Here is a 112,441-nt window from a genome sequence, read left to right as displayed (position 1 = left end):
GCTTTTACCTGGGTCATCAGGTCATCGTCCCACTGCCCCTCGACCTTGACCTGGGCCAGGGCGCCCAGCTCCATGGCTTCGATCAGGTTGTGGTTGAGGTACACGTAAGTGCCCGGTTGCTTGAAGGTGTAGAGCGCGGCCAGGGCCGAACCGCCGGGAAGGAACCAGGTCTCCAGGTTGCGCTGCGGGGCATTGGCGAATTTGCCGGTGGTCCAGACCCAGTCACCATGGCCGCCGATCAGGTGTGGACGGCTGTCGCGATTGGCCTGGGAATGGATAAACAGCACGCTTTCGCCGACTTTGGCGGTCAGCGCGTTGGCTCCGGTCAGCGCACCGACCCGACCGTTGAACACGATATGGCTCGGGGTCAGGGTGCGCATCACTTCGCGGGTGTCCTGGTAGCTTGAGGCCAGGTCCGGATAGTCCTTGTAGTGCCCGTCCTTATCCTTGGGGATATACAGGTCGAACTCACCGATGGTGTAGGCGCGGTCATAGTGCAGGGGCTTGCCGCCTGGGTCTTTCAAGCCGTCACGGGGCAGCACCATCAGGGTCCCGCTCATGCCCGAGACCACATGCCAGGGGACCATCCCCGCCGGTGCGCAGTGGTAGACAAAGGTGCCGCTGCGGTCGGCCTTGAAGCGCAGGATCACTTCCTGGCCCGGCAGCACTTGGGTCAGCGCCGCGCCGCCCAGGGCCCCGGTGGCGGCATGAAAATCGATGTTGTGCGGCATGGTGTTGGTGGCCGGGTTGCTCAGGGTCAGTTCGACATAATCGCCCTCATGCACCACCAGGGTCGGACCGGGCATGGACCCGTTGAAGGTCATGGCTTGCAGCGTGGTGCCCTGGTCGTCGATGACCATCTTTTTCTCTTCGACACGCATGTGAAACTGCATGACTTTCGGCGGCCCGCTGACCACCTGGTCATGGGGATGCACCTGGGGCGGTGTCACCAACTCCACCTTGACCCGTTGCAACCCGTCGGCGCCGCCGGCCAGTACCGAGGTGACGGCACAACCGCAGGCCACCACACACACCTTCAACCACGACTGAAAAGCCCCCATGTGCATCTCCTTGCCAATGAACGGTGATTCATTGCAAAGCAAGCCCGGGCGAGTCGTATTGTCTTGCGGCAATAAATCACGCTGGCGCCCTGCCAGCGCACGCACTGATTCAGGGAAAGGTGATCGAGGACACGATAGCGGTGATCTCGGCCAAGGTCCGCGGGCTCAGTTCCAGAGGCTGTGGATCGTTTTCCGCGGCGCCCAGCAGCACGTTATCGCCGTGCACCAGGCAAAAGCTGACACGGCCGAAGCTGTCCCGGCCCGGGTTGCGAAAACCGAAGATAAAGCCACTCCAGTTGGCCCCTTGCAGGGGCTTGAACACATAGCTGTTGGCCGGGCCGGCCTGGGGGCTCGGGACCCAGCCGTGCCCGGTGAGGGTGGCCGGGCATTTGTGTTCGCTGTCCTGGCGCAGGGACTCGATGGCCGGGTTGTATTCTTGCGCCGGGTCCGGCGTGTACGGCCCCTGGAAGCTGAAATACTCCGGGCTGTCGCACATCAGGCCGAACCATTTGTCCTGGCGTGCACCGGGTTTCCTGAAGCTCCAGGCATAGCCGGAATTGGTTTGTGCCTGCCACAGATAGGGTCGGTTGCGCGCCCGATCGCCGCGCTTTGCCTCAATAAACAAGGCATGGGGAGTGACGAAGGTCAGGAACTGCTGCTCAGCCAGTGGCAGGCTGAATTGGCAGCCGTCCAGGTGCATCACGGCCACCGCAGGCCCCGAAGCCGAGGCGGACCACCCGTTCTGATTGCCCACTTCCACCGTCGCCGCCATGGCCGGCACACAGATCAGGGCCAGAACCGCGCACCAGCCGCGTGCCTTGCACGGCGCCGTCACGGGTAGCTGAAGCGCTTGACCAGCGTCAGCTCACCCGGAGCGCGCATGGGCACGATAAACGACTCAGTCTTTTCATTCGGCGTGCCTTCCTCGGTGATCAGCGTGACCTGGGCGGTGGTCAGCGGCTGCACCGCGTCAGACTGGCTTTCGTCGTCATCGTCGGTGCTGCGATAACCGCCGCCGTAGTAGTTCACGTACACCAGGTACTGGCCTTTGAGCGGCGCCGGCATGGCGAAGATTTCCGGACCGTAGCCGGTGGTCACGTCCACGTCCAGGGCCGCACCGTTGGGCGCCACGCGGTCGCCGTACCAGACGTGAGCGCCGTCTGGGGTGATCAGGTGCAGGTCGAGGTCGGTGTTGTCGCTGTCCCAGGACAGCAGCACCCGCAACTTCGGTGGCGTGGCGCCGCCGCCACTGTTGAGAAACTGCACGCGCTTGCGTTGCTGGCCATCGGCGCTGCGCACTTCCACGCTGTTGCTGCCGTTGGTAAAGGAAAACGGCCGATCGAAGCGCCCTTCGCCATCCAGTTTGAGGGGCATGGCAACGCCGTTGACGATCAGTTTGCCCGGCTCGCCGCTGGCCTTGGGCGCGCCTTTGATCTGGCCGCTGATGCGCGCGGTGTCGGACTGGCCGGCCGGGGTGTTGACCGACGAGGCCGGGTAATTGACGGTCTGCTCGAACAGTTCGCCATCGGCCGCGCCGGTGCGCCAGCCGCCGCGCGGGGTGTCGAGGTGAATGCTGCTGTCGGCCAGGGCCGGCGCCAGGGTGAACAGCCCACAGAGCAGCAGAATGACCGGGGGATAAGGAAGTTTCATGGCCTATTCCAGTAAAAGGTGGCGGGCAAGCCCTTCGATGTAGGTTTCATCCTGGCCATTGGGATGAGCTTCAAAGGCCAGGTGCAGGTATTCATGGGTCAGGTCCAGGCGGTCCTGGAGCGACAGCACGCCGCGCACGTAAATGCGCTGGCGCTCGCGATCGACATACGGCCGGCCAAAGGCCAGGCGGCACACCGCAAAATGGTTGACTTCGTTGTAGCCAATCTCCCGATCCAGGGGCTGGCGCCAACGGCGGCGCTGGTTTTGCAGCCAGTCCTGGGCCGCCGGCAAGGGTTCGCAGGAGGCCACCGGGTTGTCCCAGCGGCTCAAGCTGGCCCTGGGGTAGGCGTGCAGCAGGATGGCGTCGTAGCGCTGGCCGGACCGGGCCTGCTGCACCGCCTGTTGCCAGGACAGTTTGTCTTCGCCGGTCTGATCCGAATGGTAGGTAACCTGGGTCCCGGCCAGGATCAGGTCGCTGGTCCAGGCCGCAACGGCCCGCGCCTCGCGAGTGGCCGGACGCGGCGCCACGCGCTGGCGGTCGCTGCTGTCGTCGATGCTCAGGCACTCGCCGCTGCGTCCGGCGTTTTGCAGCAGGTAGGTGCGGATCGCCACCGCCAGGGCCTTGGCCGCCTCGACCGGTTGCGCGCTGGCTTCGCGCTGCAACACCCGCGCGACGTATTCCTCACGGTCCAGGCGGGCCACCAGGCGCGGTTGGCCGGCGTCCTGCTGCAAGAACAATTCGCCGCCGCTGTGGATGTCCAATTGATTGCCGTTGACGAACTCGACCCGGTAATCGCCCTGCAAGGCTCCGGTCTTGATTGCCTGGCCGTTCTGGCTGAGCCGTTGTATCGGGTAGCGGGAAAACAGATTGACCGCCACGCAGCGACCTTTATCCAGCGGCTCGTTGACCGGCAGCACGGTGGCCAGGGCCTCGGCATAGTCCTTCAGCACCCGCTGGCTGGTGCCACGGCCCCCGACCCAAAGCGGCGTGCCATCCGCCAGCCAACCGGCAAAACCACCCTGGCGCGATTGCACGTCCTGCTCGCCGAGCCAACTCCAGGTCTTGACCCGCAAGCGCCCGCCGAGGGCACCGACCACCAGGCCGTCACCCGCGTGCAGCACCACATCGAGCAGTACCCGACGCGCCTGGTCCTGAGCCGGCAGCACGGCCAGCATCTGCAACAGTTCGGCCACCGGCACCCGGGTCTGCGGCTGCAACTGGTTCAGGTCCAGCAACCACGGCGGCGCCTGGCGCGCCTGCCAGTAGCTGCGCCAGGTATCGGCCTGCACCTGCAAACGCTGGGGCTCGAAATACAAACCGCAGGAACGCACCAGCGCCTGGTCGCGGCCAATGCTGCCGCCGGCGGTGCAGCAATAGACTTCTTCCTTGGACTGGCCCTGGCAGGCATAAGCCGGCTCCTGGGCACCGGTGTCCGCCAGCCAGGCATAGACGAACAGCTTCCACAGGCTGCCCAACGGTGCCTGCAGGCTGGCCGGCAAAGGCTCGCGCGCCAGCACCTGAGCCTGACTCAGGTGCAGCAGCTCATCGCCCTGGGCGGTTTTCCAGGCCAGGCGCAGCGGCTCGTCCTGGGCTGTTGCCAGCACCGGGATCAAGCACAACCACAGCCAGGCCAAACGCCGTGTCATGTTATTTGACCGTGACCTGACCCAGCGCCGGCTTCTGCTCCGCCGCCTGATGCTCGGGCGCATAAACCTGGAAGTAACGCGCCGCCGGCAGATTGAACTGGCCCTTTTGCGAGAAGCGGATCAGGTGCCGCAGGCGCACTTCGCTTTTTTCGCCCAGCACTTCCAGCGGCACGGCATAGGCCATCTGCCCCGGTTCGAAACGAGCCTTCTCCAGGGACGACGCCTCGGCACCGGCCAGCCCCGCCAGCTTGATGCCCCAGGTGGTGCGCTCGACATCGGCGCCCGGTGGCAGCGGCACTTCGAGCATGCCGTAAGGCAGCGGCTTGCCACCCTGGTTGGCGATGATCACCTCGTCCAGGTACAGGCCATCACTGGCAATCGGCTTGTTGCCCACCGCTTCCAGCTTGAAGGTGAAGCTCTCCTCACCCGGCACCAGACGCAGCAGGCGGCGGCTAATGGTCACCGGCAGCGCGGCGACAGCCGGCTGCTTGCTCAGGTAGCTCAGGGAGGCCCGCAGCGGACGCTCCTCGGCCCCGGTCAGCGACAGCACGCCAGGCACTTGCGGGCCTTGCCACTGCCAGAAGGTTTCACCGCTGGCGCCCTGCTGCTGTTGCCAGCCCGGTCCAGGTTTCAGCGCCACTGCCGGGGCGGCCTGCTCGACGCTGCGTTGCAGCCAGGTCAGGGCCAGAGCGCGCTCCAGGGTCGATTGCGGCAAGCGCAGGCGTTGCAGCAAGGCCTGGGCGCGAGCGGCATCGAAGGGTTGCAGCGACAGGTTCAAGGCTTCGGTGAACGGCGCCGAGCTGACTTCCAGGCGTTGCCGCGCATCTTCAAGCTGCGCGGCGAAAGCCGGCGGCGGGGTGACCTTGAGATCACGGGCCAGACCGGCGGCCAGCACCCGGGCGCTGGCCAGGCCAAGGGCCGAGTCCGGATCATTCATCACCAGGCTGTCGTCGCCGTCGCGCTCTTCGTCGGCATAACCGGCACCGGCCTTGGCCAGGTCATCCATCAGGCCGCTGACCAGGGTGTTGACCGGCAACTGCATCTGCCGGGCGAACGACAGGATCAGCGCCCGTTGCAGCAGCGGGGTGTTGCCGGCCTCTTTGGAGTAGACCTCCAGCACCCGCTGCCAATGCTCCGGCGGCAGGTTCAGCTGCAGCACCTTGCTTGCGTGCCAGTCGGCGTAATAGGCGTAGGCGGTGAGGAAGGCGTCGGCATCGGCGTCGCCACCCCACCAAGTGAAGGTGGCTTCGGGACCGGCCATCTGCACCAGGCGCAAGCGGCTGTTTTGCAGCATCAGGCGCAAGCGATCGCGGACCTGCGGGTTGGCGGACAACGCCGGGTACGCCACGCTCAGGGGCAGCAGTTGGCTGGCGGTCTGCTCGACACCGCCGTAGGGGTAACCCAGCAGGTCATCCAGCACCGAGCGGAACAAGGCTTGCGGGCTGTCGTCCAGGTGCAGGCGCAGGTTGCTGGCGTCAGCCGGCAGGTTCAGCGGCGTATCGCCGTTGGTCACGTCCAGGCTCTGGGTCTGCGCCACTTGCCAGCCGGCAGCGTCGCTGCTCAGGCGCACCGCCAGTGTGTCCACGGCTTTGCCGCCCTGCACCAGCTCAGCGGTCCAATCGCCATTACCCACGGCGATGGCCGGTAGGGCCACGTAGTTGATGCCCTTGTTCAGGGTCAGGGGCAGGCGCTGGGTTTCCCCGGCGTAATGGATCACCAGTTCGGCCTTGACCGGTTGCTCGGCCTGGCTGAAGGCAAAGACCCCAAGCTCCGGATGATCACCGCTGCGGAAACGGGTCGGCCCGCTCCACTTCAAGTACAGCGCCTTGTCGGAACGCACGAACTGCTTTTTCTGCCCGACCTGGCCGTCATCGGCAATGGCGCGCGCGGTGATGCGCCAGCGGGTCAGGGAATCCGGCATGCGGAAGGTGAAACGGACCTTGCCGCTGGCATCGGTCAGCAGCTCCGGCTGCCAGGCGGCGGTGTCGACATCTTCGCGCCGCGGCCGCTCCAGGACCTTGACCCCACGCTCGCTGCGGTTGGCCTTGCCCGGTGCCGCCGGGGTGCCCGGCAACGCCACGTCATAACTGATAAACGACAGGCTGGCGCTGGTGCGCACGTTGTTGCGGCGCGGGTGGTAGAAGAACTGGTCGATGGTCGGGGCCACTTCCGGTTGCAGCGCGTAGACCATTTCGTCGACCACGCTGACCGTCAGGTGCGCCGGGATCGGCTTGCCGGCGAACTGGGTGCTGAGGTCCACGGTCACGGTTTCGCCGGGCTGGTAGCTGTCTTTGTCCGTCGCCACCGCCACGTCGATCTGCGGCGTGATGACCTTGATCCCGGCGTTCTGGAAGCTGTATTCGCCACCCTTGGTGTAGAGCACGGAAAAGGTCAGGTTCGGCGCAAAGTTGCCTTTGACCGGGACCCGCGCGCGGTACTGGGTTGGGCTGAGTTTTTCCACCTTGAGCCAGTCGCCGCCCTTGGACAGCAGCGCGGTGGACTCGACCTTGTCCCGTTCCAGGGACAGCAGTGCGTCGTTGACCGGCTCGGGGAAAGTGATCAGCGCCAGCGCTTCATCGCCGGCCTTGTACTCCGGCTTGTCGAGGACGATTTCCACAGTGCCCGGCACCGATTTGACGCCGTCGCCGGTGACCGCATGGCCGGTACCGCCCAGGACGCGATCGTGCTCGTCTTTCAGGGTCAGGTTATAGGTGCCCGGACGCTCGAAGCTCAGGGCAAAGCCCTTGTCCGCCGCGGCCAGCTTGCCTTCGCCGGTGCTCTGGTCTTCCAGGCGCACCCAGCTATAACGGTTGGGCTTGAGGTTCTTGCCTTGTTCGGTGCTGCTTTCGCTGGCGTAGCTGAACTGCACCTTCTCGCCCACCGCGCTGAAACGCTGGGGCGCACTCAGGCTGAAGCTGGCCGCGCCACGCTCGATGAGGATTTCCTTGGTGGTCTTGACCCGGTACGCCGCACCATCGCTGGCAAACACCGTGAGCATGTAGCGGCTCGGCTTGGTGGCGGCCGGCAGGTCGAGGGTCGCGGTGCCTTTGGCGTCAGTGGTCAGTTCGGTGCTGGTCAGCTCGATCGGGAACTGGCCCATGTACTGCAATTCGTTGTCCACCATCGACAGCTGCTGGGAGCGCAGGCCCAGTTCCACCTTGGCATTGGCCACCGGCTTGCCGTCCGGGTAAAGCAGCACCAGGCTGCCCTTGATCGGCTCGTTGGTCTTGAAGTCCTGCTTGGCCAGGGCCAGGGAGATTTCAAAGTGCGGCTTGATGTATTCGGCCACGCGGAAGGCGCTACTGTAGACCTGATCCTTGTAGCTGAAACGCAGTTCATAACCGCCGGCCACGGCATTGTCCGGCAGTTGGAAGCGGCCTTGGGTGCCGGCCTTGGAGTCCAGGTTCAAACTCAGGGACTGCAGGGCGGTGCCCATGGCATCGAGCACCGTGACATTGACCGGCGAGGCACCGGGCTGCACCGAATCACGGGCGTTCTTGAATTCACGGCCGACGATTTTCAGCGACACCCAATCCCCCGGCCGGTACAGCGGCCGATCGGTAAAGGCATAGAGCTTGGTGTCGTAGATTTCGCTGTCGTAGTAGAAGTTTTCCGAGACAAACACCCCGCCCTCTTCGTCCTCGCCAATCACGTAGGAGCGTTCCGGGCTGACGTGCTTCAGGCGCAGCAGGCCATCGGCATCGGTGGCACCGCTGCTCATCACGCCCAGGCCGTCGGTCCACAGCACATTGACCTTGGGCACCGAGCTGCCTTCATGCTTGCGCGCGGCCCAGACCAGCAGCTCGTCGCCGGCGATCTTACTCACGGCCACGGTGTTGGAAACAAAGACCATGGTCGTCGCCCGATACTTGCCCACCAGCGCTTCCACCAGGTACAGGCCCGGCTTGAGGTTGCCCAACGGGATATAGACGTTACCCGGCGCGACGCTGACGAACTCGCTGGAGGAACCCGCCAGGTTGACCCCGGCCGGTGGCTGGATCGGCTTGGCTTCCCACAGCGGGTAGCGGAACTGAGTCACCAGCGGCAGGCCCTTGATCAGCGCGAATTGCGGCGGCGCATCAAATTTGGTCGGCACCAGCATCGAGTTGCCCATGCGCAACTCCGGCACTTCGTCGATCACCTGCTTGCGCGACTCGTAGGAGAACGCGCGCTGCATCACCCGGCGTGACTTGCGGTACCAGTTGTCCCACAGGTAGGCGGTCGTGTTGGACAGGCCTTCGCCCTTGAACTGGCCATCACTGACCACCCGGTGCAGGTTTTTCTGGCGCTTGAGAAAGTCCAGCGGCTGATTGATCCGGTACACCCGGATGTCCGCGCCGCCGTACGGCTCCATGCGGTAGCGCCGGTAATCGCGGCCCGGTGCTTCGAGGCGCACCATGGCCTGCTCGTCGCTGGCAAAGCTGCTGTCGGCCAGCAGGAAGAAGCTCTCGCCGGACACCGGCGCGTAGTTGCTGGACAACACCGAGTCTTCAGCATTGGCCAGGGACACCGGCACGCAAAGGGCCAGCAACAGGCTCAGGCGAAACAGAAAACGGGGCATACGCGATTCGCTCATTGGGTGAGGAAGTTCAGTCGATAGACGCCGATGAAGTTGGGGTTGGCTGAGTCGGGTATCCATCGGGTGTCCTTCCATGTCATCAGTTGCTGCACGCTAGCCGAGCGCATGCCGTTGTCGGTGGGGGTGGTGGTGCCGGTGTGATAGGCGATGTTGCGGCCCATCCAGATCATCAGGTGCTGGTCGTCGCCCTGATCGAAAAACATCAGGTCGCCGGGACGCGCCTGGGCCAGGTCGCGGCCAACCAAATGGCTGTTGAACTGGATCAGCTTGATCGCATTGACGTAAGGGCCGACCTTGCCGCCGCCCTGCTGCCATTGCTGGGCCAGGCTGCGTTGCGCCGCGCTCAATTCCAGCTCGGGCGGCAGGTAGCGGTTGGAGATGCCATTGCTGCGCAGCCATTTGCCGTCATGCACCTTGAGCGCTTCATTGGCGGCAAAACGCACCAGCCCGGCACAGTCCTGCTGATACCAGCGGGGGCTCGGGCCCTGGGTCAACTGTTCCTGGGCGATGCGCACGAACCAGGCGCGAAACACCTGGGACTGCTGGGCGTCCAGGGCCGGTGCCGGTGCCGGTGCCGCCTGGGCCGCATTGCCCAGCAGCCACAGCGCCAGCCAGCAACCGCCCAGGCTCCTGCGCAACGCGATCACAGCGCACGCCATTGCAGAGGCAGCCATTGCCAATGGCCATCCGGCTCGCTGCCTTCGGGCAGGGTCAGGGCGTACTTGCCGTAGCTGCCGAGCTTGCGCAGCTTGGGCACCAGGTAGGTTTGCGCGGCGTTGTTGAACACCGGCTCCATATCTTGCGGCAGGCTGTCGAAGGTTTCCTGCTGCATCAGTTGCGCCAGGGAATCCGGGCCGAGGTAGACCGGCACCAGCACGTCCTTGGGCACGACATCGGCCAGGGGCGGGAAGCGTTTGTCGAGGGTGCCCAGGGCCTTGTCCACCAGCTTGTCGTCAAGGGAGAACAGCAGGGTCGAACCGTGCCGCGCCAGGCTGACCTGGAGGAAGGCCCTGCCGGAAATGGCCTGGGGGTCCTTGGCGTCCCGGGCCGAGTACTGCCCGAAGTTGGAACTGACCTGGCGCTGCCACTGGTGGCTGTCGCCCTTCTGCTGCTCGGTCACCGGGAAAATCCGCTCCGGCACATTGGGTTCGTTGGCGCCGACCATCGAGCCGAACAACGTACCCAGTTCAGCGTCGAGCTTGGCACTGTCCTGGTCCTTGAGACTGGCCACCAGCAGCGGCGTGTACAACCGCGAATCGGCATACCAGCACAACCCGGCCGCACCGGCCATGTGCTCGGTCAGGGCCTTGGCCACCGAGGCCTCGGCACCCAGCTTCACCAGCAATGGTTGCTGCTGCTCGGCCGCGAGCGGCAAGGCCACGCAGGCACTGGCGCCCATGGGCATGGCTTGCCAGATCGGTTTGAAGTCGAAGTCCGGCTGGTTTTCCTGCTCTTCCATGGCCAGGAAGCTGTGCCAGCCCTGCTCGTCCATATCAAATCGCAGGCCGGCGAAGTTCGGAATGAACCGCTGGTATCCCATGGCCAGCACGCTGGCATTGACCGTCAGCCGCTGCTTGATCTCGGGCGTGCGCGCTTGCAGGCCGAAGGCTTCGGGGAACAGCTTGTCACCCTTGAGCAGGGCCTCCAGGGATGTGGTCGAAACATGCCCCGGCTCGTCGCTCGGGCCGCTGCCCGGGTCGTAGAGTTTGCTGGGGTTGGACAGCACCACCAGCTTGTCGCCATGGGAGGCGAACACCAGGGACCTGCCGGCATTGAACGTCAGTTGATAGAGCGCCACGTCGTCGCCGGCCACTTTCAGGTCGCCGATCTTGCTCAGTTGAGTGTCATCCAGCGCCACCTTGGCCAGGGGTTCCAGCAGTTTGGCCAGGCCACCACGGTCCATCACCAGCAGGAAGTCCTTGAGCCGGCCATCGGGGGTGCGCCACAGGGCCACATCCGCCGGCTGGTCGAAGAGTTCCTCGATCAGGCTGTCCTGCAGCTTCAAGTCATGTTCGTAGACGATCCGCCGCAGGCTGCCGATCAGACCGAGCCGGTCGGCATGGGACTCGTAATAGAAGACGAAATCCTCGGTCAGGGTTTCGCGCAGGAACGGCACTGCCAGCAAGTCCTTGGGCAGTTGGCTCAGGGAATGGGTTTCGAGCAGGCCATCGGGCCGGCTGAGGCCGAGTTTTTCCCCGGCCAGTTCCGCCACCGGGGCTTTGGATTTATGGAAAAACCAGCCCATGCCACCGGCTGCGGCGGCCACCAGGCACAGGCCAAGCGCCAGGGCCGGCCAGCGCCGTTTGCTGGAGGGTTGTTGCGTGCCTGGCACGCCAGCAGCCGGGGAAGCAGTGTTTTCGCTCATGATTCGCAAAGCCCAATTCATCCGTGGAGCGGGATGTTCAGTAGTTGAAAGTCTTGACCAGCAACAGGTCGCCAATCGCGCGCATGGGCACGATAAAGGTTTCGCGTTTCTCGTTGACGGTGTTTTCGTTGAGCACCAGGTTGATCTGCGAGGTGATCACTTCGTTCTGATTGCTGCCCGCGTCGAAGTTATAGCCGCCACTGCCGAAGTTGCCCCAGTAGTTGACGTAAATCAGATAAGTGCCACGCAGCGGCGCGGTCATGGTGAACATTTCCGGGCCGGGGCCGTCGACGCCATCCGGGTCGAGGCCGCCGCCATTGGTCAGGCCCGGGTGGCCGAAGAACGCATGCTGGCCGTCGGGGGTGACGATGTGCATGTCCAGCTCGGCCTTGGGGTCGTCCCACCCCAGCACCACGCGGATCCGCGCCGGCGTCTTGCTGGTGTTGGCCTCGTAGAACTGCACGCGCTTGAGGGATTTGCCCTCGGAGCTGCGCACCTCGACGCTGTTGGAGCCCGCGCCAAAGGCATAGGGCCGGCCGAAACGGCCCTGCTCGTCGGTGTACAGGTTCAGTGGGTTGCCGTTGACCGACAGGCTGTGGGGTTGCCGCAGGTGCCCCATGGCCTTGATCTGGCCCTCGATCATCGTCCGATTGCGCTGGATGCCGCGATCGATGGGGGGCGTGGGGTAAGCAACCTGAGGGTTTTCGCTGCGGTCGAGCAAGCCGGAATAACGCCAGCCGGCAAGCGGTTCCTGGAGTTCGGCGGAGGGATCGGACCACGCGCATGACGCCCAGAGCAGGACGCTCAGCAGTGACCAGAACCGGCGCATGTTGTGCTTCCTGCCATGCATGGGAAAACCCTGGCGCCAGATCCGCGGCGCAGCAAAGAATCGTCAGAGAGGGCCCTTTAAAAAGGGCGCCGGAAAGGCCCGCAGATTATCGACTCACAGGCTGTTACACAATTGGGGAAAAGGGTTTTTGCGAGGTAATCGTCAATGAGCGGGAGCAATGATTTCAAGGTGATATCACCGATTCCGCCGGCAGTCGCAATACCTCACGCTTATTCGGCCATTTGCCCGCTTGCGCATGGGTTGTCATGCCATACCGCTAACGCGTAGCATTGAGAACAATTCCCATTCCCTTCTTTTGCCTGCCCAGCACCTGCCGACGGAGCGCGCCCCATGCCCCTGCCCCCTTCTCAGCTCGATGTCGGCTGGCTTTATCAGGAGCACCATGGCTGGATTCGCGCCTGGCTGAATAAAAAGCTCGGCAACAGCAGCGATGCCGCCGAGTTGGCCCACGACGTATTCCTGCGCTTGCTGATCAAACCCAGGGAGTTCTCCAGCGACAGCCACGCCCGGGCCTACCTGAGCGCCATGTCGCGGCACGTGTGCGTGGATTACTGGCGGCGGCAGAAAGTCGAACGCGCCTGGATGGAGGTGCTGGCCAGCCGCCCGGAAGCCTGCGCGCCCTCAGAAGAGCACCGGGCCATGGTGCTTGAAGCCCTGCATCAGGTGCAGGCCATGCTCGAACGCTTGCCGGCCAAGGTCGCCGAGGCCTTCCTGCTGGCGCAATTGCACGGCCTGGGCTATCGGGCCATTGCAGCCCGACTGGGGGTCAGCGAACGCACGGTCACCAGTTACATGTCCCAGGCCATGTTCCAGTGCCTGTTGCTGGAAGTGGAACTCAACGGGGCGCTGGACTGAGGGATGGACAACCGACCTGACCACGCCACCCTGCAACAGGCCGCCGACTGGTTTGCGCGCCTGGCCAGCCAGCCCGATGACCCGGCGCTGCAGGAAGCCTGGCGCCATTGGCACGAGCAACAGGAAAGCCATCGCCAGGCCTGGGTGTTTGTCGAGCGGGTCAGCCAGCGCTTCAACCCGCTGCAACAGGACGCCGACAGGGCCGGGCGCACCCTGGATAGCCTGCGCCGCGGCCAGCAGTCACGGCGGCAGATGCTGCGCAACCTGTCGATCTTCGGCGGTGCCAGCCTGCTCGGCTGGATCGGCTGGCGCCAGGCCGACCTGGGCACCCAGCTCATGGCCTGGCAAGCCGACTACCGCACCGCCGGCGGCGAAGTGCGCGAACAACTGCTGGCCGACGGCACGCGCCTGTGGCTCAACAGCGCCACGGCAGTGGATGTGGACTTCAGCCGCAACCAGCGCCGCCTGCGCCTGTACCGCGGCGAAATCCTCATCAGCACCGCCAGCGACCCGCGCCCACTGCGGGTGGAAACGGCCCAGGGCAGCCTGCGACCACTGGGCACGCGCTTCAGCGTGCGCCAGGAAGCGCAACGCACCCGCCTCAACGTCTACCAGGGCGCCGTCCAGGTGCAGTGCCAGGCCAGCGGCGCCGAGCGGATCGTCGACAGCGGCCTGGGCCTGACCTTCGACAGCCGTGACATCGCGCCCGACAGCCCCGTGCAGCAGGAGCGCCAGGCCTGGAGCCAGGGCCTGCTACTGGCCAACGACATCAGCCTCGGGCAGTTCATCGAGGAACTCGCGGTCTACCGCAGCGGCCACCTGGGTGTCGACCCGCGCATTGCCGGCCTGCGGGTGATGGGGGCCTACCCCTTGCATGACACCGAGCAGGTCCTGGCCATGCTCGAAGGCACGCTGCCGATCCGCATCCAGCGCACGCTGCCGTGGTGGGTGACGCTGGAGCCGCGTTGAAACTTTTTTTGAATTATTCGCATTTGCAGCTTCCGGTTTTGCCGTCTCATTCGATTTAGCTGGTGACAACGGCTTTGCGCCCCTATCAGCAAGGAACACAACATGTCACCACGCACCCCTTATTCCCTGCGCTTCAGCGCGCGGCCACTGACGCTGGCCATCTCCCTGGCCCTGGGCGCAACCGCCACGCTGTCCTTCGCCGCCCCCGAGCAGAGCGCCGAGCGCACGCAGGGCCAGGCGTTCGATATCCCCGCCGGTCCACTGACACCGCAATTGAACCTGCTGGCATCCCAGGCCGGGATCTACCTGGCCGGCGATGCCAGCCTGAGTGCCGGCAAGACCGGGCCGGCGCTCAAGGGGCGTTACCAGGTGAACCAGGCACTGCAACTGTTGCTCGCCAGCAGCGGCCTGGAAGCGGTGCCCACGGGACAAAACCGTTACCAACTGCAAGTCCGCCCGCAAGTAGAAGGTGCGCTGGAGCTGGGTGCCACCACCATCGGCGGCTTCAGTGGGCTGGGGGTCAATACCGAAGCGACCCGCTCCTACACCACGGGCGCCGTGACCCTGGGGAAAAGCGAACGCAGCCTCAAGGAAATCCCCCAGACCATCACGGTGCTCACCGCCCAACGGCTGAAGGACCAGAACATCAACACTCTGGACGACGTTTACAACGCCAGCCCAGGCATCATCACCTACGGCGCGACCCTGGGTGATAACACGCCCTACTCCCGCGGCTTCCCGATCGACAATTTCCAGATCAACGGGATTCCGGTTCCCACCAGTAACAGCATGAGCGCGCTGTACTGGACCGATCTGGTGGCCTACGAACGGGTAGAAATCCTCAAAGGGTCGGCCGGGCTGTTCCAGGGGGCGGGATCACCCGGCGGCGCGATCAACATGGTGCGCAAGCGTGCAGGTGCTGATTTCAAGCTCAACACAACGACCCAGGCCGGCACCTGGGATAACTATCGCCAGGAAGTGGATGTCCAGGGCGCCCTGAATGAGGCCCGGACCGTTCGTGGGCGCCTGGCCACCTCCTATGGCAACCGGCACTTCTTCTACGATCGGGGTCAAAGCGAACGGGCTACCACCTACGGCGTGCTGGAGTTCGATCTGTCGCCCCGGACGACACTCAGCACCGGCTTCACCTACAACAATGTGGACAACAGCGCGACCATGGACTGGGGCATGCCCAGCTACAAGGACGGTTCCAAGATCGACTTCAAGCGCTCGGCCAACCTCAGCTCTCCCGGGGACTACAACAACGTCGAGTCGACGCAGTACTTCATCGAAGCCAAGCATCAGCTCAACGATGACTGGAAGCTCAGCGTCACCACCAACTACACACGCATGGATCTGGACTCGCTATATGGCCAGACCGGCGGCCTGATCGACCCAATCACCCGCAGTGGCGGCTACAACTGGGGCGAGGCTCGCCAGGAAAACAACTATCAGTACAACAGCGACCTGTTCATCAATGGCCAGTTCGACCTGTTCCAAAGACGTCACGAGGTCATTCTCGGGGGCAACATCAACCATGCCCGTCGCGATGCCAGCCGTTTCGAGACCGAGTACTACCCACAGTTCGACAATATCCCGGACATCCTCGACTTCAAGGCGCCGACCTATACCCGTCAAAAACTCTATCGCAGCATTCATTCGACCCTCGACCAGCAAGGGCTCTACGGCTCGTTACGGATGAACCTGAGCGACCCGCTGGATCTGATCGTCGGCGCCCGGGCCGGTTGGTGGAAATATGACCAGAACCAGACCAATGAACTCAACGGCCGGGTGGCGCGTACCGGGCAGGAAACCAATGCCAAAGTCGTGCCCTTTGCCGGGCTGGTCTACAAGCTGACTCCGCAATGGTCCGCCTATGGCAGCTACGCCGAGATTTTCACGCCGCAGACCGACACCCTGACCGCCGCCGGAACGCCCCTGGCGCCGCGAACCGGCGAAACCTATGAGCTGGGACTCAAGGGCGAGCATTACGATGGCGCGCTCAACAGCACCCTGGCCATCTACCGCACCAATTACAGCGGCCGCGCCCAGGAAGACCAATCCCGCCCGCAACCGTGCAGCGACATCGTGGCCATCTGTTATGTCGCCTCCGGCAAGGTCCAGGCCGAAGGCTTCGAAGCCGAACTGACCGGTAAGCTGCTCACCGGCCTCGAACTGTCGGCAGGCTATACCTACAACCGCAGCCGCTACATCAGCAATCCTGACGACCCGAGCCTTGAAGGTCGCTCCTTCCTGCCGAGCATGCCGGAGCACATGTTCAAGCTTTTCGCCAATTACCAACTGCCGGGGGAATTCTCCAAATGGCAGGTCGGCGGCGGCACCAGTATCCAGAGCGGGGTCTATAACCTCGGTTCCGGCGTCAAGAATGAAAGCCCCGGCTACGCCCTGTTCAGCGCCCGCCTCGGCTACGATCTGAACCGCAACATGAACCTGGCCCTCAACATAGAGAACCTGTTGGACAAGGTGTACTACGTGCAGACCGGGCCGGTGACCGGCTCGAGCTACTACGGAACGCCGCGCAACATGATGGTGACGCTGCGCACCAGCTATTGAGCAGGCTAAAACCCTGACCGTCGCTGCAAAGGCCAACCTTTGCAGCTCGGGTGAAACAAGGACCAGCAAGCGTTCGTCGAGGGTTCCTCTGATTTGCCCGAAACCCCTCTGTCTGCTAGTGTCGCGCCGGTTTAACGTCAACCGAGATAGCCGCCATGGCCCGCAAAAAAGCTGCCCTAGATTTCGAACAATCCCTCGCTGACCTGCAAACGCTGGTCGAGCGGCTGGAGAACGGCGAGCTGTCGCTGGAAGACTCGTTGACCGCCTTTGAACAAGGCATCGGCCTGACCCGTGACTGCCAGGCCGCCCTGGCCCAGGCCGAACAAAAAGTCCAGATCCTGCTGGAGCGCGATGGCGAACTGGCGGAACAACCTTTCGATACGGAACAACCCGAATGATTGCCGCCTATCAGGCCAGCAGTCAGGCCCGGGTCAATGAAGCCCTGCAAACCCTGTTCGTCGCACCGAGCCCGGAGTTGTCGCGGCTCTACGACGCCATGCGCTACAGCGTGATGAATGGCGGCAAACGCGTGCGCCCGCTGCTGGCCTACGCGGCCTGTGAAGCCCTGGGCGGCCAGCCTGGGCAAGCCAACGGCGCGGCCTGCGCGGTGGAACTGATTCACGCCTATTCCCTGGTGCACGACGATTTGCCGGCGATGGACGACGACGACCTGCGTCGCGGCCAGCCCACCACGCACAAGGCCTTCGACGAAGCCTGCGCGATTCTTGCTGGCGACGGCTTGCAGAGCCTGGCCTTCAGCGCCCTGCTCGACCCGCGCCTGAGCGATTCGAGCGCCGAGATCCGCTTGCAGATGGTCAGCGCCCTGGCCCTGGCGGCAGGCCCGGCGGGCATGGTCGGCGGTCAGGCGATCGACCTCGGTTCGGTCGGCCTCAAGCTGGACCAGAAAGCCCTGGAATACATGCACCGGCACAAGACCGGCGCGCTGATCGAGGCCAGCGTCAAGCTCGGCGCCCTGGCCAGTGGCAAGGCTGAGAAAGACGAACTCAAGTCCCTGCAGAACTACGCCCAGGCCATCGGCCTGGCGTTCCAGGTGCAGGACGACATCCTCGACGTCGAAAGCGATACCGCCACCCTGGGCAAACGCCAGGGCGCCGATATTGCCCGCGACAAGCCGACTTACCCGTCGCTGCTGGGCCTGGAGGCGGCCAAGGAGTACGCCCTGGAACTGCGCGACCAGGCGCTGCACGCGCTGCGACCCTTTGACGCGGCAGCCGAGCCCCTGCGGGAGTTGGCCCGGTATATCGTCGAACGGCGCAGCTGATCGACCTCAGACAGTTCCGAGTGCATATCAGCCAAGTTCCGCGCTCTGCGTGGGCAGCATGCGATGCATCAGGTAAACTGCCGCCTCTTCTATACCTATAACGATTCGCCTGATGCCCACGACGTTTCATGAGATTCCCCGCAAACGCCCGACCACGCCTTTGCTCGACCGTGCCGACACGCCGGCGGGCCTTCGTCGGTTAGGCGAAGCCGAGCTGGAAACCCTGGCCGATGAGTTGCGCCTGGAATTGCTCTACACGGTCGGCCAGACCGGTGGGCACTTCGGCGCCGGCCTGGGCGTGATCGAACTGACCATCGCGCTGCATTACGTGTTCGACACCCCGGACGACCGGCTGGTGTGGGACGTGGGTCACCAGGCTTATCCGCACAAGATCCTGACCGGTCGTCGCGAGCGCATGGCCAGCCTGCGCCAGAAAGACGGCCTGGCCGCCTTCCCGCGGCGCTCCGAGAGCGAGTACGACACCTTTGGCGTCGGTCACTCCAGCACCTCGATCAGCGCCGCGCTGGGCATGGCCATCGCCGCCCGCCTGCAGAACAGCGAGCGCAAGGCCATCGCGGTGATCGGCGACGGTGCCCTGACCGCCGGCATGGCTTTCGAGGCGCTGAACCACGCGCCGGAAGTCGACGCCAACATGCTGGTGATCCTCAACGACAACGACATGTCGATCTCGCGCAATGTCGGCGGCCTGTCCAATTATCTGGCCAAGATCCTCTCCAGCCGCACCTACGCCAGCATGCGCGAGGGCAGCAAGAAGGTCCTGTCGCGCCTGCCCGGGGCCTGGGAAATCGCCCGTCGTACTGAAGAATATGCCAAGGGCATGCTGGTTCCCGGGACCCTGTTCGAAGAACTGGGCTGGAACTACATCGGCCCCATCGACGGCCATGACCTGCCGACCCTGATTGCCACCCTGCGCAACATGCGCGACCTCAAGGGCCCACAGTTCCTGCACGTGGTGACCAAGAAGGGCAAGGGCTTCGCCCCGGCGGAAGTCGACCCGATCGGCTACCACGCCATCACCAAGCTCGAACCCCTGGATGCCCCGGCCGCTACGCCGAAGAAATCCAGCGGCCCGAAATACTCCGGCGTATTTGGCGAATGGCTGTGCGACATGGCGGCCGCCGACCCGCGCCTGGTGGGCATTACCCCGGCGATGAAGGAAGGCTCCGACCTGGTGGCTTTCAGCGAGCGTTTCCCGCTGCGCTACTTCGACGTGGCGATTGCCGAGCAACACGCGGTGACCCTGGCAGCGGGCATGGCCTGCGAAGGCGCCAAGCCGGTGGTGGCGATTTATTCGACCTTCCTCCAGCGCGGCTATGACCAGTTGATCCACGACGTGGCGGTGCAGAACCTCGATGTACTGTTCGCCATCGACCGTGCCGGCCTGGTAGGCGAAGACGGCCCGACCCACGCCGGCAGCTTCGACCTGTCGTTCCTGCGCTGCATCCCCGGCATGCTGGTGATGACCCCGAGTGACGAAAACGAGCTGCGCAAGATGCTCAGCACCGGACACCTGTACAACGGCCCGGCAGCCGTGCGCTACCCACGGGGCAACGGCCCGAACACTCCGATCGACAAAGACCTGGAACCGATCGAGATCGGCAAGGGCGTGATTCGCCGCCAGGGCAGCAAGGCGGCCTTGCTGGTGTTCGGCGTGCAATTGGCCGAAGCCTTGCAAGTCGCCGAAACCCTGGACGCCACCGTGGTCGACATGCGTTTCGTCAAACCCCTGGATGAAGCCCTGGTCCGTGAGATCGCCGGCAGCCACGAGCTGCTGGTGACCATCGAGGAGAACGCCATCATGGGCGGCGCCGGTGGTGCGGTCAGCGAATTCCTGGCCCGGGAAAACATTCTCAAATCGATGCTGCACCTGGGCCTGCCCGACGCCTATGTCGAACACGCCAAACCGGCGCAGATGCTGGCCGAATGTGGCCTGGACCAAGCGGGCATCGAAGCCTCGGTGCGCCAGCGCCTGCAGTTGATGGGGCTGTGACTCAGCACTGATGAGTGCTCCGCTCTCGTGGCGGGGAGCTTGCTCCCTCGCCACAAGAGCAGATTGCTCCACCCTCTGTTCAAGGAGCCATCGGCGCAACGCCATGAAATTCTCGCCCCTCGCCCTGCCCCTGCTGCTACTGCCCGGCGCCGACATGCTGGCCGCCACCCCCGATCGTGACCAGGCCCTGAAACTGCCGGACATGCTGATCAGCGCCAACCGTCAGGTCCAGGCGCGCAACGACAGCAGCGCCGCCAATACAGTGTTTACCCGCGACGACATCGAACGCCTGCAACCCACCAGCCTGACCGACTTGCTGCAACGGGTGCCTGGGGTCCAGGTGGCGCCCGGCGGCGGTCGGGCCAGCCTGCCCAATATCCTGATTCGCGGCACCAATTCCGCGCAGAGCCTGGTGCTGGTCGACGGCCAGCGCATCAGCAGCTCCAGCTCCGGCGACAGCAACCTGCAATTTCTCAACGTCGAGCAGATCGAACGGGTGGAAGTGCTGCGCGGCTCACGCTCGGTGATCTATGGCAGCGACGCGATTGGCGGGGTGATCCAGATTTTTACCCGGCGCGGCACCGAGGCGGGGCTGCAACCGCGCCTGCGCCTGGGGTTTGGCAGCAATCAAAGCTGGGAGCGCAGCCTGGGCCTGTCCGGCGGCGACCAGCAGACGCGCTTCAGCCTCGGTGCCAGCCTGGATGAGACCGCCGGCATCGACTCGACCGGCCCCTCGTTCCCGGCCGACGCCGACCACGATGCCTACCGCAACAAATCCCTGAGCCTGACCCTCAGCCACGCCTTGAGCGATGAGACTGAAGTGGGCCTGAACCTCCTGGATAGCCGCGGCAAAAGCGAGTACGACAACCCCTTCGGCCCGCAACAGCAGCCCTACACCGACTTCAACCTGAGCAGCATCGGCAGCTACCTCGACAGCGACGTCACTGAAAACTGGCACTCGCGAGTCGAGTTTGGGCATGTCGAAAACCGTGATTTCAAAGGCGACAAGTTGAGTGACGAACGCAGCACGTTCAACACCTACCGCAACTCGCTCAACTGGCAGAACGACCTGAGCCTGGACCAGCAGAACAGCCTGATCCTAGGCGCGGACTGGTACGAGGATCATCTCAACACCAGCACCGCCTTCGCCGAGGACAGCCGCTGGAACCGCGCGGCCTTTATCCAGCACCGCTTCCAGGGCGAGGGCTTCTCGACGGAGCTGGGCCTGCGCCGGGACCAGAATCAGCAGTACGGCAGCCAGAACACCTGGAGCGCCACTTTTACCCTGCCGCTGAACCCGGACAACGAGCTGCTGCTGTCCTACAGCGAAGGCTTTCGCGCGCCGAACTTCAGCGACCTCTACTACCCGGGCTACGACAACCCCGAGCTCAAGCCCGAACATTCGAAAACTTATGAGCTGCAATGGCGCAGCCAACTGAGCGACAGCAGCAGCCTGGAAGCCTCGCTGTACCGCACCGATATCCGGGACGCGATCACCCCTGACAGCCAATATCGCCCGCAGAATATCGGCGCCGCGCGGATCAACGGTTTCGAGGCCGCCTTCAAGCAGGAGCTGTTCGGCTGGCAGGGCAACCTCGGGCTGGCGGTGATCGATCCTCGGGACCGTGACAGCGGCCACACCCTGAACCGCCGCGCCCGGCGCTCCTTGAGCCTGGACCTGGATCGACAATTCGACCGCCTGGGGCTCGGCGCCAGCTGGCAAGCCGTCAGCGGCAGCTACAACGACATGGCGAACAAGGATCCGATCCCAGGCTACGGCCTGCTCGGCCTGCGCAGCAGTTGGGCCCTGAGCCGCGAGATCAAGCTCGACCTGAAACTCGACAACCTGCTGGACAAGACCTACAGCCGCTCGCTCTACAGCTATTCAGGCAGCCAATACGGCTACCGCGAAGAAGGCCGGACCTGGATGTTTGGCGTGACCTGGACGCCCGAACTCTAGAACGGCTCAAGCGGCCTCCTGCACGGCAGACGTAGCGAGGGAGCTTGCTCCCGCTGGAGTGCGCGCACTCCCAAGCCGGACACATCACAGTGCCAAGTTTGGGGCCGCTTCGCGCCGGAACGCCAGCCCGGCCCAGCGGCAGCAAACTCCCTCGCCACAACAAAAAGCCCTCAACGTTCCGGAGCGATCAGCTCGCATAGCCTGCCGGTCGCCGCCAGCATCTGCCCACTTGGCCGCTCCAGGCCCTTGTCCAGCACCAACAACAGACGGCCCTGGGCCACGGCGGCGATCTGCGGCCAGGCCTTCCAGCTGTCTAGCTGGCTCTGCGTGGTGGCCAGGATCGCCTGCGGATTGCGCTGCAACACCGATTCGATGCTGACTTGCGGTGCCGGCAGCGGCAGGTCGGCAAACACGTTGCGCGCCCCGCACACGCTCAAGGCGTCGCTGATGATCTGCTGGCCGCCCACGGTGTACAGCGGCTGGTCCCAGACCTGATAGAACACCGGCAGCGGCTGCTCCCGGTGATAACGCCGGCGCAACCCGGCCAGTTGCGCACTCAACTGCGCCGCCCGCTCGCGCCCGGCCTGGGGGCGGCCGAGGCGCTCGCCGATCTCGGCGATCTGCGCAATCAACTGTTGGAAATCATGGGGTTCGGCGACATAGATGGGAATGCCCAGGCGCGCCAGCTGGTCGCGCTGCGCCGGGCCGACACTGCCGGGCCAGAGCAGCAGCAAGTCCGGCTTGAGGCTGAGCAGGCGCTCCATGTCGAGCTGGCCATAACGGCCCACCGACGGCAGGTGCTGCAACGCCGGTGGACGCTCGCCGGCATCCAGCACCCCCACCAGCAAATCGGCGGCGCCCAGCTCAACGACAATTTCCGAGAGCGATGGCGCCAGGCTGGCGACCCGCTCCACCGCCAGCGTCGAGCCGCTGGCCAGCAGCCACAGGACAGCCAGCCAGCAGCGCATCAGCCGAGCTGGCGAGGAATACGGTAGAGGTAGAACAGCACCGCCGTGGACAGGGCCAGCAGCATCAGCGGCACGGCCTCCAGGCCGACAAAGACCGCCAGGGCACCGATCCAGGCCGGCAACGCCGCCACCAGGAAGGCCACGCGGCGGCGGGCTGCCAGGGTGAGCCAGGCAGCCGGTTCTTCAGGGGTATCGAGGGCTTTCTGGGTGGCGATCAAGGCGTGCTTGTAGCCATTGAAGAAGCGCAGGCTGACAAACATCGAGGCCACGCCGGCGATAAAGAACGGCATCGCCAGCACCGGCAAAATCGCCTCGCTCTGGCCAAACACCGCGTTGATCACAAACAACGGCAACAGGGCCAGGGCCAGGTATTGCCACCAACTGACCGCCAGGCGCCGCCGAACTTGGCCCCGGGTCACGCCGGATCTGCCTCGCTCTGGTGCTCGTTGCCCATCATGTGGTCGAGCTTGCTGGCCTTGGTCGCCAGGTACAGTTTGTTGTGCGGGTTGTGCCCGGTGTGCAGCGGCACGCGCTCGGCCACCTGGATGCCCATCTCGGTCAAGGCTTTGACCTTGCGTGGGTTGTTGGTCATCAGGCGCAGGGACTTGACCCCCAGGTGCTCGAGCATCGGCAGGCAAATGGCGTAGTCACGCTGATCAGCGGCAAAACCCAGGCGCTCGTTGGCTTCAACGGTGTCGGCGCCGCCGTCTTGCAGCTCGTAGGCGCGGATCTTGTTCAGCAAGCCAATGCCACGGCCTTCCTGACGCAGGTACAACAGGACGCCACGGCCTTCGCGAGCGATCGCCTGCAACGCGGCTTCCAATTGCGAGCCGCAGTCACAGCGCTGGCTGAACAGGGCATCACCGGTCAGGCATTCGGAGTGCAGGCGTCCGAGGACCGGGGCGCCATCGGCAATGTCGCCCAGGCTGAGCACGACGTGCTCGCGACCGGTGGCTTCATCGAGAAAACCGTGCATGGTGAATTGCGCAAACGGGGTTGGCAGCTTGGAAGCGGCGACAAAAACGACGGGCACCGTTGTGCTCCTGATCTGGATGGGGACTGGAGATTCGCAGAGGCGGCATTGTAACAGCAGCTTTCGGCAGACGCTTAGGCTGAATTATCGGTGATAAAGATCAAGAAGTTTGATCAGCGGGCAACAGCGTCGAGGTTCGCGTCGAACGGATACGGTTGCTTCCAGCGCTCGAAAATCGCCCGCAGGCGGCCGCTCTTGACCAATTCTTCCATGCGCCGATCGAACATCTCACTCAAGGCACGGCCCCGCTCGCTGTTGGCGAACCCCAGGTACAACGGCAGTTCGGCCAGGTGCGAACGTTTGAACAGCGACGGGTCCTTGGCCTGACTAAGGACGTAATCGACCTCGGTCAGGGCATCGATGTAGTAGTCGGCGCGGCTGTAGCTGAGCATGGGCAGGATGCCGATACGGCGGCGAATCTCGTTGAAACGCTGCACATTCGGCAAGTACTCCTGGTATTTGTAGCCACGGACCCAGACCAGCCGATAGCTGCCCAGGGTCGCCAGGGTCGGTTCCGGATTGGAGGCCAGCCCCAAGGCATAGATGTGATCGGTGTCGTAATGCCAGCGGGGGTAGATCACCCCCGGCGCCTCGCCTTTGTAGGAGCCGACCTGGGCGTCCACCTCGGCCCGCTGCACCAGCCCCACCGAGCGCATGTAGGGCACGCTGTGGATCTCCAGCTTGACCCCTTCGGCCTGGAACACCTCCCGCAGGATATCCCAGGCCATGCCCCGGCCATCGGCTTCGGTGTAATCGTTCCACTCTTCGCTGGCCAGATGGATCTCGGTAAGAACCGGCGACGGCTCCACGGCCCGAACCCCGCAGGTCCAGAGACAGAGTAAAACCACCAGCCAGCGGCTAGAAGCCATGCCTTAATCCCTCAAGTGAAGCACCACACCAGTCCTTGCATCGCCAGCCAGGCGAAGACCCCAGCCAACACGTCATCGAGCATGATGCCGACGCCGCCGTGCACATGCCGGTCGATCCAGCGAATCGGCCAGGGCTTGAGGATGTCAAAGAAGCGGAACATCAGGAACCCCGCCAGCAGCCAGTACCACCCTTCGGGTACCAGCCACAGGGTGATCCACATGCCGACCATTTCGTCCCAGACGATGCCTTCGTGGTCGTGTACCCGCAGATCGTCGGCCACTTTGCCACACAGCCAGAAGCCGAACAGCATGGTGATGCCGAGCATCAGCCAGTAGCCCCAGTCCGGCAGCATCTGCCACAACGGGATAAACGGTAGCGCAACCAGCGAGCCCCAGGTGCCGGGAGCCTTGGGCAAGGTTCCCGAACCAAAGCCGAAAGCCAGGAAGTGCCAAGGATTGCGCCATACCGATGGCGGCACGAACTCGGCCGGAACCTGCTTGGGATGATCTGTCACGGTGTCTCCCGAAAATGTTGATAACCCCGGACGCCCGGGGTGATGTCTTGGCCGGCGGCATCCAGCAGGGTCACGCCCTGCCCGGCCACGACCCGGCCGACCACGTGCACCGGCCAGCCGTCCGCCAGCAACGGCGGCAGCTCGGCAGGGGGCAGAGTGAACGCCAGCACATAATCGTCACCACCACTGAGGGCGGCAACCCGGGCGGCATTCTTACCGAGAAAGCCCAGCAATGCCCGGGACATCGGCAGCTTTTCACTTTCGATCAGCAAGCCGACAGCTGAAGCCAGGGCGATGTGCCCGCAATCGGCCAACAGCCCATCGGAAATATCCAACGCCGCGCTGGCCTTGCCCCGCAATGCCTGGCCCAGGGCCAGCTGCGGTTGCGGCGACCAGTAGTGAGCCAGCAACGGCTCGGCGATGGCCGGTTCGGCGCTGCGCTGGCCCAGCACCAGGGGCAAAGCCCCGGCGGCATTCCCCAACTCGCCGCCGACGCACAGCAGATCGCCGGGTTGCGCGCCGCTGCGAGTCAGGGCCTGGCCGACCGGCACGCGGCCGAAGACGGTCAGGGTCAGTGCCAGCGGACCACGGGTGGTGTCGCCGCCCACCAACTGCACCCCACAGCTCTGCGCCATGGCATTCAAGCCACGGGCATAGCGTTGCAGCCAATCGGCTTCGACCGTCGGCAGTGTCAGGGCAAGGGTAAATGCGAGGGGACTGGCGCCCATGGCTGCCAGGTCGCTGACTGCCACCGCCAGCGAACGCTGGCCGAGCAGAAAGGGATCACAGGGGTCGGCAAAATGCACGCCGGCCACCAGGGTATCGGTGGACACTGCCAACTGCTCGCCAAACGGCACGGCCAGCAAGGCGCAGTCGTCGCCGATCCCCAGTGCAACGCCCTCGCCGCCCTGCGCACAAGGCGCGGCAGCGAAGAAGTTACGGATCAGCTCAAACTCGCCCATGGCAGCTGCAAGCGCGAATCAGCGCTTGAACGCCTTCACTTCAGCTTCACGCAAGCGTGGGGCCAGTTTGTCGAGTACGCCGTTGACGAACTTGTGGCCGTCGGTGGAACCGAAAACCTTGGCCAGCTCGATACCTTCGTTGATCACAACGCGGTATGGCACGTCGACGCGCTTGAGCAGTTCCCAGGTGGAGAGGCGCAGGACCGCCAGCTCGACCGGGTCCAACTCGTCGATGGTGATGTCCAGGCAAGGCACGAGAGCGCTGTCGATCTCACCCTTGTGGGCTGGAACTCCGTGAAGGATCTCGCGGAAGTAGGCACCGTCGATGTCGGTGAAATCGTTGTCGACCCGAAACTGCGCTTCGATCTCGTTCAGCGAGTGCTTGGCCATGTGCCATTGGTACAGCGCCTGAGTCGCGAGCTGACGGGCTTCGCGGCGCTTGGCGCTCTTGGATGGCTTGCCAGCGTCCGCAGGCTTGGGATCGCGCGGGTTGAAACGATCGCTTTCGTCGCTAATCACTTGGCCTCCAACTGCGCCAGCAGGCTGACCATTTCCAGGGCGGACAGGGCAGCTTCAGCACCTTTGTTGCCGGCTTTGGTGCCGGAACGCTCGATGGCTTGTTCGATGGAGTCAACGGTCAGCACGCCGAACGCAACCGGTACGCCGAACTCCATGGACACCTGGGCCAGGCCCTTGGTGCATTCGCCAGCCACGTATTCGAAGTGCGGGGTGCCGCCACGAATGACCGCGCCCAGGGCGATGATTGCCGCGTATTCGCTTTGCTGCGCGACTTTCTGCGCAACCAGCGGAATCTCGAAGGCGCCAGGTGCGCGGATGATGGTGATGTCGCTTTCGCTCACACCGTGGCGAACCAGGGCGTCAACGGCACCGCTGACCAGGCTTTCAACGACGAAGCTGTTGAAGCGGCCGACCACTAGGGCGTAGCGGCCTTTAGGGGCGATGAAGGTACCTTCGATGGTCTTCAGGGTCATTCGACAAATCTCTTAAAGAGCCAGAGCGCGCTCGGTGCGCGCCCTTCAGTGATATTTGAACCGCGAATTTCAAGCCGGAAACGACCAGCCTTTATTCGGAGGGCACGTATTCTACAACTTCCAGGTCGAAACCGGATATCGCATTAAACTTCATGGGTGCACTCATCAGGCGCATTTTGCGTACGCCCAGGTCCCGCAGGATCTGCGAACCGGCACCAACGATGCTGTAGGTGGTCGGTTTTTTCGCCGGGATGTGCTCGGCGGTTTCGCGGATGTGCGCCAGCAGCACGTCGCCATCCAGCGGGTGACCCAGCAGCAGCACGACGCCGCTGCCGGCCTCGGCCACCGTGGCCATGGCCGCGCGCAGGCTCCAGCGGCCGGGCTGCTTGACCATCAGCAGGTCGCGCAGCGGGTCCATGTTGTGCACCCGGACCAGGGTCGGTTGTTCGGCGCAGATCTCGCCCAGGGTCAGTGCCATGTGCACGTCGCCTTCCACTGAATCACGATAGGTCACCAGGTTGAACTGGCCCAGTTCGCTGTCCAGCGGCTGCTCGGCAATCCGCTGAACGGTACGTTCGTGGATCATCCGGTAGTGAATCAGGTCGGCGATGGTGCCGATCTTGATGTTGTGCTCGGCGGCGAAGGCTTCCAGCTCGGTGCGACGGGACATGGTGCCGTCGTCATTCATCACTTCGCAGATCACCCCGCTTGGCTCGAAACCGGCCATGCGCGCCAAGTCGCAGGCGGCTTCGGTGTGGCCGGCGCGAGCCAGGGTGCCGCCCGGCTGGGCCATCAGCGGGAAGATGTGGCCGGGGCTGACGATGTCTTCAGCCTTGGCATCCTTGGCGGCAGCGGCCTGCACGGTACGCGCGCGGTCGGCGGCGGAGATGCCGGTGGTCACGCCTTCGGTGGCCTCGATGGAAACGGTGAACTTGGTGCCGAACCCGGAGCCGTTGCGCGGCGCCATCAACGGCAGCTTGAGCAGTTCGCAGCGCTCGCGGCTCATGGGCATGCAGATCAGGCCACGGGCGTGCTTGGCCATGAAGTTGATGTGTTCGGCCTTGCAGCACTCGGCAGCCATGATCAGGTCGCCTTCGTTCTCGCGGTCTTCGTCATCCATGAGGATGACCATCTTGCCTTGGCGGATGTCTTCAACCAGTTCTTCGATGCTGTTGAGCGCCACGCGGCACCCCCTTGGGTCAGGATTTGAGGTAGCCGTTGGCGGCCAGAAAGCTTTCGGTAATGTTGCCCTGGCCTTGAGCAAGGCTCGACTCCGCGGCCTTGTCGCCCAGCAGCAGACGCTCCAGGTAACGGGCCAGCAGGTCGACTTCCAGGTTCACCCGACGCCCAGGCTGGTACGAAGCCATGATGGTCTCGCTCAGGGTGTGGGGGATGATCGTCAGCAGGAACTCGGCGCCGTCCACGGCGTTCACGGTCAGGCTGGTGCCGTCGACGGTGATCGAGCCCTTGTGCGCGATGTACTTGGCCAGCTCCTTGGGAGCGCGGATGCGAAACTCCACGGCCCGGGCGTTTTCAGTGCGGGCAACCACTTCGCCGACACCGTCGACGTGGCCGCTGACCAGATGTCCGCCGAGACGGGTGGTCGGGGTCAGGGCTTTTTCCAGGTTGACCGGGCTGCCGGTCTTGAGGTCGTTCATGGCGGTGCAGTCGAGGGTTTCGCGACTGACATCGGCCAGGAACCCATTGCCGGGCAATTCCACGGCGGTCAGGCAGACGCCGTTCACCGCGATGCTGTCGCCCAGTTTGACGTCGGCCAGGTCAAGCTTGCCGGTTTCTACGTAGACCCGCACATCTCCGCCTTTTGGGGTCAATGCACGGATGCTGCCGATGGATTCGATGATGCCTGTAAACATGGAGTCCTCCTCGAGAACGGGTCCGCCGCTCGGCGAAAGCCGGCGATTATACGCTCGTCGCCGGCCGAGGAATGGCAGTGACTCGCCAGTCATCGCCGACAGCGCGCATGTCAATGATCTGCAGCAAAGGCGCCTCGCTCATCTGCGCCAGGGGCCAGTCGAGCAGCGGCCGGGCCGTGGAGCCGAGAAACTTGCCGGCGACGAAGATCTGGTACTCATCCACCAGGCCCTGCTGGGCAAAGGCGCCGGCCAGGCTCGGGCCGGCTTCCACCAGCACCTCGTTGACGCCGCGGGCGGCCAGCTGGCGCAGCAACTGGTGCAGGTCGACCTGGCCGTCAACGCCGGGCACGATCAGGCATTCCGGACCGTTGGCGTACTGTTCTTCCACGGCGACACAGGTGGCGACCAGCGCCGGGCCGGCCTTGAAGAACGGCGCATCCAGCGGCACCCGCAGGCGGCCATCGATCAATACCCGCAGCGGTGGGCGGCTCATGGCCAGGGCCGTCTGCTCCGGGTCCAGCCCCAGTTCGGCGGCGCGCACGGTCAGCCGCGCGCCGTCGGCCAGCACGGTGTCGGCGCCGGTCAGGACCACGCTGGCCTGGGCCCGCAAACGCTGGACCGCGGAACGCGCCGCCGGGCCGGTGATCCACTGGCTCTCGCCACTGGCCATGGCGGTACGCCCGTCCAGGCTCATGGCCAGCTTGACCCGCACAAACGGCAAACCCTGTTCCATGCGTTTCAGAAAGCCCTGGTTGAGGGCCCGCGCCTCGCCTTCCAGCACACCGCTGGCAATGGCGATGCCGGCCTGGGCCAGGCGCTGCATGCCGCGCCCGGCCACTTCCGGGTTGGGGTCCTGCATCGCCGCGACCGCCCGCGCCACGCCGGCACCGACCAGGGCATCGGCGCACGGCGGGGTACGGCCGTAATGGCTGCAGGGTTCGAGGGTGACGTAGGCCGTGGCCCCCCGGGCGTTGACGCCGGCGGCGCGCAAGGCATGCACTTCGGCATGGGGCTCGCCGGCCCGCTCGTGCCAGCCTTCACCGACGATCTGCCCGTCACGCACGATGACGCAACCGACACGGGGGTTGGGGTGGGTGCTGTAGTGGCCTTTGCGGGCCAGTTCCAGAGCGCGCGCCATGTAATGGGCGTCGAGTACGGCCTGCTCGGAGGAGGTGTTCATTCCTTGACCGGCTCGCGGGCCAGGCGGTCGATTTCTTCGCGGAACTCGTTGAGGTCCTGGAAACGTCGGTAGACCGAAGCGAAACGGATATAGGCGACTTCATCGAGCTTCTGCAACTCGGCCATCACCAGTTCACCCACCACCAGCGACTTGACCTCGCGCTCGCCCGTGGCCCGCAGCTTGTGCTTGATGTGCACCAGCGCGGCTTCGAGGCGTTCGACACTGACCGGACGTTTTTCCAGGGCGCGCTGCATTCCGGCGCGCAGTTTTTCTTCGTCGAACGGCTGGCGGCTGCCATCGGTCTTGATCAGGCGCGGCAACACCAGTTCGGCGGTTTCGAAGGTGGTGAAACGCTCACCACAGGCCAGGCATTCACGCCGGCGGCGGACCTGCTCGCCTTCGGCGACCAGTCGCGAGTCGATGACCTTGGTGTCGTTGGCACCGCAGAAGGGACAGTGCATGGTGGCAGGCAACAAAAAATGGGAGGGCCATGGTAGCGCATCCCACTGGCAAGACAAGCCATAGCCTTTACGGTATACAGACCGACTATTATGTTTCGCACATGGAATTTCGCCCTGTTGGAGCTTCACATGCCGCTACGACCGCTCGTTTTGCTCAGCCTTTTCAGCCTGCTGGTCGCCTGCAGCAGCGATACCCCAAAGCCCGCGGCCCCCGCCCCCAGCTCGCAGCAAACGGTAAAAAAAGCCCAGGAAGCCACCGACCTCGGCCCTTTGCCGGCCTATCAGCGTGAACTGAGCGGCACCCTGGATGGGGTGCCGGCCGGCGCGGAAGTCGAACTGGCGCTGCTGGTGATCGACGAGCGCGGGCGGCCGCAGCGCCTGCTGGCCAACAGCAATCTGATCGGCACCGGCAAGATCCTGCCGTTTCGCCTGCGTTTCAACCCGGAAGCCTTCCCCGCCGGTGCGCGGGTCGAGTTGCGTGGCCGCGCCAGCCAATCCGGGCAACTGATCCTGCACCTGCCGGCGCAACGGGTCGAGCAGGCCACCACCCAGGCCCTGGGCCAGCTGCAGTTCGTCAAAGCACCATGACCCCACCGCTCGACCTGCAACAGGCCCTGAGCGAGCTGCTCGGCGATGCGCAACTGGTGGCCTGCGGGCTGCCGCAGACCGAGCTGCGACTCTGGCTGATCGACGCCGACAACATGGACCGCGCCTTCACCCCGGAAGAAACCCGCCGCATTCTCCACGAGCCGCCGTACTGGAGCTTCTGCTGGGCCAGCGGCCTGGCCCTGGCGCGCTACCTGGCCGAGCACCCGCAGTGGGTGCGAGGCAAGCGGGTCCTGGACTTTGGCGCCGGCTCGGGAGTCGCGGGGATTGCCGCCGCCAAGGCTGGCGCGCTGGAAGTGGTGGCCTGCGACCTCGACCCGCTGGCCATCGCCGCCTGCCAGGCCAATGCCGAGCTCAATGACGTGCAACTGAGCTACTCCACGGATTTTTTTGCCGAGGCCGATCGTTTCGACCTGATCCTGGTGGCCGACGTGCTCTATGACCGGGCCAACCTGCCGCTGCTGGACCAGTTCCTCAGCCGTGGCCGCCAGGCGCTGGTGGCCGACTCGCGGGTCAAGGATTTCCAGCATCCGCTCTATCAGCGCCTGGGCATGCTGCATGCCCTGACCCTGCCGGACCTGGCCGAACCCTGGGAGTTTCGCGATGTGAGCCTGTATCACGCAAAGCGCCCCGGCGAGCCGTAGCGGCTGACGCTTCCGGCTACCCCCCGGCACCCTTTATAGTTGCCCCATTCCCGCTTTTCGAGATTCCCCATGAGCCAGGACACGCCGTACATCTTCGACGCCAGCACTGCCGACTTCGACCAGTCGGTGATCGAAAACTCGTTCCACAAGCCGGTGCTGGTGGATTTCTGGGCCGAATGGTGCGCGCCCTGCAAGGCGCTGATGCCCATGCTGCAGCAAATTGCCGAGAGCTATCAGGGCGAACTGCTGCTGGCCAAGGTCAATTGCGATATCGAGCCGGACATCGTCGCCCGCTTCGGCATTCGCAGCCTGCCGACCGTGGTGCTGTTCAAGGACGGCCAGCCGGTCGACGGCTTTGCTGGCGCACAACCTGAGTCCGCGGTCCGCGCCATGCTCGAACCCCATGTGCAGATGCCGCCACCGGCCGCCGCCGACCCGCTGGAGCAGGCCGAGGCGCTGTTTGCCGAAGGCCGGATCGCCGATGCCGAAGCCGTCCTCACGGCCCTGCTTGGTGAAGACAACAGCAACGCCAAGGCGCTGATTCTCTATGCCCGCTGCCTGGCCGAGCGCGGCGAACTGGACGAAGCCCAGACCGTGCTCGACGCGGTCAAAAGCGATGAGCACAAAGCCGCGCTGGCCGGGGCCAAGGCCCAGATCACCTTCCTCAAGCAAGCCGCTGATCTGCCGGACGCCGCCGACCTCAAGGCGCGCCTGGCGCAAAACCCGCAGGACGATGAGGCCATCTACCAACTGGCGATCCAGCAACTGGCACGCCAGCAGTACGACGCCGCGCTGGACGCCCTGCTCAAGCTGTTTATCCGTAACCGCAGCTACAACGAAGGTCTGCCGCACAAGACCTTGCTGCAAGTGTTCGAACTGCTGGGCAACGATCACCCGCTGGTGACCACCTACCGCCGCAAGCTGTTCGCCGCCCTCTACTGAGCCTGCTGCACCCAGCTGTAGAGCGGCGTATCGGCGCCGCTCACCACCTTGACCTCGGCGCAATGGCGCAGGCGCACCAACAGGCGCTTGCCCGCCGCGGCGCTGCCGGTCAGGCCTTCGAGTTGCTCCAGCAGGTCCGGGCCACTGAGCTGGCCGGCCTTGCGCAGCAGATCCTTGGCGATCAGCCACAGCGCGTCATCCTGATTCACCGGCTTGGCCGGCGTGGCTGCGGTTTCAGGCTTGCTCGCCTGCAACTGCGCGCCCAGCTGCGCCCAGTCGCCGGCGTCCAGCTCCAGGGTCAAATCCACCGGCCAGTCGCCGATGCTTCCACGAATTCGCAACATTGCTCTGCTCCGGAATATTTCTGACGAGCATGCTCCCACGCGTCTTGCGCAACGCCAAGCAGGCGGGCAAACTCTGCGGCCAATCGTTATAAGATTACATAACATTTATTTCATCTTCGCCCGGAGTCTTGCCATGCGCCGTCTGCTTCTCGCCTTGCCGTTCGCCCTGTTGCCGCTGGCCATCGCCCAGGCCGCCGAGGTCCATGACCACGACCATGAACACGAGCACGGCAGCCTCGGAGCCCATGAACATGGGGTCGGGCGACTGAATGCCGCCCTTGACGGCAAGACCCTGGAGCTGGAGCTGGAAAGCCCGGCGATGAATCTGGTGGGCTTCGAACATGTGGCCAGCAGCGACGCCGACAAGGCCAAGGTCGCCGCCGCCCGCGCCCAGCTGGAACAGCCGCTGGTGCTGTTCAGCCTGCCCAAGGCCGCCGGCTGCGTCGTGGCCAAGCAGGAGCTGGAAAGCCCGCTGTTCGGCGACAAGCCGGATGCCGATGACCACGACGAAGATGAAGACCACGACGAAGACGCCAAGGACGCCGATGGTCACGAGCACCACCACGAGCACAGCGAGATCCACGCCCATTACCAGTTCACCTGTGCCAAGCCCGAAGCCTTGAAAAATCTTGATTTGACTCAGGTGTTCAAGACCTTCCCCGCCACCCTGAAAATTCAGGTACAACTCATCTCGCCCGCGGGCCAGCAAGGTGTCGAAGCCACTGCCAAGGCCGCCAGCCTGAAGTTCTGACGGTTGCCGCCGCTGCCGCGCAGGTCGTCACCTGCGGCGGCGGCCATGCACCATTACTCATTTTCTTGACCGGCCCACCATGACCCAAGCACTTATCGAACTGTCCGACCTGAGCTTCAGTTGGCCCGGGCATCCGCAGTTGCTGGACATCCCGGCGTTTCGCCTGGAAGCCGGCGCAACCCTGTTCCTCAAGGGCCCCAGCGGCAGCGGCAAGACCACCCTGCTCGGCCTGCTGGGCGGCGTGCAGAAACCCGACCACGGCAGCATCCGCTTGCTGGGCCAGGAACTGACCGAACTCTCGGCCGGCGCCCGCGACCGTTTTCGGGTCGATCACACCGGCTACATCTTCCAGCAGTTCAACCTGCTGCCGTTCCTCTCGGTACGGGAAAACGTCGAGCTGCCCTGCCACTTTTCCAAACTGCGCGCCAGCCGCGCCGCACAGCGCCATGGCAGTGTCGACCAGGCTGCCGCCACCCTGCTGGCGCACCTGGGCCTGAAGGACCCGGAGTTGCTCAATCGCCGCGCCGACTCGCTGTCCATCGGCCAGCAGCAACGGGTGGCCGCGGCGCGCGCGCTGATCGGTCAGCCGGAGCTGGTGATCGCCGATGAGCCGACTTCGGCCCTCGACTACGATGCCCGCGAAGCCTTTATCCGCCTGCTGTTCGCCGAATGCCGCGAAGCCGGGGCCAGCCTGCTGTTTGTCAGCCATGACCAGAGCCTGGCCCCCCTGTTCGATCGCAACCTGTCGCTGGCCGAACTCAATCGCGCCGCCACGCCCGCAGAGGTCTGAGATGTATTTGTTCCGTCTAGCCATGGCCAGCCTGGCTAACCGCCGCTTTACCGCGATCCTCACCGCCTTCGCCATCGCCCTCTCGGTGTGCCTGCTGCTGGCGGTGGAGCGGGTGCGCACCGAAGCCCGTAGCAGTTTTGCCAGCACCATCAGCGGCACCGACCTGATCGTCGGCGCCCGCTCCGGCTCGGTGAACCTGTTGCTGTATTCGGTGTTCCGCATCGGCAACGCCACCAACAACATCCGCTGGGACAGCTTCGAGCACTTCGCCAACAGCCCGAAAGTGAAGTGGGCAATCCCGATTTCCCTGGGCGACTCCCACCGCGGCTATCGGGTGATGGGCACCACCGAGGCCTACTTCGAGCATTACCAGTACGGGCATCAGCAGCGGTTGCAACTGGCCAGCGGCCGCGCCTTCGCCAGCGACCCGTTCGAAGTGGTGCTGGGGGCTGAAGTCGCCGACGCCCTGCATTACAAACTGGGGGACAAACTGGTGCTGGCCCACGGTGTGGCGGCCATCAGCCTGGTCAAGCACGACGACAAGCCGTTCAGCGTGGTCGGCATCCTCAAGCGCACCGGCACCCCGGTGGACCGCACGCTGCACATCAGCCTGGGTGGCATGGAAGCGATTCACATCGACTGGCACAACGGCGTGCCGGCCCAGGGCGCGGGGCGCATCAGCGCCGACCAGGCCCGCAACATGGACCTCACGCCGCAAGCCATCACCGCCTTTATGCTCGGGCTCAACAGCAAGATCGCGACCTTTGCCGTGCAGCGCGAGATCAATGAATTTCGCGGCGAGCCGATGCTGGCGATCCTCCCCGGCGTGGCGCTGCAAGAGCTGTGGAGCCTGATGGGCACCGCTGAAAAAGCACTGTTCGTGGTCTCGCTGTTTGTGGTCCTGACCGGCTTGATCGGCATGCTTACCGCGATTCTCACCAGCCTCAACGAGCGCCGGCGGGAGATGGCGATCCTGCGTTCGGTGGGCGCCCGCCCTTGGCATATCGCCACCTTGCTGGTGCTGGAGGCCTTCGCCCTGGCGCTGTTCGGGGTGCTCGCCGGGCTCGGCCTGCTGTACCTGTGCATTGCCGTGGCCCAGGGCTACGTGCAGTCGACCTACGGCCTGTACCTGCCGCTGGCCTGGCCCAGCGAGTATGAGTGGACGCTGCTCGGGGGTATCCTGATCGCCGCGCTGCTGATGGGCAGCGTGCCGGCCTGGCGTGCCTACCGGCAGTCCCTGGCCGATGGCCTGTCCATTCGTTTATGAGGAATCGATTCATGCCCCGCGCCTTGCTTGCGCTGTTGCTGCTGGTGGCCATGCCCCTGTGGGCAGCGGCGCCCAGAGAACTGACCTGGTCGGAGATGATCCCGCCGGACGCGCCAGCGGAAGTACCGAACATGCAGCCGCTGCATGACCTGTCGCAAATGAGCGATGCCCTGGCTGCCGAGTCCGCTCCGGCAGCCAAACAGGACATGCCCAACGCGCCGGTGGTCAACAGCCTCGACGGCCAGTCGATCCGCCTGCCGGGTTATATCGTGCCGCTGGAAGTCAGCGAGGAAGGGCGCACCACCGAGTTTTTGCTGGTGCCCTACTTCGGCGCCTGCATCCACGTGCCGCCGCCACCGTCGAACCAGATCGTGCATGTCAAAAGCGAGGTCGGGGTCAAGCTCGAAGAGCTGTACCAGCCTTACTGGATCGAAGGTGCCATGCAGGTCAAGGCCTCCACCAGCGAGCTGGCAGACGCCGGGTATCAGATGGATGCACAGAAGATCTACGTCTACGAATTGCCCGAGTGAGGCATCCGCACGAACAACCGGACACAGAGTAAGGGCAAACAGAATAGTTCATGGCTTTGGCCTGCCATGACGATTTCATTGAGCTGAGTCAACGCCTGGGCGCGGACGATCTTTACCATTGGACACAGCCAACTTGAACCGTCCTTTGGAGCCCTCCATGCACAAGTCCTTGCTCAGCGCCTCCCTGATTGCGCTCGCACTCGCCGCCCCCGCTGCCCACGCCCACGAAGCGGGCGAAATTCTGGTCCGCGCCGGTGCCATCACCGTCAACCCGAAAGCCGACAGCGGCAACGTCAGGGTCGATCGCGGTTCGCTGGCAGGTACCAACCTGAACGGCAAGGCGACCATGAGCAGCGACACCCAGCTGGGCTTGAACTTTGCCTACATGATCACCAACAACATTGGTATCGAGCTGCTGGCCGCCACGCCGTTCGAACACGATGTGAAACTCAAGAACACCGACCTGGGCCCAGCCAATGGCAAGCTCGGTACCCTCAAGCACCTGCCGCCGACCCTGAGCGTGGTCTACTACCCGCTGGACTCCAAGTCGGTGTTCCAGCCCTATGTCGGCGCCGGTATCAACTACACCTGGATCTACGACGAGCACGTCGGCAGCCGCGCCAGCGAAGCCGGTTTCGACAACTTCCGCGCCAAGAACTCCTGGGGCCTGGCCTGGCAGGTGGGTGCGGACTACATGCTGACCGACAAGCTGATGGTCAACGCCCAAGTGCGTTACATCGACATCAACACCACCGCTTATGTCGACAACGTCGCCGTGGGTTCGGGCACTCGGGCCAAGGTCAATGTCGACGTGGACCCGATGGTCTACATGGTCGGCCTGGGCTACAAGTTCTAAGCCCGACAGACAAAAAAGGCGCCTCTCGGGGCGCCTTTTTCATGCCTGGAATAAACCTCAATGCCCCAGAAGTCGCGCCAGGCCAACGCTCATCGGCGTCTGCTCGGCCAGGGTGAAGCGCTCCAGCAGACGCTGGTTGTTGGCCCGGGAATGGCGGATATCGCCCGAGCGCGGCGGGCCATAGCTGATCGGCGGCAACTGACCCAGCACCTGCTCCAGGGCTTCAAGCATCTGCTTGAGGGTCATCGACTGATTCAGGCCGACGTTGACCGCCCCGACTTCCAGCTGCGGCGCTTCGATGGCTTGCACCAGCAGGCTCACCAGGTCTTCGACATACATGAAGTCGCGGGTCTGCTCGCCGTCGCCGAACACGGTGATCGGCAGGCCCTGCTGCGCGCGCGCGCAGAAAATGCTGATCACCCCGGAGTAAGGCGAAGACGGATCCTGGCGTGGGCCGAAGATGTTGAAGAAGCGGAAGATCGCCGGCTCCAGCCCATGTTGGCGCCGGTAGAAATCCAGGTAGTACTCGCTGGCCAGCTTGTCCGAAGCGTAGGGCGTCAACGGTGCCTTGGGCGTGTCTTCGTCGATCGAATGGCCTTCGCCATTGTTGCCGTAGATGGCCGCGCTGGAAGCGAACAGCACGCGCTTGACTCCGGCCTCGCGCATCGCTTCGCAGACGTTCAAGGTGCCGATGAAGTTGCTCTGGTGGGTGCGCACCGGGTCGTCCACCGAAGCTTGTACCGAGGCCACGGCCGCCAGATGGGCCACGGCCTGGCAACCGACCATGGCCCGGGCCACCAGGGCCGCATCGGCGACATCGCCTTCGAGCAATTCCAGGCGCGGGTTATCCAGTGCCAGGTTGCTGCGCTTGCCGGTCGACAGATTATCGAGGATACGCACCGCGTACCCCTTGGCGAGCAGCGCATCGCTCAGGTGCGAGCCGATAAAACCGGCGCCGCCGGTGATCAGTACAGGGCGATCATCAGCCATGTCGGTAATACCTATCCAGTAATGCCGGGAGCCCGGCGCGCCAGGCGCGGGGCTTGATCCCGAAGGTGTGCAGAATTTTCTTGCAGGCCAGCACCGCGTGCTGCGGCTCGTCGGCGGCGTCCGGCCGCGCGGCGTGGGCCTGGGCGGTGGGCGACTCGATGGCCAGGGGGTGTTGCTGGCGGGCTTCGGTGAGCACCGCCTGGCCCAGGGCCAATGTGGTGGTCGCCTCGTGGCCGGCGTAGTGATAAGTGCCCCACAGCGGCGCGGCGCAATCGAGCTGCTTGAGCACCGAGATAATCACCCGTGCCGCATCGTCCACCGGCGTCGGATTGCCGCGCCGGTCATCAGCCATAAACAGTTCTTCAGCGGTTTCGGCGCAGGCCAGGAAGCGCCCGAGGGTGCCATCGGCGCTGTCGTCGAGCAGCCAGCCAAAACGCAGCAGCACATGCTGCGGGCAGGTGGCGCGTACGCTTTGCTCGATCCGCCACAACGCCTGGCCGCGCAGCCCCAGAGGGACGGGTTCGTCTTTTTCGCTGTAGGCGGTGGCCCGCGAACCGTCGAAGACCCGGTAGCTGGAAGGCTGCACAAGAATGATGTTGTGATGCTGGCACAGCTCGGACAGCCGCTCGACAGCACGCTCCTGGCCGGCCAGGCGTGCCTCGGGCACGGCCTCCGCCTGAAACCAGTCGAAGTAGTACGCAAGGTTGATCAAGGCATCCGGGCGGGTGTCGTCGAGCAGTTGCGTGAGGCTCGCGGCATCCCAGCCGTCTTGCGGCGGACGGGGGGCGAGGAAGCCGATGTCTTCCTCCGCACCCAGGCGAATCAGCGCCTGCCCAAGGGCATTTCCGCCGCCCAGTAACATAAGGCGCATTCGCATAGAGTCAGCAGGCCCAGTCTGTTCGGAACGATGGTTTGAGTCGGCCAAACCCGCGGGTTCAGCCATCGAGAATTGCCGGAATCGTTGCATTTTGCGGGTTTGTGGCGCAACCGTCACGGATAAAGTAAACACGCGCCAAGCCGTTGGCACCTTACCCGAAAAAATCACCCTTGTAGCCGCAGCCATGCCCGGTGTGACGCCCAGGCCGCCCGGCGGGCCTTGCAAGTGACTTGAGACGACCGCATAACTCAGTCCATGAATCTTCCCCACTCCGCGGACAACGCCCTGACCGGCTTCCACCCCGCCGTCAGCGCCTGGTTCAACGCCACCTTCCCCGCGGTCACCGCCGCGCAGGCTAAAGCCTGGCCGTTGATTCGCCAGCGCCAGTCGACCCTGATCGCCGCGCCCACCGGCTCCGGCAAAACCCTGACCGCGTTTCTCGCGGTGCTCGACGACCTGGTCTGGCGTGGCCTGGAACAAGGCGGCGAGCTGCCGGACGCGACCCTGGTGGTGTACGTCTCGCCGCTCAAGGCGCTGAGTAACGATATCCAGATCAACCTGCAGAACCCCCTGGCCGGCATCACCGAGCAATTGCGCGCCATGGGCCTGCCCGAGCTGCGCATCAGCACCGCCGTGCGCACCGGCGACACCCCGCAGAAAGAACGCAGCGCCATGCGCAAGCATGCGCCGCACATCCTGGTCACCACCCCGGAGTCGCTGTACGTGCTGCTGGGTTCCGACTCCGGGCGGCGAATGCTCGCCAGCACGCGCACGGTGATCGTCGATGAAATCCATGCCATCGCCGCAGGCAAGCGCGGCAGCCACCTGGCCCTGAGCCTGGAGCGCCTGCAAGCGTTGTGCGCCGAACCGCTGATGCGCATCGGCCTGTCGGCCACGCAAAAGCCGATCGACGCCGTATCGCGCTTCCTGGTCGGCACCCAGCGGCCCTGCGCCATTGTCGATATCGGCCATGCGCGCCCCCGGGACCTGGGCATCGAGGTGCCGCCGGTGCCGCTGTCGGCGGTGATGGCCAACGATGTCTGGGAGCTGGTGTATGAGCGCCTGGCCCAACTGGCGCGGGAACACCGCACCACGCTGATTTTCGTCAATACCCGGCGCCTGGCCGAACGCCTGGCGCGGCATTTGAGCGAGCGCCTGGGCAAGCAGGCGGTAGCGGCGCACCACGGCAGCCTGGCCAAGGAGCAGCGCCTGGATGCCGAACAGCGGCTCAAGCGCGGCGAATTGCAGGTACTGATCGCCACCGCCTCCCTGGAACTGGGGATCGATATCGGCGAGGTCGACCTGGTGTGCCAGATCGGCTCGCCGCGCTCCATCTCCGCGTTCCTGCAACGGGTCGGGCGCTCCGGGCACCAGGTCGGCGGCACTCCCAAAGGCCGGCTGTTCGCCCTGTCCCGCGACGACTTGATCGAATGCACGGCCCTGCTCGACTGTGTGCGCCGCGGCGAACTGGACACCCTGCACATCCCCGTGGCGCCGCTGGATGTGCTGGCGCAGCAGATCATTGCCGAAGTCAGTTGCCAGGAATGGCAGGAGCAGGCGCTGTTGCAGATGATTCGCCGGGCCACGCCCTATGCCGCCCTCGACGAGGCGCATTACCAGGCCCTGCTGAAAATGCTCGCCGAAGGCTACAACGGGAGCCAGGGCATCCGCAGCGCCTACCTGCATCGCGACGCCGTGGGCGGCGCCTTGCGCGGGCGCCGGGGCAGCAGGCTGACGGCGGTGACCAGCGGCGGGACCATCCCCGACAACGCCGACTACAGCGTGCTGCTCGAACCCCAGGCGCTGAACATCGGCAGCGTCAACGAAGACTTCGCGGTCGAGAGCATCGCCGGCGATGTGTTCCAGCTGGGCAATACCTCGTACCGCATCCTGCGGGTCGAACCGGGCCGGGTGCGGGTCGAGGATGCCCAGGGCCAGCCGCCGACTATCCCTTTCTGGCTGGGCGAGGCGCCCGGGCGCAGTGCCGAGCTGTCCCAGGCCGTGGCGCGCCTGCTGGGGCAACTCGACGCATTGCTGGCCGCCAGCCCCGGCAATGTGCAACCGAGCCTCGACTGGCTGACCGAACACCTTGGCCTGAACCTCGCCAGCGCCGAGCAACTGGTGGAATACCTGGCCCGGGCGCGGCTGGCCCTCGGCGCGTTGCCGTCCCAGGACACCCTGGTCATGGAGCGCTTTTTCGATGAGTCCGGCGGCACCCAACTGATTATCCATACGCCCTACGGCAGTCGGATCAACCGCGCCTGGGGCCTGGCCCTGCGCAAGCGCTTCTGCCGCACCTTCAACTTCGAATTGCAGGCGGCGGCCAGCGAGGACGCGATCGTGCTGTCGCTGTCCACCAGCCACAGCTTCGAGCTGGACGAGGTGTGGCGTTACCTGCACAGCAACAGCGCCGAGCACATCCTGATCCAGGCGGTGCTCGATGCACCGCTGTTCGGGGTGCGCTGGCGCTGGAACGCCGGGGTGGCCATGGCGTTGCCGCGTTTTACCGGCGGACGCAAAGTGGCGCCGCAGATCCAGCGCATGAAAAGCGAAGACCTGATCGCCAGCGTCTTTCCCGACCAGATCGCCTGCCTGGAGAACCTCGCCGGCGAACGGGAAATCCCCGACCACCCGCTGGTGGAGCAGACCCTCGACGATTGCCTGCACGAAGCCATGGACAGCGAAGGCTGGCTGGCGCTGCTGCGGCGCATCGAGCAGGGTCAGGTGCGCCTGATCAGCCGCGACCTGCCGGCGCCCTCGCCCCTGGCCGCAGAAATTCTCAACGCCAAGCCCTACACCTTTCTCGACGATGCGCCGCTTGAAGAGCGCCGGACCCAGGCCGTGCTCAACCGGCGCTGGAGCGACCCGCAAGCCAGCGACGACCTCGGCGCCCTGGACCCCGAAGCGATCCAGAGCGTGCGCGACGAGGCCTGGCCGCTGCCGGCCAATGCCGATGAAATGCACGAAGCGCTGATGAGCCTGGGCACGATCAGCGCCGGCGAAGCCCTGGCCCAACCGCAGTGGCCGCAGTGGTTGCAGGAGCTGGCCGAGCATGGCCGCGCCAGTTGCCTGCCGATCGGCCAGGGCCACGCCCTGTGGGTCGCCCGGGAACGCCTGGTGTGCCTGCAAGCGCTGTACCCCGAGGCCCGCGCGCAGCCGGCGCTGGCCCCGCTGCCGGGTTTTGACCAGCCCTGGGACGCCGACGCGGCACGGGTGGAAATCCTCCGCGCGCGCCTCGGTGGCTTTGGCCCGCTGACCCTGGAGCAGATCGCCGCGCCCCTGCAAGCGCCGCCCTCGACCATCGCCCAGGCCCTGGCCCAACTGGAAAGCGAGGGCTATGTGCTGCGCGGGCATTTCAGCCCCGGCACCGAGGAGGCGCAATGGTGCGAACGGCACCTGCTGGCGCGTATCCATCGCTACACGGTCAAGCGCCTGCGCCGGGAAATCGAGCCGGTGGCGTTGCAGGATTTCATGCGCTTTCTATTCGACTGGCAGCACCTGTCTGCCGGCACCCGGGGCCAGGGCAGCGCCATGCTGGCGCAAGTGGTCGGCCAGCTGGAAGGCTACCCGGCAGCGGCTTCGGCCTGGGACAGCGACCTGTTGCCGGCGCGGCTCAAGGATTATTCCGCCACCTGGCTCGATGAGCTGTGCCGCAGCGGCAAGCTGGTGTGGAGCCGCCTCAGTGCCCAGCACAGCCTCAGCAGCAGCGCGCTGCGCAGCACGCCGGTGGTCCTGCTGCCACGGGCCCAGGTGCCGCTCTGGAGTTCACTCACAGCACCGCCCGAAAGCCATGAATTGTCACCCAAGGCGCAAAAGGTGCACGCCGCCCTGAGCCAGCACGGGGCACTGTTTTTCGACGAACTGGTGCACGAGGCCCATCTGCTGCGCAGCGAACTGGAGATTGCCCTGCAGGAGCTGGTGGGAGCCGGCCTGGTCAATGCCGACAGCTTTGCCGGGCTGCGGGCGCTGATCACCCCGGCCAGCAAACGCCAGGCCCGCAGCAGCCGACGTGGCCGTGGCGCGTTTGTCGGCGGCATGGACGATGCCGGGCGCTGGGCGCTGCTGCGACGGGCGCCCGCCGACCCGGCGCCCCTGTCCAACCGTCCCGCCGCCACTGCACCGGCCACTCTGGAGCACGTAGCGATGACCCTGCTGCGCCGCTACGGCGTGGTGTTCTGGCGCTTGCTGGAGCGTGAAGCCGACTGGTTGCCAAGCTGGCGCGAACTGCTGCGCACCTTTCATCGCCTGGAAGCCCGGGGCGAGATTCGCGGCGGCCGTTTTGTCAGCGGCCTTGCCGGTGAGCAATTCGCACTGCCCGAAGCCATCCCGCTGCTGCGCGAAGTGCGGCGCCGGCCCCACGACGGCAGCCTGGTCGCAGTGTGCGGGGTCGATCCGCTGAACCTCGTCGGCACCTTGTTGCCCGGCAGCAAGGTGCCGGCGCTGGCCGGCAACCGCCTGGTGTACCGCGACGGTGTGCCGGCGGCGGCGCACATTGCCGGCAAACCTCACTTCTGGCTGGAGCTGGACGAACACGCCACCCTGTTGCTGCGCACCGCCCTCACCCGCCACTGAGCACCACGCCGGCTACTGCGGGCGTGGCTGGTCAGGCAAGAGCACGCCCGGGGTGTCGTGGTGCTCCGGCTCATCCTCCTGGGCGTTGCGCTTGGGCAGCAGCACCTGCTGTGGATAAGTCTGGGCGAAGTGCACCCAGGGGCTGTTATCCACAAGCTTTTTCAGGCGCTGGTTGAAGGCACGGTTGACCGCGTACTGGCCGCCGGAGACGGTGCGGAACTGCGCGGTCAGGACCACGCCGTTGAGGTCCATCTTGTCCACCCCGAACACATCCAGCGAACCTTGCAGGTTGTATTTGAGGAACGCGTCTTCGCTGATGGAGCGGCCGGCTTCGCGGATCAATTCCACCGCCTTGTCGACGTCGGTGTCGTAGGTGAACTGCACCGAGAAAAACGCATAGGCGAACTGCCGGGACTGGTTGGTGACCGCCTTGATCTGGCCGAACGGCACCGAGTGCACGAAGCCCTTGCCGTCGCGCAGGCGCAAGGTGCGAATGGTCAGGCCCTCGACGGTGCCGGCGTGGCCGGAGTCGAGCACCACCCAGTCGCCCACCGACAGCGTGTCTTCGATGATGATGAACAGCCCGGTGATCACGTCCTGCACCAGTTGCTGCGAACCGAAACCAATCGCCAGGCCGACCACCCCGGCACCCGCCAGCAGCGGGCCGACGTTGATCCCCAGGTTGGCCATGGTGGTGATCGCGCAGATCACCACCAGCACGATTTTGATCGCATTGCGCAGCAGCGGCAGGATGGTCTTGACCCGGGTACTGGGCTGGCGTGCGCCGCGTTTGCTGACCGGCGGTTTCAAGGCCTCCTGGATCGCCGTGTCCAGCACCACCCACAGCAGCCAGGTGACGAGGAAGATCAGGCCGATGCTGCTCAGGGAATCGCTGATGGCCCGGCCCACGGTATTGCGCTGGGCGAATTCGAACAGTGACAGGCCCCAGATCCGCCCGAGGATTTCAATGAAGGCGATGGCCATGACAATGCGCAGCAAGGCGTGCAGCAAGCTCAAAAAGCGTTCCTTGTAGGCGCTGCTGCGTTGCAGGGCCTGGGCACTGCGGGACTTGAACAGGTGCTGGAACACGGTGCTGAGAAACACCGTGGCGATCAGCAATACCGTGGTCAGCAAGGCGCAACGCAGGGCTTTCTGGTTGTCTTCGCCGACACCGATCAGGTTGATCGCCGAGACCAGCACCATCAGCAGGATCGGCCAGTACCAGAGCCCGGAGAAAATCCGCAGCGACTCTTGCAGCGCCGGTTGCTTGAGGCGCTGGGCCAGGGGGCGGTTGCGAATCAGGTGCGCCACCGGCCGGCGCAGGCGGATCACCAGCAGGCCGAAAATCACCGAAGCGAACAGACCGGTGAACACCGCGATACTGCTGGTGATATTGCCGCCCAACTGCCGGGCGATCTGCGGGCTGGTCAGGGCATCACTGAGGGCCGCGAGAAAACCGATCAGGAACAACGGCCGGGGGCAATGACGGCGAATGATCTGCACCGCCGGGCGTTTGTGGCCGACATTGAACATCACCACCAGGCACAGCAGCACCGAGGTGGAAACGATACCGCTGCTGGTGGCGTAGGCAAAGCACAGGGCCAGGGCCCGGCCCACCGACGCCTGCAGAAAGTGGCTGGCGTACAGGGTCAGCGGCAGGCAGATCAGCGCCGGCAAGGTGTAGGGCAGCAAATATCCGAGCAGGGACTGGCTGCGCTGGCGGGTCACCAACAGGCGGTGCCGGTTCAGGCGCTTGGCGAACAGGCCGGCGGCCAGGGTGAGCACGATGAAGGCGCCGATCCACACCCCCGACAGCATCAGGAAGTCGCCGACGACGCTCCAGGTCGAGCGATCCGAGGGCTGGTTGACCAGGCGGCCCACCTCGTCCGCCGCCCGGTCGGCGCGCAGGCGCCAGGCGTCCACCAGGTTTTCATTCAGGTCGAGTTTTTGCTGGACGTCATCGATGCTCGAACTGATGGCCCCGAGCAGGCCGCCTTGCACCAGCAATTCGGGTTTGGCCGGCGCCTCGGCGGCGTCGGTGCTGGTGCTGGCCGCAGGTGCCGGTGCTGCGGCGGCTTGCAGCTCGCTGCTGCCGAACACCAGTACGATCCCCAGCAATAGCGCGATCTTGAAATTGAACAAAACGCGGAGCTCCTTGAGAAGGGTCTGTAAGGAACTGATCGGCAAATGCCCGGCAAGTTCGGTTTGCCGCGCAATCAGTCCGGCGGCGCAGTGCCATCCGCGGAGCCATCTGCAGTGCCATCCGCAGTGCCATCGGTAGCCCCGTCGAAACTTTCCCGCACTCGCCACAGTCAGCAAAACATCGGGGCAATGCACGGCGGCGCACGGGAGGACACATGGCGGCGATTCATATCGGTATCTCGGGCTGGCGCTACACGCCTTGGCGCGGGGGCTTCTACCCCAAGGGTCTACCCCAGAAGCGCGAGCTGCAATTTGCCTCGCGGGCGGTCAACAGCATCGAGATCAACGGTTCGTTCTACGCCCTGCAAACGCCCGAGCGTTATGCCCAGTGGTACGCCGAAACGCCCGAGCACTTCGTGTTCAGCGTCAAGGCCCCGCGCTTCATCACCCATATCCGGCGCTTGCGGGACATTCACGGGCCCCTGGCCAACTTTTTCGCCTCCGGGGTCCTGGAGCTCAAGGACAAACTCGGGGCGATCCTCTGGCAGTTTCCGCCGAGTTTCAAATTCGACCCTGAACTGTTCGAGCACTTTCTCGCCCAACTGCCGGCCAACACCCAGCAGGCCGCCGCCCTGGCCCGCCAGCACGAGCCGCGCATGGACGGCAAGGCCAGCTCCAAGGCCTACCGCAAGCGACCGTTGCGCCATGCCGTGGAGATTCGTCACCCAAGCTTTGCCGTGCCCGCCTTCACCGATCTGCTGCGGCATTATGGCGTGGCCCTGGTGATCGCCGATGCGGCGGGCAAGTGGCCTTACTGCGAAGACCTGACCTGCGGCTTCGTCTACCTGCGCCTGCATGGCCAGGAGCAGTTGTATGCCAGCGGCTACACCGCCGCCGCCCTGAAACACTGGGGCGACCGCATCGATACCTGGAGCCACGGCCGGCAACCTTCGGACGCGCATCTGATCGACCCCCGTCGCCGTCCCCGGGCGCGCAAGAGCCGCGAAGTGTTCTGCTACTTCGACAACGACCTCAAAGTGCGCGCGCCCTTCGATGCGCGCCAGTTGCTGCAACGCTTCGGCCTGGACCGCGACCTGGCCACCGAACCCGGCCAGCCAGCCGCACCGGGAGCCCTGCCATGAGCAGCCAGCAGACAGCGGTGCTCAGTGATCCTGCGACGCCCGTCGAAGCCCGGGTGCAGCGCTTCAGTATCCTCACGGTCAATACCCACAAGGGCTTCACGGCGCTGAACCGGCGTTTCATTCTTCCCGAATTGCGCGAAGCGGTGCGCAGCGTCGGCGCCGACCTGGTGTTCCTGCAAGAGGTGCACGGCACCCATGAGCAGCACCAGCAGCGCTACAGCAACTGGCCGAGCATGCCGCAATACGAGTTTCTCGCCGACAGCATCTGGCCGCAGTTCGCCTACGGGCGCAACGCGGTGTACCCGGAGGGCGACCATGGCAATGCAGTGCTGTCGAAATTCCCGATCATCCGCCACGACAACCTCGACATCTCCCTCAACGGCCATGAAAACCGTGGCCTGCTGCACTGTGTCATGCAGCTGCCCGGTCAGGAGCAGGAGCTGCACGGGATCTGCGTGCACCTCGGACTGCGGGAGGACCACCGCGTGCAGCAGTTGAACCTGTTGCTGCAACGCCTGGAGCAGATCCCGCCCGGGGCCCCGGTGATCGTCGCCGGCGACTTCAATGACTGGCGCCAGCGGGCCGATCGGGTGCTGGCCGGCAGCGGCTTGCGCGAAGCCTTTGTCGATGCCCATGGCAAGCCGGCCCGCAGCTTTCCGGCGCGCTGGCCGCTGCTGCGGCTGGACCGCATTTACCTGCGCAATCTGCGCATCCATCGGCCCCAGGTACTGGCGGCTCACCCCTGGTCCCATCTTTCCGACCACGCGCCGCTGTCGGTGGAGGTCGAATTATGAGCAGCACGCCCCTGGAAAAAACCACCCTGGAGCCCCTCGCCAACCCCGTGGCACCTAGTGAAACGCCGGCCTCGGACCTGGAATACGGCTGGCACAGCAACAACCGGGTCGAACTGCTGGAGAACGGCGAGGCCTACTTCCCACGGGTGTTCGCCGCACTGCGCCAGGCCCGGAGCGAGATCCTCCTGGAAACCTTCATCCTCTTCGAAGACAAGGTGGGCAATGAGCTGCATGCCATCCTGATCGAGGCTGCGCGACGCGGGGTACGGGTCACGGTGAGCCTCGACGGTTTTGGCTGCGGCGAGCTGAGTCGGGATTTCCTCGGCGCCCTGAGCGAGGCCGGGGTGCACCTGCAACTGTTCGACCCGGCACGGCCGCTGCTGGGGGTGCGCACCAACTGGTTTCGTCGGCTGCACCGCAAGATCGTAGTGGTCGACGGGCGCCTGGCGTTTATCGGCGGGATCAATTTCTCCGCCGATCACCTGGCGGATTTCGGCCCCGAAGCCAAGCAGGATTACGCGGTCGAGATCGAAGGCCCGGCGGTGGTGGATATTCACCATTTCGCCCTGGTGCAAAGCGGTCGCCCGGCCCGGGCCAAATACTGGTGGCAACGGCGCCGTCGACGCCGCTCCGAACTGGCGCTGAGCGACCATGACGGCCAGGTGCGGCTGGTGTATCGGGACAACCGCGAGCATCGCTCGGACATCGAAGAGGTATACCTGCATGTGCTGCGCGGCGCCCGGCAACGGGTGGTGATCGCCAATGCCTACTTCTTCCCCGGTTACCGCCTGCTGCGGGAAATCCGCAACGCGGCCCGGCGTGGGGTGGATGTGCGTCTGATCCTGCAGGGCGAGCCGGACATGCCCATCGTCAAATTCGCCGCGCGCATGCTCTACGACTACCTGCTCAAGGACGGCGTGACCATCTACGAATACTGCCAGCGCCCGCTGCACGGCAAGGTGGCCCTGGTGGATGAAGACTGGAGCACGGTCGGTTCGAGCAACCTCGACCCCCTGAGCCTGTCGCTGAACCTGGAAGCCAACGTGCTGATCCGCGACCGGGCGTTCAACCGCCTGCTGTTCGAGCGGCTGGAACGGCTGAGCCAGGACCACTGCCAGGCCATGCCGGAAAACCGCCAGCCCCGGGGCCGCCTGTGGCGCCTGACCGTCGGCTTCATGGTGTTTCACTTCCTGCGCCATTTTCCGGCCTGGGCCGGCTGGTTGCCGGCGCACAAACCGCAGCTCAAGCCTTTTGTGCAGCACAAGGCGCCACCGGAGCAGCCGTCATGAGCCAGCCCAGCGCCCACGCAGCGCCCTCCGACAGCAAGGGTTCCAAGACCCTTTGGCAGCGCCTGAAAAAGCCGCTGACGGTGCTGTTTTTCCTGCTGTTGATCGTGCTGTTCACCCTGCTCGCGCGGCGCATCGACTGGAGCGAAGTGTTCAGCACCCTGGCGGATTTCAAGGTGCGCACCCTGATCATCGCCGCCGGCCTGACCCTGGCCAGTTTTCTGGTGTACGCCTGCTTCGACCTGATCGGCCGCACCTACATCCGCCAGGACCTGGGCTGGCGGCAGATTTTGCCGGTGGGCATCATCAGCTACGCCTTCAACCTCAACCTCAGCGCCTGGGTCGGCGGGATCGCCATGCGCTACCGTCTGTATTCCCGGCTGGGGGTAAGCACCGGCAATATCGCCAAGATCCTCGGCCTGAGCCTGGCCACCAACTGGTTCGGCTACATGGTCCTGGCCGGGGGGGTGTTTGCCAGTGGCGTGGTGCAGATGCCTCCCGGCTGGAAACTCAGCAGCAGCGCGTTGCAGGCCGTGGGCGTGCTGTTGCTGCTGCTGAGCATCGGCTACCTGGCCGCATGCCAGTTCTCCCGACGTCGGGAGTGGGCGATCCGTGGCGTGGAAATCAACCTGCCGTCACTGCGCATGGCGCTGCTGCAACTGGCGCTGGGGGCACTCAACTGGTCGTTGATGGCGGCGGTGATTTTCACCCTGCTGCCGGGCAAGCTGGATTACCCGGTGGTGCTCGGGGTGCTGCTGATCAGCAGCATCGCCGGGGTCATCACCCATATCCCGGCCGGGCTCGGGGTGCTGGAGGCGGTCTTTATCGCCCTGCTGCAACACGAGGTGTCCCGGGGCAGCCTGCTGGCCGGGTTGATCGCCTACCGGGCGATTTACTTCATCCTGCCGCTGCTGGTGGCCCTGCTGATGTACCTGGTGGTGGAGGCCAAGGCCAAGGCACTTCGGATAGCGAAGAAACCGGCCTGATAAAGCGCCGGAGTCCTGGCGACGGAGCCGTCGATCAGCGTTCCTGAATGATGCTCAGGCGCTCGCCGACCACCATCTCGGTGATCCAGCTGACGAGGATCGAGGTGTAGGCCTGCTGCGACACCGGATCGCTCAAGGAATGGTCGGCGCCGTCGATGATGCGGTGGGTCAGGGAATGGGTCTGCTGGCACGCCGCGCGGTAACTCATGATGGTGGCGTGGGGCACGTGGTCATCGGTCTCGGACTCCACCAACAGCACATCCCCGGTAAAGGCGGCGCAGGCATGCAGCGCCCGATTGCTGTCGGCGCGCACCAGGCTGCTGCGGTAGTGCATCAGGTCGGCCTTGTCCAGGTCACGCTTGGGCGTATGCCATTGCTCGTCGCGGTACAGCGCGGGCACCCGCAGCGCCAGCCAGCGCACCGGGCGCAGGGAGGTGAGGATGCTCGCCAGGTAGCCGCCGTAGCTGGTGCCGACCACGGCAATCGCCGAGGTGTCCAGGGCCGGGTGCGAGAGCAGCCGGTCATAGGCGGCCAGCAGGTCGCGCAGGTTGTCTTCGCGGGTGACCCGCGACAATGGAATGCCGGTGCCGGCATGCCCCCGCAGATCGAAGGTCAGGCACACGCAGCCCAAGCCGGCGATGCCCTTGGCGCGCTCCAGGTCGCGCTCCTGGCTACCGCCCCAGCCGTGGACGAATAACACCCCCGGTACTTTCGATTTGGGACTGAGAAAATTCCCGCTCATCTGTTCATCATCGATGTCGATTTGAATGCTCTCGCTTCTAGCCGTCATAGGATTGGACCGTTACGTATTTGAGAAGAAAATCGCTGTTGTCCGCCGGCCCGCGATACACCTCGATGGCGTCCGCAGGCAGTGCCTGATCACTGTAAGTTTCCACCGAGGCGACGTTGATCGCGCGCATCCCGGGGTTATTGATAAAGGCCTGCAAGGCCGCTACCTCGGCACTGCTGGCGCCCCCCATGCGCCAGGACTGTTCGAGCACGCCGCTGCGCACCTTGCCGTCGGCGGCCCGGCCCTGGGCGATGTCGTAATTGCGCCGCGAGGCAAAGAAGCCTGGGTAAACCTCATCCGCGGCGCTGTCGAACACCTGGGCCTGCTGCACCGCCAGGCGCACGTCCTGGGGCAGGTCCAGGGCCAGCAGCGTTTCGTAGCCGCCCTGCACCACCAGCAAGCGCGAGCCACCATAGACCTGTTCGCCATGGGCGTCCTCGGTCAGGAATTGCTCGCCGCAATAGCTGATGACGTGGCCGGCGATAAACGACTGGCCAACGCTGTGGGTAATCACCCCTTGCAGGTCCTGTTCAAGCACCACGCCCTCCTCGAACAGGGCGGCGGTCTGCGGCTGGGCCAGGGCCTGGTCGAAATGCTCGAGGCTGTCGATCACCTGTTGCCCGCGGCCGGCACAGGCGTGAATCGGCTTGATGCGGATCGGCCCGCACTCCAGCAAACGGCTGGCGGCGGACCGCGCATCCTGTTCGGAAAACACACTGAAGCCGTCCAGCACCGAATCCCCGACCCGCTGCTCAAACAGCGACGACCAGCCCGGCGGCGCTACGGCCTCGGCGCTGAACAAACCGTGGGCGATGGCTTTGGTGGCGATAAAGTCGTGCTCGACATAGCCGCCCCATAAATCGTCCGCATTGGTCACCCCCAACGCACGCGCCGCTTCGGCCCCGACCAGGGTCTGGGTCGGCAACCAGTACAAGTCACGCCCGGCATGCTGCGCCGGGTCGTAGCTGCCGCCGTATTTAAGGCCGAGAATCTGCGCCAGCCAGCGGGCCAGCGCGCGGTTGGTTTCGACTTCATGCAGGGGTGCCTGGGGACGGGTGGAATGCGCGACCACCAGCTTCTTGCGGTTTGTCGAGGTCATGGGGCCACCTTGGCCAACCGGCCGATGAGTGTGCCCTTTGGGCTGCACGGATCAGGCCAGCTCCCCGCCCGGGCAAAACCCCTTGAAAATCAGTCAGCTGGAAAAGCGTAGCGGCACTGTGCCCGTTGCAAACTGCACGATCGTCGCCAACGCCTGCGGATATTGCACGACGGGCCTAGCGCCCCTGATCGCCCCGCGCCGCAGTTGGAGGCGTTACGCCGAAGCGACTGCGATAGTCGCTGGGGGTCAGGCCGGTGATTTTCCTGAAGATCGCGCGAAAGGCGCTCGGGTCCTGATAACCCACGGTCCAGGCGATACGGTCGATGGTGCCGTTGCTGAACTCGAGCATCTCCCGGGCCTTGCCGACTCGCAGGTGTTGGCAGTATTCGGTCGGCTTGAGGCCGGTGGCGGCACGAAAACGTCGAAGCAAGGTGCGCTCCTCCAGCCCCGCCTGCAGCGCCATGGCCCCCAGGGACACCTCCACCGCGCCATTGCCCTGCAACCAGTGCTGGACCTTGAGGATCGCCGGGTCGCCGTGGTTGAGGATCGGCGCGAAATTGCTCCCGCACTGGCTGGCGCTGTCGCTGTGCTCGACCACCAGAAAGCGCGCAGTGCCGGTGGCGATGCTCGGCCCCAGCAGGCGGTCCACCAGGCGCAGACCCAGCTCGGACCACGCCATCAGCCCGGCCGTGGTGATCAGGTCGCCATCGTCGACGATGGGCTTTTCGGCACTCAGGTGGATCTGCGGGTAACGCAGAGCAAAACTCTTGGCCGAGGTCCAGTGGGTGGTGGCGCTGCGCCCGTCCAGCAGACCGCTTTCGGCCATCAGGATCGAGCCCACGCAGACGCCGCCAAGGGTGGCACCGGCGGCATGCTGCTCGCGCAGCCAGTGAGTCAGCGCGGTCGTGGCCTGGCCTTCGGAAAATCCCGCCAGGGAGGGCGGAATCAACACCGCCACCAGCGCTGAATCGGGGCCCGGGTGACTGTCATAGACCCGCACCGGCGCCTCATCGAACGAGGCCTGCCAATGGCTGATACGCAGCAACGGCAACTGGTCGCTCTGGTGTTCGGCAGCAATCCGATTGGCCACCCCGAACAGGTCGGTCAAGCCGTGGACCGCGGCCATCTGCGCACCGGGATAGATCAGCACGCCCAGTTCGGCGACCGCACGTTGCATGGCCATTGTCAGTTTTCCCCCTGCTATTGTCGGTGCGGCCAATCCTCGAAAGACCCGCCGGCGCCAATACTGGACGCCATACCCACCTCTGTTCAAGGAAACCCTTATGGCCAAGCAAGCACTGATCCTGATCGACATCCAGAACGACTACTTTCCCCAGGGCAAATGGCCGTTGGCCGAAGTCGAGGCCGCTGCCGACAATGCCGCCAGGCTGCTGGGCGCCTTTCGCGCAAGCGGCAAACCGGTGATCCATGTGCGCCATGAGTTCACCTCGAGCGACGCGCCGTTCTTTGCCCCGGGCTCCGAAGGCGCGCGCCTGCATGCCAAGGTCACCAGCCAGGGCGACGAACCGGTGGTGCTCAAGCATTTCGTCAATGCGTTCCGCGACACCGAGCTGGAGTCGATTCTCAAACAACAGGGCATCGAGGAACTGGTGATAGTCGGCAGCATGAGCCACATGTGCATCGATGGCGTCACCCGGGCTGCCGCAGACCTGGGGTATGGCGTCACCGTGATTCACGACGCCTGCGCCACCCGTGACCTGGAGTTCAACGGCCAGGTGATCCCGGCCGCCCAGGTGCATGGGGCGTACATGGCATCCCTGGCGTTCGCCTATGCCAGCGTGGTCGCGACCGATGAATACCTGAACGCCAGCCGCTGAAACCCGGCGCGGCTCTGCACTGAGCCTGCACCACCCCCAAAAAGCCCCGTGGCGTTATGAAGCTGCGGGGTTGGGTGGTTCATAAAAAACAAGAGCTTTATGACTGGCCAAAGAGAGTATTGATTATTATTCTCAACAAACTAACGAAGCAACTTCCCGTATAACTTCCCCACCCGACAGACAAACCCGTTAAGCGTAGACCTCCGCCGATCAAATATCTTTTAGAGCGGCAACTTCCACTCCTTCCGCATTACCACCCTCACTCGCAACTTAACTCCATATAGCCAAGCATAATAAAGCCTATAACAAACGATAATGACAAATGGCCATTATTGGTTGTTTACCTTGCTATTAATTCATTGACCGATCTTTTTTCAAATGGGTTCAATCATGTTCAACTTCATTTAAAAGCCGGGATAACCGGGCCGAAGCCCAATAAATACACGGCAAACGCGCGAGACCCTCGCCCATCCCCAGCGTCTCGAGGTCGCTGTTGGAAACTATCGAAAAACTCTTGTTCCGGCCTTGCTTGCAAAAGTGCAAGTCGCGACTAAGTTCATAACTATTATTCAGCCGCATCGCCGATCGATGAAGCAACACCCCATCCGACGAGGACACTCGGTTATTTAAAACACTCTTCAGATACTGCGTTAACTGCTGACACGGAATTCAGTCATAACAATCAAGAGGGACGCTTGATGAAGCGCAGCCAATGGTATCGTGCGTGCTCGCAAAGAGGGTCGGCCGGACTTTTCTGGTTGTCGCTGCTTTGCTTCTCCGGTCTGGTCATCGCCAGCTTCCTGTTGTTCGAACAGCAGATCCAGGATGCCCTGGCCCATCTGAACCTGTACCTGCCCTCTACCCCCGCGCAGAAATTCAACCTGGCCCTGCTGCTGATCGCCCTGTTGGCGTTCGACGTTGTGTTGCCGGTGCCTTCAAGCATGGTGGCGCTGCTGGCGATTGCCATGCTCGGCAGCCTGGGTGGCTACCTGGTGATTTTCATCGGCCTGTGCCTGGGCGCCGGGCTCGGCTACGCCCTGGGGGCCGGCTATTTTCGGCTGTTGTCCGGCCGCCTGGGCCTGCACCAGCGCCAGCCGGGGCAACTGGGCTACCGCCTGGGCACGTTGTCGCTGATCTGCCTGCGCGGCGTGCCGGTACTGGCCGAAACCTCGGTGGTGGCCGCCGGCATGCAAGGTTACCCGCTGCGCTCGTTCCTGCTGGTCACCACCCTGGCCAACGCCGGCCTGGCATTGGCCTACAGCGCCATCGGCAGTTTTCTGGTGGAACAAAATGCGCTGCTGCTGACCCTGCTCGCCGGCATGCTGCTGCCCGCTCTGTTTATCGCTGCGCGCAGCCTGCTCAAGCCGCGCCACGCCGTGGACGCCAACCAGCCACTGCGCGGGCGTTTCGAGGTCAGCTACGACTACCCGGTGGTGTTCACCGACCACCTGTTCGACCCGGCCAACCCCTGCCTGCACCAGCAGCTTTGCGCCCAGCATCGCGGGCCGGTGACCGCATTGGTGTTCGCCGATGAGCAACTGCTGCAAAGCGCCCCCCACTTGCTGCAACAGATCGACCAGTACTTTGCCGCCCACGCGGACCTGCGCCTGCTGGCCGCGCCGATCGCGGTGCCAGCCGGCGAACTGAGCAAGGACCCACAGGTGCTGCAACAGTTGTACAGCGACATGCTGCAACAGGGCCTGGACCGCCACTGCTACGTGCTGGCCCTGGGCGGTGGCGCGGTGCTGGATGCGGTGGGCTACGCCAGCGCCACCTTTCACCGGGGGATTCGCCTGATCCGCATCCCGACGACGGTGCTGGCGCAGAACGACGCCGGCATCGGGGTCAAGAACGGCATCAATGCCTTCGGCCAGAAAAACCTGCTGGGGGCCTTCTACCCCGCCACGGCGGTGATCAACGACTTCCAGCTGCTCACCAGCCTGACCCGCCGCGACCAGATCGCCGGCCTGGCCGAAGCGGTCAAGGTGGCGCTGATCAAGGACCAGGCGTTTTTCCACTGGATGGAGCAACACGCCGAAGCCCTGGCCACCTTCGAACACAGCGCCAGCCGCTACGCCATCCGCCGCTGCGCCGAGCTGCACCTGGGGCACATCACCGGCGCCGGCGATCCGTTCGAGCGCGGCAATGGCCGACCGCTGGATTACGGGCACTGGGCCGCGCACAAACTGGAAAACCTCAGCCACCACCGGCTGCGCCATGGCGAGGCCGTGGCGGTGGGCATGGCCCTCGACGGTTTGTACGCCAATGCCCTGGGCCTGTTGAGCGATGCCGACAGCGAACGGGTGCTGCGGCTGCTGGTCCAGCTCGGCTTCAACCTGTGCCCGGCGGAGCTGCTGCTCAAGGATGCCCAGGGCCGCGCCCAGGTGCTGATCGGCCTGGAGGAGTTCCGCCAGCACCTGGGCGGGCAACTGTCGATCCCCATGCTCAACCGCATCGGGGGGGCGGTGGACCTGCATGAAATCGACGCGCCGCTGATGGAACAGGCGCTGCTGCGGCTGGCCACCGGCAGCGGCCCATTGTTGAGCTTGAGCGAGGGCTGCGCGCAATGAACCTGGCGCCGCACAACCTCAAGACCTGGATGACCCTGGGCCGGGTGTCCAACCTGCCGACGGTGTGGACCAACACCTTGGCCGCCGCCCTGCTGGCCAGCAGCACCAGCGCCCTCGCCCCGCCCTCGTCGCTGGTGTGGATTCTGCTGTTGGCGGCCCTGTCCCTGCTGTACCTGGCCGGCATGCTGCTCAACGACCTGCTGGACGCCAACTGGGACCAGCAGCACCACAACCCGCGCCCGATCACCCTGGGGCTGGTGAGCCGTCAGCAAGTGGGCCTGGCCACTGCGTTGCTGCTGGCCCTGGCTGCGGCATCGGTGCTGGGCCTGAGCCAGTTGATCGACGAGCCGCACTGGCTGCTGGGCAGCGCCACCCTGCTGGTGGGCTGCATCCTGGGCTACAACCTGCTGCACAAAAAATACGCCCACAGCGTGTGGCTGATGGGCGCATGCCGCTCGGCCCTGTACCTCACCGCTGCGGCCAGCCTCGCGGTGCCGCCGGAGCCGATCTGGCTGTGTGCGGTGTTGCTTGGCGTGTACATCAGCGGCCTGACCTACCTGGCCCGCCAGGAGCATCGCAACCAACTGATCAGCCGCCTGCCGCTGCTGTTGATGCTGAGCCCCCTGGCACTGGCGATATACGCGGTCAACGCCTGGTTCTGGGCGGTGCTGCTGCTCTGGCTCGGCTGGTTGGGCTGGCATTACTGGCGCCACCTGGCCAACCCCCGGCAACGCCAGGTCCGGGCTTTTATCGGGGCTGGCCTCGCCGCTCTGCCCCTGTTCGATGCGCTGGTGCTGGCGGTGGCCAACCAGCCCATGGGCAGCCTGTTATGCGTCCTGGTGTTTTTCCTGCTCCCACACTTCCAGCGCTGGATCAAACCCACATGAACACCGACCTGAAACCACAGCCATCGGCGGCCCTGGACATGCGCCAGGACTGCCTCGACACCCAGCGCCAACTACTCACCCAGCAGCTTGATGACAACGAGCGGCACTGGTGGCGCCAGGCCCTGGAGCAACTGGCGCAAAGTGCCGATGCCAGCACGGCGGCGCTGTTGAGCAGCCAGTGCAAGCGCCACCTCAAGGAGCGCGCCCTGCCCGGCAGCGGCTGGAGCCTGGTCCAGCTGGCGCGCGCGCTGCTGCTGGCCCAGGCCCTGGAGCAGCAGCCGGCCAGCGAGCAACTGTCCGTTCTGCGCCAGCTGTTTCTGTGGGGGGACGATCAGGAAAAAATCGCCACCCTCAAAGCCCTGGACTGGCTCGACCGCCAGGGGCTCGGCCTGGAGCTGGCGTTGCAGGCCGGGCGCACCAGCAACAGCCAGGTCTTCGCTGCCCTGGCCCTGGACACCCCCTACCCGGCCCGCCACTACAGCGAACGGGCCTTCCACCAATTGCTCTTGAAGGCCCTGGGCATGGGGCTCGACGTGCGCCGCCTGCAAGGCCTCGCGCAACGCCACAGCGTCAGCCTCAACCAGTTGGCCCTGGACCTGCTGGACGAGCAGCTCGCCGCCGGACGCCCGGTGTCTCCCGGGCTGCCCCTGGCGATCGCCTTCGAGCTGCTGAGCCCGGCGCAACGCCAACGCCTGCTGGGCCTGAGCCAGCAGCAACGCTTGCCGGACGAATGGCGCGAGCACCTGCCGCCGCCGGTTTCCTGATCGAACCCACGCCTACCGACTCCCCCTCGACGAGGATTCACCATGCTCAAGTACTTCGACCCGCACATCCATATGGTCAGCCGCACCACCGACGACTATCAGAACATGGCCGCCGCCGGCATCACCGGGGTCATCGAGCCGGCCTTCTGGCAGGGCCAGGCCCGGACCAGCGTCGGCAGCTTCATCGATTATTTCGACACCCTGCTGGGTTGGGAGCGCTTTCGCGCCAGCATGTTCGGCATCCATCACTTCTGCACCATCGGCCTCAACCCCAAGGAGGCCAATGACCTCTCAGTGGCCAACGAGGTGCTGGAGATCCTGCCGCGCTACCTGCTCAAGGACGGCGTGGTGGCCGTCGGCGAGATCGGCTACGACGACATCACCCCCGAGGAAGACCGCTTTCTCGCCGCCCAGCTGCAACTGGCCAAGGAGTTCAACCTGCCAGTACTGGTGCACACCCCGCACCGCGACAAGATCGGGGGCACCAAGCGCACCCTGGCGGTGATCCGCGAGGTGGGCATCGCCGAGAACCTGGTGATCATCGACCACCTCAATGAACTGACCCTGCCCCTGGTGCTCGACAGCGATTGCTGGCGCGGCCATTCGATCTACCCCAACACCAAGATGTCGGAGCAGCGCATGGTCGCCCTGCTGCAGGAGTACGGCACCGAGAAAATGGTGGTCAACAGCGCCGCCGACTGGGGCATCAGCGACCCGCTGAAAGTGCCGAAAACCGGCCAGGCCATGCTCGCCGCCGGCTTCAGCGAAGCCCAGGTGGAACAGGTGCTGTTTCACAACCCGGTGGATTTCTTCGCCCAGAGCGGGCAGCTGGACAAGGCACTGGTCAGCACCCCGCTGCCCATCGACCAGCGCAAGCAGTGGCAGGAAAACTCGGCCCTGCGCGGCCAGGAGCCGGTGATCAAATGAGCCAGCCCAGGGAATGGACGCCCACCCAGATCGGCTATTGCGGCAACGTGCACCCCACCCCGGAACTGGCCGGGTTGCGGGCCTCGATCGAGTCCGACTTCCAGGGAGTGCGCCGCCTGCGCGGGCTGAGCCAGCAGGACAGCGGTCTGTGGATCAGCGCGCGGGCGGTCGCCGAGCTGCAACAGCCGACGGCACGCCGGCAATTTTTCGAACTGTTGCAACGCAGCGGCCTGCGCCTGACCTCGCTCAATGGCTTCCCCTATGGCCGGTTCCATGAGGGGGCGGTAAAGGCCGAGGTCTACCGCCCGCACTGGGCCGATCCGCAGCGCCTCGACTACAGCCTGCAACTGGCACGGCTGCTGGCCGATGCCCTGCCCCCAGATTGCACCCAGGGGGTGATTTCCAGCGTACCCCTGGGGTATGCCGCGCACTGGAATCAGGCCTTGCAGCACAGTGCCGAACAGCAACTGCGCCAGCTCACGGCGGGCCTGGCCAGGCTGTATCAGGAGAGCGGCAAGAAGATCCGGCTGTGCCTGGAAATGGAGCCCGATTGCGTGCTGGAAAACACCGGCCAGGCCATTGCCTTTTTCCAGCATTGGCAAGCCACCGATCCGCACCAGGAGTACCTGGCGCTGTGTTTCGACGTCTGCCATCAGGCGGTGCTGTTCGAGGATTGCTACCAGTCCCTGCACCGCCTGCAACAGGCCGGCGTACCGGTGGGCAAGATCCAGCTGTCCAGCGCCATGGTCTGCCAGCTGCCGGCAGCGGAGCATCTACGTCGGGCGGCGGTGGTCCAGGCCCTCGGCGACTTTGCCGAGGTGGTGTACCTGCATCAGGTCAAGGCTCGCGACGTCCAGGGCCGGCTGCTGTCCTGGCCCGACCTGCCCGCGGTGTTGCAGGACATCGCCCAGGGCCGGGTCCTGGAAGCGGAGCTGCGTATCCACTTCCACGTGCCGCTGTTCAGTGAGCAATTGCTGTTGCCGGAGCTCAGCGGCAGCCAGGGCGCGCTGGCCCAGACCTTCGATTACCTGGCCGAGCATCCGGCGCTGCGTCCAGTGCTAGAGGTCGAGACCTACAGCTGGGGCGTGCTGCCGGAGCCGCTGCGCCCGGACAGCGCCGCGGCGCAGTTGCAGGGCATCGCCCGCGAGCTGCAATGGGTCGAGGAGCAACTGCGGGCCAGGCAACTGCTGCAAGCCCACCCACGCCCGCGGGAGGTGGCCCATGGCCGCTGAAGCACCGCGCCCACCGCTGCTGCTGATCAACGTGGTCGGGCTGACCCCGGGTTTGCTCGGGGCCGCCACGCCACGCATCAATCAACTGCTGCACCGCGGGCAGATGACCCGTTTGCAGCCGGTGTTCCCGGCCGTGACCTCGACGGTGCAAGCCTCGATCCTCACCGGGAGCGCGCCATCGGAGCACGGGATTGTCGGCAACGGCTGGTACTTTCGCGACCAGGCCGAGGTGCGTTTCTGGCTGCAGCCCAATGGGCTGATCCAGGGGGAAAAAGTCTGGCAGGTGCTGCAACGGGAGATCCCCGGGTTTCGCTGCAGCCAGCTGTTCTGGTGGTTCAACATGTACGCCGAGGTCTCGGCCGCCATCACCCCGCGCCCGCACTACCCGGCCGACGGGCGCAAAGTGTTCGGCCTGTACTCCGACCCGCCCGGGCTGCACGAGGCCATCGAGCAGCAGATCGGCGAGTTTCCGTTCCATGGCTTCTGGGGGCCGGCGGCGGGCATTGCCTCCAGCCGCTGGATCGTCGACTGCGCCATGGCCGAGTTCCAGATCAACCGCCCGGACCTGCAACTGGTCTACCTGCCCCACCTGGATTACGGCCTGCAACGCCTGGGGCCGGAGCACCCGGCCATGGCCGATGAATTGCGCGCCATCGATCATGAAGTCGGGCGCCTGCTGGACTTTGCCGAGCAACAGGGCGCGTCGGTGATGCTGTTGTCCGAGTACGGCATCGAGCCGGTGCAGCAATCGGTCTCGCTGAACCGGCTGCTGCGCTCGGAAGGCTTGCTCCAGGTCCGCCAGTCGCTGTCCTGGGAACTGCTCGACCCCGGCGCCAGCGCGGCCTTTGCCGTGGCCGACCATCAGGTCGCGCATATCTACATCCGCCGCGCCCAGGACGTGGCCCGGGTCAAGGCCCTGTTGCAGCGCCAGCCCGGCGTCGAGCAGGTGCTGGACAAAACCGAACAGCGGGCCTGGCACCTGGACCACCCGCGCAGCGGCGAGTTGGTGGTGGTGGCCGCTGCCGGCTACTGGTTCGATTACTACTACTGGCTGGACGACCGCAAGGCGCCGGACTTCGCCCGTACCGTGGACATCCACCGCAAGCCCGGCTACGACCCGCTGGAAATGTTCATCGACCCGGCCATCCGCTGGCCCAAGCTGAAAATCGCCCGCCGCCTGCTGCAGAAAAAACTCGGCTTTCGCTACTACATGGACCTGATCCCATTGGACACGCGGATGGTCCGCGGCAGCCATGGCCGCCTGCCCGACAGCCCACAGAGCAGCCCGCTGCTCATCACCAATTGCGACCTGGCGCTACCGGAGCAACTTCCGGTCACGGCAGTCAAGCAACTGCTCCTGCAGTACTTCCTGGGGCGCCCATACCACGACAAGGCCAATGCCAAGGAGCTTCCATGCGGCGAGCCATCTCCATAACCGTTCTCAGTGCACTCGCCGGGTTGGCGCAGGCACAGAACGCCACTCCCTATGACTGCGGTAATTTCCTCACGTACGGAGCCAACCCCAGCCAGACCAAGGCCAACTTTTTGCAAAGCCCGGAAACCCAGGCCTGGAACTGGTTCGTCTGCCTCAACCAGCCTTCGGCCCAGGGCAGCCCGAACCGGGTCTGGGAAGGGTTCAAGCCGTCGGACCAGGTGTACCTGGCCAACGGCGCCCAGCCCAAGCCCTATCTGCCGCAGCAGCCCACGCCCATGGCGATCCAGGCCCAGGCACAAAAACTGGGGATGAACCCCAACCGGGTGTTCCAGAACCTGGACAGCACGCAACAGGTGGACGGCCTGATCCTGCAAATGGGCAACCAGGTGCCGGCAGCGCAACGCGGCCAGCCGGTGCGCTTTCACATCCTCATGGGCCAGGACACGTTCAACTACATCCTCAATAACAAGATCTACAACGTGAACGGCCAGGCCGCCCTGACCGGCAACCTGAATTTCCCGAGCACCGCCTGGGAGCTGAAAACCTCGTGGATCTGGATCGGCACCGATGCCGCCTTCAAGCAGAAGCTGGAGAACGATGGCTACTACATCATCCAGGCCTACTACCCGGACAAGAACCAGTACCAGGTCGGGTACGCCGCCCTCAGCGGCATGCACGTCATCAACAAGCTGAGCGCCAACTGGGTGTGGACCACCTTCGAAAACGTCAACAACAGCAAGTACACCGTGACCAATGCCGTACCGGCCACGCCGATGACCAACACCACCGGCCCGACCCCGGCGGCCAAGCCGGTGAACCTGAGTTTCCAGGCCACCTACCCCGGGCTGTCGAAGTACGAACTGATCGGCGTCGAGTTCCAGCCCGTGACCCAGGTGCTGGCCAACTCGCAGCTGGAGTCGGCGTTCCAGAGCACCTCGTCGTGCCTGGCGTGCCACAGCACCGCCGCCTACTCGAACCAGAAGGGTTACTTCAATTTCGCCCTGAAAGAACAGGGCGGCATCGTTTACCCGACCACTCCGCTGCCGGACTCGGCGTATGCCGGTTACAAAAAACTGGATTTTGTCTGGTCGCTCAAACGCGCCCAGTGGCAACGCTAAGGAGCATGACATGAGCGTATTGAACTTTCCCCGCATCTACCTCAACGGCCACATGTTCTGGAACCCGCCAACGGCCAACAACAACGACGTGTTCCCGCTGTACGACGCGGTGAAGATGGACATGAACTGGCCGTTCCTGAAGTACTACGACGTCACCCCGCAAAACGCCCCGACCGCGCTGATGCCGTGGTCGATCCGGCCACTGGCGTACAACCAGGTCCCGGATTACGTGCTGCAGGTGCCGACCAACGCCAACCCGAAAACCTACCCTTTCATGCCCGCCGAATGGGACCTGTTCGGCGACAACGCCTGCGGCACGGTGACCCACAAGGACACGCGCTCGGTGGTGGTGGGTGGCGAGTTGCAGGCCAACAATTACATCCTCCAGGACGCCCTGGTCAGCAAGAACTACCAGTTGCAGGGCAACCCCTTTGGCGGCAACGCGCCCAGTGCCGCGCGTTTTGTCGATGTCAGCCCCTGGCAAAACACCTTCACCGCGCTGTATTTCGACAAGCTGGTGCTGGGCGACGACCAATGCGGCCTGACGCTCAACCGCCAGTACCGGATGCTCGATCGCTTCCTCAACTTCAACTGGGGCGCGTTCGGTGGCTTGAGTACCGTGACCACCACCTGGCAGACCTGCTTTCCCAAGGAAAACCTGCAATGGGTCATCGGCAACTCGGTGCTGCTGAAAAACCTCCAGCAGCAAATGACCCAGCAGGGCGCCAAGGGCCTGATGTTCCGGTTCTCGACCTACCTGACCTTCTACGACAAAAACGGCGTCTTCAACGACTTCCCGCCGATCAACACCCACTCCCATGCCCCTGCGGACATGGAAAAGGTGCGGGTGATGTATGAGAAAGGGCTGAACAACGTCGCCGATATTTTCTTCAACCCGGCCTACAGCCGCACCGCCGGCACCCTTGGGCTGTGGTTTGCCGACGAGTTCCCCACGGCCCCCGGCGGCCGGCGCCTGATGCCCGCCAGCGCGGTGCCGGTGTACAAGAAAACCCCAGGTGACACCCAGCCGTCGAGCACCCAGCTGGGGGTGATTTCAGCCCAGATCAACCCGGGAGTGTTGTCCCTGGACCTGTCCAACGGCTTCCCGTTCTACCCGGTCGACCCCAGCGCCCCGATCGCCAAGGCGGAACGCTTCAACGCCGGCAACTACACAGTGGGGGTGCAGTTGAACGGCAAGTACCAGCCCCTGGCCCAGTTCGGCTTCGAGCAGTACAACCAGGCGGCCTTCGATAAACGCTCGGGCCTGCTCGATCTGCCAATCAACAGCGGGCAACAGAGTGCCCTGGAGAACGGCTCGCTGCTGTTGCAACAGCAAGGCGCCACGCCCGTGGTCGCCGCTGCTCAGCGCAAGTGGACCGCCGAGGTCATCGAGAGCGGCAGTTTCATTGATGTGGGCGATCACAAAACGCTGCAGATCATGGTGCAGCAGGACGGCGTCCCAGCCCCGGCCGGCACCGTGTTGTGGGTCGCCGAGTACGGCAACGCCTACATGATCACCACCAGCAACTACTACCTGGCATTCAGCAACCCGGCCAACTTCACCCTGTTCTATGACAACCCGAACAATCGCAACGCGAACCAGCCCAACCTGCCACAGTTCACCGACGCGCCACCGATTGCCAATCAGTTGGCCACCGGCAGCGGGCGACGCCTGACCGCACTGCTCAAGGCGGACGCCAGCAGCAACGCGGTGCCACCCGGCACCCCCATCAGCTATCAGCAGTACCTGAGCAAGCCGACCGCGATCAATCTGCGTCCGTGCCTGGCCTTCGATGAGCCGTTTGCCAGGAGCGGCACCCTGCGTGATACCCCCGGTGGCGGGCTGATCAACTACTCCATCACTAAAATCCGCACTGACGCCAGAGGTATCGCGCAACTGGGAATGCGCGCCGTGGCACCGGGGTTTCCGACCCTGCGTTTCTTCCTGCAAGAAGGCGCGAGCGCGCCACAGGTGCCCTTCAGCTTCGACTACACCGGGGGCTACGCCGACTTCCTCGCGCCCTTGCGCGTGCTGCCGATGGAGCCGCAATTGCAGCAAAACTTCATCAACTACTGGAACTCCATCTACAAGAGCGAGAACGCCAGCCAGCTGCTGTGGAACAACTTCATCTACGCGCAGATCCTGCAGCCCTTCTATTACCTGTACCCGATCATGAACAAGTTCATGCCGCTCAACTCCCAGACCCGGGTCGAAGGCGCCATCGACCAATTGATCGTGCTGATCAGCAAGCCGTATCAGGAAGAAAGCACGCTCTCGATGCCCATCACCCGCGACATGTCGCAAAGCCGGCGGGCGATTCTCGAGCTGTGGGCCCAGGCCCTGGTCAAGCGCAATTACCCACCCATCCCCCTGAGCATGAGTGACTTCAACACCCTCAACTGACCGCCAACGCATCACGCAGGAACGCCGGGTGACACCCTCACCCGGCACTTCAAGGGAGTGTCTTATGAACGCCAGCTTCTTTACCCGGCTGCTGTTGCCGACCCTGCTTATCAGCTCGCCGCTGTTCGCCCAGGACGACAGCCCCGCCGTGTACTTCACCAACGGGGTGCACAACACCCTGGGGTGCAATGCCAAAAACGGCAACTGCATCGCCCCCCGTGCGCCCACCGATCCCAGCGATCCGTTCTTCCCGGCCTATTGGATCAGCGACTGGACCATGTACCGGGTGATGACCAACTACCAGAACAACCCGCCGCCCTACAGCTCGCCGCCCAGCACCCTGAAACCTTCGGACTACACCGTGTCCAAGGGCACCAGCTACTACGACACCGGCTACCTGCCGCCCGATGGCGACGGTTACGGCGCGATGTTCGAGCACTACGAGAAGTACTGCCTGCCGATCTTCCCGATCAAGAACAACAACTACAGCTGCACCTTCGTCTCCCTGGGCAACAAGGCGTATTTCCTGACCTACGACGATCGCCCCAAGGACATGCCGGCCTGTTGCAGTTTTTCGCCGATGAACCACCCGCCGCGCCAGGACTTCGTGCAGCACCTGCCCTACAGCCCCAGCCGCAGCCAGAACCTCAAGGGCAGCGTGCAGGCCTACGCCCTGGACCTGGACTCGCCCCAGGGGCCGATCCTGTTCGGCTATGCCTTCAACAAGGCGCAGACCGGCACCCCGCCCTACCGCAAACCGCAGTCGTTCTTTTTCTCCGGGGACGCCAGCGTCGCCAACGCCCCCATCGTCAGCCAGAACTACGTCAACTTCCGCATCGAGAAACCCGACCCGGCCAAGACCTGGGACCAGGTCGCAGCCATGTGCCCAAGCAACCCGCCACCCTGCCAATTGTTCGAGCCACCTACCGGCCAGAGCAACGGCAAATCGGCGCAGTGGAACAAGTTGATGCAACGCCAACCCTGACAATGACGAAGGATCGCCATGAACAATTTTCCGCGCTTTAGCCTGATCTTGCTCGGCCTGCTCAGCCTGCCCGCCTATGCCCGGGAGCAGCCGGCCCAGACCACCTCGGGCATCGACCTCTCATGCCAGCCACCCAGCGTCGTGCCCATCGCCGACGCCAGCCAGGATGCGTTCGATCGCTACAGCTGGCAGATGTTTGTCGCCCTGAGCTGGCCCGCCAAGGCCGGAGCCCGGGGCCAGCCCGATTGCTCGGCGGCCCTGGGCGCCCCTGGCCCGACCGTGTGGCAAACCTACAAAAACGTCGATGAAATCTTCCTCCCCGGCGCCAAGCCGCCCGGACCGTGGAACTCGGCGTTGCAGGCCAAGCGCCTGTGGCTGATCAACATTGCCGCGCTGAAGAACAACACCGTCGTGCACTCTGACAATCAGGCGGTCGGCGGCTGGCTGATCGACCAGAACGGCAAACCCACCTATTACGAACTGGCCGCCAACGAGGCCTCCTACAACTACATCGTCGCCAACAACTTCTACAACGCCGACATCGTGTCCAAGGCCAGCAACATCAAGTTTCCCAGTGCGACCAGCGAGATCAAATCCAGCTGGCGCATCCTGACCGCCCAGGACGATGCCAGCCGCTACCTGCAAATGCCCGCCACGGTCACCCAGTTCAATGACCAGGGCATCCCGGACGGCACCACCCAGGTCAACCTGGGCCTGGTCGGCCTGCACATCATCACCAAGGCGCCGGGTTATCCGCAGTGGATCTGGTCGACCTTCGAGCAGGTCGACAACGTTCCACCCAAGGTCCTGGTCGACGGCAAATGGGTCAATCAGCCAGCGCCGGGGGTCAAGTACTCCTATTTCAACGCCGGCGCCCCCGCCGACAGCCTCAACCAGTCGCCTTGCAACTGGACCCTGCAGGATGGCCACCAGGTGTGCCAGCCCAAACCCGGAACCAGCTTCACCACGCCCAATCCGCTGGACCGGTTCACGCCCCTGACCCCGGCTACCGTAACCCTCAACAGTCAGTTCCAGGCCGCTGCGCAAGTGCAATCGACGGTGTTCAAGTATTACCAGCTGGTGACCACCCAATGGCCCAGCGACCCGAGCAACCCCAGCAATCCCCAGGGTTCGCCGACGCCGGCCCTGGCCGCCAACGTGACCATGGAAAGCTATATCCAGCCCAACAGCAGCTGCACCGATTGCCACTCCAAGGCCACCCCGATCAACAGCCGCTTCAAGGCGGACTTCTCCTACCTGTTCAAATTCGCCAAGGCACCCGCAGGCACTTCCATCAAGGATGAGGAATAGACCATGAGTATTCTGAATGGCCCACGGCTGAATTTCTGGGGCGGCATCCGCACCAACGTCAGCGTGCCGAACAACGCCGCGACCCTCCCCATCGACAACGGCCAGACCCTGGCCCTGTTCGACCTGACCACCTCGACCGTGTCGCCCCCGGCCCAGGCCTACAGCGATGATCAACTGAACCAATTCATCAACGCCCCCACCGGGGTCAAGTACACCGCCGGCGGCTGGAACCACTATGGCCAGCACTCCGTCGACATGCAGAACGTGCTGATCAGCTCCCAGGGCCAGCCGGGAGACATCAGCACCCATGGCGACCTGATCGGCCAGCCGTTGTACCTGATGGGCTCGGTGGACCCGGTCACTCAGAACCCGCCGGTCACCGGGCCGATGATGGTCGACCTTGACCCGACAGGGACCATCAGCACGCAGATTTTCGTCGGTGGCCTGCAGATCGGCAGCAGTGACAGCCCTCAATTGCTGATCCGCGGCAATACGGTGTGCAGCAGCTTCGACGTGGCCCTGCGGATCCTCGAAGGTGAGCCCGATGCGCCCGGGTCGAACCGGATCAGCGGCACCTTCCAGCTGACCTTCCCGCTCAAGGACATCGTCAGTTACAACCAGGACAGCGCGATTCTGAAGTCCATCATCGAAGCGCCGGGTGCCAGCGGGATTGTGGTGCGCTTCGTCATGTTCGAAATGTGCCCGAGCATGACCACCGCCGAGCTCGACGCCGACTACGCCGCCAAGCTCTTCACCGCCAACCCGAGCATCGGGCGCATGGTCGGCACCCTGGCCCCGGCGTTCCCCGGGGAGCCGCTGATCTTTCCGGCTGGCCGCCAGTTGATCAACCAGACCAGCGGCGGCACCGGCTACGCCACCTTGACCAGTGATGAGCTGCTGAGCATCGACATGCTCAACATCATTCCCAAGCAGGCCTTTCGCAGTGTGCGCACCGATATCACCAGCCCCATCGGGCCCAATGCGGATTACGGCCCGGTGTCCATCACCGCCGGATCGACCAAGCTGACTACCCTCAACCCCTTCGGCAAAGACCTGCAGTACTACTACCTCTACGGCGGCATCGTTGATTTGCCCCTGAGCGCCGAGCAGCAACAGTTGGTCGCCAGCCAGCCACTGGGCATCAAGGCCCCACTGACCCTCGCCAAGACCACGGTGAACGCCCCCGAGCAGGCTTATCGCCTGAGCGCCGACCAGCGCAATATCTACCTGGACGACCACCCGGACGGAGTCCAGATCACTCTGAACGTGACCCAACTGGGCGGGCCCGTGACGCAAGACACGGTGATCAAGATCACCCCCGGCCCTTCCAACGACGACGAGCACGCCCCGTACCTGGCCCCTGAATATTGGGACTTCCTGGTGTTCGAGCCGCAACTGACCGTGAGCAAAGGCAGTGCCAGCGTCAGCTTCAAGGTCACCCTCAAGCCAGGCTCAGAACCCCAGGCCGGGTTTGCCACCTTGAATTTCAGCGTCGTCGGCAGCGACGACGGGGCGTATTTCATCAACTTTCGCAAGTTCGCCCAGACCAGTTTCGGCATCGCCCCGGGCACCAGCGTTACCTGGGATCAGGTCTATGAACACGTGCTGCGTTTTCACTACCTGGCGTTCCCGGCCATGTCGCGCTACATCCCGCTCAACCAGCAGGATGCGGTGTGGAACGCGCGGCAGATGATCCTGGCGCGCACCTCCGAGGTCTATAACGGCACCACGCTGTACATGCCAGTGGTGCACTCGATGTCACCGAGCCAGCGGGCGCTGCTCAAGGCCTGGCTCACCAGCGAGCCCTGGCAGCCCCAGTTGTGATGACGCCCCGCCCCCTTTGCACTGGAGAGCCGCCATGCCGATGCCGATCCTGATTCCCGCTCACCCGGCGCCAAACCTGCGCCCCAGCAGCATCGTCGCCCAAGGGCTGCTGAACCCGCGGGGCCTGTGCCTGCAAAGCGACGGCAGCCTGCTGATGGCCGAAGCCGGTTCAGGCCTGCCCGACCAAAGCTTCAGCGGGCGCATCAGCCGCCTGCGCCCCGATCCCGATATGCCGGGGGCGTATCTGCCACCGGAAATCGTGGCCGAGGGCTTTCGCTCCATGAACCTGCAGGCGCGCATGTTGCGCGATGAAATCATGGGGCTGTCGGATATCGCCTGTGGCGACGGACGCTGCCTGGTCAGCCAGACCAACTATGTCGAAGGCTCGAAAATCCTCGACCTGCAATACCGGCCGCCCGAGCCGGTATTCAACAGCCGCGGCAACCTGAACTCGCTGTGCTATCACCCGGTGCGCCGCAGCTGGCTGGCGGTCAAACCCGATACCAATCAACTGGTAGAGTTCAAGGGCGACAAGGAAGAGCGCGTGCTGTTCGACTTGCCGGACCTGGGCCTGGGCCAGGAAGCGGTGCCGGTGACCCTGGTCTATGAACCGGCGACCGCCGCCGTGTTGATCAGCCTGTTCTCGGGTGAGCTGCACAGCGATCCGGCGCGGCGCGGCATTGATTTCGCCGAGCGTGCCGGCCAGGTGATCCGGGTCTGGCTGCACAGTGGGCGCATTGAGGTGCTGATTGATGGCCTGCAACTGCCCACCGGCCTGGCCCTGAGCCAGGACGGCCAGGTGTTGGTCCTGGAGCTGTGCGACCGTCTGCTGCAACCCCTGCTTCCAAGTTGGGCCGGCGAGTGCCTGCACGGCGGTTTTGCCCGCTTCAGTGGCCGGCTGCTCAGTTGCAGCCTGAACACCGGGCAGGTCACGCTGCTGGCCCAGCATCTGGATACCCCCTCCAACCTGTGCCTGGTGCCGGGGGCGGTATTGATCAGCGAAGGCATGGGTCTCACCGGTCGCCCCCTGCCTACACCGGACAACGGCGTCGCCGCGCTGTCCGGCCAGGTTCGCCGGGTGCAACTGCCCTAGCGGACTGATCGCCAGGCAAAGAAAAAGGCCCTTGGCGATTATCGCCAAGGGCCTTTGCTCAGTGCTTTTGACGGCGCTGGATCAGAACGGAATATCGTCATCGAAGCTGTCGAAATCCGGAGCCGGCTGCGGTGCCGCCTGCTGAGGCGCTGGACGCGACTCACGCTGTGGCTGCTGGCTTGGCTGCGGACGGGACTGCTGAGGACGTGGCGCCGAGTTGGACATGCCACCGCCTTGCTGGTCGCCCTGTGGACGGCCGCCCAACAGTTGCATGGTGCCTTGCATGTCGACCACGATTTCAGTGGTGTAACGCTTGATGCCGTCTTTTTCCCACTCGCGGGTTTGCAGTTTGCCTTCGATGTAGACCTGCGAACCTTTACGCAGGTACTCGCCAGCGATCTCCGCGACTTTGCCGAACATCGAGACGCGGTGCCATTCAGTCTTTTCGACTTTCTGGCCGGTCTGTTTGTCGGTCCACTGTTCGCTGGTTGCCAGACTCAGGTTGGTCACGGCGTTACCGTTAGGCAGGTAGCGAACTTCGGGATCCTGGCCGCAAGTGCCGACCAATATGACTTTGTTAACCCCACGGGCCATAACGTTCTCCTAGGCTTCGCTCGCCGCCGGCGCTGGATTGACCAGCTGCTCGAGGGTCGCGCGATCCAATAATTCGGTGTCCAATTTGATGTAAATGGCGGCCTCCTCGGCCACCACCACTGCATCTGTTACCCCAACAACGGCCTTCAGGCGCTCGACCAGACCGGCTTCGCGGATCGCTTCGGGCGATAACGGCAAGCGCAGGCTCGTCACATATGGGGGCTCGCGCATGGTAACAGCAAAGACCAGCCAGAGTGCAGCCAGACCTGCGCATCCCAGGAACACAACCGACAAACCGCCATGTTGGAACAACCAGCCGCCAAGGATACCGCCCAAGGCCGAACCGAGAAACTGACTGGTGGAGTAAACCCCCATGGCAGTGCCTTTGCCGCCGGCCGGTGAAACCTTGCTGATCAGCGATGGCAAGGAGGCTTCCAGCAGATTGAACGCGGTGAAGAACACCACCGTACCTATCACCAGCGCCCGCAAGCTGTCGCCGAACTGCCAGAAGAATAGCTCAGTGAGCATCAGGGTACTGACGGCACCGAGCAGAACTCGTTTCATTTTGCGTTTCTTCTCGCCGTAGATGATGAACGGGATCATGGCGAAGAACGAGATCAACAACGCGGTGAGGTAGACCCACCAGTGCTGTTCCTTGGGCAGGCCGGCTTTTTCCACCAGCGCCAGAGGCAGGGCAACGAAGCTCGACATCAGCATCGCATGCAACACGAAGATACCAAGATCCAGGCGCAGCAGGTCCGGATGCTTGAGGGTCGGCAACAGTGCCTGGCGGGCCACGCCGGATTCACGATGCTGCAACGGGCCGGTGGAGCGCGGCACCATAAAGGCAATGATCAGAATCCCCACCAGGGCCATGCCGCCGGTCGCCAGGAACAACCCCGACAGGCCAAAGCTGCGGGTCAGCAACGGACCGACCACCATGGCCACGGCAAACGACAGACCGATGGTCATACCGATCATCGCCATGGCTTTGGTCCGGTGCTGCTCGCGGGTCAGGTCTGACAACAGCGCCATGACCGCCGCGGAAATCGCCCCCGCCCCCTGCAGGACCCGTCCGGCAATCACCCCCCAGATCGAATCGGCGTTGGCTGCCAGCACACTGCCCAGGGCAAAGACGATCAACCCGAGGTAGATCACCGGGCGCCGGCCAATGCGGTCGGAGATGATGCCGAACGGGATCTGGAACAACGCCTGGGTCAAGCCGTAGGCGCCAATCGCCAGGCCGATCAGGGCCGGGGTTGCGCCAGCCAGGTCCATGCCATAGGTCGCCAGGACCGGCAACACCATAAACATGCCAAGCATACGGAAGGCGAACACCAGGGCCAGACCGCTCGCTGCGCGGGTCTCGCTGCCACTCATGCGTTCGCTGTGGGGATCGTGCATGGATAAACCTCATGTGAACCGGCGGCGATTCTACCAGTCCCATCGATAGACGGGGTACATGGCGACTCTTTGTCACGTACCCGTGCCGCGACCTGGAGTCACCCCCCCTGGCCCGCTGCTGAAATCTGCTAGCCGATAGTGTGCATCCATCCAGTATTTGGCTTTATACTCCTTCGTTTTCGATGCCCGCCAAGCGAGGCCGCTTTTGGACAAGATCCTGATTCGTGGGGCCCGAACCCACAACCTGAAGAACATCGACCTGACCCTGCCGCGGGACAAGCTGATCGTCATCACCGGCCTGTCCGGATCCGGCAAGTCGTCCCTGGCCTTCGACACGCTGTACGCCGAAGGCCAGCGCCGTTATGTCGAGTCGCTGTCGGCCTACGCCCGACAGTTCCTGTCGATGATGGAAAAGCCTGACGTCGACACCATCGAAGGTCTGTCGCCAGCCATCTCCATCGAACAGAAATCGACCTCGCACAACCCGCGCTCCACCGTGGGCACCATCACTGAAATCTACGACTACCTGCGCCTGCTGTATGCCCGCGTCGGTATTCCGCGCTGCCCCGATCACGATATCCCGCTGGAAGCCCAGACCGTCAGCCAGATGGTCGACCTGGTACTGGCACAACCGGAAGGCAGCAAGCTGATGCTGCTGGCCCCGGTGATTCGCGAGCGCAAGGGCGAGCACCTCTCGGTCTTCGAAGAACTGCGGGCCCAGGGTTTTGTCCGGGCACGGGTCAACGGCAGGCTGTGCGAGCTCGACGAACTGCCGAAGCTGGATAAACAGAAGAAGCATTCGATCGACGTGGTGGTGGACCGTTTCAAGGTCCGGGCCGACCTGCAGCAGCGCCTGGCCGAATCCTTCGAGACCGCCCTGAAACTGGCGGACGGCATCGCCCTGGTGGCGCCGATGGATGATGAGCCCGGTGAAGAAATCATCTTCTCCGCACGCTTTGCCTGCCCGATCTGCGGACACGCCATCAGCGAGCTGGAACCCAAGCTGTTTTCCTTCAACAACCCGGCTGGCGCCTGCCCGACCTGTGATGGGTTGGGGGTCAAGCAGTTCTTCGATATCAAGCGCCTGGTCAACGGCGACCTGACCCTGGCCGAAGGTGCGATTCGCGGCTGGGACCGGCGCAACGTCTACTACTTCCAGATGCTCGGTTCCCTGGCGTCGCACTACGGTTTCAGCCTCGAAGTTCCGTTCAACCAGCTGCCAGCCGACCAGCAAAAGGTCATCCTCAACGGCAGCGGTTCGCAAAACGTCGACTTCAAGTACCTCAACGACCGTGGCGATATCGTCAAGCGATCGCACCCGTTCGAAGGCATCGTGCCGAACCTGGAGCGTCGCTACCGCGAAACCGAGTCGGCCACCGTGCGCGAAGAGCTGGCGAAGTTCCTCAGCACCCAGCCCTGCCCAGATTGTCGTGGCACCCGCCTGCGTCGCGAAGCGCGGCATGTGTGGGTCGGCGAGAAAACCCTGCCGGCGGTAACCAACCTCCCGATCGGCGACGCCTGTGAATACTTCGGCGTGCTCAAGCTGACCGGACGTCGTGGCGAAATTGCCGACAAGATCCTCAAGGAGATCCGCGAGCGCCTGCAGTTCCTGGTCAATGTCGGTCTCGATTACCTGTCGTTGGACCGCAGCGCGGACACCTTGTCCGGTGGCGAGGCGCAGCGGATTCGCCTGGCCAGCCAGATCGGCGCCGGCCTGGTCGGGGTGCTGTACATCCTCGACGAACCTTCAATCGGTCTGCACCAGCGGGACAACGATCGCCTGCTGGGCACCCTCAAGCACCTTCGCGACATCGGCAACACGGTGATCGTGGTGGAACATGACGAAGACGCCATTCGCCTGGCCGACTACGTGGTGGATATTGGCCCCGGCGCCGGGGTGCACGGTGGACACATCGTTGCCGAAGGCACGCCAGCCGAAGTCATGGCCCATCCTGATTCGCTGACCGGCAAGTACCTGTCGGGGCGGGTGAAGATCGCGGTGCCCGCCAAGCGCACGCCGCGTAATAAAAAGCTTAGCCTGTCGCTCAAGGGCGCCCGTGGCAACAACTTGCGCAACGTCGACCTGGAGATCCCAATCGGCCTGCTGACCTGTGTGACCGGGGTCTCCGGCTCGGGCAAGTCGACCCTGATCAACAACACCCTGTTCCCCCTCAGCGCCACCGCACTGAACGGTGCGACCACTCTGGAAGCCGCTGCCCACGACAGCATCAACGGCCTGCAGCATCTGGATAAAGTGGTCGATATCGACCAGAGCCCGATTGGACGGACACCGCGTTCCAACCCGGCGACCTACACCGGTCTGTTCACACCGATTCGCGAGCTGTTCGCCGGCGTACCCGAGTCGCGCTCGCGCGGTTACGGGCCGGGGCGCTTCTCGTTCAACGTCAAGGGTGGACGTTGCGAGGCTTGCCAGGGCGATGGCCTGATCAAGGTCGAGATGCACTTCCTGCCGGACATCTACGTGCCCTGCGACGTGTGCAAGAGCAAGCGCTACAACCGCGAAACCCTTGAGGTCAAATACAAGGGCAAGAGCATCCACGAAGTGCTGGAGATGACGATCGAGGAAGCACGGGTATTCTTCGATGCGGTACCGGCGCTGGCGCGCAAGCTGCAGACCCTGATGGATGTCGGGCTGTCCTACATCAAGCTCGGGCAGTCGGCGACTACGCTTTCCGGTGGCGAGGCCCAACGGGTCAAGCTGTCGCGTGAGTTGTCCAAGCGCGATACCGGCAAGACCTTGTACATCCTCGACGAGCCGACTACCGGCCTGCACTTTGCCGATATTCAGCAACTGCTCGACGTGCTGCATCGCCTGCGCGACCACGGCAACACCGTGGTGGTGATCGAGCACAACCTGGACGTGATCAAGACCGCTGACTGGCTGGTGGACCTGGGTCCTGAAGGCGGCTCCAAGGGCGGGCAGATCATCGCGGTCGGCACACCGGAGCAAGTGGCCGAGATGGCGCAGTCCCACACCGGGTACTACCTCAAACCTCTGTTGGCTCGCGACAGGGATTGAGACCCACGAAAAAGCCCCTGGCATTGTGAGATGCCAGGGGCTTTTTTATGTCACTGAAATCGCCTTGCGAACGATCCAGTATGGCGCTGACGGAAAATCAGAACTGCGATTGCAGGTAGTTTTCCAGTCCGATGACCTTGATCAGGCCCAACTGCTTCTCCAGCCAGTAGGTGTGATCTTCTTCGGTATCGGCCAATTGAATGCGCAGGATGTCACGGCTGACATAGTCCTTGTGCAACTCGCAAAGCTCGATGCCTTTGCACAGCGCGGCGCGCACTTTGTATTCCAGGCGCAGATCGCTGGCGAGCATCTCAGGCACCGTGGTGCCGGTGTCCAGATCATCTGGACGCATGCGCGGCGTGCCTTCGAGCATCAAGATGCGACGCATCAGGGCGTCAGCATGTTGTGCCTCTTCTTCCATCTCGTGATTGATACGTTCGAAGAGCTTGCTGAAGCCCCAGTCTTCGTACATCCGCGAATGGATGAAATATTGGTCACGTGCTGCCAGCTCGCCCGTCAGCAACGTGTTGAGGTAATCGATTACGTCCGGGTGACCTTGCATCGCCCTACATCTCCCTGCTTGAAAGTGGATAGTTTGAACCAAGCTGACCTGCAGGTCACTGGAAAAACGCTAACAAAGTGAAGATATTCTGAGAAAAGTAGCTTAAATAACGCAAAAACCGCCCAAATGAGGGCGGTTCTGCTTCTCGTTTAGACTTAGTTAAGCTGTACGCCCAACGCCTTTGCGACTCCTTCTCCATAAGCCGGGTCGGCCTTGAAGAAATGCTGCAGTTGACGCTGGACCACGTCCGCCGAAACACCGGCCATGGCACCGGCAATGTTGCTGATCAACAACGCCTTCTGATCTTCGTTCATCAGGCGGAAAAGCGCGCCAGCATGACTGTAGTAGTCGGTGTCTTCACGGTGATCATAACGATCTGCCGCGCCGCTGAGCGCCAATGCGGGCTCGGCATACCGAGGCGCCTGTTTGGGCGAATCCGCGTAGCTGTTCGGCTCATAGTTAGGCGCCGCGCCACCGTTGCTGCCGAAGGCCATGGAGCCGTCGCGCTGGTAGCTGTTCACCGGGCTGCGCGGCGCGTTGACCGGCAGTTGCTGGTGGTTGGTACCCACGCGATAGCGATGAGCGTCGGCATACGCAAAGACTCGTCCTTGCAGCATGCGGTCCGGCGACAGGCCTACCCCCGGCACCATATTGCTTGGACCAAACGCCGCCTGTTCGACTTCAGCGAAGTAGTTCTGCGGGTTGCGGTTAAGCTCCAGCTCGCCCACTTCAATCAGCGGGAACTCCTTCTGCGACCAGGTCTTGGTCACGTCAAACGGATTCTCGTAATGAGCTGCGGCCTGGGCCTCGCTCATGATCTGAATGCACACGCGCCATTTTGGGAAGTCACCACGCTCAATCGCGCCAAACAGGTCGCGCTGGGCGTAATCCGGATCAGTACCCGCCAGTCTTGCCGCTTCCGCCGGAGCGAGATTCTTGATCCCTTGCAGGGTCTTGTAGTGCCACTTCACCCAGTGCCGCTCGCCTGTGGCGCTGATCAGGCTGTAAGTGTGACTGCCGAAACCGTGCATGTGACGGTAGCCATCAGGAATACCCCGATCCGAGAACAGGATGGTGACCTGGTGCAGCGCCTCGGGTGAATGCGACCAGAAGTCCCACATCATCTGACCGCTCTTCAGATTGCTCTGCGGCAGACGCTTTTGGGTGTGGATAAAATCGGGAAACTTCAGCGGGTCACGGATGAAAAACACCGGCGTGTTGTTGCCGACGATGTCCCAGTTACCTTCCTCGGTATAGAACTTCAAGGCGAAACCACGGGGATCGCGTTCGGTATCAGCCGAGCCACGCTCACCGCCTACCGTGGAGAAGCGCAAAAAGGTCGGTGCTTGCTTGCCCACGGACTCGAACAGCTTGGCGCTGGTGTACTGAGTGATGTCCCGGGTGACAGTGAACGTCCCGTAGGCACCTGAACCCTTGGCATGCACGCGACGCTCAGGGATGTTTTCACGGTTGAAGTGGGCGAGCTTCTCGATCAAATGAAAGTCGTCGAGCAGCAATGGGCCACGAGGACCGGCGGAGCGGGAATTCTGGTTATCGGCGACCGGAGCGCCACTGGCGGTGGTAAGCGTTTTGTTCTGGCTCATGCTCAATCTTCCTCTGTCAGTCTTGAAACTGCCGGCTAATCGGCTGACATCGAGTATTGACCATCCCGATGACACCATCAAATTCATTAATTCATGATGTTCGATAGATAATTACTAATTAGCCAGGAGACAAATAGCCAAATCGAGCTCTGATGAAAGGATTGATTGGTTGCAGGCTTTTCCTGCAGACACAAAAAACCGGGCACAAGGCCCGGTTCTTCGTTTCAGACTGACGTCTTACTCAGCGGATACAGCTTCGCCGCTGACAGCACGATCAACCAACTCGACGTACGCCATAGGAGCGTTGTCGCCAGCGCGGAAACCGCACTTGAGGATGCGCAGGTAGCCACCCTCACGGGTAGCGTAACGCTTGCCCAGGTCGTTGAAGAGCTTACCAACGATAGCTTTCGAACGAGTACGGTCGAAAGCCAGACGGCGGTTAGCCAGGCTGTCTGTCTTGGCCAAAGTGATCAGCGGCTCAGCAACGCGACGCAGTTCTTTAGCTTTCGGCAGTGTAGTTTTGATCAGCTCGTGCTCGAACAGCGACACCGCCATGTTTTGAAACATGGCCTTGCGGTGCGAGCTGGTGCGGCTCAGGTGACGACCACTTTTACGATGACGCATGGTTCATTCCTTACCAAACACAACGTTCGGTGATTACGACGATCAGGCAGTCGCCTTGTCGTCCTTCTTAAGACTTGCAGGCGGCCAGTTGTCGAGGCGCATGCCGAGGGACAGACCGCGGGAGGCCAGAACGTCCTTGATTTCGGTCAAGGATTTCTTGCCAAGGTTCGGAGTCTTCAACAGTTCTACTTCGGTACGCTGAATCAGGTCGCCGATGTAGTAAATGTTTTCCGCCTTAAGGCAGTTAGCCGAACGTACAGTCAGTTCCAGATCGTCAACCGGGCGAAGCAGGATCGGATCGATCTCGTCTTCTTGCTCGATTACCACTGGCTCACTGTCACCTTTGAGGTCGACGAACGCAGCCAACTGCTGTTGCAGAATGGTTGCAGCACGACGGATAGCCTCTTCAGGATCCAGGGTACCGTTGGTTTCCAGATCAATAACCAGCTTGTCCAGGTTAGTACGCTGCTCGACACGGGCGTTTTCCACCACGTATGCGATGCGGCGAACCGGGCTGAACGAAGAGTCAAGCTGCAAGCGACCGATGCTGCGGCTTTCGTCTTCATCGCTCTGACGCGAGTCTGCCGGTTCATAACCACGACCACGAGCTACGGTGAGCTTCATGTTCAGGGCGCCGTTAGACGCCAGGTTAGCGATTACGTGATCGGGGTTAACGATCTCGACATCATGATCCAGCTGAATATCGGCAGCGGTAACCACCCCCGAACCCTTCTTCGACAAGGTCAGCGTAACTTCGTCACGGCCGTGCAGCTTGATAGCCAGACCTTTAAGGTTCAACAGGATTTCAATTACGTCTTCCTGTACACCTTCGATGGCGCTGTACTCGTGGAGCACACCGTCAATCTCGGCCTCGACTACTGCACAGCCGGGCATTGAGGACAACAGGATGCGGCGCAGCGCGTTGCCCAGGGTGTGGCCAAAACCACGCTCGAGAGGCTCGAGAGTGATCTTGGCGCGGGTTGGACTGACAACCTGCACATCAATATGGCGGGGTGTCAGGAACTCATTTACCGAAATCTGCATGGATGCACCTATTTTCTAGCCCTTACTTGGAGTAGAGCTCGACAATCAGGCTTTCGTTGATGTCGGCGGACAGATCACTGCGAGCTGGAACGTTCTTGAAAACGCCCGACTTCTTCTCAGTGTCTACTTCTACCCATTCTACGCGGCCACGTTGGGCACACAGATCGAGAGCTTGGACAATGCGAAGTTGGTTCTTTGCTTTCTCGCGAATCGCGACCACGTCACCAGCACGAACCTGGTACGACGGGACGTTAACGGTCTGGCCGTTTACGCTAACGGATTTGTGCGATACCAGCTGACGGGATTCGGCACGAGTAGAGCCAAAACCCATACGGTATACAACGTTGTCCAGACGGCATTCGAGCAGTTGCAGCAGGTTTTCACCGGTTGCACCTTTCTTGCCAGCAGCTTCTTTGTAGTAGCCGCTGAACTGACGCTCGAGAACGCCGTAGATACGACGGACCTTCTGCTTTTCACGCAGTTGGGTGCCGTAGTCGGACTGGCGACCGCGGCGTTGGCCGTGGATACCAGGTGCTGCTTCGATGTTGCACTTAGATTCGATAGCGCGCACGCCGCTCTTCAGGAAGAGATCGGTGCCTTCGCGACGAGCCAGTTTGCATTTTGGACCAATGTAACGAGCCATTCTTTACAATCTCCTGGATTACACGCGGCGCTTCTTCGGCGGACGGCACCCGTTGTGCGGGATTGGCGTCACGTCGGTGATGCTGGCGATCTTGTAGCCACAGCCGTTCAAAGCGCGGACTGCAGATTCACGACCTGGACCTGGACCCTTGACGTTAACGTCGAGGTTTTTCAGGCCGTATTCCAGCGCAGCTTGACCAGCACGTTCAGCAGCTACTTGAGCAGCGAACGGGGTGGACTTGCGAGAACCGCGGAAACCCGAACCACCGGAGGTTGCCCAGGAAAGAGCGTTACCTTGACGGTCGGTGATGGTCACGATGGTGTTGTTGAAAGACGCGTGGATGTGGGCGATGCCATCAACCACTGTCTTTTTAATCTTTTTACGAGGACGAGCAGCAGGTTTTGCCATGACTAAATTCCTGTCGATTCGCTGGTGCGATTACTTGCGGATCGGCTTACGCGGACCTTTGCGAGTACGCGCGTTGGTCTTGGTACGCTGACCGCGCACTGGAAGACCACGACGATGGCGCAGACCGCGGTAGCAGCCCAGATCCATCAAGCGTTTGATTTTCATGTTGATTTCGCGACGCAGGTCACCTTCAGTGGTGAACTTCGACACTTCGCCACGCAGCTGTTCAATTTGCTCGTCGCTCAGATCTTTGATCTTTGCCGCTGGGTTTACCCCAGTCACTGCACAGATTTTCTGCGCAGTAGTGCGACCAACACCATAGATGTAGGTCAGCGAGATAACAGTATGCTTGTTATCTGGAATGTTAACGCCTGCAATACGGGCCATTCAGTGGGACTCCAATTGACAGCTACCTACGCCCCGGAAGCCAAGAAATAGGGCGCGAGATAATATCGCTGTAATAACAAATAATCAACCCAGCAGCGCACTAGCTGCTGGGCTTGAAGCACAATCACACTCAGCCTTGGCGCTGTTTGTGACGCGGTTCCGCGCTGCAAATTACTCGAACAACACCTTCGCGGCGAATAATCTTGCAGTTACGGCACAGCTTTTTCACCGATGCACGAACTTTCATCACCAACTCCTCGAACCTTATGGGTCAGCGCAGCATGCCGCTGCCGTAACCCTTCAGGTTGGCTTTCTTCATCAGGGATTCGTACTGGTGCGAAACGAGGTGCGATTGTACTTGGGACATGAAGTCCATAACAACCACGACCACGATCAGCAACGAGGTCCCGCCAAGGTAGAACGGAACGTTTGCTGCAACCACCAGGAACTGGGGCAACAGGCAGACGGCCGTCATATATAGAGCACCGAACATGGTCAAGCGAGTCAAAACGCCATCAATATAGCGCGCAGACTGCTCACCTGGACGGATACCCGGAATAAAGGCACCGGACTTCTTCAGGTTTTCCGCTACGTCTTTCGGATTGAACATCAACGCCGTATAGAAGAAGCAGAAGAAAATAATCCCTGCACTAAACAGCAGAATATTCAACGGCTGACCAGGAGCGATCGACTGCGAGATGTCCTGCAACCAGCCCATACCTTCAGACTGACCGAACCAGGCACCCAACGAAGCCGGGAACAGCAAAATGCTGCTCGCGAAGATAGCAGGAATAACACCGGCCATATTCACTTTCAGCGGCAAGTGGCTAGTCTGCGCAGCAAAAACCTTGCGACCCTGCTGACGCTTGGCGTAGTGAACAGCAATACGACGCTGACCACGCTCAATGAACACCACAAAACCGATAATCGCTACTGCCAGCAAACCGATAGCAACCAGGGCGAAGATGTTGATATCACCCTGACGTGCAGACTCGAAAGACTGCCCAATTGCCCTCGGAAGACCGGCAACGATACCTGCGAAAATCAACATCGAGATACCGTTACCAACACCACGCTCAGTAATCTGCTCACCCAGCCACATCATGAACATCGCACCAGCCACAAAAGTGGATACCGCGACGAAATGGAAGCCAAAGTCACCAGTGAACGCAACGCCCTGCCCGGCCAGACCAACGGACATGCCGATAGCCTGAACCAGAGCGAGGACGACGGTGCCGTAGCGGGTGTACTGGCTAATCTTGCGACGGCCAGCTTCACCTTCCTTCTTCAACTGCTCCAGCTGCGGGCTGACGGCGGTCATCAGCTGCATGATGATCGATGCCGAAATGTACGGCATGATCCCCAGTGCAAAGATGCTCATCCGCTCCAGCGCGCCGCCGGAAAACATGTTGAACAAGCTAAGAATGGTCCCCTCATTCTGTCGAAACAGGTCCGCGAGTCGGTCCGGGTTGATACCTGGAACCGGGATGTGTGCGCCTATTCGGTAGACGATAATCGCCAGGAACAGAAAACGCAGACGAGCCCAGAGTTCAGACATACCGCCTTTGCCGAGCGCAGAGAGAGCACCTTGCTTAGCCATTTATTCCTCGAACTTGCCGCCAGCTGCTTCGATAGCCGCACGCGCACCTTTGGTGGCGCCGATTCCCTTTCCGATGGTGACAGCGCGAGTAACTTCGCCGGACAGCATGATTTTCACACGCTGAACGTTGACGTTGATCACGTTGGCATCTTTCAGGGACTGCACGGTGACGATGTCGCCATCCACTTTAGCCAGTTCGGACAGACGCACTTCTGCGCGATCCATGGCTTTCAGGGAAACGAAACCGAATTTCGGCAGGCGACGATGCAGCGGCTGTTGGCCGCCTTCAAAGCCTGGAGCGATAGTGCCACCGGAGCGGGAGCTTTGACCTTTGTGGCCACGGCCACCGGTCTTACCCAAACCACTACCGATACCACGGCCCGGACGATGCTTTTCGCGACGGGAACCCGGCGCTGGACTCAGATCATTGAGTTTCATCGATTAACCCTCTACACGCAGCATGTAGTAAGCCTTGTTGATCATCCCGCGATTCTCGGGAGTATCCTGGACTTCTACAGTGTGACCGATGCGACGCAGACCCAAACCCTTAACGCACAGTTTGTGGTTAGGGATGCGGCCGGTCATGCTTTTGATCAGCGTTACTTTTACGGTAGCCATGATCAGAAGATCTCCTTGACACTTTTGCCGCGCTTGGCAGCAATGGATTCAGGAGACTGCATTGCTTTCAAACCTTTGAAAGTGGCGTGAACCACGTTTACCGGGTTAGTCGAGCCGTAGCACTTGGCCAGAACGTTCTGAACGCCAGCAACTTCGAGGACAGCACGCATAGCGCCGCCAGCGATGATACCGGTACCTTCAGAAGCAGGCTGCATGTACACCTTCGAAGCGCCGTGAGCGGACTTCATTGCGTACTGCAGAGTGGTGCCGTTCAGATCAACTTGGATCATGTTGCGGCGAGCAGCTTCCATTGCCTTCTGGATCGCAGCAGGCACTTCACGCGACTTGCCACGGCCGAAGCCAACACGGCCCTTACCATCACCAACCACGGTCAACGCGGTGAAAGTGAAGATACGGCCGCCTTTAACGGTTTTGGCTACGCGGTTAACTTGAACCAGCTTCTCAATGTAGCCTTCGTCGCGCTTTTGGTCGTTATTTGACATAACTTAGAACTCCAGCCCAGCTTCACGAGCAGCATCAGCCAGCGCCTTGACGCGGCCGTGGTACTTGAAGCCAGAGCGGTCGAAAGCCACCTGCGAGACGCCAGCGGCTTTTGCACGCGTAGCGACCAGCTGGCCAACCTTAGTGGCCGCGTCGATGTTGCCAGTGGCCCCATCACGCAGTTCTTTATCCAAAGTCGAGGCGCTTGCCAGGACTTTGTTGCCGTCGGCCGAGATGACCTGGGCGTAGATGTGCTGCGACGAGCGGAACACGCAGAGACGCACGACTTCGAGTTCGTGCATTTTCAGGCGTGCTTTGCGAGCGCGACGCAGTCGAGTAACTTTTTTGTCGGTCATTTGCTATGCCCTACTTCTTCTTGGCTTCTTTACGACGGACGACTTCGTCCGCGTAGCGCACACCTTTGCCTTTGTACGGCTCTGGTGGACGGAAGTCGCGGATCTCAGCGGCCACTTGACCTACCAGCTGCTTATCGATGCCCCGGATCAGGATATCGGTCTGGCTAGGAGTCTCAGCGGTGATGCCTTCCGGCAGCTCGTAATCCACTGGGTGCGAGAAGCCAAGGGCCAGGTTCAGCACCGTGCCTTTTGCTTGCGCTTTGTAACCAACACCGACCAGCTGGAGCTTACGCTCGAAGCCTTGGCTTACGCCTTGGACCATGTTGTTTACCAACGCACGAGTGGTACCGGCCATTGCGCGAGTTTGTTGATCGCCATTGCGAGCAGCGAAACGCAGCTCACCAGCTTCTTCAACAATCTCAACGGACGAATGGATGTTCAGTTCGAGAGTACCCTTGGCACCCTTCACCGAAAGCTGTTGGCCTGCGAATTTGACTTCGACACCGGCTGGCAGCTTAACGGGGTTCTTAGCGACGCGTGACATGCTTATCCCCCCTTAGAACACAGTGCAAAGAACTTCGCCGCCGACACCGGCAGCGCGCGCAGCACGATCCGTCATCACACCTTTGTTGGTGGAGACGATAGACACGCCGAGACCGCCACGAACTTTCGGCAGATCTTCAACGGACTTGTACTGACGCAGGCCTGGACGGCTAACGCGCTTCACTTCCTCGATGACCGGACGGCCCTCGAAGTACTTCAGCTCGATGGACAGCAGTGGTTTGATTTCGCTGCTGATCTGATAACCCGCAATGTAGCCTTCGTCTTTCAGGACTTTGGCAACAGCTACCTTCAACGTGGAAGATGGCATGCTTACGACGGACTTTTCAGCCATCTGGGCATTACGGATTCGAGTTAGCATGTCCGCTAACGGGTCCTGCATACTCATGGGCTAGACGCTCCTAATACAAAAAAATTAGCCTTGCGGCTACTACGTGTCGCCGAGAATCTCCGGGCATAAAAAACACGGGCTCAGGCGAGCCGCGTATCTTAGACATATTCCAGAAATGAAACAAGCCCCAATAGGGGCTTGATCCAGATTCAAGGCCACCGGTGGTCAGGATCTTGCGAACCTGAACACCGAGACTTTGACAGTACTTACCAGCTGGCTTTAACCAGACCTGGTACGTCACCACGCATTGCCGCTTCACGCAGTTTGTTACGGCCGAGGCCGAACTTGCGGTAAACGCCGTGTGGACGACCGGTCAGGCGGCAGCGGTTACGCATGCGCGCAGCGCTTGCGTCACGTGGCTGCTTCTGCAGGGCAACTGTAGCTTCCCAACGTGCTTCTGGACTTGCGTTCAGATCAACGATGATAGCTTTCAGTGCTGCACGCTTTTTGGCGTACTTGGCAACCGTGAGCTGACGCTTCAGCTCGCGATTTTTCATGCTCTTCTTGGCCATTTTCCTACTCCAATCAGTTGCGGAACGGGAATTTGAATGCACGCAGCAGAGCGCGGCCTTCATCATCGTTCTTGGCAGTGGTGGTCAGGGTGATGTCCAGACCGCGGAGAGCATCGATCTTGTCGTAGTCGATTTCCGGGAAAATGATCTGCTCTTTAACGCCCATGCTGTAGTTGCCACGACCATCGAAGGACTTGGCATTCAGGCCGCGGAAGTCGCGAACCCGAGGCAGGGAGATCGACAGCAGACGATCCAGGAACTCGTACATACGCTCACGGCGCAGGGTCACCTTGACGCCGATCGGCCAACCTTCACGGACTTTAAAGCCAGCGATGGATTTCCGAGCGTAGGTCACAACGACTTTCTGGCCGGTGATCTTTTCCAGGTCAGCAACAGCGTGCTCGATGACTTTTTTGTCGCCGATCGCTTCGCCCAGACCCATGTTCAGGGTGATTTTGGTAACGCGCGGAACTTCCATCACGTTCGAAAGCTTAAGTTCTTCCTTAAGTTTCGGTGCGATTTCCTTCCGGTAAATCTCTTTTAGTCGTGCCATGGTCTTCTACCTAGCAGTGTTCAAGCATCAACCGCTTTTTGGGTCGACTTGAAGACACGAATTTTCTTACCGTCTTCTACTTTGAAACCAACGCGGTCAGCCTTGTTGGTTTCGCCGTTGAAGATGGCGACGTTAGAAGCGTGCAGTGGCGCTTCTTTCTCGACGATACCGCCTTGTACGCCCGACATCGGGTTAGGCTTGGTATGACGCTTGACCAGGTTCAGACCACCAACGACCAGACGGTCATCAGCAAGAACCTTCAGCACCTTACCGCGCTTACCTTTGTCTTTGCCGGCGATCACGATGATCTCGTCGTCACGACGAATCTTTTGCATGTCGGATCTCCTTACAGCACTTCTGGGGCGAGCGAGACGATCTTCATGAACTTCTCAGTACGAAGTTCACGGGTCACTGGCCCAAAGATACGGGTGCCGATCGGCTCTTGCTTGTTGTTCAGAAGAACAGCAGCGTTGCCATCAAAGCGGATAATGGAGCCATCTGCACGGCGAACGCCGTGACGAGTGCGGACTACAACAGCAGTCATCACTTGGCCTTTTTTCACTTTACCGCGAGGAATTGCTTCCTTCACGGTAACTTTGATGATGTCACCGATACCAGCGTAACGACGATGGGAGCCACCCAGCACCTTGATGCACATAACGCGGCGAGCGCCGCTGTTATCGGCCACATCGAGCATGGATTGAGTCTGAATCATATAATTTCTCCGACCCCTAGTCCTTAGACTTCCACAGCGCGTTCGAGAACATCAACCAGTGCCCAAGACTTGGTCTTGGCCAGCGGACGAGTTTCACGAATAGTGACTTTGTCGCCGATGTGGCACTGATTGGTTTCGTCGTGCGCGTGCAGCTTAGTCGAACGCTTAACGTATTTACCGTAGATCGGGTGCTTAACGCGACGCTCGATCAAAACGGTGATGGTTTTGTCCATCTTGTCGCTGACAACACGGCCAGTCAGCGTACGGACAGTCTTTTCGGCTTCAGCCATGATCACTTACCTGCCTGCTGGTTGAGCACGTCTTCACGCGAGCGATGTCACGCTTAACTTGCGAGAGCAGATGAGACTGCCCCAACTGGCCAGTTGCTTTCTGCATACGCAGATTGAACTGGTCGCGCAGCAGGCCGAGCAGTTGCTCGTTCAGCTGCTGTGCGGATTTTTCACGAAGTTCATTCGCTTTCATCACATCACCGTCCGTTTAACAAAGGAGGTGGCGAGCGGCAGCTTTGCAGCAGCCAGGGCGAAAGCCTCACGCGCCAGCTCTTCAGAAACACCCTCGATTTCATACAGGACTTTACCTGGCTGAATCTGGGCAACCCAGTATTCGACGTTACCCTTACCTTTACCCATCCGAACTTCGAGTGGCTTCTTGGAAATAGGCTTGTCCGGGAATACACGGATCCAGATCTTGCCGCCACGTTTAACGTGACGGGTCAGTGCACGACGCGCTGACTCGATCTGACGAGCGGTGAGACGACCACGAGCTACAGACTTCAGCGCATATTCGCCGAAGCTGACTTTGCTACCGCGCAATGCCAAGCCACGGTTGTGGCCGGTCATCTGCTTGCGGAACTTCGTACGCTTAGGTTGCAACATTTGGCGTACCCCTTACTTAGCAGCTTTTTTACGAGGCGCTGGTGCTTGTGGCTTCAGCTCTTCTTGGCGACCACCAATTACTTCGCCTTTGAAGATCCAAACCTTTACACCGATCACACCATAAGTGGTGTGAGCTTCGTAGTTGGCATAGTCGATGTCGGCACGCAGGGTGTGCAGTGGCACACGACCTTCGCGATACCATTCAGTACGTGCGATTTCAGCACCGCCGAGACGACCGCTCACTTGGATTTTGATGCCTTTGGCACCAATGCGCATGGCGTTCTGTACAGCGCGCTTCATAGCGCGACGGAACATTACACGGCGCTCCAGCTGCTGAGCTACGCTCTGCGCAACCAGCATACCGTCGAGTTCCGGCTTACGGATCTCTTCGATATTGATGTGCACAGGCACACCCATTTGCTTGGTCAGGTCCTGACGCAGTTTCTCAACATCTTCACCTTTCTTCCCGATAACGATACCTGGACGAGCGGTGTGGATGGTGATACGTGCAGTTTGAGCCGGACGATGGATATCGATACGGCTTACGGACGCGCTTTTTAGTTTGTCTTGGAGATACTCACGCACCTTCAGATCAGCGAACAAATAGTCCGCATAAGTCCGACCGTCTGCGTACCAGACGGAGGTGTGCTCCTTGACGATTCCCAGGCGAATGCCAATGGGATGTACTTTCTGACCCATCTCTTCGACTCCGTTACTTGTCAGCAACCTTGACAGTGATATGGCAAGACCGCTTGACGATGCGATCAGCACGGCCTTTGGCACGTGGCATGATGCGCTTCAGCGAACGCCCTTCGTTGACGAAAACGGTGCTGACTTTAAGGTCATCAACGTCTGCGCCTTCGTTATGCTCGGCGTTGGCTACGGCCGACTCCAGCACTTTCTTCATGATCTCGGCGGCTTTCTTACTGCTGAAAGCCAACAGGTTGAGCGCTTCGCCCACCTTCTTCCCGCGGATCTGGTCGGCGACCAAGCGGGCTTTCTGGGCGGAGATTCGAGCGCCCGACAACTTAGCGGCTACTTCCATCGTTCCTTACCCCTTAACGCTTGGCTTTCTTGTCTGCCACGTGCCCACGATAAGTGCGGGTACCGGCAAACTCGCCCAGTTTGTGGCCGACCATGTCTTCGTTCACGAGAACTGGAACATGTTGACGACCGTTGTGTACTGCGATGGTCAGACCGACCATTTGTGGCAGGATCATGGAACGGCGCGACCAGGTCTTAACTGGTTTGCGATCGTTCTTTTCCGCCGCCACTTCGATCTTCTTCAGTAGGTGAAGATCAATAAAAGGACCTTTTTTCAGAGAACGTGGCACTGTCGTATCCCTCTATTTACTTGCGACGACGGACGATCATTTTGTCGGTACGCTTATTACCACGAGTCTTCGCGCCCTTAGTCGGGAAGCCCCATGGCGATACCGGATGACGACCACCAGAGGTACGACCTTCACCACCACCGTGTGGGTGGTCAACCGGGTTCATGGCAACACCACGAACGGTTGGGCGAACGCCACGCCAGCGTTTGGCACCAGCTTTACCCAGCGAACGCAGGCTGTGCTCGGAGTTCGAGACTTCACCCAGGGTCGCACGGCATTCAGCCAGGACTTTACGCATTTCACCAGAGCGCAGACGCAGGGTCACGTAGACACCTTCACGAGCGATCAGCTGGGCCGAAGCACCTGCCGAACGAGCGATTTGCGCGCCTTTACCTGGCTTCAGTTCGATGCCGTGTACGGTGCTACCAACTGGAATGTTACGCAGTTGCAGAGCGTTGCCCGGCTTGATCGGCGCCAAGGCACCTGCGATCAGCTGGTCGCCAGCACTCACGCCTTTAGGGGCGATGATGTAGCGGCGCTCGCCGTCTGCGTACAGCAGCAAAGCGATGTGAGCAGTACGGTTTGGATCGTATTCGATACGCTCGACAGTGGCAGCGATGCCATCTTTGTCGTTGCGACGGAAATCGACCAGACGATAATGCTGCTTATGGCCACCACCGATGTGACGAGTGGTAATACGACCATTGTTGTTACGACCACCAGTCTTCGATTTTTTCTCGAGCAGCGGTGCGTGAGGAGCGCCTTTATGCAGCTCCTGGTTGACCACCTTGACCACAAAACGGCGGCCAGGGGAAGTCGGTTTGCATTTAACGATTGCCATGATGCACCCCTTCCTTACTCAGCACTGCTGCTGAAATCGAGATCTTGGCCTGGCTGAAGGGAGATAACTGCCTTCTTCCAGTCATTACGCTTGCCCAGACCGCGAGCAGTGCGCTTGCTCTTACCCAGAACATTCAGGGTAGTAACACGCTCTACTTTCACGCTGAACAGGCTTTCGACGGCCTTCTTGATTTCCAGCTTGGTTGCGTCAGTTGCAACCTTGAAAACGAACTGGCCTTTCTTGTCAGCCAGAACCGTAGCCTTCTCGGAAACGTGCGGGCCAAGCAGAACTTTAAATACGCGTTCCTGGTTCATCCCAGCAGCTCCTCGAATTTCTTCACGGCCGACACGGTGATCAACACCTTGTCGTATGCGATCAGACTAACTGGATCGGAACCTTGCACGTCACGTACATCAACGTGTGGCAGGTTACGAGCAGCCAGGTACAGGTTCTGATCAACTACTTCAGACACGATCAAGACGTCAGTCAGGCCCATGCCGGTCAGTTTGTTCAGCAGATCTTTGGTCTTCGGTGCATCAACAGCGAAGTCCTGAACCACAACCAGACGATCAGTACGCACGAGTTCAGCAAGGATGGAGCGCAGTGCTGCGCGATACATCTTCTTGTTGAGCTTCTGAGTGTGATCCTGTGGACGAGCTGCGAAAGTGGTACCGCCGCCACGCCAGATTGGGCTACGGATAGTACCGGCACGAGCACGGCCAGTACCTTTCTGACGCCATGGGCGCTTACCGCCACCACGAACGTCGGAACGGGTCTTTTGCTGCTTGCTACCTTGACGGCCGCCGGCCATGTAGGCCACGACTGCTTGGTGAACCAGCGTCTCGTTGAATTCGCCGCCAAATGTCAGTTCGGAAACTTCGATCGCTTGAGCGTCATTTACATTTAATTGCATGTCAGCTTCCCCTTAACCGCGAGCCTTGGCTGCTGGACGTACAACCAAGTTGCCGCCAGTAGCGCCAGGAACAGCGCCCTTGACCAACAACAGATTGCGTTCAGCGTCCACGCGCACTACTTCAAGGGACTGCACGGTCACGCGCTCAGCGCCCATATGACCGGACATTTTCTTGCCCTTGAATACACGACCAGGAGTCTGGCACTGGCCGATAGAGCCTGGAACGCGGTGGGACACGGAGTTACCGTGGGTATTATCTTGCCCGCGGAAGTTCCAACGCTTGATCGTACCCTGGAAGCCTTTACCTTTGGACTGACCGGTTACATCAACCAGTTGACCAGCAGCGAAGATCTCAGCGTTGATCAGATCGCCGGCCTGGTAGTCGCCTTCTTCAAGACGGAATTCCATTACGGTACGACCAGCGGCAACGTTCGCCTTGGCGAAGTGGCCAGCTTGAGCAGCTGTAACACGCGAAGCACGACGCTCGCCTACAGTGACTTGCACTGCACGATAGCCATCGGTCTCTTCAGTTTTGAACTGGGTGACGCGATTCGGCTCGATCTCAATGACCGTGACCGGAATGGAGACACCTTCTTCGGTGAAAATACGGGTCATACCGCATTTACGACCGACTACACCAATAGTCATGTTGTAAACCTCATGAGTGTACGGGGCTTTCACCCGCTATGGCCGCCCATTTCAGAGCGTTACACGACTAAGACCGAGTCTTAGCCGAGGCTGATCTGCACTTCCACACCGGCCGCAAGATCAAGCTTCATAAGAGCATCAACGGTTTTATCCGTTGGCTGGACGATGTCCAGAACGCGCTTATGAGTACGGATCTCGTACTGGTCACGCGCGTCTTTGTTGACGTGCGGGGAGACCAGAACGGTGAACCGCTCTTTACGGGTAGGCAGTGGAATTGGACCACGCACTTGAGCACCAGTACGTTTCGCGGTTTCCACGATTTCCTGGGTGGATTGGTCGATCAGGCGATGGTCAAAAGCCTTCAACCTGATACGGATTTGCTGATTTTGCATTGGATTTCAGACTCCGGCTGCTATTCCCACCGAGCGCAATACGCCCGTTAAAAGGAGGCGCAATTCTATAGACGGGCCAACAGAGTGTCAACCCAATAAAAAACCCCCGCCAGCGGAGACCGCTAGCGGGGGCTTTTTAATCAATCAACGCTTAGGCGATGATTTTGGCTACGACGCCAGCGCCGACGGTACGACCGCCTTCACGAATAGCGAAACGCAGACCATCTTCCATTGCGATGGTTTTGATCAGGGTGACAACCATTTTGATGTTGTCGCCTGGCATTACCATTTCAACGCCTTCCGGCAGTTCGCAGTTACCGGTCACGTCAGTGGTCCGGAAGTAGAACTGTGGACGGTAGCCTTTGAAGAACGGAGTGTGACGACCGCCTTCTTCTTTGCTCAGCACGTACACTTCAGCTTCGAAGGTAGTGTGCGGCTTAACCGAACCTGGCTTGACCAGAACCTGGCCACGCTCTACGTCGTCACGCTTGGTGCCGCGCAGCAGCACGCCGCAGTTCTCGCCAGCACGACCTTCGTCGAGCAGCTTACGGAACATTTCAACACCGGTGCAGGTGGTGACAGTAGTGTCACGCAGACCAACGATTTCCAGTGGATCCTGAACCTTGACGATACCGCGCTCGATACGGCCAGTTACAACAGTACCGCGCCCGGAGATCGAGAATACGTCTTCGATTGGCATCAGGAACGGCTTGTCGATAACACGAACTGGATCTGGAATGTAGCTGTCCAGAGTCTCAACCAGTTTACGAACGGCAGTGGTGCCCATTTCGTTGTCGTCTTGGCCGTTCAGAGCCATCAGAGCGGAACCGATGATGATCGGAGTGTCGTCACCTGGGAAGTCGTAAGTGCTCAGCAGATCGCGCACTTCCATCTCAACCAGTTCCAGCAGCTCAGCGTCGTCAACCATGTCAGCCTTGTTCAGGAAGACAACGATGTACGGAACGCCAACCTGACGGGACAGCAGGATGTGCTCACGGGTTTGTGGCATCGGACCATCAGCGGCCGAACAAACCAGAATAGCGCCGTCCATCTGAGCAGCACCGGTGATCATGTTCTTCACATAGTCAGCGTGACCTGGGCAGTCAACGTGAGCGTAGTGACGGATCAGCGAGTTGTATTCAACGTGCGCGGTGTTGATGGTGATACCACGAGCCTTCTCTTCTGGAGCGCTGTCGATCTTGTCGAAAGCAACAACAGCCGAGCCGAAAACTTCGGAGCAGACGCGAGTCAGAGCAGCGGTCAGCGTGGTTTTACCGTGGTCAACGTGACCAATGGTGCCAACGTTGACGTGCGGGAGGGTACGGTCAAATTTTTCTTTAGCCACGACAATTAACTCCTTGCCTAAAGGACTGAATCAGCCTTGTTTTTTGGTGACAGTTTCGACGATGTGCGCCGGAGCTGTATCGTATTTTTTGAATTCCATAGAGTAGCTTGCGCGACCCTGGGACATGGAACGGACGTCGGTCGCATAACCGAACATCTCACCCAGCGGAACCTCGGCGCGAATAACCTTGCCGGATACCGTGTCTTCCATACCCTGGATCATGCCACGACGACGGTTAAGGTCGCCCATCACATCACCCATATAGTCTTCAGGCGTAACAACCTCTACCGCCATGATCGGCTCAAGCAGCTCACCACCACCTTTGGTAGCCAATTGCTTGGTAGCCATGGAAGCAGCAACCTTAAACGCCATCTCGTTGGAGTCGACGTCATGGTAAGAACCATCGAACACGGTAGCCTTCAGGCCGATCAGCGGATAGCCGGCAACAACACCGTTCTTCATCTGCTCTTCGATACCCTTCTGGATTGCCGGGATGTATTCCTTAGGAACCACACCACCAACAACTTCGTTCAGGAATTGCAGACCTTCCTGACCTTCGTCAGCAGGAGCAAAACGAATCCAGCAATGGCCGAACTGGCCACGACCGCCGGACTGACGAACGAACTTACCTTCGATCTCACAGCTCTTCGTGATGCGCTCACGATAGGAAACCTGAGGCTTACCGATGTTGGCTTCGACGTTGAACTCACGGCGCATCCGGTCAACCAGGATGTCCAGGTGCAACTCGCCCATGCCGGAGATGATCGTCTGACCAGTCTCTTCATCAGTTTTGACGCGGAAAGATGGATCTTCCTGAGCAAGCTTGCCCAGAGCGATACCCATTTTTTCCTGGTCATCCTTGGTCTTAGGCTCAACGGCAACCGAAATAACCGGCTCCGGGAAGTCCATGCGAACCAGGATGATTGGCTTGTCAGCGGTGCACAAGGTTTCACCAGTGGTGACGTCCTTCATGCCGATCAAGGCCGCGATGTCACCAGCGCGTACTTCCTTGATTTCTTCACGGGCGTTTGCGTGCATTTGCACCATACGACCCACGCGCTCTTTCTTGCCTTTAACCGAGTTGATAACGCCGTCGCCGGAGCTCAACACGCCCGAGTAAACTCGAACGAAGGTCAAAGTACCCACGAATGGGTCAGTAGCGATCTTGAACGCCAGAGCCGAGAACGGCTCGCTGTCGTCTGCATGACGCTCCAGTTCGATAGTCTCGTCATCCGGGTCAGTACCCTTGATGGCAGGAATGTCGACCGGTGCAGGCAGGTAGTCGATAACGGCGTCGAGAACCAGGGGAACACCCTTGTTCTTGAAGGAAGAACCGCAAACAGCCAAGACGATTTCGCCAGCGATAGTACGCTGACGCAGAGCAGCCTTGATTTCTTCGACGGTGAGTTCTTCACCCTCGAGGTACTTGTTCATCAGATCTTCGTTGGCTTCGGCAGCAGCCTCAACCATGTTGCTACGCCACTCTTCAGCCAGTTCCAGCATATCTGCAGGAATAGCTTCGCGACGTGGCACCATGCCTTTATCAGCATCGTCCCAGTAAACCGCTTCCATGCTCATCAGATCGATCTGACCACGGAAGTTGTCTTCGGAACCGATAGCCAACTGGATAGGCACCGGAGTGTGACCCAGACGCTGTTTGATCTGAGCAACTACACGCAGGAAGTTAGCACCCGCGCGGTCCATCTTGTTTACGTAAACAAGACGTGGAACGCCGTACTTGTTGGCTTGACGCCATACGGTTTCCGACTGAGGCTCAACACCCGAGGTACCGCAGAACACAACTACCGCGCCGTCGAGTACGCGCAGGGAACGCTCAACTTCAATAGTGAAGTCTACGTGGCCCGGGGTATCGATTACGTTGAAACGGTATTTGTCGAACTGCTTGGCAGAACCCTGCCAGAAGGTGGTGATTGCAGCAGAAGTAATGGTAATACCACGCTCCTGCTCCTGCACCATCCAGTCGGTGGTCGCGGCGCCGTCATGCACCTCGCCCATCTTGTGGTTTACGCCGGTGTAAAAAAGGACGCGCTCGGTAGTGGTGGTTTTACCAGCATCCACGTGAGCAACGATACCAATGTTACGGTAGCGGTTAATCGGAGTAGTACGAGCCATAAAGCCCTCGCAAAATTAGTGACGCTGAAATTAGAAGCGGTAGTGCGAGAAAGCTTTGTTAGCTTCGGCCATACGGTGCACGTCTTCACGCTTCTTAACAGCAGCACCTTTACCTTCAGCAGCATCCAACAGTTCGCCAGCCAAACGCAGAGCCATAGACTTCTCGCCGCGCTTACGGGCGAAGTCTACCAACCAGCGCATTGCCAGGGCGTTACGACGGGACGGACGAACTTCGACCGGAACCTGGTAAGTAGCACCGCCTACACGGCGCGACTTCACTTCGACCAGCGGAGCGATGGCGTCGAGAGCTTTCTCGAAGATTTCCAGGGGGTCGCTGTTCTTGCGTTCTTTAACCTTTTCCAGCGCGCCATAAACGATACGCTCGGCAACGGCTTTCTTGCCGCTTTCCATTACGTGGTTCATGAACTTGGCCAGAATTTGGCTTCCGTATTTTGGATCGTCAAGCACTTCGCGCTTGGCTGCTACGCGTCTTCTTGGCATGGATAAGCCCTCAAACGGTCTTCAGGTTCGCTCGGAATCATTGCCCTTTCGGGACGCCTCCGACCTTACTCTTATCGACTCAGAAAATAAGATGATTCAGTTTTTACAAAAAGCCGCTACTACTTAGGCTTCTTGGTACCGTACTTCGAACGACCTTGGTTACGACCTTTAACGCCGGAGGTATCCAGGGAGCCGCGAACGGTGTGGTAACGAACACCTGGCAAGTCTTTTACACGACCGCCGCGGATCAGTACCACGCTGTGCTCTTGCAGGTTGTGGCCTTCACCGCCGATGTACGAGGAAACCTCGAAACCGTTGGTCAGACGCACACGGCATACTTTACGCAGTGCCGAGTTAGGTTTTTTCGGCGTAGTGGTATACACGCGAGTGCACACGCCACGACGTTGCGGGCAGTTCTGCAGCGCAGGCACGTCGGATTTCTCGACGATACGCTTACGCGGCTGACGTACCAGCTGGTTGATAGTTGCCATCTACTAGCTCCACTGTTGTCTTTCGACATAAACAAAATGGCAGAGCACAAGCTCCACCAAATTTAGGGGTACAAGAGTCTAAAGAGGATCTTGTCCCCAGTCAAGGCAAGGCCCCGACCTCATCGCTCAACTCGCCAGGGTAAAAACACCTTGGCGGGTTGCTCGATGAAGGCCAGGGCCCTATCTCAACCTACTGCAGACCTCAGTTGCCGCTGGAGTTCAGCGCTTCGGTCAGTGCAGCTTCAACTTCACTTGCGCTTACGCGCAGCGGCTTGTCTGCTTCACGACGACGCTTACGCTCGCTGTGATACGCCAGGCCGGTACCGGCTGGGATCAGACGACCCACAACCACGTTCTCTTTCAGGCCGCGCAGGTAATCGCGCTTGCCGGTTACCGCCGCTTCGGTCAGTACGCGAGTGGTCTCTTGGAAAGAGGCCGCCGAGATGAACGATTCGGTGGACAACGACGCCTTGGTGATACCCAGCAGCACACGAGTAAATTTGGAAACAAATTTATCGTCGCCAGCCAGACGCTCGTTTTCTACCAGTACGTGAGTCAACTCCATCTGGTCGCCCTTGATGAAGGTGGAATCGCCAGATTCAGCGATCTCAACCTTACGCAGCATCTGACGCAGAATGGTCTCGATGTGCTTATCGTTGATCTTCACGCCTTGCAGACGGTAAACGTCCTGGATCTCGTTAACGATGTACTTGGCCAGTGCACTCACACCCAGCAGACGCAAGATGTCGTGTGGATCGCTTGGACCGTCGGAAATAACTTCGCCGCGGTTCACTTGCTCGCCTTCGAAGACGTTCAGGTGACGCCACTTTGGAATCAGCTCTTCGTACGGATCGGTACCGTCGTTCGGGGTGATAACCAGACGGCGCTTGCCTTTGGTCTCTTTACCGAACGCGATGGTGCCGCTGACTTCAGCCAGAATCGACGCTTCTTTCGGACGACGAGCTTCGAACAAGTCGGCAACACGCGGCAGACCACCGGTGATGTCACGGGTCTTCGAAGTTTCTTGCGGGATACGAGCGATAACATCACCGATCGCGATCTTCGCACCATCCGCTACACCGACCAGGGCGTTGGCTGGCAGGAAGTACTGAGCGATAACGTCAGTACCTGGCAGCAACAGATCCTTGCCGTTGTCATCGACCATCTTCACAGCAGGACGAATGTCCTTGCCGGCAGCTGGACGATCTTTCGCGTCGAGTACTTCAATGTTGGTCATACCGGTCAATTCGTCAGTCTGACGCTTGATCGTGATGCCTTCTTCCATGCCCACGTAGGTCACGGTACCTTTCATTTCGGTAACGATTGGGTGAGTGTGCGGATCCCACTTGGCCACGATTGCGCCAGCGTCGACCTTGTCACCTTCTTTAACCGAAATCACAGCACCGTACGGCAGCTTGTAACGCTCGCGCTCACGACCGAAGTCATCAGCGATTGCCAGCTCACCGGAACGGGACACAGCAACCAAGTGACCATCCACTCGCTCAACGTGCTTCAGGTTATGCAGACGGACGGTACCGCCATTCTTCACCTGAACGCTGTCAGCTGCGGAGGTCCGGCTTGCCGCACCACCGATGTGGAACGTACGCATTGTCAGCTGGGTACCCGGCTCACCGATCGACTGAGCAGCGATAACGCCGACAGCTTCACCGATGTTCACCTGGTGACCACGAGCCAAGTCACGGCCGTAGCACTTGGCGCAAATGCCGTAGCGGGTTTCGCAGCTGATCGGCGAACGCACGATCACTTCGTCGATGCTGTTCAGCTCGATGAACTCGACCCACTTCTCATCTACCAGGGTGCCGGCAGGAACGATAACTTCCTCGGTACCCGGCTTGAATACGTCACGGGCAATAACACGACCCAATACGCGCTCACCCAGCGGCTCTACAACGTCACCGCCTTCAATGTGCGGAGTCATCAACAGGCCGTGCTCGGTGCCGCAATCGATCTCGGTTACAACCAGATCCTGCGCCACGTCTACCAGACGACGAGTCAGGTAACCGGAGTTCGCAGTTTTCAACGCGGTATCCGCCAAACCTTTACGAGCACCGTGAGTCGAGATGAAGTACTGAAGTACGCTCAAACCTTCACGGAAGTTCGCAGTAATCGGCGTTTCAATGATGGAGCCGTCCGGCTTGGCCATCAGGCCACGCATACCGGCGAGCTGACGGATCTGCGCAGCAGAACCCCGTGCGCCCGAGTCGGCCATCATGTACATCGAGTTGAACGATTCTTGCTCGACTTCGACACCATTGCGGTCGATGACTTTCTCTTTCGAGAGGTTGGCCATCATCGCCTTGGAAACTTCGTCGTTCGCTTTCGACCAAAGGTCGATCACTTTGTTGTACTTCTCGCCCTGGGTTACCAGGCCGGAGGCGTACTGGCTTTCGATCTCTTTCACTTCGTCGGTAGCAGCACCGATGATGCGGGCTTTTTCATCCGGGATAACGAAGTCGTTAACACCGATGGAAACGCCGGAAATGGTTGAATAAGCAAAACCGGTGTACATCAACTGGTCAGCGAAGATCACGGTCTCTTTCAGACCAACCACGCGGTAGCACTGGTTGATCAGCTTGGAGATCGCCTTTTTCTTCATCGGCAGGTTGACGACGTCGAAGGACAGACCTTTAGGCACAACCTGGAACAGCAGCGCACGGCCGACAGTGGTGTCGACAATACGGGTGCCGCTCACGCTGCCGCCATCACGATCGTTAACGGTTTCGTTGATACGAACCTTGATCTTGGCGTGCAGCGCAGCTTCGCCGGCGCGGAATACGCGGTCGACTTCCTGCAGGTCAGCGAAGATACGACCTTCGCCCTTGGCATTGATCGCTTCACGGGTCATGTAATACAGACCCAATACAACGTCCTGCGACGGAACGATGATTGGCTCACCGTTGGCTGGCGACAGAATGTTGTTGGTCGACATCATCAACGCACGCGCTTCCAACTGGGCTTCCAGCGTCAGCGGTACGTGCACGGCCATTTGGTCGCCGTCGAAGTCGGCGTTGTACGCAGCACAGACCAACGGGTGCAGCTGGATAGCCTTACCTTCGATCAGTACCGGTTCAAACGCCTGGATACCCAGACGGTGAAGGGTCGGTGCACGGTTGAGAAGCACTGGGTGTTCGCGGATTACTTCAGCGAGTACGTCCCAAACCTCTGGCAGCTCACGCTCGACCATCTTCTTGGCAGCTTTGATGGTGGTAGCGAGACCACGCATTTCCAGCTTGCCGAAAATGAACGGCTTGAACAGCTCGAGAGCCATCTTCTTCGGCAGACCGCACTGGTGCAGACGCAGGGTCGGACCTACGGTAATTACCGAACGACCCGAGTAGTCAACACGCTTACCGAGCAAGTTCTGACGGAAACGACCTTGCTTACCCTTGATCATGTCAGCCAAGGATTTCAGAGGACGCTTGTTGGAACCCGTGATAGCGCGGCCACGACGACCGTTGTCGAGCAACGCGTCGACGGCTTCCTGCAACATACGTTTTTCGTTGCGCACGATGATGTCCGGAGCGGACAGATCAAGCAGGCGCTTCAAACGGTTGTTACGGTTGATCACTCGACGATACAGATCGTTGAGGTCGGAAGTCGCGAAGCGACCGCCATCCAGCGGGACCAGTGGACGCAGATCTGGCGGCAGAACCGGCAGAACGGTCAGCACCATCCACTCTGGCAGGTTGCCGGAACCCTGGAAGGCTTCCATCAACTTCAGACGCTTGGACAGCTTCTTGATTTTGGTTTCGGAGTTGGTTTGCGGAATCTCTTCACGCAGACGACCAATCTCGTGCTCCAGATCGATAGCGTGCAACAGCTCACGAACAGCTTCGGCACCCATGCGGGCATCGAAATCGTCACCGAACTCTTCCAGCGCTTCGAAGTACTGCTCGTCGTTCAGCAGCTGACCCTTTTCAAGGGTGGTCATACCTGGATCGATAACGACATAGCTCTCGAAGTAGAGAACGCGTTCGATATCACGCAGGGTCATGTCCATCAGCAAGCCGATACGGGACGGCAGCGATTTCAGGAACCAGATATGGGCAACTGGAGAAGCCAGTTCGATGTGCGCCATGCGCTCACGACGAACCTTGGCCAGTGCAACTTCAACGCCGCACTTCTCGCAGATCACACCGCGGTGTTTCAGGCGCTTGTACTTACCGCACAGGCACTCGTAATCCTTAACCGGGCCAAAGATCTTGGCGCAGAACAGGCCGTCACGCTCGGGTTTGAACGTACGGTAGTTGATGGTTTCCGGCTTTTTAACTTCACCGAACGACCACGAACGGATCATCTCAGGCGATGCCAATCCGATACGGATGGCGTCGAACTCTTCGACTTGACCCTGGTTTTTCAGCAAATTCAGTAGGTCTTTCAAGGCCTTTCCTCCTGGCGGAGCAGAGAGCGGGCAATCCAGCCCCGCTCTCGATTCGCGTCACGTGTTATTCGGTTTCCAGATCGATATCGATGCCGAGGGAACGAATTTCTTTGATCAACACGTTGAAGGACTCGGGCATGCCCGGCTCCATACGGTGATCGCCGTCCACGATGTTTTTGTACATCTTGGTCCGACCGTTCACATCGTCCGACTTCACTGTGAGCATTTCTTGCAGAGTGTATGCAGCACCGTATGCTTCCAGTGCCCAGACCTCCATCTCCCCGAAACGCTGACCACCGAACTGCGCCTTACCACCCAGCGGCTGCTGGGTAACCAGGCTGTACGAACCGGTAGAACGAGCGTGCATCTTGTCGTCTACCAAGTGGTTCAGCTTCAGCATGTACATGTAGCCAACAGTAACCGGGCGCTCGAACTTGTTGCCGGTACGGCCGTCGGTCAACTGCATCTGGCCGCTTTCTGGCAGGTCAGCCAGTTTCAGCATGGCCTTGATTTCGATTTCCTTGGCACCGTCGAACACCGGAGTGGCCATCGGCACGCCGCCGCGCAGGTTTTTCGCCAGATCCAGGATTTCCTGATCGGAGAAGCTATCCAGATCTTCGTTACGACCGCCGATCTGGTTGTAGATCTCGTCCAGGAACTTGCGCAGTTCAGCAACTTTACGCTGCTCTTCGATCATGCGATTGATCTTCTCGCCCAAGCCTTTAGCCGCGAGGCCCAGGTGGGTTTCGAGAATCTGACCAACGTTCATACGCGAAGGTACGCCCAACGGGTTGAGAACGACGTCGACCGGGGTGCCATTGGCATCGTGCGGCATGTCTTCAACTGGCATGATCACGGAGACCACACCTTTGTTACCGTGACGACCGGCCATCTTGTCGCCCGGTTGGATGCGACGACGGATTGCCAGGTAAACCTTGACGATTTTCAGCACGCCTGGAGCCAGGTCATCGCCCTGCTGCAGTTTGCGCTTCTTGTCTTCGAACTTGTCGTCCAGCAGACGGCGACGATCAACGATATAGGCCTGAGCCTTCTCGAGCTGCTCGTTAAGAGCGTCTTCAACCATGCGCAGTTTGAACCACTGACCATGCTCAAGACCGTCGAGTACTTCGTCGGTGATGTCCTGACCTTTCTTCAGACCGGCGCCGCCTTCGGCTTTATGGCCGACCAGAGCGGAACGCAGACGTTCGAAAGTAGCGCCTTCAACGATGCGGAACTCTTCGTTCAGATCCTTGCGGATCTCGTCGAGCTGGCTCTTCTCGATCGACAGTGCACGAGCATCACGCTCAACGCCGTCACGAGTGAAGACCTGTACGTCGATGACAGTACCTTTGGTACCGGTAGGTACGCGCAGGGAGGTGTCTTTAACGTCGCTGGCTTTTTCACCGAAGATTGCACGCAGCAGTTTCTCTTCCGGAGTCAGCTGGGTCTCGCCTTTCGGAGTGACCTTGCCCACCAGGATGTCGCCCGCGCCAACTTCAGCACCTACGTAAACGATACCGGCTTCGTCCAGCTTGTTCAGTGCAGCTTCACCCACGTTAGGGATGTCTGCAGTGATTTCCTCTGGCCCAAGCTTGGTGTCACGTGCCACACAGGTCAGTTCCTGAATGTGGATCGTGGTAAAGCGGTCTTCCTGAACAACTCGTTCCGACAAGCAGATGGAGTCTTCGAAGTTGTAACCGTTCCAGGCCATGAACGCGATGCGCATGTTCTGACCCAAGGCCAGCTCACCCATATCGGTGGACGGGCCGTCAGCCATGATGTCGCTACGCTGAACACGATCACCTTTACGCACCAGCGGACGCTGGTTGATGCAGGTGTTCTGGTTGGAGCGGGTGTATTTGGTCAGGTTGTAGATGTCGACACCGGCTTCACCGGTTTCAACTTCGTCATCAGCAACACGAACCACGATACGGCTTGCATCAACGGAATCGATAACACCGCCACGACGAGCCACGACGCAAACGCCGGAGTCACGAGCTACGTTACGCTCCATGCCGGTACCGACCAGCGGCTTGTCAGCACGCAGGGTGGGTACAGCTTGACGCTGCATGTTGGAACCCATCAACGCACGGTTGGCATCATCGTGCTCGAGGAACGGGATCAGCGACGCTGCAACCGAAACTACCTGCTTCGGCGATACGTCCATCAAGGTGACGTCTTCCGGCGCCTTGACGGTGAACTCGTTCAAGTGACGAACAGCTACCAGCTCGTCGATCAGCATCTTCTTGTCGTTCATCGTGGCCGAAGCCTGAGCGATCACGTGATCAGCTTCTTCGATGGCGGACAGGAACACGATCTCGTCGGTAACCAGAGCGTCTTTCACCACACGGTACGGGCTCTCGAGGAAGCCGTACTGGTTGGTGCGCGCATAGGCCGCCAAGGAGTTGATCAGACCGATGTTCGGACCTTCCGGCGTTTCGATCGGGCATACACGACCGTAGTGAGTCGGGTGTACGTCACGAACTTCAAAGCCAGCACGCTCACGCGTCAGACCGCCCGGGCCCAGTGCAGAAACACGGCGCTTGTGGGTGATCTCGGACAGCGGGTTGTTCTGGTCCATGAACTGGGAAAGCTGGCTGGAACCGAAGAACTCTTTCACCGCCGCAGCCACTGGCTTGGCGTTGATCAAGTCTTGCGGCATCAGGCCTTCGCTTTCAGCCATCGACAGACGCTCTTTGACCGCACGCTCAACACGTACCAGGCCAACGCGGAACTGGTTCTCGGCCATTTCGCCTACGCAGCGAACACGACGGTTACCCAGGTGATCGATGTCATCGACGATGCCCTTGCCGTTACGGATGTCGACCAGAGTCTTCAGGACCGCAACGATGTCTTCCTTGCACAGCACGCCCGAACCTTCGATCTCGGTACGACCGATACGACGGTTGAACTTCATCCGGCCGACCGCAGACAGGTCATAACGCTCAGGGCTGAAGAACAGGTTGTTGAACAGGGTTTCGGCAGCGTCTTTGGTTGGCGGCTCGCCAGGACGCATCATGCGATAGATCTCGACCAGCGCTTCCAGTTGGTTGCTGGTGGAGTCGATCTTCAACGTGTCGGAGACGAACGGACCGCAGTCGATATCGTTGGTGTACAGAGTTTCGATACGAACGACCTGAGACTTGGCGATTTTTGCCAGGATCTCGGTATTCAGCTCGGTATTGCACTCTGCCAGGATTTCGCCGGTGGCCGGATGCACGATGACCTTGGCGGTAGTGCGACCCAGGACGTAGTCCAGAGGCACTTCCAGCTCTTTGATCCCGGCTTTTTCCAGCTGGTTGATGTGACGAGCGGTGATACGACGACCTTGCTCGACAATAACCTTGCCCTTGTCATCCAGAATATCGAGAACGGCAATTTCACCACGCAGGCGCTGAGGCACCAGCTCCAGGCTAAGGTTTTCACCCTTCACATGGAATACGTTGGTGGTATAGAAAGCGTCCAGCACTTCTTCTGTGGTGTAGCCCAGCGCGCGCAGCAGTACCGATGCAGGTAGCTTGCGACGACGGTCGATACGTACGAATACGCAATCTTTCGGGTCGAACTCGAAGTCCAACCACGAACCACGGTAAGGAATGATCCGCGCCGAGTACAGCAGCTTACCGGAGCTGTGCGTCTTGCCACGGTCGTGGTCGAAGAAAACGCCAGGGGAACGGTGCAGCTGGGAAACGATTACACGCTCGGTACCGTTAATTACGAAGGTACCGTTCTCAGTCATCAGGGGGATTTCACCCATGTAGACTTCTTGCTCTTTGATGTCCTTGATCGCTTTGTTCGACGATTCTTTGTCGAAAATGATCAGGCGCACTTTTACCCGCAAAGGTACGGCGTAAGTTACACCGCGCAACACGCATTCTTTGACATCAAACGCCGGTTCGCCCAGACGATAACCGACATACTCCAACGCAGCATTGCCGGAGTAGCTGATGATCGGGAAAACGGATTTGAAGGCCGCATGCAGGCCCACGTCGCGGAACTGATCTTTAGTCGCTCCCGCTTGCAAGAATTCACGATACGAATCCAGCTGGATGGCCAGGAGGTACGGCACATCCATGACGTCCGGCAACTTGCTAAAGTCCTTGCGGATACGTTTTTTCTCAGTATATGAGTAAGCCATCAGCGTTCCCCAGCTTGGTCACCTGCTTGTTTGGCCCCTCCCGACGGGAGCAGCCAGAAAATCGTGCAAACCCCATGGTTTGCGCCACCGCACAGGGTGGTTACAGCTCGTTAGAGACACCGACCCAGTCGGCTGCCAATAACGGAAAAAGGCCGGTGGCAAGAGCCACCAGCCATCAGCCTGTCGCTTAACGCTCGGGCTGGAAACGCAAAGTCGATGCTTACTTCAGCTCGACTTTAGCGCCTGCTTCTTCCAGAGTTGCTTTGGCTTTGTCAGCTGCTTCTTTAGCTACAGCTTCCAGAACCAGGGCAGGAGCGCCGTCAACTACAGCCTTGGCTTCTTTCAGGCCCAGACCGGTCAGTTCACGTACAGCCTTGATCACGTTAACTTTCTTCTCGCCAGCTTCGAGCAGCATGACGTTGAATTCAGTTTGTTCTTCAACAACGGCAGCAACAGCAGCTGGACCAGCGGAAGCAGCGGCAGCGGAAACGCCGAACTTCTCTTCCATGGCCTTGATCAGCTCAACGATTTCCAGAACGGATTTTTCGCCGATTGCTTCGATGATTTGGTCGTTAGTCAGAGACATGACTATAAATTCCTGTATTGGGGTGACGGCCTAAGCGGCCATCGAAATAAACAATAAACGCAAAAGGAGATGCTCAGCCTTAGGCTGCGGCAGCTTCTTTCTGGTCGCGAAGAGCCGCCAGAGTACGAGCCAATTTGCTGGTTGCGCCTTGAATCACGCTCATCAGCTGAGAAATTGCTTCGTCACGGGTCGGCAGGCTTGCCAGTACGTCGATCTGATTAGCTGCGAGGAACTTGCCCTCGAACGCAGCTGCCTTGATCTCGAACTTGTCCTGACCTTTGGCAAACTCTTTGAAGATACGAGCAGCAGCGCCCGGATGTTCTTTGGAGAATGCGATCAAGGTCGGGCCAGTGAACACGTCGTTGAGCACGTCATATTGAGTGCCAGCAACAGCGCGCTTGAGCAGGGTGTTACGTACAACGCGTACGTAAACGCCAGCTTCACGGGCCTCTTTACGGAGTCCGGTCATAGCGCCTACTGTCACACCACGGGCATCAGCCACGACAGCGGACAGAGCAGCTTTGGCAGCCTCGTTGACTTCAGCGACGATGGCCTTCTTGTCTTCGAGTTTAATTGCCACGGGTTTAACTCCTGCTTGTTACCGTTTCATCCAACCGAGGCCGGATGTCGTTTTGGTGTCTGATTCGGTAAGGAACCGGGAGCACCATCTGCGTAGGCTTGAGGTTTAAGACTTGCGTCGCCTACGGTCTTGGATAGCCCCCGCCAGGCAGGGACCCCAATCTTTCAGTTGGCGCAATCGCTTGCACCAACTTGTGTTCTTATACGTCCAGCGAGCCTTGGTCGATGACCAGACCTGGGCCCATAGTGGTGCTCAGGGTAACGCGCTTGACGTAGATGCCTTTCGAAGAAGCTGGCTTGATACGCTTCAGATCAGCGATCAGTGCTTCAACGTTTTCCTTCAGCTTGACGGCGTCGAAACCGACCTTGCCAACGGAAGTGTGGATGATGCCGTTTTTGTCGGTGCGATAACGAACCTGACCAGCCTTGGCGTTTTTAACCGCGGTAGCTACGTCTGGAGTTACGGTGCCGACTTTAGGGTTAGGCATCAGGCCGCGTGGACCGAGGATCTGACCCAACTGACCTACAACGCGCATTGCATCCGGGGAAGCAATTACGACGTCATAGTTCAGGTCGCCGCCTTTCATTTCGGCAGCCAGGTCGTCCATGCCAACGCGATCTGCGCCGGCAGCCAGAGCTGCTTCAGCAGCTGGGCCTTGGGTGAACACAGCAACGCGAACGGTCTTGCCAGTGCCGTGTGGCAGCACAGTAGCGCTACGAACGACCTGGTCGGATTTACGCGGGTCAACACCCAGGTTTACAGCAACGTCAACGGACTCGCTGAACTTGACAGTCGACAGCTCAGTCAGCAGAGCAGCAGCGTCTACAAAGTTGTAGGACTTGCCCGCTTCGATTTTGCCGGCGATAGCCTTTTGGCGCTTGGTCAGCTTAGCCATTACACACCCTCCACGTTAAGGCCCATGCTACGAGCAGAACCGGCGATGGTACGCACGGCTGCATCCATATCAGCTGCAGTCAGATCCGCGTTTTTGGTTTTCGCGATTTCTTCCAGCTGAGCACGGGTCACGGTGCCAACCTTAACGGTGTTAGGACGAGCGGAACCGCTAGTCAGACCAGCAGCTTTCTTCAACAAAACCGAAGCCGGGGTCGACTTGGTTTCGAAGGTGAAGCTACGGTCGCTGTATACAGTGATGATCACTGGAGTCGGCAGACCTGGTTCAATACCCTGAGTACGGGCGTTGAAAGCCTTGCAGAACTCCATGATGTTCACGCCGTGCTGACCCAGAGCTGGACCGACGGGTGGGCTTGGGTTGGCCTGAGCGGCCTTCACTTGCAGCTTGATGTAAGCGGTAATCTTCTTGGCCATGAGGCACTCCAATTACGGGTTCAGACGCCTGAAAAGGCTCCCCGGTTACTTGCGCGTTTATCCCAGTGACGAAAAAACCCCACAGCCTGGGGCTGCGGGGTATGGGATTCTCGTTCAGTTATGCCTTTTCGACCTGACTGAACTCTAGCTCTACCGGGGTAGAGCGACCGAAAATGAGCACAGCCACTTGGATGCGACTCTTTTCGTAGTTAACCTCTTCGACCGTGCCATTAAAATCAGCGAACGGACCATCAGTGACGCGAACAACTTCACCTGGCTCGAACAGCGTCTTAGGCTTGGGCTTGTCGCTACCATCAGCGACGCGACGCAGGATAGCTTCCGCTTCCTTGTCGGTGATAGGCGCAGGCTTGTCGGCAGTACCGCCAATAAAGCCCATCACGCGAGGAGTATCCTTGACCAAGTGCCAAGTACCCTCGTTCATGTCCATCTGTACCAGCACGTAACCTGGGAAGAATTTACGCTCGCTTTTGCGCTTCTGGCCATTACGCATTTCAACCACTTCTTCAGTGGGAACCAGAATTTCGCCGAAGCCATCTTCCATGCCAGCCAGCTTTACGCGCTCTACCAACGAGCGCATTACATGCTTCTCGTAACCCGAGTAAGCATGCACAACGTACCAACGCTTAGCCACGGGACACCCTTAGCCAACAATCAAGGAAACAAGCCAACCGAGCAGGGAATCAAGCCCCCACAACAGCAACGCCATAACCAGAACAACAGCCACAACAATCAATGTGGTCTGCGTGGTTTCTTGGCGGGTTGGCCACACGACTTTACGAATCTCGGTGCGAGCTTCCTTAACCAGTACAAAGAAAGACTTGCCCTTGGCAGTCTGCAGGCCTACAAAGGCAGCTACAGCAGCAATAGCAAGCAAAGCGAGTACACGGTACAGGATCGGCGAAGCAGAGTAGTACTGATTGCCAACAACGCCAACGACCACAAGAGCGACTACTACAAGCCACTTGAGCAGATCGAAGCGAGAGCCTTGAGCTTCAGCCTTAGGAGTCATCTATGAAGATCCTGTGAAAAGAAAGCCAGACACACTGAGTGAATCTGGCAGGTCAGGAGGGAATCGAACCCCCAACCTACGGTTTTGGAGACCGTCGCTCTGCCAATTGAGCTACTGACCTAAAAACAAAATCAGGCCGACCATTATGCCGGCCCGATGAAGATATATCAACAACTTACTCGATGACTTTAGCCACAACACCCGCGCCGACGGTACGACCGCCCTCACGAATGGCGAAACGCAAACCATCTTCCATTGCGATGGTTTTGATCAAAGTAACAGTCATCTGAATGTTGTCACCCGGCATCACCATCTCAACACCTTCCGGCAGTTCGCAATTACCGGTCACATCAGTGGTCCGGAAATAGAACTGTGGACGGTAGCCCTTGAAGAACGGAGTGTGACGACCACCCTCCTCCTTGCTCAATACATAAACCTCTGCAGTGAACTTAGTGTGCGGCTTGACAGTACCCGGCTTAACTAGGACCTGACCACGCTCAACATCATCACGCTTGGTACCACGCAGCAGAACGCCGCAATTCTCACCAGCACGACCCTCATCGAGCAGCTTGCGGAACATTTCAACACCAGTGCAGGTTGTTTTGACCGTGTCACGAAGACCAACAATCTCAACCTCTTCCTGGATGCGAACAATGCCACGCTCAACACGACCAGTTACAACAGTACCGCGACCAGAGATCGAGAAGACGTCCTCGATCGGCATCAGGAACGGCTTATCAATAGCGCGCTCAGGCTGCGGAATGTAAGTATCCAGCGTCTCGACCAACTTCTTGACGGCAGTGGTGCCCATCTCGTTGTCGTCCTGGCCATTCAAAGCCATGAGAGCCGAACCAATGATGATAGGAGTATCATCACCCGGGAAATCATAAGTGCTCAGCAAGTCGCGCACTTCCATCTCAACCAGCTCGAGCAGCTCAGCATCATCGACCATGTCAGCCTTATTCAGGAAGACAACGATGTACGGAACGCCAACCTGGCGAGACAACAAGATGTGCTCACGAGTTTGCGGCATCGGACCATCAGCAGCCGAGCAGACCAGGATAGCTCCATCCATCTGCGCAGCACCGGTGATCATGTTTTTTACGTAGTCAGCGTGACCCGGGCAATCAACATGCGCGTAATGGCGCACAGCCGAATCATACTCAACGTGAGCAGTATTAATGGTGATGCCACGAGCTTTTTCTTCTGGGGCGCTATCGATTTTGTCGAAGTCAACCTTTGCCGAACCGAAAACCTCGGAGCAGACGCGAGTCAGAGCAGCAGTCAGGGTAGTCTTACCATGGTCTACGTGACCGATAGTACCTACGTTGACGTGCGGCTTATTACGTTCGAACTTTTCCTTAGCCATCGAAATCACCCTCAGGAGAAGAATTAAACAAGTCACACCAGCCATTAAAACAAAGGCAGATATTTTCATATCTGCCTTGTTATTATGGAGCTCTTGAGCGGATTTGAACCGCTGACCTCACCCTTACCAAGGGTGTGCTCTACCAACTGAGCTACAAGAGCAAAACACTTTGCACAACCTGAAAACTTGGAGCGGGTAGCGGGAATCGAACCCGCATCATCAGCTTGGAAGGCTGAGGTTCTACCACTAAACTATACCCGCGTAAGCTTGCAGCTCACGCTAAAAATGGTGGAGGGGGAAGGATTCGAACCTTCGAAGTCGTAGACGTCAGATTTACAGTCTGATCCCTTTGGCCGCTCGGGAACCCCTCCTAAGCGAGGCAGCATTTTATACTAAGCTGCCCTTCTGTCAAGCATTTTCTCATTAAAAACCTGAGGTTAGCTGCGTTGACCTCGCTTCGCGATTCCAACCCCAAGAGGTCTTCACTGCGAAGCGGGCGCCATTCTATGCAAACTATTCGACAGTTGCAATGCCTTCGCACGGCATTATTTTATGTTTTAACTCATTGAATTCCTTGGCAAGGTTCGTCAACTGCAATTCGTCCAGCAAATGCCTGCTTTCGGGCACAACACGCAGCCAATAACCGTTAGCGTTCGGCAGATTCACAAATTGCAATTGAGCCTCAACATTTAAGCCAATCAAGCTCCGCTCAAGCTGCTGAGCCTGGTCTCGACGAGCAAAGCCACCGACATAGAGACAACCAGCCTCCACCTCTCCAACCTTGCTCTTCTCGCGTCGGGCAACAACGTCGGCCGACTCGCTCAGCAAGCGGATATCCTGCTGCGAGCCCTTATACAAACTGAGCGATGTCACTTCTTTTGCGCGTAACGGTACTTCCTGCTGATGCCAGACGTAATAAAACACATTGAGAACCAAGAGCAGCAGGAACAACCAACGCATAGAAACCTCAGGTTAATGGGCAGGCCATGGCCAACCCGACAAAAACAAGATCCGGCACAAGCCGACCTTGCGGCACCATCCCCGAGACCAGGTCGGCGTCACCCCCGGTGAGAAAGACGACGAAGTCATCCCCCCAATAACTGCGCGCCAGCTCTAACTGGGTCAGCACAAACCCCCTCAGCATCAACAAGCAGCCTCGCTCTACAGCCTCGACTGTGGTGCACCCCGGAAGCAGATTGACCAGCGCACGCTCAGCGGACAGGTCATCGTAACGAATTCGCCGGGTATGAGTTCGCAACTGATTGCGCATCAAGGGCATCCCCGGACAAATAAAGCCCCCCAGGTGCTCACCGTCAGCGGCAATAAAATCCGCCGTTACAGCCGTTCCGAAATCGAGCACCAGACAAGCCCCTTTAGCCAGGCGAAAACCGCCCAACATGGCCAGCCAACGATCCAGACCGAGCTTTTCGAAATCCTCATACCCATTGCGCACGCCGGCCATCTCCCGAGCCGAACTGGCACAGGATACCGATACAGAAAATGCGTCGACCAATAGCGCGACCAGCTTGGCGGTTTCTTCTGCACTACGCACACTAACCAATCGGCAATGCGTCAGCGCAAGACCGGACAGCCCATGCAGACTCTCTGAAAGCACATGATCAGAATCGACCACGCCTTCGGCAAAAACCAAGATCGCATCTGCATGCAGCACACGCCATTTGATGAAGCTATTTCCACAGTCGAGCTCAAGAATCATCGCGTAACCTCAGGCTGAGCTCACCACCGCTGTAAACCCTCTCGACACCATCCACCATCAAGCGCAAAGCACCTTGGCGATCAATACCTACAACAACCCCGTCGATCTTGTTGACACCCGCAATGAGCGAGACAGGTCTTCCCTGCCATAAGTGGTTTTGTTCCCACTCTTCCTGGATAGCCGAAAATCCAGACAGCTGATGCCGATCCAGGTAGGACTTGAGCACGAGACTCAGTCGGGCCGCCAGTTCATTACGGTCAACGGTCTTGCCGGTCTCAAGCCTCACCGAGGTCCATTCCTGATCAACCTCGTCAGCACTGCGCATGTTCGCATTTATTCCAACCCCCAGGACCACATGACAGACATCCGCGGGATCTCCGACCAGCTCCAATAGAATTCCAGCTATTTTTTTCTGCCCGACCAAGACGTCGTTTGGCCACTTCAAGCCAGCGGAGCTGACTCCTAGCTCACGCAAGGCCTGCATCACCGCCAGGCCAACGACCAAACTGAGCCCTTCCAGCTGACGCATCCCACCTTCAATACGCAGGACAAGGCTGTAATAGAGGTTCTCGGCAAAGGGGCTGACCCACTTGCGCCCTCTCCGCCCACGCCCGGCGGTCTGGCGTTCGGCCAGCACCAGGAACGGCGAAGGCTGCCCACGCTCAATCAAGCGTAGAGCTTGCGCATTAGTCGAGTCTATCGAGTCGTAGACCAGCACACTCCAGGGGCAAACAGCTGCCTGCCGGCCAATCTCAGCGGAACTGAGGGGCGTTATAGGCGCCGCCAACTGATAGCCGCGCCCCCTGACCTTATGGATAGAGAGGCCCAGCTCGGCTTCCATCTGCTGCAGCTGCTTCCATACGGCACTACGACTGATACCCAGCGCATCGCCCAGGGCCTGCCCCGAGTGAAATCGCCCATCCTTAAGAAGCTCTAACAACATCAACATGCAAGTCTCGCCTCACAAAGAGGCAGGCATCATAGCTATGCACACGGGAGTTGCATAGAAAACAGCGGCACACAAAGTCGCTGAAGCAAGTAACTGAAGACAAGCCCCACTTATGAAGCCTTGGCTTTCCTGCGCGCAAAAACAAAACCCCTAATTGCGTTAGCAATCAGGGGTTCTGGAATTTAATCTTGACGATGACCTACTCTCACATGGGGAAACCCCACACTACCATCGGCGATGCATCGTTTCACTGCTGAGTTCGGGATGGGATCAGGTGGTT

The 112,441-nt window shown here is 61.2% G+C and carries 108 protein-coding genes, 4 tRNA genes, 1 rRNA gene and 1 pseudogene (1 of these 114 cut by a window edge); 34 read left to right on the top strand and 80 right to left on the bottom strand.

Annotated features, from left to right (window positions below; genetic code table 11):
- The 8 genes from nirK to ACOZJV_RS27880 form a co-directional block, all read right to left on the bottom strand.
- Nucleotides 1-1,061, bottom strand: the 5' portion of a protein-coding gene (gene nirK, locus ACOZJV_RS27915; RefSeq protein ID WP_421548961.1) for a copper-containing nitrite reductase. Its footprint begins 31 nt before the window's first position; the window shows 1,061 of its 1,092 coding nt (coding positions 1-1,061); it begins with the start codon at nucleotides 1,059-1,061; the stop codon falls past the left edge of the window.
- Between the two features lie 109 nt (nucleotides 1,062-1,170).
- Nucleotides 1,171-1,896, bottom strand: a complete 726-nt coding sequence (locus ACOZJV_RS27910) for a hypothetical protein (RefSeq protein WP_421548960.1) — start codon at nucleotides 1,894-1,896, stop codon at nucleotides 1,171-1,173.
- Nucleotides 1,893-2,711, bottom strand: coding sequence for a YfaP family protein (locus tag ACOZJV_RS27905; protein ID WP_421548959.1), 819 nt, complete (start codon nucleotides 2,709-2,711; stop codon nucleotides 1,893-1,895). Before ACOZJV_RS27905 ends, ACOZJV_RS27910 begins: the two co-directional genes overlap by 4 nt.
- A gap of 3 nt (nucleotides 2,712-2,714) precedes the next feature.
- Complete coding sequence (locus ACOZJV_RS27900) at nucleotides 2,715-4,358, bottom strand: DUF2300 domain-containing protein (protein ID WP_421548958.1); 1,644 nt, start codon at nucleotides 4,356-4,358, stop codon at nucleotides 2,715-2,717.
- Between the two features lies 1 nt (nucleotide 4,359).
- The gene (locus tag ACOZJV_RS27895; protein ID WP_421548957.1) at nucleotides 4,360-8,934 is read right to left on the bottom strand and encodes an alpha-2-macroglobulin family protein; all 4,575 of its coding nucleotides are present in this window, start codon (nucleotides 8,932-8,934) and stop codon (nucleotides 4,360-4,362) included.
- Nucleotides 8,931-9,596: a DUF1175 domain-containing protein gene (locus ACOZJV_RS27890; protein ID WP_421549032.1), complete on the bottom strand. Its 666-nt coding sequence runs from the start codon at nucleotides 9,594-9,596 to the stop codon at nucleotides 8,931-8,933. The genes ACOZJV_RS27895 and ACOZJV_RS27890 overlap by 4 nt, the downstream gene beginning before the upstream one ends.
- A complete protein-coding gene (locus ACOZJV_RS27885) occupies nucleotides 9,581-11,302 on the bottom strand; it encodes a DUF2138 domain-containing protein (protein WP_421548956.1) in 1,722 nt (573 codons plus the stop codon). The genes ACOZJV_RS27890 and ACOZJV_RS27885 overlap by 16 nt, the downstream gene beginning before the upstream one ends.
- Before the next feature lie 37 nt (nucleotides 11,303-11,339).
- The gene (locus ACOZJV_RS27880) at nucleotides 11,340-12,131 is read right to left on the bottom strand and encodes a YfaP family protein (RefSeq protein WP_078471610.1); all 792 of its coding nucleotides are present in this window, start codon (nucleotides 12,129-12,131) and stop codon (nucleotides 11,340-11,342) included.
- Nucleotides 12,132-12,482: 351 nt separating this feature from the next.
- On the opposite strand from ACOZJV_RS27880, the gene ACOZJV_RS27875 reads away from it, so the two are divergent.
- The 7 genes from ACOZJV_RS27875 to ACOZJV_RS27845 all read left to right on the top strand — a co-directional run bounded on the left by ACOZJV_RS27875 (nucleotide 12,483) and on the right by ACOZJV_RS27845 (nucleotide 21,803).
- On the top strand, nucleotides 12,483-13,007 hold the full coding sequence (locus ACOZJV_RS27875; RefSeq protein WP_421548955.1) for a sigma-70 family RNA polymerase sigma factor: 525 nt from the start codon (nucleotides 12,483-12,485) through the stop codon (nucleotides 13,005-13,007).
- A gap of 3 nt (nucleotides 13,008-13,010) precedes the next feature.
- Nucleotides 13,011-13,976, top strand: coding sequence for a FecR domain-containing protein (locus tag ACOZJV_RS27870; protein WP_421548954.1), 966 nt, complete (start codon nucleotides 13,011-13,013; stop codon nucleotides 13,974-13,976).
- Between the two features lie 102 nt (nucleotides 13,977-14,078).
- Complete coding sequence (locus tag ACOZJV_RS27865; protein WP_421548953.1) at nucleotides 14,079-16,550, top strand: TonB-dependent siderophore receptor; 2,472 nt, start codon at nucleotides 14,079-14,081, stop codon at nucleotides 16,548-16,550.
- Between the two features lie 155 nt (nucleotides 16,551-16,705).
- Complete coding sequence (locus ACOZJV_RS27860; RefSeq protein ID WP_421548952.1) at nucleotides 16,706-16,948, top strand: exodeoxyribonuclease VII small subunit; 243 nt, start codon at nucleotides 16,706-16,708, stop codon at nucleotides 16,946-16,948.
- Nucleotides 16,945-17,832 (top strand): (2E,6E)-farnesyl diphosphate synthase, encoded by an 888-nt coding sequence (ispA, locus tag ACOZJV_RS27855; RefSeq protein ID WP_421548951.1) that lies wholly within the window; start codon nucleotides 16,945-16,947, stop codon nucleotides 17,830-17,832. The genes ACOZJV_RS27860 and ispA overlap by 4 nt, the downstream gene beginning before the upstream one ends.
- Before the next feature lie 112 nt (nucleotides 17,833-17,944).
- The gene (dxs, locus tag ACOZJV_RS27850) at nucleotides 17,945-19,843 is read left to right on the top strand and encodes a 1-deoxy-D-xylulose-5-phosphate synthase (protein ID WP_421548950.1); all 1,899 of its coding nucleotides are present in this window, start codon (nucleotides 17,945-17,947) and stop codon (nucleotides 19,841-19,843) included.
- 103 nt (nucleotides 19,844-19,946) lie between these two features.
- A complete protein-coding gene (locus tag ACOZJV_RS27845) occupies nucleotides 19,947-21,803 on the top strand; it encodes a TonB-dependent receptor plug domain-containing protein (protein WP_421548949.1) in 1,857 nt (618 codons plus the stop codon).
- 170 nt (nucleotides 21,804-21,973) lie between these two features.
- Here ACOZJV_RS27845 and ACOZJV_RS27840 read toward each other — a convergent pair whose 3' ends face one another.
- The 12 genes from ACOZJV_RS27840 to nrdR all read right to left on the bottom strand — a co-directional run bounded on the left by ACOZJV_RS27840 (nucleotide 21,974) and on the right by nrdR (nucleotide 30,657).
- A complete protein-coding gene (locus tag ACOZJV_RS27840; RefSeq protein WP_421548948.1) occupies nucleotides 21,974-22,771 on the bottom strand; it encodes a cobalamin-binding protein in 798 nt (265 codons plus the stop codon).
- The gene (locus ACOZJV_RS27835; RefSeq protein ID WP_201128211.1) at nucleotides 22,771-23,190 is read right to left on the bottom strand and encodes an MFS transporter; all 420 of its coding nucleotides are present in this window, start codon (nucleotides 23,188-23,190) and stop codon (nucleotides 22,771-22,773) included. Before ACOZJV_RS27835 ends, ACOZJV_RS27840 begins: the two co-directional genes overlap by 1 nt.
- Complete coding sequence (gene ribA / locus ACOZJV_RS27830; protein WP_020295220.1) at nucleotides 23,187-23,804, bottom strand: GTP cyclohydrolase II; 618 nt, start codon at nucleotides 23,802-23,804, stop codon at nucleotides 23,187-23,189. Before ribA ends, ACOZJV_RS27835 begins: the two co-directional genes overlap by 4 nt.
- A gap of 113 nt (nucleotides 23,805-23,917) precedes the next feature.
- Nucleotides 23,918-24,673: a substrate-binding periplasmic protein gene (locus ACOZJV_RS27825; protein WP_421548947.1), complete on the bottom strand. Its 756-nt coding sequence runs from the start codon at nucleotides 24,671-24,673 to the stop codon at nucleotides 23,918-23,920.
- Between the two features lie 11 nt (nucleotides 24,674-24,684).
- On the bottom strand, nucleotides 24,685-25,188 hold the full coding sequence (locus ACOZJV_RS27820; RefSeq protein WP_078471602.1) for a phosphatidylglycerophosphatase A: 504 nt from the start codon (nucleotides 25,186-25,188) through the stop codon (nucleotides 24,685-24,687).
- The gene (gene thiL / locus ACOZJV_RS27815; protein ID WP_421548946.1) at nucleotides 25,185-26,150 is read right to left on the bottom strand and encodes a thiamine-phosphate kinase; all 966 of its coding nucleotides are present in this window, start codon (nucleotides 26,148-26,150) and stop codon (nucleotides 25,185-25,187) included. The genes ACOZJV_RS27820 and thiL overlap by 4 nt, the downstream gene beginning before the upstream one ends.
- A gap of 18 nt (nucleotides 26,151-26,168) precedes the next feature.
- The gene (gene nusB, locus ACOZJV_RS27810; RefSeq protein WP_020295216.1) at nucleotides 26,169-26,669 is read right to left on the bottom strand and encodes a transcription antitermination factor NusB; all 501 of its coding nucleotides are present in this window, start codon (nucleotides 26,667-26,669) and stop codon (nucleotides 26,169-26,171) included.
- The gene (ribE, locus tag ACOZJV_RS27805; RefSeq protein WP_028944446.1) at nucleotides 26,666-27,142 is read right to left on the bottom strand and encodes a 6,7-dimethyl-8-ribityllumazine synthase; all 477 of its coding nucleotides are present in this window, start codon (nucleotides 27,140-27,142) and stop codon (nucleotides 26,666-26,668) included. The genes nusB and ribE overlap by 4 nt, the downstream gene beginning before the upstream one ends.
- Nucleotides 27,143-27,233: 91 nt before the next feature.
- Entirely contained in the window at nucleotides 27,234-28,325 is a 1,092-nt protein-coding gene (gene ribBA, locus ACOZJV_RS27800; RefSeq protein WP_020295214.1) for a bifunctional 3,4-dihydroxy-2-butanone-4-phosphate synthase/GTP cyclohydrolase II, read from the bottom strand.
- Nucleotides 28,326-28,341: 16 nt separating this feature from the next.
- A complete protein-coding gene (locus ACOZJV_RS27795; protein ID WP_020295213.1) occupies nucleotides 28,342-29,016 on the bottom strand; it encodes a riboflavin synthase in 675 nt (224 codons plus the stop codon).
- A gap of 46 nt (nucleotides 29,017-29,062) precedes the next feature.
- On the bottom strand, nucleotides 29,063-30,196 hold the full coding sequence (gene ribD, locus ACOZJV_RS27790) for a bifunctional diaminohydroxyphosphoribosylaminopyrimidine deaminase/5-amino-6-(5-phosphoribosylamino)uracil reductase RibD (protein ID WP_421548945.1): 1,134 nt from the start codon (nucleotides 30,194-30,196) through the stop codon (nucleotides 29,063-29,065).
- Nucleotides 30,193-30,657: a transcriptional regulator NrdR gene (nrdR, locus tag ACOZJV_RS27785; RefSeq protein WP_013694316.1), complete on the bottom strand. Its 465-nt coding sequence runs from the start codon at nucleotides 30,655-30,657 to the stop codon at nucleotides 30,193-30,195. Before nrdR ends, ribD begins: the two co-directional genes overlap by 4 nt.
- A gap of 129 nt (nucleotides 30,658-30,786) precedes the next feature.
- Between nrdR and ACOZJV_RS27780 the strand changes: the two genes are divergently transcribed.
- The 3 genes from ACOZJV_RS27780 to trxA all read left to right on the top strand — a co-directional run bounded on the left by ACOZJV_RS27780 (nucleotide 30,787) and on the right by trxA (nucleotide 32,849).
- Nucleotides 30,787-31,245: a hypothetical protein gene (locus ACOZJV_RS27780; RefSeq protein ID WP_421548944.1), complete on the top strand. Its 459-nt coding sequence runs from the start codon at nucleotides 30,787-30,789 to the stop codon at nucleotides 31,243-31,245.
- A complete protein-coding gene (locus tag ACOZJV_RS27775) occupies nucleotides 31,242-31,907 on the top strand; it encodes a class I SAM-dependent methyltransferase (protein WP_421548943.1) in 666 nt (221 codons plus the stop codon). Before ACOZJV_RS27780 ends, ACOZJV_RS27775 begins: the two co-directional genes overlap by 4 nt.
- 69 nt (nucleotides 31,908-31,976) lie before the next feature.
- Nucleotides 31,977-32,849 carry a thioredoxin gene (gene trxA / locus ACOZJV_RS27770; RefSeq protein WP_078471597.1) on the top strand — a complete coding sequence of 291 codons (873 nt, stop codon included), beginning with the start codon at nucleotides 31,977-31,979 and terminating at the stop codon, nucleotides 32,847-32,849.
- On the opposite strand, the gene ACOZJV_RS27765 is transcribed toward trxA, so the two are convergent.
- Nucleotides 32,843-33,193: a hypothetical protein gene (locus ACOZJV_RS27765; protein ID WP_078471596.1), complete on the bottom strand. Its 351-nt coding sequence runs from the start codon at nucleotides 33,191-33,193 to the stop codon at nucleotides 32,843-32,845. The two genes, trxA and ACOZJV_RS27765, sit on opposite strands and share 7 nt — an antisense overlap.
- A gap of 133 nt (nucleotides 33,194-33,326) precedes the next feature.
- Between ACOZJV_RS27765 and ACOZJV_RS27760 the strand changes: the two genes are divergently transcribed.
- The 5 genes from ACOZJV_RS27760 (at nucleotide 33,327) to ACOZJV_RS27740 (ending at nucleotide 37,387) form a co-directional block, all read left to right on the top strand.
- Nucleotides 33,327-33,944 (top strand): DUF2796 domain-containing protein, encoded by a 618-nt coding sequence (locus ACOZJV_RS27760; protein WP_201128216.1) that lies wholly within the window; start codon nucleotides 33,327-33,329, stop codon nucleotides 33,942-33,944.
- A gap of 79 nt (nucleotides 33,945-34,023) precedes the next feature.
- Nucleotides 34,024-34,734 (top strand): ABC transporter ATP-binding protein, encoded by a 711-nt coding sequence (locus ACOZJV_RS27755; protein ID WP_078471594.1) that lies wholly within the window; start codon nucleotides 34,024-34,026, stop codon nucleotides 34,732-34,734.
- A gap of 1 nt (nucleotide 34,735) precedes the next feature.
- Nucleotides 34,736-36,001, top strand: a complete 1,266-nt coding sequence (locus ACOZJV_RS27750; protein ID WP_201128218.1) for an ABC transporter permease — start codon at nucleotides 34,736-34,738, stop codon at nucleotides 35,999-36,001.
- A gap of 11 nt (nucleotides 36,002-36,012) precedes the next feature.
- The gene (locus ACOZJV_RS27745) at nucleotides 36,013-36,531 is read left to right on the top strand and encodes a DUF3299 domain-containing protein (RefSeq protein WP_078471592.1); all 519 of its coding nucleotides are present in this window, start codon (nucleotides 36,013-36,015) and stop codon (nucleotides 36,529-36,531) included.
- Between the two features lie 157 nt (nucleotides 36,532-36,688).
- Nucleotides 36,689-37,387, top strand: coding sequence for an OmpW/AlkL family protein (locus ACOZJV_RS27740; RefSeq protein WP_078471591.1), 699 nt, complete (start codon nucleotides 36,689-36,691; stop codon nucleotides 37,385-37,387).
- 57 nt (nucleotides 37,388-37,444) lie between these two features.
- Here the strand turns inward: ACOZJV_RS27740 and ACOZJV_RS27735 are convergent, their stop codons facing one another.
- Both ACOZJV_RS27735 and ACOZJV_RS27730 read right to left on the bottom strand, forming a co-directional pair.
- A complete protein-coding gene (locus ACOZJV_RS27735; RefSeq protein ID WP_421548942.1) occupies nucleotides 37,445-38,377 on the bottom strand; it encodes an NAD-dependent epimerase/dehydratase family protein in 933 nt (310 codons plus the stop codon).
- Nucleotides 38,370-39,254 (bottom strand): sugar nucleotide-binding protein, encoded by an 885-nt coding sequence (locus ACOZJV_RS27730; protein WP_078471589.1) that lies wholly within the window; start codon nucleotides 39,252-39,254, stop codon nucleotides 38,370-38,372. The genes ACOZJV_RS27735 and ACOZJV_RS27730 overlap by 8 nt, the downstream gene beginning before the upstream one ends.
- A gap of 255 nt (nucleotides 39,255-39,509) precedes the next feature.
- On the opposite strand from ACOZJV_RS27730, the gene ACOZJV_RS27725 reads away from it, so the two are divergent.
- Nucleotides 39,510-43,826 carry a DEAD/DEAH box helicase gene (locus ACOZJV_RS27725; protein WP_421548941.1) on the top strand — a complete coding sequence of 1,439 codons (4,317 nt, stop codon included), beginning with the start codon at nucleotides 39,510-39,512 and terminating at the stop codon, nucleotides 43,824-43,826.
- 12 nt (nucleotides 43,827-43,838) lie between these two features.
- Here ACOZJV_RS27725 and ACOZJV_RS27720 read toward each other — a convergent pair whose 3' ends face one another.
- Nucleotides 43,839-45,968 (bottom strand): mechanosensitive ion channel family protein, encoded by a 2,130-nt coding sequence (locus ACOZJV_RS27720; protein WP_421548940.1) that lies wholly within the window; start codon nucleotides 45,966-45,968, stop codon nucleotides 43,839-43,841.
- A gap of 215 nt (nucleotides 45,969-46,183) precedes the next feature.
- On the opposite strand from ACOZJV_RS27720, the gene ACOZJV_RS27715 reads away from it, so the two are divergent.
- From ACOZJV_RS27715 to ACOZJV_RS27700, 4 genes are read left to right on the top strand one after another with little or no spacing between them, the layout of a single operon-like run.
- Nucleotides 46,184-47,110: a DUF72 domain-containing protein gene (locus tag ACOZJV_RS27715; RefSeq protein ID WP_421548939.1), complete on the top strand. Its 927-nt coding sequence runs from the start codon at nucleotides 46,184-46,186 to the stop codon at nucleotides 47,108-47,110.
- Nucleotides 47,107-47,904: an endonuclease/exonuclease/phosphatase family protein gene (locus ACOZJV_RS27710; RefSeq protein ID WP_421548938.1), complete on the top strand. Its 798-nt coding sequence runs from the start codon at nucleotides 47,107-47,109 to the stop codon at nucleotides 47,902-47,904. The genes ACOZJV_RS27715 and ACOZJV_RS27710 overlap by 4 nt, the downstream gene beginning before the upstream one ends.
- Nucleotides 47,901-49,193: a cardiolipin synthase ClsB gene (clsB, locus tag ACOZJV_RS27705; protein WP_421548937.1), complete on the top strand. Its 1,293-nt coding sequence runs from the start codon at nucleotides 47,901-47,903 to the stop codon at nucleotides 49,191-49,193. Before ACOZJV_RS27710 ends, clsB begins: the two co-directional genes overlap by 4 nt.
- Nucleotides 49,190-50,176, top strand: a complete 987-nt coding sequence (locus tag ACOZJV_RS27700) for a lysylphosphatidylglycerol synthase domain-containing protein (protein WP_201128225.1) — start codon at nucleotides 49,190-49,192, stop codon at nucleotides 50,174-50,176. Before clsB ends, ACOZJV_RS27700 begins: the two co-directional genes overlap by 4 nt.
- A gap of 34 nt (nucleotides 50,177-50,210) precedes the next feature.
- Here ACOZJV_RS27700 and ACOZJV_RS27695 read toward each other — a convergent pair whose 3' ends face one another.
- The 3 genes from ACOZJV_RS27695 to ACOZJV_RS27685 form a co-directional block, all read right to left on the bottom strand.
- Nucleotides 50,211-50,966: an alpha/beta hydrolase family protein gene (locus tag ACOZJV_RS27695; RefSeq protein WP_020297876.1), complete on the bottom strand. Its 756-nt coding sequence runs from the start codon at nucleotides 50,964-50,966 to the stop codon at nucleotides 50,211-50,213.
- The gene (locus tag ACOZJV_RS27690) at nucleotides 50,956-52,065 is read right to left on the bottom strand and encodes a DUF3182 family protein (protein WP_421548936.1); all 1,110 of its coding nucleotides are present in this window, start codon (nucleotides 52,063-52,065) and stop codon (nucleotides 50,956-50,958) included. The genes ACOZJV_RS27695 and ACOZJV_RS27690 overlap by 11 nt, the downstream gene beginning before the upstream one ends.
- A gap of 175 nt (nucleotides 52,066-52,240) precedes the next feature.
- Nucleotides 52,241-53,248 (bottom strand): GlxA family transcriptional regulator, encoded by a 1,008-nt coding sequence (locus ACOZJV_RS27685; protein ID WP_421548935.1) that lies wholly within the window; start codon nucleotides 53,246-53,248, stop codon nucleotides 52,241-52,243.
- Nucleotides 53,249-53,348: 100 nt separating this feature from the next.
- Between ACOZJV_RS27685 and ACOZJV_RS27680 the strand changes: the two genes are divergently transcribed.
- The 13 genes from ACOZJV_RS27680 (at nucleotide 53,349) to ACOZJV_RS27620 (ending at nucleotide 70,453) form a co-directional block, all read left to right on the top strand.
- Nucleotides 53,349-53,903 carry a cysteine hydrolase family protein gene (locus tag ACOZJV_RS27680; protein WP_421548934.1) on the top strand — a complete coding sequence of 185 codons (555 nt, stop codon included), beginning with the start codon at nucleotides 53,349-53,351 and terminating at the stop codon, nucleotides 53,901-53,903.
- 698 nt (nucleotides 53,904-54,601) lie between these two features.
- On the top strand, nucleotides 54,602-56,473 hold the full coding sequence (locus tag ACOZJV_RS27675; protein WP_421548933.1) for a 3-dehydroquinate synthase: 1,872 nt from the start codon (nucleotides 54,602-54,604) through the stop codon (nucleotides 56,471-56,473).
- Nucleotides 56,470-57,360 (top strand): UbiA family prenyltransferase, encoded by an 891-nt coding sequence (locus tag ACOZJV_RS27670; RefSeq protein ID WP_078471578.1) that lies wholly within the window; start codon nucleotides 56,470-56,472, stop codon nucleotides 57,358-57,360. The genes ACOZJV_RS27675 and ACOZJV_RS27670 overlap by 4 nt, the downstream gene beginning before the upstream one ends.
- Nucleotides 57,357-58,124 (top strand): EboA domain-containing protein, encoded by a 768-nt coding sequence (locus tag ACOZJV_RS27665; protein WP_421548932.1) that lies wholly within the window; start codon nucleotides 57,357-57,359, stop codon nucleotides 58,122-58,124. The genes ACOZJV_RS27670 and ACOZJV_RS27665 overlap by 4 nt, the downstream gene beginning before the upstream one ends.
- Before the next feature lie 42 nt (nucleotides 58,125-58,166).
- Nucleotides 58,167-59,051, top strand: a complete 885-nt coding sequence (locus tag ACOZJV_RS27660; RefSeq protein ID WP_020297869.1) for a TatD family hydrolase — start codon at nucleotides 58,167-58,169, stop codon at nucleotides 59,049-59,051.
- Nucleotides 59,048-60,283, top strand: a complete 1,236-nt coding sequence (eboE, locus tag ACOZJV_RS27655; protein ID WP_421548931.1) for a metabolite traffic protein EboE — start codon at nucleotides 59,048-59,050, stop codon at nucleotides 60,281-60,283. The genes ACOZJV_RS27660 and eboE overlap by 4 nt, the downstream gene beginning before the upstream one ends.
- The gene (locus ACOZJV_RS27650; RefSeq protein ID WP_421548930.1) at nucleotides 60,273-61,718 is read left to right on the top strand and encodes an alkaline phosphatase family protein; all 1,446 of its coding nucleotides are present in this window, start codon (nucleotides 60,273-60,275) and stop codon (nucleotides 61,716-61,718) included. Before eboE ends, ACOZJV_RS27650 begins: the two co-directional genes overlap by 11 nt.
- Nucleotides 61,697-62,836 (top strand): hypothetical protein, encoded by a 1,140-nt coding sequence (locus tag ACOZJV_RS27645; RefSeq protein WP_078471574.1) that lies wholly within the window; start codon nucleotides 61,697-61,699, stop codon nucleotides 62,834-62,836. Before ACOZJV_RS27650 ends, ACOZJV_RS27645 begins: the two co-directional genes overlap by 22 nt.
- Before the next feature lie 10 nt (nucleotides 62,837-62,846).
- A complete protein-coding gene (locus ACOZJV_RS27640) occupies nucleotides 62,847-65,240 on the top strand; it encodes a hypothetical protein (protein ID WP_421548929.1) in 2,394 nt (797 codons plus the stop codon).
- A 64-nt stretch (nucleotides 65,241-65,304) separates the two neighbouring features.
- Nucleotides 65,305-66,225, top strand: coding sequence for a hypothetical protein (locus tag ACOZJV_RS27635; protein ID WP_421548928.1), 921 nt, complete (start codon nucleotides 65,305-65,307; stop codon nucleotides 66,223-66,225).
- Nucleotides 66,226-66,243: 18 nt separating this feature from the next.
- A complete protein-coding gene (locus tag ACOZJV_RS27630) occupies nucleotides 66,244-67,536 on the top strand; it encodes a hypothetical protein (RefSeq protein WP_421548927.1) in 1,293 nt (430 codons plus the stop codon).
- Nucleotides 67,537-67,539: 3 nt separating this feature from the next.
- Nucleotides 67,540-69,360 carry a hypothetical protein gene (locus ACOZJV_RS27625; protein ID WP_421548926.1) on the top strand — a complete coding sequence of 607 codons (1,821 nt, stop codon included), beginning with the start codon at nucleotides 67,540-67,542 and terminating at the stop codon, nucleotides 69,358-69,360.
- A 34-nt stretch (nucleotides 69,361-69,394) separates the two neighbouring features.
- Nucleotides 69,395-70,453 carry a hypothetical protein gene (locus ACOZJV_RS27620; RefSeq protein ID WP_421548925.1) on the top strand — a complete coding sequence of 353 codons (1,059 nt, stop codon included), beginning with the start codon at nucleotides 69,395-69,397 and terminating at the stop codon, nucleotides 70,451-70,453.
- 81 nt (nucleotides 70,454-70,534) lie between these two features.
- Here ACOZJV_RS27620 and ACOZJV_RS27615 read toward each other — a convergent pair whose 3' ends face one another.
- Together ACOZJV_RS27615 and ACOZJV_RS27610 are read right to left on the bottom strand one after the other, a co-directional pair.
- Nucleotides 70,535-71,047 carry a single-stranded DNA-binding protein gene (locus ACOZJV_RS27615; protein WP_020297860.1) on the bottom strand — a complete coding sequence of 171 codons (513 nt, stop codon included), beginning with the start codon at nucleotides 71,045-71,047 and terminating at the stop codon, nucleotides 70,535-70,537.
- A 9-nt stretch (nucleotides 71,048-71,056) separates the two neighbouring features.
- A complete protein-coding gene (locus ACOZJV_RS27610) occupies nucleotides 71,057-72,451 on the bottom strand; it encodes an MFS transporter (protein WP_078471568.1) in 1,395 nt (464 codons plus the stop codon).
- Nucleotides 72,452-72,656: 205 nt separating this feature from the next.
- Here ACOZJV_RS27610 and uvrA point away from each other — a divergent pair, with 205 nt between their 5' ends.
- The gene (gene uvrA, locus ACOZJV_RS27605) at nucleotides 72,657-75,491 is read left to right on the top strand and encodes an excinuclease ABC subunit UvrA (RefSeq protein ID WP_421548924.1); all 2,835 of its coding nucleotides are present in this window, start codon (nucleotides 72,657-72,659) and stop codon (nucleotides 75,489-75,491) included.
- A 97-nt stretch (nucleotides 75,492-75,588) separates the two neighbouring features.
- Here the strand turns inward: uvrA and bfr are convergent, their stop codons facing one another.
- The 51 genes and pseudogenes from bfr to rrf form a co-directional block, all read right to left on the bottom strand.
- Nucleotides 75,589-76,053 carry a bacterioferritin gene (gene bfr / locus ACOZJV_RS27600; RefSeq protein WP_020297857.1) on the bottom strand — a complete coding sequence of 155 codons (465 nt, stop codon included), beginning with the start codon at nucleotides 76,051-76,053 and terminating at the stop codon, nucleotides 75,589-75,591.
- A gap of 155 nt (nucleotides 76,054-76,208) precedes the next feature.
- Nucleotides 76,209-77,657 carry a catalase gene (locus ACOZJV_RS27595; protein WP_421548923.1) on the bottom strand — a complete coding sequence of 483 codons (1,449 nt, stop codon included), beginning with the start codon at nucleotides 77,655-77,657 and terminating at the stop codon, nucleotides 76,209-76,211.
- A 237-nt stretch (nucleotides 77,658-77,894) separates the two neighbouring features.
- Nucleotides 77,895-78,281, bottom strand: a complete 387-nt coding sequence (rplQ, locus tag ACOZJV_RS27590) for a 50S ribosomal protein L17 (protein ID WP_020297855.1) — start codon at nucleotides 78,279-78,281, stop codon at nucleotides 77,895-77,897.
- A gap of 42 nt (nucleotides 78,282-78,323) precedes the next feature.
- The gene (locus ACOZJV_RS27585) at nucleotides 78,324-79,325 is read right to left on the bottom strand and encodes a DNA-directed RNA polymerase subunit alpha (RefSeq protein WP_003176403.1); all 1,002 of its coding nucleotides are present in this window, start codon (nucleotides 79,323-79,325) and stop codon (nucleotides 78,324-78,326) included.
- Between the two features lie 22 nt (nucleotides 79,326-79,347).
- A complete protein-coding gene (rpsD, locus tag ACOZJV_RS27580) occupies nucleotides 79,348-79,968 on the bottom strand; it encodes a 30S ribosomal protein S4 (RefSeq protein WP_003210056.1) in 621 nt (206 codons plus the stop codon).
- Nucleotides 79,969-79,986: 18 nt separating this feature from the next.
- Entirely contained in the window at nucleotides 79,987-80,376 is a 390-nt protein-coding gene (gene rpsK, locus ACOZJV_RS27575) for a 30S ribosomal protein S11 (protein ID WP_007924177.1), read from the bottom strand.
- A 30-nt stretch (nucleotides 80,377-80,406) separates the two neighbouring features.
- A complete protein-coding gene (gene rpsM, locus ACOZJV_RS27570) occupies nucleotides 80,407-80,763 on the bottom strand; it encodes a 30S ribosomal protein S13 (protein WP_020297854.1) in 357 nt (118 codons plus the stop codon).
- Nucleotides 80,764-80,893: 130 nt separating this feature from the next.
- Nucleotides 80,894-81,010 carry a 50S ribosomal protein L36 gene (gene rpmJ, locus ACOZJV_RS27565; protein WP_002555468.1) on the bottom strand — a complete coding sequence of 39 codons (117 nt, stop codon included), beginning with the start codon at nucleotides 81,008-81,010 and terminating at the stop codon, nucleotides 80,894-80,896.
- Nucleotides 81,011-81,034: 24 nt separating this feature from the next.
- On the bottom strand, nucleotides 81,035-82,363 hold the full coding sequence (secY, locus tag ACOZJV_RS27560) for a preprotein translocase subunit SecY (protein ID WP_007924182.1): 1,329 nt from the start codon (nucleotides 82,361-82,363) through the stop codon (nucleotides 81,035-81,037).
- Nucleotides 82,364-82,801 carry a 50S ribosomal protein L15 gene (gene rplO, locus ACOZJV_RS27555; protein ID WP_020297853.1) on the bottom strand — a complete coding sequence of 146 codons (438 nt, stop codon included), beginning with the start codon at nucleotides 82,799-82,801 and terminating at the stop codon, nucleotides 82,364-82,366. It abuts the gene before it with no gap.
- 3 nt (nucleotides 82,802-82,804) lie between these two features.
- Nucleotides 82,805-82,981, bottom strand: coding sequence for a 50S ribosomal protein L30 (rpmD, locus tag ACOZJV_RS27550; protein WP_003176408.1), 177 nt, complete (start codon nucleotides 82,979-82,981; stop codon nucleotides 82,805-82,807).
- A 2-nt stretch (nucleotides 82,982-82,983) separates the two neighbouring features.
- On the bottom strand, nucleotides 82,984-83,484 hold the full coding sequence (gene rpsE, locus ACOZJV_RS27545; RefSeq protein ID WP_003186035.1) for a 30S ribosomal protein S5: 501 nt from the start codon (nucleotides 83,482-83,484) through the stop codon (nucleotides 82,984-82,986).
- A 3-nt stretch (nucleotides 83,485-83,487) separates the two neighbouring features.
- Entirely contained in the window at nucleotides 83,488-83,838 is a 351-nt protein-coding gene (rplR, locus tag ACOZJV_RS27540; RefSeq protein WP_003186037.1) for a 50S ribosomal protein L18, read from the bottom strand.
- Between the two features lie 10 nt (nucleotides 83,839-83,848).
- Nucleotides 83,849-84,382: a 50S ribosomal protein L6 gene (gene rplF / locus ACOZJV_RS27535; protein ID WP_007896774.1), complete on the bottom strand. Its 534-nt coding sequence runs from the start codon at nucleotides 84,380-84,382 to the stop codon at nucleotides 83,849-83,851.
- Nucleotides 84,383-84,394: 12 nt separating this feature from the next.
- On the bottom strand, nucleotides 84,395-84,787 hold the full coding sequence (gene rpsH, locus ACOZJV_RS27530; protein WP_017848802.1) for a 30S ribosomal protein S8: 393 nt from the start codon (nucleotides 84,785-84,787) through the stop codon (nucleotides 84,395-84,397).
- A gap of 209 nt (nucleotides 84,788-84,996) precedes the next feature.
- Entirely contained in the window at nucleotides 84,997-85,302 is a 306-nt protein-coding gene (rpsN, locus tag ACOZJV_RS27525) for a 30S ribosomal protein S14 (RefSeq protein WP_020297852.1), read from the bottom strand.
- Between the two features lie 13 nt (nucleotides 85,303-85,315).
- Complete coding sequence (gene rplE / locus ACOZJV_RS27520; protein ID WP_003210069.1) at nucleotides 85,316-85,855, bottom strand: 50S ribosomal protein L5; 540 nt, start codon at nucleotides 85,853-85,855, stop codon at nucleotides 85,316-85,318.
- 20 nt (nucleotides 85,856-85,875) lie between these two features.
- A complete protein-coding gene (rplX, locus tag ACOZJV_RS27515) occupies nucleotides 85,876-86,190 on the bottom strand; it encodes a 50S ribosomal protein L24 (protein ID WP_007896770.1) in 315 nt (104 codons plus the stop codon).
- A gap of 11 nt (nucleotides 86,191-86,201) precedes the next feature.
- Nucleotides 86,202-86,570, bottom strand: a complete 369-nt coding sequence (gene rplN / locus ACOZJV_RS27510; protein WP_002555479.1) for a 50S ribosomal protein L14 — start codon at nucleotides 86,568-86,570, stop codon at nucleotides 86,202-86,204.
- Between the two features lie 23 nt (nucleotides 86,571-86,593).
- A complete protein-coding gene (rpsQ, locus tag ACOZJV_RS27505) occupies nucleotides 86,594-86,860 on the bottom strand; it encodes a 30S ribosomal protein S17 (protein ID WP_003176419.1) in 267 nt (88 codons plus the stop codon).
- 2 nt (nucleotides 86,861-86,862) lie between these two features.
- A pseudogene (gene rpmC / locus ACOZJV_RS27500) lies at nucleotides 86,863-87,053 on the bottom strand (50S ribosomal protein L29).
- Nucleotides 87,053-87,466 (bottom strand): 50S ribosomal protein L16, encoded by a 414-nt coding sequence (gene rplP / locus ACOZJV_RS27495; protein WP_019409905.1) that lies wholly within the window; start codon nucleotides 87,464-87,466, stop codon nucleotides 87,053-87,055. Before rplP ends, rpmC begins: the two are co-directional and overlap by 1 nt.
- A 12-nt stretch (nucleotides 87,467-87,478) precedes the next feature.
- On the bottom strand, nucleotides 87,479-88,165 hold the full coding sequence (rpsC, locus tag ACOZJV_RS27490; protein ID WP_003176422.1) for a 30S ribosomal protein S3: 687 nt from the start codon (nucleotides 88,163-88,165) through the stop codon (nucleotides 87,479-87,481).
- 13 nt (nucleotides 88,166-88,178) lie between these two features.
- Nucleotides 88,179-88,511 (bottom strand): 50S ribosomal protein L22, encoded by a 333-nt coding sequence (gene rplV, locus ACOZJV_RS27485; RefSeq protein WP_003103908.1) that lies wholly within the window; start codon nucleotides 88,509-88,511, stop codon nucleotides 88,179-88,181.
- A gap of 13 nt (nucleotides 88,512-88,524) precedes the next feature.
- Nucleotides 88,525-88,800, bottom strand: coding sequence for a 30S ribosomal protein S19 (rpsS, locus tag ACOZJV_RS27480; protein ID WP_002555486.1), 276 nt, complete (start codon nucleotides 88,798-88,800; stop codon nucleotides 88,525-88,527).
- Nucleotides 88,801-88,816: 16 nt separating this feature from the next.
- Nucleotides 88,817-89,641 (bottom strand): 50S ribosomal protein L2, encoded by an 825-nt coding sequence (gene rplB, locus ACOZJV_RS27475; protein WP_003210080.1) that lies wholly within the window; start codon nucleotides 89,639-89,641, stop codon nucleotides 88,817-88,819.
- A 14-nt stretch (nucleotides 89,642-89,655) separates the two neighbouring features.
- Nucleotides 89,656-89,955, bottom strand: a complete 300-nt coding sequence (gene rplW / locus ACOZJV_RS27470) for a 50S ribosomal protein L23 (RefSeq protein WP_002555488.1) — start codon at nucleotides 89,953-89,955, stop codon at nucleotides 89,656-89,658.
- The gene (gene rplD, locus ACOZJV_RS27465) at nucleotides 89,952-90,554 is read right to left on the bottom strand and encodes a 50S ribosomal protein L4 (RefSeq protein ID WP_020297850.1); all 603 of its coding nucleotides are present in this window, start codon (nucleotides 90,552-90,554) and stop codon (nucleotides 89,952-89,954) included. The genes rplW and rplD overlap by 4 nt, the downstream gene beginning before the upstream one ends.
- A 12-nt stretch (nucleotides 90,555-90,566) precedes the next feature.
- Complete coding sequence (gene rplC / locus ACOZJV_RS27460; RefSeq protein WP_007253310.1) at nucleotides 90,567-91,202, bottom strand: 50S ribosomal protein L3; 636 nt, start codon at nucleotides 91,200-91,202, stop codon at nucleotides 90,567-90,569.
- A gap of 80 nt (nucleotides 91,203-91,282) precedes the next feature.
- The gene (rpsJ, locus tag ACOZJV_RS27455) at nucleotides 91,283-91,594 is read right to left on the bottom strand and encodes a 30S ribosomal protein S10 (protein WP_003186070.1); all 312 of its coding nucleotides are present in this window, start codon (nucleotides 91,592-91,594) and stop codon (nucleotides 91,283-91,285) included.
- 151 nt (nucleotides 91,595-91,745) lie between these two features.
- Entirely contained in the window at nucleotides 91,746-92,939 is a 1,194-nt protein-coding gene (tuf, locus tag ACOZJV_RS27450; protein WP_008145495.1) for an elongation factor Tu, read from the bottom strand.
- Between the two features lie 30 nt (nucleotides 92,940-92,969).
- On the bottom strand, nucleotides 92,970-95,072 hold the full coding sequence (fusA, locus tag ACOZJV_RS27445; RefSeq protein WP_020297849.1) for an elongation factor G: 2,103 nt from the start codon (nucleotides 95,070-95,072) through the stop codon (nucleotides 92,970-92,972).
- A 30-nt stretch (nucleotides 95,073-95,102) separates the two neighbouring features.
- Nucleotides 95,103-95,573, bottom strand: coding sequence for a 30S ribosomal protein S7 (rpsG, locus tag ACOZJV_RS27440; protein WP_002555493.1), 471 nt, complete (start codon nucleotides 95,571-95,573; stop codon nucleotides 95,103-95,105).
- Nucleotides 95,574-95,692: 119 nt separating this feature from the next.
- Nucleotides 95,693-96,064 (bottom strand): 30S ribosomal protein S12, encoded by a 372-nt coding sequence (rpsL, locus tag ACOZJV_RS27435; RefSeq protein WP_002555494.1) that lies wholly within the window; start codon nucleotides 96,062-96,064, stop codon nucleotides 95,693-95,695.
- A gap of 202 nt (nucleotides 96,065-96,266) precedes the next feature.
- On the bottom strand, nucleotides 96,267-100,466 hold the full coding sequence (gene rpoC, locus ACOZJV_RS27430; RefSeq protein ID WP_020297848.1) for a DNA-directed RNA polymerase subunit beta': 4,200 nt from the start codon (nucleotides 100,464-100,466) through the stop codon (nucleotides 96,267-96,269).
- Nucleotides 100,467-100,530: 64 nt separating this feature from the next.
- A complete protein-coding gene (gene rpoB, locus ACOZJV_RS27425; RefSeq protein WP_020297847.1) occupies nucleotides 100,531-104,604 on the bottom strand; it encodes a DNA-directed RNA polymerase subunit beta in 4,074 nt (1,357 codons plus the stop codon).
- Between the two features lie 220 nt (nucleotides 104,605-104,824).
- A complete protein-coding gene (rplL, locus tag ACOZJV_RS27420) occupies nucleotides 104,825-105,190 on the bottom strand; it encodes a 50S ribosomal protein L7/L12 (RefSeq protein ID WP_020297846.1) in 366 nt (121 codons plus the stop codon).
- 79 nt (nucleotides 105,191-105,269) lie between these two features.
- On the bottom strand, nucleotides 105,270-105,770 hold the full coding sequence (gene rplJ, locus ACOZJV_RS27415; RefSeq protein WP_020297845.1) for a 50S ribosomal protein L10: 501 nt from the start codon (nucleotides 105,768-105,770) through the stop codon (nucleotides 105,270-105,272).
- Nucleotides 105,771-105,969: 199 nt separating this feature from the next.
- Entirely contained in the window at nucleotides 105,970-106,665 is a 696-nt protein-coding gene (gene rplA / locus ACOZJV_RS27410) for a 50S ribosomal protein L1 (protein WP_003176434.1), read from the bottom strand.
- Nucleotides 106,665-107,096 (bottom strand): 50S ribosomal protein L11, encoded by a 432-nt coding sequence (gene rplK / locus ACOZJV_RS27405; protein ID WP_003210097.1) that lies wholly within the window; start codon nucleotides 107,094-107,096, stop codon nucleotides 106,665-106,667. Before rplK ends, rplA begins: the two co-directional genes overlap by 1 nt.
- Nucleotides 107,097-107,214: 118 nt before the next feature.
- The gene (nusG, locus tag ACOZJV_RS27400; protein ID WP_003317113.1) at nucleotides 107,215-107,748 is read right to left on the bottom strand and encodes a transcription termination/antitermination protein NusG; all 534 of its coding nucleotides are present in this window, start codon (nucleotides 107,746-107,748) and stop codon (nucleotides 107,215-107,217) included.
- A gap of 9 nt (nucleotides 107,749-107,757) precedes the next feature.
- Nucleotides 107,758-108,126 carry a preprotein translocase subunit SecE gene (gene secE, locus ACOZJV_RS27395; protein WP_009045851.1) on the bottom strand — a complete coding sequence of 123 codons (369 nt, stop codon included), beginning with the start codon at nucleotides 108,124-108,126 and terminating at the stop codon, nucleotides 107,758-107,760.
- A 45-nt stretch (nucleotides 108,127-108,171) separates the two neighbouring features.
- Nucleotides 108,172-108,247 (bottom strand) — tRNA-Trp (locus ACOZJV_RS27390).
- Between the two features lie 54 nt (nucleotides 108,248-108,301).
- On the bottom strand, nucleotides 108,302-109,495 hold the full coding sequence (tuf, locus tag ACOZJV_RS27385; protein WP_010467251.1) for an elongation factor Tu: 1,194 nt from the start codon (nucleotides 109,493-109,495) through the stop codon (nucleotides 108,302-108,304).
- Between the two features lie 85 nt (nucleotides 109,496-109,580).
- Nucleotides 109,581-109,656: transfer RNA gene (locus ACOZJV_RS27380), tRNA-Thr, on the bottom strand.
- A 26-nt stretch (nucleotides 109,657-109,682) separates the two neighbouring features.
- Nucleotides 109,683-109,756, bottom strand: a tRNA-Gly gene (locus ACOZJV_RS27375).
- Nucleotides 109,757-109,781: 25 nt separating this feature from the next.
- Nucleotides 109,782-109,866: transfer RNA gene (locus tag ACOZJV_RS27370), tRNA-Tyr, on the bottom strand.
- 142 nt (nucleotides 109,867-110,008) lie between these two features.
- Nucleotides 110,009-110,455, bottom strand: a complete 447-nt coding sequence (locus ACOZJV_RS27365) for a hypothetical protein (protein WP_421548922.1) — start codon at nucleotides 110,453-110,455, stop codon at nucleotides 110,009-110,011.
- Nucleotides 110,456-110,462: 7 nt separating this feature from the next.
- Entirely contained in the window at nucleotides 110,463-111,212 is a 750-nt protein-coding gene (locus ACOZJV_RS27360; RefSeq protein ID WP_421548921.1) for a pantothenate kinase, read from the bottom strand.
- Nucleotides 111,202-112,161, bottom strand: a complete 960-nt coding sequence (birA, locus tag ACOZJV_RS27355; protein ID WP_201128255.1) for a bifunctional biotin--[acetyl-CoA-carboxylase] ligase/biotin operon repressor BirA — start codon at nucleotides 112,159-112,161, stop codon at nucleotides 111,202-111,204. The genes ACOZJV_RS27360 and birA overlap by 11 nt, the downstream gene beginning before the upstream one ends.
- Nucleotides 112,162-112,347: 186 nt before the next feature.
- Nucleotides 112,348-112,441 (bottom strand): 5S ribosomal RNA (gene rrf / locus ACOZJV_RS27350); the annotation flags it as partial.

It is taken from the genome of Pseudomonas sp. QD4 (assembly GCF_049199125.1).
Taxonomy (GTDB): domain Bacteria; phylum Pseudomonadota; class Gammaproteobacteria; order Pseudomonadales; family Pseudomonadaceae; genus Aquipseudomonas.
The sequence above is the reverse complement of the archived record's forward strand: the minus strand, read 5'-3'. Positions and strand labels throughout refer to the sequence as shown.

What these genes read in the sequence shown, in the direction of transcription:
- ACOZJV_RS27905 (WP_421548959.1), bottom strand. Translation starts at nt 2,711, where the DNA reads ATGAAACTTCCTTATCCCCCGGTCATTCTGCTGCTCTGTGGGCTGTTC.
- ACOZJV_RS27900 (WP_421548958.1), bottom strand. Translation starts at nt 4,358, where the DNA reads ATGACACGGCGTTTGGCCTGGCTGTGGTTGTGCTTGATCCCGGTGCTG.
- ACOZJV_RS27895 (WP_421548957.1), bottom strand. Translation starts at nt 8,934, where the DNA reads ATGAGCGAATCGCGTATGCCCCGTTTTCTGTTTCGCCTGAGCCTGTTG.
- ACOZJV_RS27890 (WP_421549032.1), bottom strand. Translation starts at nt 9,596, where the DNA reads ATGGCGTGCGCTGTGATCGCGTTGCGCAGGAGCCTGGGCGGTTGCTGG.
- ACOZJV_RS27885 (WP_421548956.1), bottom strand. Translation starts at nt 11,302, where the DNA reads ATGAGCGAAAACACTGCTTCCCCGGCTGCTGGCGTGCCAGGCACGCAA.
- ACOZJV_RS27880 (WP_078471610.1), bottom strand. Translation starts at nt 12,131, where the DNA reads ATGCGCCGGTTCTGGTCACTGCTGAGCGTCCTGCTCTGGGCGTCATGC.
- ACOZJV_RS27875 (WP_421548955.1), top strand. Translation starts at nt 12,483, where the DNA reads ATGCCCCTGCCCCCTTCTCAGCTCGATGTCGGCTGGCTTTATCAGGAG.
- ACOZJV_RS27870 (WP_421548954.1), top strand. Translation starts at nt 13,011, where the DNA reads ATGGACAACCGACCTGACCACGCCACCCTGCAACAGGCCGCCGACTGG.
- ACOZJV_RS27865 (WP_421548953.1), top strand. Translation starts at nt 14,079, where the DNA reads ATGTCACCACGCACCCCTTATTCCCTGCGCTTCAGCGCGCGGCCACTG.
- ACOZJV_RS27860 (WP_421548952.1), top strand. Translation starts at nt 16,706, where the DNA reads ATGGCCCGCAAAAAAGCTGCCCTAGATTTCGAACAATCCCTCGCTGAC.
- ispA (WP_421548951.1), top strand. Translation starts at nt 16,945, where the DNA reads ATGATTGCCGCCTATCAGGCCAGCAGTCAGGCCCGGGTCAATGAAGCC.
- dxs (WP_421548950.1), top strand. Translation starts at nt 17,945, where the DNA reads ATGCCCACGACGTTTCATGAGATTCCCCGCAAACGCCCGACCACGCCT.
- ACOZJV_RS27845 (WP_421548949.1), top strand. Translation starts at nt 19,947, where the DNA reads ATGAAATTCTCGCCCCTCGCCCTGCCCCTGCTGCTACTGCCCGGCGCC.
- ACOZJV_RS27840 (WP_421548948.1), bottom strand. Translation starts at nt 22,771, where the DNA reads ATGCGCTGCTGGCTGGCTGTCCTGTGGCTGCTGGCCAGCGGCTCGACG.
- ACOZJV_RS27825 (WP_421548947.1), bottom strand. Translation starts at nt 24,673, where the DNA reads ATGGCTTCTAGCCGCTGGCTGGTGGTTTTACTCTGTCTCTGGACCTGC.
- thiL (WP_421548946.1), bottom strand. Translation starts at nt 26,150, where the DNA reads ATGGGCGAGTTTGAGCTGATCCGTAACTTCTTCGCTGCCGCGCCTTGT.
- ribE (WP_028944446.1), bottom strand. Translation starts at nt 27,142, where the DNA reads ATGACCCTGAAGACCATCGAAGGTACCTTCATCGCCCCTAAAGGCCGC.
- ACOZJV_RS27795 (WP_020295213.1), bottom strand. Translation starts at nt 29,016, where the DNA reads ATGTTTACAGGCATCATCGAATCCATCGGCAGCATCCGTGCATTGACC.
- ribD (WP_421548945.1), bottom strand. Translation starts at nt 30,196, where the DNA reads ATGAACACCTCCTCCGAGCAGGCCGTACTCGACGCCCATTACATGGCG.
- nrdR (WP_013694316.1), bottom strand. Translation starts at nt 30,657, where the DNA reads ATGCACTGTCCCTTCTGCGGTGCCAACGACACCAAGGTCATCGACTCG.
- ACOZJV_RS27780 (WP_421548944.1), top strand. Translation starts at nt 30,787, where the DNA reads ATGCCGCTACGACCGCTCGTTTTGCTCAGCCTTTTCAGCCTGCTGGTC.
- ACOZJV_RS27775 (WP_421548943.1), top strand. Translation starts at nt 31,242, where the DNA reads ATGACCCCACCGCTCGACCTGCAACAGGCCCTGAGCGAGCTGCTCGGC.
- trxA (WP_078471597.1), top strand. Translation starts at nt 31,977, where the DNA reads ATGAGCCAGGACACGCCGTACATCTTCGACGCCAGCACTGCCGACTTC.
- ACOZJV_RS27765 (WP_078471596.1), bottom strand. Translation starts at nt 33,193, where the DNA reads ATGTTGCGAATTCGTGGAAGCATCGGCGACTGGCCGGTGGATTTGACC.
- ACOZJV_RS27760 (WP_201128216.1), top strand. Translation starts at nt 33,327, where the DNA reads ATGCGCCGTCTGCTTCTCGCCTTGCCGTTCGCCCTGTTGCCGCTGGCC.
- ACOZJV_RS27755 (WP_078471594.1), top strand. Translation starts at nt 34,024, where the DNA reads ATGACCCAAGCACTTATCGAACTGTCCGACCTGAGCTTCAGTTGGCCC.
- ACOZJV_RS27750 (WP_201128218.1), top strand. Translation starts at nt 34,736, where the DNA reads ATGTATTTGTTCCGTCTAGCCATGGCCAGCCTGGCTAACCGCCGCTTT.
- ACOZJV_RS27745 (WP_078471592.1), top strand. Translation starts at nt 36,013, where the DNA reads ATGCCCCGCGCCTTGCTTGCGCTGTTGCTGCTGGTGGCCATGCCCCTG.
- ACOZJV_RS27740 (WP_078471591.1), top strand. Translation starts at nt 36,689, where the DNA reads ATGCACAAGTCCTTGCTCAGCGCCTCCCTGATTGCGCTCGCACTCGCC.
- ACOZJV_RS27735 (WP_421548942.1), bottom strand. Translation starts at nt 38,377, where the DNA reads ATGGCTGATGATCGCCCTGTACTGATCACCGGCGGCGCCGGTTTTATC.
- ACOZJV_RS27730 (WP_078471589.1), bottom strand. Translation starts at nt 39,254, where the DNA reads ATGCGAATGCGCCTTATGTTACTGGGCGGCGGAAATGCCCTTGGGCAG.
- ACOZJV_RS27725 (WP_421548941.1), top strand. Translation starts at nt 39,510, where the DNA reads ATGAATCTTCCCCACTCCGCGGACAACGCCCTGACCGGCTTCCACCCC.
- ACOZJV_RS27715 (WP_421548939.1), top strand. Translation starts at nt 46,184, where the DNA reads ATGGCGGCGATTCATATCGGTATCTCGGGCTGGCGCTACACGCCTTGG.
- ACOZJV_RS27710 (WP_421548938.1), top strand. Translation starts at nt 47,107, where the DNA reads ATGAGCAGCCAGCAGACAGCGGTGCTCAGTGATCCTGCGACGCCCGTC.
- clsB (WP_421548937.1), top strand. Translation starts at nt 47,901, where the DNA reads ATGAGCAGCACGCCCCTGGAAAAAACCACCCTGGAGCCCCTCGCCAAC.
- ACOZJV_RS27700 (WP_201128225.1), top strand. Translation starts at nt 49,190, where the DNA reads ATGAGCCAGCCCAGCGCCCACGCAGCGCCCTCCGACAGCAAGGGTTCC.
- ACOZJV_RS27695 (WP_020297876.1), bottom strand. Translation starts at nt 50,966, where the DNA reads ATGACGGCTAGAAGCGAGAGCATTCAAATCGACATCGATGATGAACAG.
- ACOZJV_RS27690 (WP_421548936.1), bottom strand. Translation starts at nt 52,065, where the DNA reads ATGACCTCGACAAACCGCAAGAAGCTGGTGGTCGCGCATTCCACCCGT.
- ACOZJV_RS27685 (WP_421548935.1), bottom strand. Translation starts at nt 53,248, where the DNA reads ATGGCCATGCAACGTGCGGTCGCCGAACTGGGCGTGCTGATCTATCCC.
- ACOZJV_RS27680 (WP_421548934.1), top strand. Translation starts at nt 53,349, where the DNA reads ATGGCCAAGCAAGCACTGATCCTGATCGACATCCAGAACGACTACTTT.
- ACOZJV_RS27675 (WP_421548933.1), top strand. Translation starts at nt 54,602, where the DNA reads ATGAAGCGCAGCCAATGGTATCGTGCGTGCTCGCAAAGAGGGTCGGCC.
- ACOZJV_RS27670 (WP_078471578.1), top strand. Translation starts at nt 56,470, where the DNA reads ATGAACCTGGCGCCGCACAACCTCAAGACCTGGATGACCCTGGGCCGG.
- ACOZJV_RS27665 (WP_421548932.1), top strand. Translation starts at nt 57,357, where the DNA reads ATGAACACCGACCTGAAACCACAGCCATCGGCGGCCCTGGACATGCGC.
- ACOZJV_RS27660 (WP_020297869.1), top strand. Translation starts at nt 58,167, where the DNA reads ATGCTCAAGTACTTCGACCCGCACATCCATATGGTCAGCCGCACCACC.
- eboE (WP_421548931.1), top strand. Translation starts at nt 59,048, where the DNA reads ATGAGCCAGCCCAGGGAATGGACGCCCACCCAGATCGGCTATTGCGGC.
- ACOZJV_RS27650 (WP_421548930.1), top strand. Translation starts at nt 60,273, where the DNA reads ATGGCCGCTGAAGCACCGCGCCCACCGCTGCTGCTGATCAACGTGGTC.
- ACOZJV_RS27645 (WP_078471574.1), top strand. Translation starts at nt 61,697, where the DNA reads ATGCGGCGAGCCATCTCCATAACCGTTCTCAGTGCACTCGCCGGGTTG.
- ACOZJV_RS27640 (WP_421548929.1), top strand. Translation starts at nt 62,847, where the DNA reads ATGAGCGTATTGAACTTTCCCCGCATCTACCTCAACGGCCACATGTTC.
- ACOZJV_RS27635 (WP_421548928.1), top strand. Translation starts at nt 65,305, where the DNA reads ATGAACGCCAGCTTCTTTACCCGGCTGCTGTTGCCGACCCTGCTTATC.
- ACOZJV_RS27630 (WP_421548927.1), top strand. Translation starts at nt 66,244, where the DNA reads ATGAACAATTTTCCGCGCTTTAGCCTGATCTTGCTCGGCCTGCTCAGC.
- ACOZJV_RS27625 (WP_421548926.1), top strand. Translation starts at nt 67,540, where the DNA reads ATGAGTATTCTGAATGGCCCACGGCTGAATTTCTGGGGCGGCATCCGC.
- ACOZJV_RS27620 (WP_421548925.1), top strand. Translation starts at nt 69,395, where the DNA reads ATGCCGATGCCGATCCTGATTCCCGCTCACCCGGCGCCAAACCTGCGC.
- ACOZJV_RS27615 (WP_020297860.1), bottom strand. Translation starts at nt 71,047, where the DNA reads ATGGCCCGTGGGGTTAACAAAGTCATATTGGTCGGCACTTGCGGCCAG.
- ACOZJV_RS27610 (WP_078471568.1), bottom strand. Translation starts at nt 72,451, where the DNA reads ATGCACGATCCCCACAGCGAACGCATGAGTGGCAGCGAGACCCGCGCA.
- bfr (WP_020297857.1), bottom strand. Translation starts at nt 76,053, where the DNA reads ATGCAAGGTCACCCGGACGTAATCGATTACCTCAACACGTTGCTGACG.
- ACOZJV_RS27595 (WP_421548923.1), bottom strand. Translation starts at nt 77,657, where the DNA reads ATGAGCCAGAACAAAACGCTTACCACCGCCAGTGGCGCTCCGGTCGCC.
- rplQ (WP_020297855.1), bottom strand. Translation starts at nt 78,281, where the DNA reads ATGCGTCATCGTAAAAGTGGTCGTCACCTGAGCCGCACCAGCTCGCAC.
- ACOZJV_RS27585 (WP_003176403.1), bottom strand. Translation starts at nt 79,325, where the DNA reads ATGCAGATTTCGGTAAATGAGTTCCTGACACCCCGCCATATTGATGTG.
- rpsD (WP_003210056.1), bottom strand. Translation starts at nt 79,968, where the DNA reads ATGGCTCGTTACATTGGTCCAAAATGCAAACTGGCTCGTCGCGAAGGC.
- rpsK (WP_007924177.1), bottom strand. Translation starts at nt 80,376, where the DNA reads ATGGCAAAACCTGCTGCTCGTCCTCGTAAAAAGATTAAAAAGACAGTG.
- rpsM (WP_020297854.1), bottom strand. Translation starts at nt 80,763, where the DNA reads ATGGCCCGTATTGCAGGCGTTAACATTCCAGATAACAAGCATACTGTT.
- rpmJ (WP_002555468.1), bottom strand. Translation starts at nt 81,010, where the DNA reads ATGAAAGTTCGTGCATCGGTGAAAAAGCTGTGCCGTAACTGCAAGATT.
- secY (WP_007924182.1), bottom strand. Translation starts at nt 82,363, where the DNA reads ATGGCTAAGCAAGGTGCTCTCTCTGCGCTCGGCAAAGGCGGTATGTCT.
- rplO (WP_020297853.1), bottom strand. Translation starts at nt 82,801, where the DNA reads ATGAAACTCAATGATCTGAGTCCAGCGCCGGGTTCCCGTCGCGAAAAG.
- rpmD (WP_003176408.1), bottom strand. Translation starts at nt 82,981, where the DNA reads ATGGCTACCGTAAAAGTAACGCTGATCAAAAGCATGACCGGCCGCATC.
- rpsE (WP_003186035.1), bottom strand. Translation starts at nt 83,484, where the DNA reads ATGTCAAATAACGACCAAAAGCGCGACGAAGGCTACATTGAGAAGCTG.
- rplR (WP_003186037.1), bottom strand. Translation starts at nt 83,838, where the DNA reads ATGACCGACAAAAAAGTTACTCGACTGCGTCGCGCTCGCAAAGCACGC.
- rplF (WP_007896774.1), bottom strand. Translation starts at nt 84,382, where the DNA reads ATGTCACGCGTCGCTAAGAACCCCGTTAAGCTGCCAGCCGGTGTCGAA.
- rpsH (WP_017848802.1), bottom strand. Translation starts at nt 84,787, where the DNA reads ATGAGTATGCAGGACCCGTTAGCGGACATGCTAACTCGAATCCGTAAT.
- rpsN (WP_020297852.1), bottom strand. Translation starts at nt 85,302, where the DNA reads ATGGCCAAGAAGAGCATGAAAAATCGCGAGCTGAAGCGTCAGCTCACG.
- rplE (WP_003210069.1), bottom strand. Translation starts at nt 85,855, where the DNA reads ATGGCACGACTAAAAGAGATTTACCGGAAGGAAATCGCACCGAAACTT.
- rplX (WP_007896770.1), bottom strand. Translation starts at nt 86,190, where the DNA reads ATGCAAAAGATTCGTCGTGACGACGAGATCATCGTGATCGCCGGCAAA.
- rplN (WP_002555479.1), bottom strand. Translation starts at nt 86,570, where the DNA reads ATGATTCAGACTCAATCCATGCTCGATGTGGCCGATAACAGCGGCGCT.
- rpsQ (WP_003176419.1), bottom strand. Translation starts at nt 86,860, where the DNA reads ATGGCTGAAGCCGAAAAGACTGTCCGTACGCTGACTGGCCGTGTTGTC.
- rplP (WP_019409905.1), bottom strand. Translation starts at nt 87,466, where the DNA reads ATGTTGCAACCTAAGCGTACGAAGTTCCGCAAGCAGATGACCGGCCAC.
- rpsC (WP_003176422.1), bottom strand. Translation starts at nt 88,165, where the DNA reads ATGGGTCAGAAAGTACATCCCATTGGCATTCGCCTGGGAATCGTCAAG.
- rplV (WP_003103908.1), bottom strand. Translation starts at nt 88,511, where the DNA reads ATGGAAGTAGCCGCTAAGTTGTCGGGCGCTCGAATCTCCGCCCAGAAA.
- rplB (WP_003210080.1), bottom strand. Translation starts at nt 89,641, where the DNA reads ATGGCAATCGTTAAATGCAAACCGACTTCCCCTGGCCGCCGTTTTGTG.
- rplW (WP_002555488.1), bottom strand. Translation starts at nt 89,955, where the DNA reads ATGAACCAGGAACGCGTATTTAAAGTTCTGCTTGGCCCGCACGTTTCC.
- rplD (WP_020297850.1), bottom strand. Translation starts at nt 90,554, where the DNA reads ATGCAATTAAATGTAAATGACGCTCAAGCGATCGAAGTTTCCGAACTG.
- rplC (WP_007253310.1), bottom strand. Translation starts at nt 91,202, where the DNA reads ATGACTATTGGTGTAGTCGGTCGTAAATGCGGTATGACCCGTATTTTC.
- rpsJ (WP_003186070.1), bottom strand. Translation starts at nt 91,594, where the DNA reads ATGCAAAATCAGCAAATCCGTATCAGGTTGAAGGCTTTTGACCATCGC.
- fusA (WP_020297849.1), bottom strand. Translation starts at nt 95,072, where the DNA reads ATGGCTCGTACTACTCCGATTAACCGCTACCGTAACATTGGTATCGTT.
- rpsG (WP_002555493.1), bottom strand. Translation starts at nt 95,573, where the DNA reads ATGCCAAGAAGACGCGTAGCAGCCAAGCGCGAAGTGCTTGACGATCCA.
- rpsL (WP_002555494.1), bottom strand. Translation starts at nt 96,064, where the DNA reads ATGGCAACTATCAACCAGCTGGTACGTCAGCCGCGTAAGCGTATCGTC.
- rpoB (WP_020297847.1), bottom strand. Translation starts at nt 104,604, where the DNA reads ATGGCTTACTCATATACTGAGAAAAAACGTATCCGCAAGGACTTTAGC.
- rplL (WP_020297846.1), bottom strand. Translation starts at nt 105,190, where the DNA reads ATGTCTCTGACTAACGACCAAATCATCGAAGCAATCGGCGAAAAATCC.
- rplA (WP_003176434.1), bottom strand. Translation starts at nt 106,665, where the DNA reads ATGGCTAAGCTGACCAAGCGCCAAAAGGCTATCGCCGGCAAAATCGAA.
- rplK (WP_003210097.1), bottom strand. Translation starts at nt 107,096, where the DNA reads ATGGCCAAGAAGATTACCGCTTACATCAAGCTGCAAGTGAAGGCCGCT.
- secE (WP_009045851.1), bottom strand. Translation starts at nt 108,126, where the DNA reads ATGACTCCTAAGGCTGAAGCTCAAGGCTCTCGCTTCGATCTGCTCAAG.
- tuf (WP_010467251.1), bottom strand. Translation starts at nt 109,495, where the DNA reads ATGGCTAAGGAAAAGTTCGAACGTAATAAGCCGCACGTCAACGTAGGT.
- ACOZJV_RS27365 (WP_421548922.1), bottom strand. Translation starts at nt 110,455, where the DNA reads ATGCGTTGGTTGTTCCTGCTGCTCTTGGTTCTCAATGTGTTTTATTAC.
- ACOZJV_RS27360 (WP_421548921.1), bottom strand. Translation starts at nt 111,212, where the DNA reads ATGATTCTTGAGCTCGACTGTGGAAATAGCTTCATCAAATGGCGTGTG.
- birA (WP_201128255.1), bottom strand. Translation starts at nt 112,161, where the DNA reads ATGTTGATGTTGTTAGAGCTTCTTAAGGATGGGCGATTTCACTCGGGG.